The following is a 115,343-nucleotide window of genomic DNA, read 5'->3' as shown; positions in this document are numbered from 1 at the left end:
GAAAAGCCTCGGCGAATGGGCTGAGCATTTCTGGGAGGAAGAACGGGGCGATTGTGGGAATCGCCCCCAGACGAACGCGGCCACTCTCGCCGTCGTCGCAGATCTCGGCCTTCGTGTCTTCGACCAAGGAAACAATGCGGTGGGCACGCGATTGAAGCAAGTTCCCCGCATCGGTCAGAACGACTTTACGCGATTGGCGTTCGAACAGCGGTTGCCCTAGTTCTTCCTCCAAGCGAGCAATCGAGCGACTAAGCGCCGGCTGCGAAATGCTGAGGACCTCGGCCGCACGAGTGAAGTTGCCAAGTTCGGCGACTTTGAGGAATTGTTGAAGCTGCTCGATGTCCATCGCCAAGATCCTGCGAAATTCTAATGCGTTAATTGCATTGTCGTAGGTCTCTAGTATGCATAACTCGCATTGTTGTGGGAACCCTCACGATGGCAAGATTGGCTAGTGCGAAAGTCGATCAGACAATCACACGACGCGGGCTCCCAATTTGCAGAATAGCATCGGCGATAGCTCGCGCGATCTTCTCGCCGCCTTGGGCGGAAGGTTCAATCGGCGAGATTTCCGCGTAGTCACGTGTGTCGTCGCAAACTAGCCGCAGATCGATTAGCGTCGCCCCGAGACGAAAAATATTACGCGAGATCGCATCGTTGAATATGCTCAGTCCGGCGCGTTCTCCTGGGCTCAGCGAAGGGATGTGGTCGTATATCGTGCAGACAACCAGCGGCTTTTCCCATTGTTTCAGGTGGATCAACAGTTCGCGATGTTCCTGGGCGAACTGCTCGACCACGTGGGCCGTGCGTTCCAGTGATTGGGCCAACGGTTGAGGATCTTCGGTAAACAGATCTCCAGCAGCAAACAAGGCATCGTTCCCGCCGATGCTCAAAACAAAGTGCGTTGCATCGGCAGGCAATTGCTGGAGTTGACGGTACACATTGGTGACACAAGCCCCATCGACCGCACGTAAACTGGCTTTGCTTCCACTGGGCAAGCGGCGGCGAAGATGGTCGATCACCGACATCCCACCGGAAACATACGAGGCGTTATCGAAGATCGAATCGCCCAATAAAACCACATGTCCCGACATCGCTAAACCTTTCCAGGCCAAGATAAAGCCCGCTCATTAAGACTCTGCCGTGATGACTTCCGGCAGCGATTCGCCAGCGGGAATGAATCGCATGGAGATTGAATTCACACAATGACGCGTGTTCTTGGGGGTGAAGCCCTCGCCTTCGAAGACGTGTCCCAAGTGCCCGCCGCAATTCGCACAGACAATTTCTGTCCGTCGTCCGTCGGCATCGGGGACACGCCGGACGGAATCCCCCAGGCTTTCATCAAAGCTTGGCCAGCCGCAGCGACTTTCAAACTTGTCGTCAGATCGATAGATCGGCAGGTTACACTGGCGGCAGATGAACGTGCCGGTTGTTTTCAGGTCGGTGTACTCGCCGGTGAAGGGACGCTCGGTTCCTTTTCGCAGAATGACATGCTGTTCCGCATCGTTCAAGGGATTGAATTGAGAGGACATCGAGGACAGGCTCCTATAGGCTATTTCACAGAGATAGCTTTCATTCTACGGCATTGTTATGCGCGGAGAATCGGCAGGAAGCGATTCTTTATGGCTGGCACGGACAAATTCGTTGCATCGAAAGAAGAGTTTCTCTACACATATAAATGGATGGAAGAACATTCCCAGAATAAAAAGGCAGGGAATTGGTATGGCTAAGTGGACTCGTTTCTTCGGCATTTCCCTTGTGTTATCGCTGGCGACATGGGCAAGCGTTCAAGCGCAATTTGATAGCGGTGCTGGTCGCGTCGCTGAAGGTCGCGAGTTGTTCTTGCACCAATGGGAACCCAACGACCCGCTAAGTCCCAACGGCGATGGATTAGGGCCTCTCTTCAATGGAAAAGGGTGTGTGAATTGCCACTCGTTAGGTGGCGTTGGTGGAAGTGGCAACTTAGCCAATAACGCTCAATTTCTCTCCTTCCTGCCAGAGACCGGGGAATTCACGCGGCGTACGGCGAAAAAGTTCCTGGGAACACTGCATCGGATGCACCCTGATTTTGTCGACACGCAAGGACGGTTCTCGCTGGGCGTGCTATTGCATCGTGAAAGTACCAATCCCGAGTTTGTCAGTAAACGTGCCGATGTGACGGCAACATTGCCTTCAACGAATCAGTCGAAAGCTCGCATTCTCAAGATGCTTAGCCGTCGCGATCTTCCCAAAATAAACGCGTTGCCACTGAACTTGGTGATCTTTCACGAAGGCGTGCAATATGCCCTGGCCGAACGCAATCCACCACAGCTTTTTGGGGTAGATGAAATCGATCGAAAGATTAGCGATTCGGATATCGACGCGCTAGTCGAAATACAGAAAGGAAGCACGACGGGGGTCTCGGGGCGGAAGTCTGGCCGGTTTGGTTGGCGCGGACAAATGAAGGATCTCGACTTATTCATCAAAGGGGCCTGTGCTACGGAAATTGGGCTGCAAGTTCATGAATTTCATCAGACGAAAGATCCCCTGCAGCCAGATTACGAACTCGAGGGAAGCGATTTAAGTGGCGAGCAAGTGAACGCGTTAATTCAGTACGTTCGCTCGCTTCCCCGTCCGGAACAGGTCTTGCCTGCAGAAGAGAAAGGTAAGCAGCGTATTGCGGAAGGTCAGATATCGTTCAATGCGATTGGATGTGCGGAATGCCATGTGGCTGATGTCGGGCAAGTGAGCGGTGTTTTCTCCGACTTTTTGCTGCATGATATGGGGCCGTTGTTTGAAGACCCAATTCCCGCCGAGCCGCTACCAGAAATCAGCGTAGGAGCGAACATGGATGTGATCAGCGGGTACCACGGAATGGTGCGGCGTGAGCCGGCTCCCTTGTTGGCTATCGACCAGCAGCATCACATGGAATATCGCACGCCTCCCCTATGGGGCGTGGCCGATTCTGCCCCTTACATGCACGATGGACGGGCCCAAACGTTGCGCGGGGCCATTGAATGGCACGGAGGGGAAGCCAAGACGTCGGTCCGGAGATTTGCCCTGATGAGCGAAGAGAAACAGTACGCGCTGATCCAGTTTCTCCAATCTTTAAAAGCGCCCCAATCAGCTGAGGAAGCACCAGCGGGCATCTCGGTAACCGCCGAAGCTTCTCATGGGGTCGCCCGTTAACCGGCTTGTAAATACGACTCGCTACCAGTGAGGATCGGTCCCGAAACAAACACCCCTGCCAAGCTACTCGGCGGGGGTGTTGTTATTGGCAGACGTTGCCAAAGTTCCTATGAGGCTGGCGGTGGGGTTATCCAGCCAAGTGATTGAAGGAACTTATCGGTCTCTTCAATGGTGGCGTTGTACCAGCGATTGTTATCTTTCCCGTGGTTAAAGAAGCCGTGCCCCTGCCCTTGGTAGATGCGTAGTTCGCTACGAACACCCGCGTCTTGCATTTGCTGCTGGAAGTTTTCCGCCGTTGCAACCGGGATGAGCTTGTCTTGGGAACCGAGAAAAACGAGATGAGGAGGATCGTCGGCACTGATGTTATGAGCAGGAGAGAACTCCTGGTAACGATCTTTTACCCGCTGTGTTCCCCAGCCATCGGGGCCGTTATCGTACACGGGGTTAAACAAGACCATTGCGTTTGGTTTGGTGGAAACGCCCGCTTGCCGCACATCGACGGTGCCAAGATAAGCAGCTAGGTGCCCGCCAGCCGATCCGCCGGCAGTGGCAATACGATTCGGATCGATACCCAACTCCTCGGCATGCGAACGCACCCAACGCATCGCGTCGAGCGCGTCTTCTATGCAAATGGTCGGGGGATCGTTGTTTTTTCGGTCGAGCAGGCGATATTCGACTTGAACCGTAACCATGCCCTGCTTGGCTAGATGCTTGCTATGCTCGGTAAACTGACCTGGCGCACCCCCTACCCAGCCACCGCCATGAAAGAAAACAATCGCCGGTCGGCTGTCCGATTTCTGCCAGTCGTCGGGTTTGGTGATGTACAACTTCAAAGGGCGTCCATCAACTTCTTTGTAGACCGTCGGTTCGCCTGAGGGGGCCGCAGCGGAGAGAACTCCGGTACCAAGTAACAGAAGAACAACGCTCGCAAGTTTCCAGGGAGAAGACATGATCGGTTCTCGTAGAGAGGGATTGTGAGGAGGGAGTTTCATCAAGGACCGCGCCGCTAATCGAACAAGGGCCCCCGGCGGAAGCACATGCGCATCAATCATTCGCTGTCGGTTGATCGTAATTGATTTCGTGGCGAGGATGAAGCCTGAGAGTCCTATCGCGTCCTTTTCTTTGACGGCCGAGATGCCGTCATCGTGTACGGAAGATCCATCGCGTCAGAGCGAACCGCATTCGTTTGTCATGACGTCGAATGATAATTTCGCTACACTGGGTGGCGTAACCCTTTGTAAATTGCATTTTCATTCGAAAGGAAGCACGATGAAGTTGACTGATTTCTACAACGAAGTCTCACGCCATGTCGACACCGACAAGACCGAGATCACCGTGGCCGATACCAAGCGAGTCTTGAGTGAAGCGTTCTTGCTATTGGCTCAGATGGACGCCGCAGAATGTGTCGATACGATCTCGAAAGGTTTGACGACCGCAAAAAAGAAGCTCGCCAAATAACACGCTTTGGCAAATATTAAACGTATCACCCAGCGCCACGTCAGAGCGTTTGGGTGAGACGTGGTGCTTTCGTCTGCTTAGCGTTGGGCGACATACGTTGTTAGCCATTCGACGATCTTGTCGCCTGATTTCCGAGATAGCGTGTGCCCTTCTCCGTGGTTGTAGAGTCCTAGGCGAATGGGTTGGTCCGACAAAGCGGCGATCTTCTGGCCGCTAAGAATCGCCGACCAGCTTCGTTCACCATCAGAGCAACCTCGGCCTTGCTCGCCGCCGAGCACCAGAAACGGACGAGGCGCGATCAAAGCCACCAGTTCATGATGCGAGCGGGCAAAGTCTGGCTGGTGAACTTCGTTGCCAAGGTACCAAACGGCGTCCCAATTGCTGAATTCGATCTCAACGCCTCCTTCGCTGGCCACAGCCGCACAAATTCGATCGTCCAAGGCCGCCAAGTACATCGTTTCTTTGGCCCCCAGCGAATGCCCGTAGGCACCGATTCGCTGCGGATCGACATGGGCTTGGGCCAGCAAGACATCAACGGCTCGCATGCCGTCGGCCAACATGACCGCCATCCCCTTGCTGCCGGGATGATTCTTTAAGACTCCCTCGGTTGAACCTTTGTACGAGTTGCCTTCCCAGAGATAGTTTTCTGGGCAAAGGACCACGAAGCCGGCTTTCACCAGACGCAAAGCCATGTGGCGTTCTGGTTCGGCAGCGAGTCCAACGAGCTTGTCGAACGTGTTGGCACTGGTTCCATGAAACGCGACAATTGCCGGGTATTTCTCTTCCTTCTCGCCAAGCGGAGTAAGCAAATAAGCCCGAACGATTCGGCCTGGCTCGGCTTGATAGCGAAGCAGCGTACGTGTGCAGAACTCCAACTCTTCGCTTTTGATCACCTCGATTTCAAGAGGAAGATCGGAATAGGAATAGGCCCCCAGAAAATCCTTCCAGGCTGTGACGACCTCTGGCCGGCGTTGGTTCCATTGGGCAAGGGATTCAACATCTCCCAAAGGTGAGACATGCTGCTCGCGGATTGAAGCGGGAACCGTGGTGACCTCGGCCAGCCACGAGACGTCGTCGGCGACCGAATGCGAAGTGCTCAGACCGACAAGAACTAAAGCAACCAACAATAGGCGGGCAAACATGCAGCAATCATCCTGAGAGAGGCGGGCAAAATCGTTTCGCCGTTCAGTTTAGCTGCTGGAGGCAGGCGGTTCCAGAAAACCTTTTTCTAAAGGAAACCGCGTGAGCCGTGATTCGTATTGCTAAGGAGAATACTGGTCGACTTTTTGAATTATGTCCCCCACACGAACGGTGCCTGCCTGGACGATCTTTGCGTAGATACCCCGCAAGTGCAGGCGTTTGCCCGGGGGCGAATTAACGAACTTCACCGCGTCGGTTCCGAAACGCTGGGCGAATTTTTTGCAGCCGTTATGGGCGATCTCAGTGATCTCGAGTATCACGTCCCCGATACGAAGCTGTGTGCCGGGTGGCAAGTTGGTTTCGCTCAAATCAAGGTCCGCGAAAAGCTGATCGCCAGCCAGGGGCCAGCGTTCTACATCGCCCGAAATGAGTTCGATGGCCCGCGAGTTCATGATGGTGACTTGAACATCGGGATGGGGCGATCCGTCGGGGAGTGTTTTCCAGCAGCCCTGCGCCCAGTTGTCGCCATGGACCCCACCTTGCGGGCTCAACTCACACGAATCGAGCGAAACACGTTTCTCAGTGGCGGGGCGAATGACAATCGCTTTCAGTGTCCCGTTATCTTTTGGGGAGGCCTCGATCATCGGGAGGCCATCGTTCAACTGTTCCATCGTAAGATGTGTGGGCATCTGGGACTCCGCAAAAACTGGACAGGCTTGAATGTTTGATTCTAAAGATCCCGGGGAATGTCGACGAGTGGCAGCGGACAGAGATCAGGCGCGAAGAAATCTCGTTTCGCCTCCCAGGTCATCAGCCGCTCGCGCGAGTAGTAAGTTCGCAACGCTCCTTTTTCGAGCAGTTCGGGATGCTGCAAACAAAAGGCCTCGAAAGTGGCATGGGGCCCGGTGCGAAGGTTGGCCGCGTAAACTAACCGCATGAATGCCTGAGTGATGGTCTCGTGATAGCCGCGATCAATCGCTTCAGGCGTGTTGGTTGCGGCGTTGTAGGCTTGAATCCGAGAACGTATCGCCTGTAGAGCTTCGACCCATGTCCCCTCTCTGGCAAGCAAAAAGGCCGCTCGGACGTGGGCCGTATGAGTCCAAAGTTCGGGCGGCAGCGTGCATGCTTCAAATGCTGCGAGAAATTCTTCGTCAGTCATCGAATTCAGTTACGAAATAACAGAACGAGTAAGCGACAACCAAGTTAGACATCTGCCGAGCGAAAAAGTTCACTTGAAACCTCTTTTGCTATAGTCGGACTGGTATCGCCGTACCAGGCAAACGGCGGGTGAACTCGATCAGGCGAGCGATCGCCGCGTAGGATGCCAGCCCAATGGTCGGCTAGTTGAAGTGATTCCAACATAAATTCCTGATGTCATCGCTTGCTTCCGACTTTAAAAGTTCGTTAACCCGCAGCCGACCCAACCACTTTGGAATGTCCGCCTCGTTAAACGGTCTATAAACTTAATATGAATTCGACCTCGACAAGCGAGTGAGTTCGTTGTTTTGCCAGCCGTTTTGCTTTAATTTAAACGAACGTTGTTTCTACTTCTACTTTGCCTGCCTAGCTAAGGTTGCCTACCGTGCCTATCCATCTTTCTTCTGTCAGTCGTCGTCAGTTTCTGGTTCAATCAACCGCCGCTTTGGCTGGGGTGTCGGTCTTGCGGATTGCCACGGCCGCAGAGCAAGCGGAAACAACGACCTTAGCATTGGTTTCCGACACACACATTCCCCAAACGACCGACACTGTAGCCCGGGGTGTCAACATGACCGACAATCTGAACAGCGTTGTCCGCGAGATCAACGCGTTAGAGACCAAGCCTGCCGCCGTGTTATTCAACGGCGACTGTGCCTATCTCAAGGGGTTGCCCGAGGATTACGCGAACTTCTCGGACTGTGTCCAGCCACTGATCGATGCAGGACAGCAATTGCACATGACGATGGGCAACCATGACAACATTCCCAACTTCTATCATGCGTTGAAAGCACAGCGTCCTGAAAAGCCATTGGTTACCTCGAAGCATGTGACGGTGCTGGAAACACCTCAGGCCAACTTGTTTCTGCTCGACTCGCTAATGCATACCAACATCGTCACCGGCGAACTGGGTGAGGCCCAATTAAAGTGGTTGGCCGAGGCACTTGATGCCAGGGCAGATAAGCCTGCGATTGTGATGGCCCATCACACGTTACACATGGGACCTATCCAAGAAGGCAAAACGATTGGTGGCATTGCCGACACGGCCGAGTTCCTGGAAGTGCTGCATGCTCGGCCTCAAGTCAAAGCGTACGTCTTCGGCCACTCGCATGTATGGGCCCATACCAAAGCTGGCGATTTGGATCTAATCAATCTTCCCGCAGCAGCCTATGTCTTTGACGAAGCCCAGCCCAACGGCTGGACCCTAGCCCGATTAAGTGATTCTGGCATCGAGTTTGAACTGCAAGCTCACGACAAGTCGCACAAGAATCATAAGCAGGTCTTCGCGGTGAACTGGTAACACGCACAGTTCACCGGCTGACTGCTCTACGGCGAACTACTTCAAATCGAGGTAAACATCGTCGTCCCGAAAATCACCTTGATTCGGAATTAGGTTCGCGCCCCAAGAAATCAGACGCACGCCTCCTGCTGGCAATTGTTCGTAGGCAAACGACTTGCCGGAGTGCGTGTCGTTGGGCAGCGAGGGTAAGATCTCTGGGGTTAGGTCTTCGAGCTTGGCCGGGTAAGTGCCGTGTTTTTGGTGATAGGCAACCAAGGCCAGCCCGACGATGGTGAAGTCGCGGCGGACGTGGCCTCGGTGGTCGGTATGCACGCGCTGCCAAGCGTTGGTGCGTAACGCCAACGCGGTTGATTCACCAAACCATCGACTGGCACCGACACGGTCTTTCAGGATTGCTTCTGCCATGGTGATCTCGTCGTCTTCTAATTCATCGAGCCACTTGTCTGAAGCCTCGTCCAACTGCACGATTGCCTCCATTTGCATTTCGCGATCTTTGATTGCGAGGACCGCGACTGTTTTGTCTTGGACTTCGTTCGCCCGCTGGATGGCCAAGTCCCAATTGATCTTGGCGTCGCGCAGCTTCGCGATTTCGGCCTTCCTTTCGGCAGGGTCCCAATCGAAGAAGAAGCCTAATGCGGCGTCATCGTCACGCATTAGTTCCACCTCTTGTTGAATGATATAGCGTTCGCCAATATCGGCAGCGCGTGTCGCAGCTGGCAGGCGAGGTAGCTTGCTCAACGATGCTAAGTAGGATTGGGCCTGATCGGCAGAAAGCTGGCCGCTTTGCAATATTGCTTGTTCCGCTGAAAAAGCATGCGAGTCGACCCAGTGGGCTTTCGCTCCGGAGACGTCTAGAGGCGAGCCGCTGGCCAGGAGGTAGGCCAGTTTATGAATCGCCAGTAAATCGGTCGCCGCCCCGGTGAAGTCTTCTTCGGCAAGTTTACACAAGGCCCGGGTCGCTAAGCACTTGGCCAGGTAAGGCAAACGGTATTCAACCGCAAACGAGGCACTCATGAGGCTAGGCGGTTCAGCCGTGGAAAGGATCGGGGCGTAGTAAGAGGGCAAATTGGCGATCGCCACGAGCTGATCGAGTTGCTTTTCGTTTTGCGATAAGAATTCCGCTAACAAAGGCAACTCGGCTTTCTTCCACGGCTTGCTGCCTGCCTGGTTGAACTCACTTTGAAAAGTCATCGCCAGCTTAGCAAGTTGCTGTGGATCGCCTTCGGCTTTCGCGCGAAGAAAGGGCTCGGAATAGATTATTCGTGGTGCCATGGAATCGAGCGTTTGGATCCCCAGCATCTTGAGGGAGGTGGCTCGTACCGGCTCTGGGAAAACGTCGGTACCGAAAAGCTGCACAAGATGAACGACAGCATTGTTTGCGGGATCGACATCCTTGCTCAGGCGAGCGTTCAGTTCCCGCGCTGCACCGGTGATCGGAGCTGGAATCTGGGGAGCAACCAGCTTGGTTCCTGCCGCCAGCTTCGCTTCGCCAGCTTCGGTCGGTTCCGAGAGCGAGCCTAAGCTAACCAGCGTGAAAACAAAGCCAAGGAAGCTAAAAAGCAAACGGTATGGCAAATTCATGAAGCTTTGACCAAGAGAGAGAATAAGAACAAACAACACAGCCAAAATGCCGGTCGGCCTGCTTACCACGTTAAGCTTCTATCGATGATAGTCGACAAACAATGGCGTCGGCTACCGATCTGGGGCACCGGCAGCGTAAAGTGAGCGAATCTTCCAGCAATCTAGTTGTGAAGGGACGTTGATCGCGGCCTGTGCCCTTGAGGCCCATTTGTGGGCTCCTTTTTAATCCCAAGCTTTATAAAGAGCCTCGGCAGGAAGGTGATCGGCATTGCGACCGTTTTCTACACTCAGTGATCGCAAAGTGGCAGAACGTCCCCGTGAAAATCGATACCAAAAACATGACACAACGTGCTTGAAAATCAGGGCAAGGTCGCTGGTCAATTCCTTAATGTGTTATGGCTCTGGTGGGTGGTTTAGTTCCCGCTAGATGGTGTTTTGCGCAAGAGCGATTTTTTGGTGCGCAAAAGCGAGTGAATTAGCAAGAATTTTACACGAACTCTGCAGAAATTTGGAAAATTAGTCGTGCAGAATTGCGAATTACTCTCCTAGAATAAATCCGTGGTAGGGTTAGCTTTTACTTCCGAAATCGGTTTATAGGTTGCCCTCCTAAAGTCATTCTTATTCGTATTCAACTCAGGAGAATTGGCTATGTCGCGATCTCGCGCTGCACGTGGTTTTACCTTAGTCGAGTTGCTGGTGGTTATCGCCATTATTGGCGTTTTGATTGGGCTACTGCTTCCTGCCGTGCAGCAAGCACGGGAAGCTGCCCGCCGAATGCAGTGCTCGAATAACATGCGTCAGCTTGGCCTGGCGGTGCATAACTTTGCCGATACCAGTGGCGGAATCCTGCCAGCGGGCTGTCGCGATTACAACTACATGAGTTGGGTCACGCTTATTCTTCCCCAAATGGAACAGAACAATCGCTACGAGGCGATGAGCGTTTCTTACGTCGCTTATGGGGCTAGTACGGGAACGGGTGGTTGGGTTTACGACCCGAACGATTCTACGGAAGGTTCTCGTTACGATCGCATGCAGAACGTGCGAGCTTGGGCGGGCGGAGTAGAAAACTACCAATGCCCCAGCAGTCCTGAGAATCCGTTCTACACGGCCGGACAGTCCGGAGCGAAGACTTGGCCGAAGATTAACTACGTCGCTTGTGGTGGCCAAACGGCGATTGGGGATGCTCAGACGAGAAGCGGTGGGGTAATCGCCGGAGGACGCAACTGGCGAGTTTCCAACTACTACGGACTAAAGCGAATTGGTGGTAACTCCTCGGATGTGTTATTGGAACAAGGGGCATTGTTTGGGAATGGCCCCAAGAAACCCGTTTCTGGAAGTGCTGCGGACCGTGAAGCGGCTATGGCGACTTCCAAAGGGGAATCATTGGCCTCTTGCACCGACGGGCTCTCGAATACGGCGATGTTCTCAGAAGTTCTGCAAACGGCCAGCGACACTTCGCACAGTTCGACCTATAGCGATTTTCGTGGTGCCCCTTATCGTGGCGAAAACGCCTTCTTCTCGACCTACTATGAACCGAACACCAAGAACCCTGACGAGATGATGTCGACCTCGTACTGTCACAAGCCAGGTACGGACGTCACCAAAGGGGCGCCGTGTATTACCGAAAATGCTCCCGGTGGATATGCCATTCGTATTTCCGCGCGTAGCCAGCATCCAGGCGGCGTGAACGTGACCCGAGGTGATGGCAGCGTCGGTTTCTATGCTGACACCATCGCTCGACCTATCTGGCGAGCCTTTGGTACTTCGCAGGGTGGCGAAGCATTGAGCTTCGAATAGTCCCTAGTGGATTTATACATGGATAACGCGTGATTCCCGCTTCGCATTGGTGCCAAGCGGGAGGATACGTTGCCGCCATGTTGGTCTTATGCATCTGACTTCTAGTTGTTCAGACTCAATTTGAACCGCTAAGAGTTTGCTTGCTGTCGAAAAATTTGAAATTGGGCAAATCATAAAATGAAAACCATACTTAATCCTAAATTCACTTGGGCGCGACCTTGTTTGTGGCTGCTACTGCTTGGTCTGACGATTAGTTTGGCTGGTTGCAGCTCGTCTGCCCCACCGAATCCCGACGGACGAGAGACGATCCGAGGGACGATCAAGCTGAACGGATCACCGCTGGGTGGCATGGCTGGGATTACCTTTGTTCCGGTCGATGGTGGCGACGGAGGTGGCCGTGCCCAGATTAAAGAAGGTAGCTACGAACTTTCCGGTTACGATGGCGTTAAGCCTGGTAAGTACATTGTCCAGATTTTCGCGACGGTCGACTTCGACAAGACCACAGGCGAGATCGGAGACCACACCATGAAGTTTGGCAACGAAATCACCGTCGCCGTCGTGCCGCCAAAGTTCAATGAGGAAAGTAAGATTGAGTTTGAAGTTGTACCAGGCGGAAACAACGTCTTCGACTACGACATTCAGACCGACTACGTTCCCAAGATGCCCAAAGGTGCCAAGGGCAAAGCTGAGGTTCCCATTTAAGAAGCGGCAAAGCATTGCTGATTCAGCAAGAAACAGCCAAGCGAATCTTCGCCCGTGATACCAACTTAGCGGTTTGTGCCACGGGCGTTTTTCGTGAACGACTGGCTGCTTTGCCAAGGGAAGCTGCGGCTAATCTTCTAGTGACTTCTTCCAGAAGCTCATCGCATTGGTCTTGGGATTACCGGGATCGAAACCGTGGCGGAGGTAGAGATTGCGGGCTCGGTTGTCTGCGCGGACCTCAAGCGTCACGCATGTGCAGCCGTATTGCCGGGCCAGGTTGTCGACCGCTTCAAGCAAGGCCGTGCCGACGCCTTGCCCGCGGACTTCCGGCGACACACAAAGATCGTGGATGTTAATCAGCGGCTTGGCCTTAAAGGTGGAGAACCCAAGGTAGCAGACCGCCATGCCGACAAACTTGCCATCAATATCGGCTAGGAGCCCACGAAAGGTATCGATGTGGCTGAGCCGGGGAATCAGGTTTTGACGCACGTGATCGGGAAGCGGCCTGCCGTCCCCCATCGGATCACGGGCATACTCGTCGAGCAAGGCCAGCACCGCATCGGCATGCTGCGGTTTGCTGAGATCAATTGGATGAATCGTTCCCGAGAATGTCTTCGCCATGTTCGCCTCGCATGACACGTTGAATGGAGGGATGCGAGCCGAAAGCTCAACCGAAAAAAGACGTCGTTATTATCGCTCTCTTCTCAATGAAAACTACCCCTGTGTTGCTGCAACAAGGACGTCACCGTTACCAGAAAGCGGAGGTCAACAAGCAAGCACAACGTAGCTTAATCAGTCGTGTTCTGATTGTTATCGAAGTCGAGATCCTTCCACTTCATCGCTCGGCGAGAAGGCTCGATTCGGAGGACGACTTCACCGCCTTGAAAAAGACGCACCGTCCCGTTCGATTCGCTGACGGCGATCGAGATGCCTTTTGTCTTTTTGCTGATCGCGGCGGCGGCCCAGTGCCGGGCCCCTAGGCCCTTACTCAAGGTGACGCTGGCCGAAGTGACGTCGAGCATTCGTCCAGCCGCTTCGACGGTGCCGTCGGCGTTGACAATAATGGCACCATCCAGTTGGGCGATTTCCTTGAGGTTCTCGCGTACGCTACGATCGCTGATGTTGCGTTCTTTTTTGGGATACCCTTTCAGCGGATCGAACCCGGCCGGAGCGCTGTTGGAAAGTACTTTGCGATGGTCGCCCACCACAAAACAGGTACCCACCGGTTTGCCTTCCCGCCCTTCTCGACCGATTTCGACGGCCAGGTCAACGACCATCTTTAGGGTTTCCAGCGGGACACTGGTTTCCAGCTTGCGTAAATCGCGCGAGGTTAAGCGCCCTAGGCGTTCGTCCAGACGAATGAAGCTGATCGTATCGATCCGTTCTTCGTCGAAACCGCTATATAAAGCGACGACCTTGGCCCCGGTAGAAATTTGGTCGTTGGCGACCGCTTCTACCAAAGCGTGCATCAGCTTTTCGAGGATGGGGCTCTCTTCAAGTTCAACCACAACGCCCAGCAAGCCGGTTTCCTCGATGCCGACGAGGAATTCTTCTCGATCTGCGGCAACGATAACCTTGTGCCCTTCTGCGATGGCTTTGAGTTTGTCCCATTCGGGGATGCCATCAATAAAGATCAGGACAGCGTCAGCCTCCGCGACTTCGAGCATTTGAATCGCGAGCTTGAAGAACTCGTTGAACTGACTCGAAAGCTTTTGATATTTCATCCTCGGTGGAGTTTCATTCCCAGAGGTTATTGATGGCTGCGCACGGAATTGAGTGATCCGTCAAACCTGTTTGTTGCAATTGCCTGGGCATCCGAAGATCGCCCTGGCGAGCTTTTTTTTAGCGCAGACGTCAATAATCCGACAGTAACGCGCGTGACGATAATCGTAGGCCAGATCGGCGGGACTGACAAGCGACGCCTGGCCATTTCAACGCCCGGTGAAGGCAATTTTTTACGATTCGTACAAAAGCTTAATCGTGGGACGTTTGCAGGATATCCGAGGTTCGGCTGCCAGGCTTGGTGCCGAACACAATCTGATCGTACAAGACCAGCGCGTGTAGGGCATGTCCCTTGGGGCCGATGCTCCATTCGTGCCGCGGATTGCGTTCCATGATGGTCGTCAGGTAGTTCACCGCTTTGACCATTTTGGGCGAGGTCAGTTCCTCTGGGGGCAACGAAAGGATGAGGAATTCCAAGATGTGCCCGCTCGTTTGCAGGCGACGGTCGATGTCCCGGTCCATGCCGCGTCCCTCGAACCAGTTGGTGCTGAAGCTTCCGTCTGGATTTTGGATGCGGAACGTGTGTTCGTGGTAATCTTGCAGGTACTGATCGGCCCGCTCCCAGATGCCATCCATTGGCAAGCCAGCTTTCTTGCGAGCCGCCACGGCAAAGGCAATTCCGGTCAGGCGATGCGAACCGCCGCATGCCGCTCCCACCACCTTCTGTTGGATTTCTTCTTCCAAAAGGCGTTGCAGACTCCACTCTTGGCCATCTTGCGATATCCAGGTGGCGTCGGCTGGCAAATAGTGACTCAACGAGATCAGCTTGAAGGTCAGTTCCGACTTGGGAACGCAGGTTTCTTTCTCGAATTCGATAATATCTTGGACCGTGAACTTTTGCCCGCCCGCTTGAATTTCAAAGCTGGCCGGGACGTAACTCTGGGCCAGCATGGCCAGGAATTGGCCGTGGTGTCCTTGAACCCGTGGCCCTTGGCGGGGAATTAGGTTGCCGTTTTTCACCTCAAACAAGCGATGACCGCGGCAAGGCTTGTTCCAGCAGATCCAGCCAATCGCATTGACCGGTTGGCGGTACTCTGGGGTGCGAATTTGCGAGTCGACCCCGTATGGCAGGAAGCCGTGCATCGTTTCCCACACGTCGTGCTTGCCAGCATCGGTCATTTGATAGCGATAGTAGTAGTCCAGCACTCGTGAGATGCGGGGTTGCAAGTCTTGCACCTCCTGCGGGAGAGGTGTTTCTGGGATCGGTTTGACTTCGGACTTGGCTGTTTCGGCTTCTTGCGTGTCCGAGTCCTTTTCGGGAGCCGCTTGCTTGGCGTCTTGCGGGCTATCGTTAATCGGTTTGGCGTCTTGAGAGTCCTTCAGCTGAGCAGGCTGCTGCTCTGCTTCTTGCATGGGCTCGAGCGGGGCGGCTTCCAGTTCGATTGCCTTGGCCGGAACTTCAGATTTCTTCTCCGCCGGCTGCTCTGGTTCGTCGGTAGTGACGACTTCCACTCCCTTCTTCGAGGTTGGAGGGGCAGTGTTGAGCGGAGCTTTGGGGACTGCCGCGATGCGGATCATCGGCTCGTCGACACGTGGTGTGGGAGGCTCAAGCTGGGAATCGTACGCCGAATTTAAAATCGGAGCTACGATTACTTCCTGCGCAAGCAAAACCGAGCCAGTAAGTGCTGTCCAACTCCAGAACGCGATTGCGCCGAGGAGGATTTGAGTCCGTCTTTGCATTCGTCTTAATCTTCAGTTCTTAGGCAGCTTGCGGATTGGTCGTTCGGCTGCGTGAGATGCTTGAAATCACGAGAACAGAAACGTGGGGCGAATCGTAAAGGTGGGTAGAACCTCTTGCGCGGAATCGTGGGGTAGGCTGTATCCCGCGTTGTAGGTAAGAGGCTCATGCATTTCCGTTTCTAATCTTCAGTGTATACGGGACGCTACGCTAATAGCAAACGGCATCGCGGTGGGGGATACTGAAGTGAAAGCATCTGGGGGCCAAGTTCTTGTGTAACCGCTTGGGACGAGTCGATCGGTTCAACGTGGGAATCCGTAACTCGAAGAATTTTGATCATCTCCCAGCGGACCCGGACGACCGTAAAAATTGGTCGCCCGCTAAGCGGAAGCAGAGGACTTACCGCAAGAAGCTTGGGATCAGTTGTTCGGCAATCGACGTGGCAGGAGGTTCCGGATTCCCCCCTTGCGCGAATTCTCGCCACTTGGCGGTGTCTCCCTTATAGTCGACCTTGCTGCTTTTGCGGAGAGATTCGATTGCTGCGAATCGCATGGCTGGGTCACGTGCATCAAGTGCCGGGACAAGCGCTGAGTGAGCAGCATCGCTGTTAAACTCGCCAAGCGACTTGGCAGCTGTCAGGCGGACATCATAATCTCGGTCGCGAATCAGCACGTCCCCTAACAAAGCGATCGCTTCTGGGTTTTTCATCGTCCCCATGGCGGTTACCGCTTCGCGGCGGACGAATTCGTCGTTGTCATACAACGAGGACTTCAGCCCGGCAAAAGCTTCCGGCGTGTTCATCTTGGCGAGGGTTCGCACCATGTGGACCCGAATCACCGAGTTCGGCTCGGTGGCTAGATCTTGCGATAGTTTTGTCGATTGGGTGGTTCGTTCAACGCTGGTAAGACTGCCGGCGCGATTGGCCAGGCTGTCCAACGATTGAATCCGCTGGGTGGGGGTAGGTCCGTATTTTGCGAGAACTTCCGCATCGTCTTTATCCCAATAAATTAACGGGTCGACGATCGCGCCATTCGAGGCACATCCGGCGATGCCGAGGATGAAAACGAGGTAAATTCCGCGAAGCGTGGACTTATGGTCCATGAATTCCGTCCAACTTGCTACCACAACGAGACTTTGGCCACTGAAGCGGGCGAACGCTACCAAAAATCGAGACTCGGTTCCAGGCGGATTTAAGTACGATTTTTTTGGTCTTCGATCTCGTCGTTAAAAACTTGCCTAGGAATGTTTTTCCTTCGCCGGAAAAACTGATATGGTAGGGACTTAGCGAGATAAATCTCTACTTTTTCGGCTTCTCAACCGCTGCCCCTAGTAGGCTTTATCGGCAAGATCAAGCTAGTTTGTACGAAACACTTGCGGCGGGGCACGTTTTATTTCTAAGCGATGCCAACTGCTTGCCCCTTGGGTACTTCTCATTTCGGACCTTATTTCAGCCCCACGGAGACCTTCGGTGATCGATCCTCAAGAACATGCCAAGAATCGCGGACTCGTGGAATCGATTCTCCAGTACATACCAGGCTTTTCCGGCTATCTAGCACGCGAGTACCGCCGCGAGAGTGATAGCATGACGCGAAACTACCTGGCCGAGCAGCTACAGAAGTCCAAGAAAGGACTGGACGAGTATGGCCAAACGCTGGTTGGGCTGGGGGCTCTTGATCAATTGCCGATGCTAGAGCGACTGCGGAGCCGGCTCGATATGGCCATCAATCGGTTACGGGCACAGATGCCAGGTTACAGCGGTTTCTTCGACTTCGTTCAAGTCGACGAAGGGGTACTGACGGACCTTTACGAGCACGACTTAGCTTTGGTGCAGCAGGTCGACGCGTTGGCTAACGAGATCCAGGGCTTGGCGACTACTTCTCTGTCGCCCGCCCAGGTTGTGCCGGAATTGATTGCCAAGTTCGATGGCTTGCTGGGCAAGATCGACTACCGCGAGAACATGCTCAAGGGTGTCGCCGCTGGCCCCGAGACGAACTAACGCAATCGTTCAATTGCCCGTTGGCAACGCACGCCAACTAAAAACAGACATCATCGACCACAACGTATTTGTAATAGAAAGAGAGAAACCTGATGAGCCTGCAATTGGAAGTCATTCAGTTCTTCGATAACTCGAATCGCTCCATCGTGCACCGGATGCCGCCGGAAGGCTCGGCCGCCATTAAATATGGGGCCCAGTTGATCGTGCAGCAGAATCAGGAAGCCGTCTTCTTTATGGACGGCAAAGCGATGGACACGTTCGGTCCAGGGCGATACACCCTGCAGACGCAGAACATCCCCATCATTACCAGTATCCTGACCATTCCCTGGGAGAAATCCCCATTTCAGGCCTCGGTTTATTACTTCGGTAAGCAGACCTTTCTTGATCAGAAATGGGGAACACGGCAGCCGATCACCATACGCGATAAAGACTTCGGCATGATCCGCCTGCGGAGCTTCGGTAAGTTTTCGTTCCGCGTGGTCGATGCGCCTTTGATGCTCAATACGATTGTCGGCACTCAGGGCAAGTTCACTACCGATCAGGTCAGCGCCTACCTGAAAGATCAGATCGTTTCGCGCCTGACCGATTTGCTCGGTACCTCGCAAATCAGCATGTTGGATTTGCCGAGCAAGTTCGACGAGATCGCTTCCGGTACCCGTTTTAAGGTGGCCGACGATTTCGCCAAGTATGGCCTGGAACTGGTCGACTTCTTCATCAACGCCATCACGCCTCCGGACGAAGTGCAGAAGGCAATCGATGCCCGCAGCAGCATGGGAGCGATAGGCGACTTGCGAGCGTTTACCATGTATCAAGCGGCCAACAGCATGAGCAAAATGGCTGAAAACGGCGGCGAAGGAGGTGGTGCCGGCGCGATGCAAATGGGAATGGGAGCTGGTTTCGGCATGATGATGCCTGGCATGATGAACGCAGCCATGCAAGGGTATCAACAGCCGGGCACGCCACCCCAAGGTGGCCCTGGCACGCAGCCGATGGGCGCGCCGGTTGGCCCTGCCCCTGTAGCACCAATGGGAGCATCGATGAGCTTCGACGACCTGCAAGGCCCAGTCGCCGCGCCGCAGCAAGCGATGAGCGCCAAGGACATCATCAAGAACGTTTCCCAGGTCAGCAGTTGGCCTTTAACCGAGGGGTCGACCGACGAATGGGTTATCAACGTTCCGGTCAGTGCCTTACGGAAGCAAAACGTGCATGTCACGTTCGGACAGAAGGATGACGACGGGAACGAACTGGTCATCTATCGCAGCTTCTGCGGCCCAGCCAACGAACGCAACGCCATGGCCCTGCTGCGGTATAACACCAAGATGATCCACGGCGCGTTCGCGGTTGAAAAAGGTGACGCCGGAGAAATCATCACGGTGAGAGCCAACCAACTAGCCGACGCCGTCGATCAACTGGAAGTCACCAAAACCCTCACCGCCATCGCCTGGCAGGCCGACAAGGTCGAAGAGAAACTGTTGGGGACAGATAACTATTGAGTGGGTAAGCTCACAAAATAAGTTCGCCTGGAAGCCCACGTTATGGTGGGCTTTTTCATGCGCAGGCGAGTTGTTAGAACGAGCAAAATGTTGTTCTGGGGCAACGGCTACCCTCTTTCGCCCAGCACTTCTGCCAGCAACTTTCTCGGCGTGCCGATATCTAGCACATGCACTTCGCCCACAAACGGCTTGGCGGTCTCTTGCTCGTAGCCTGGTTTGGGCGTGACGAAGGTGGCGGTCAGGTGAGCTTCGATCGTCGGATCGTGAGGCTGGCCAGTGTCGCAGTCAAGTCCGCTCGGGATGTCGATGGCCAGGACGCCGGAGCTGGAGGCATTGATCGCGCCAATGGCCGAGGCAATCGGTTCACGCGGGGCGGAAGTAACGCCGGTCCCTAGCAGCGCGTCGACCACCCAATCGGCCTCACTCAGGGCTGCAGCAAAGTCGGCGGAAAGGGGCTCGTCCGAGCAATCGAGGATTTCGATGCCCGCTGCTTCCACGATACGGAAATTGATCAGAGCGTCTCCCTTGATGCGTTCGCGGGGACAAAACAGAGCTATTTTTACCGCTATTCCGGCCAGGTCGAGGTGACGAGCGATCACATAACCGTCGCCCCCGTTATTGCCGGGGCCACACGCGATAAGGACCTGCTTAGGGGCCTGGGCGATTAGAAGCTCGGCACAGCCGCGCCCGGCGTTTTCCATCAGGATTACACCGGGAATATGGTATTTATCGGCAGCTAATTGGTCGACGGCTCGCGATTGTTCGCGGCTAAGGGGGGGCCTAAAAGTCATAGATGCAGATTCCTGGGGTATGATCTACAATATTGGGTACGTATTTCGACTGTAACCGATTTCCGCCTCAGGTGAAGCAATGCCTTTGTTTGAATACACATGTCAGGGATGCGAATCCCAGTTCGAGTTGTTGGTACGTGGCGAGGAAAAGCCAAAGTGCCCGCAGTGTGGCAGTGTGAAATTGGAAAAAGCCTGGAGCGTCCCGGCAGCACATACCGGCGGACGTTCGAACGACCTACCCGTTTGTGCCCCAGCACCGAGCGGTGGTGGTTGTGGAATGCCCCAGTGTGGCGGCGGCGGTTGTCATCTCGGTTAGTTGTTGGTTGGTTCGTCTCCCCTACCCCATCATGCTGGTCCTGCCCCCTTCGTTGCCCACCTCCTACGATTTAGGTTTTCGCTCATGAACCGATTTGGTGCCATTTACTCGCTGATTGCATTGGGCCTGCTTCTTTCCACAGGCTATGCCGAGAACTGGCCTCAATTTCGTGGCCCACGTGGCGATGGGATAAGCGAGGCTAAGAACGTTCCACTGCATTGGAGCACCAAGGAAAACGTCGCTTGGAAGACGGCTATCCCCGGCAAAGGTTGGTCTTCGCCGGTGATGGTGGAGGACTCGGTCTGGGTAACGACGGCCTTGGTCAACTACCTAACGGAAGAAGAGAAGAACGAGCGTCTGAAAGATTCCACGGAGTTTGCTCGCCGGCAATCGAACCTGGCTTCGTCGATTGAGTTGAAGGCGGTTCAAGTCAACTACGAAACCGGCGAGGTGGTGAACACGATTGACCTGTTTGATGTGGAAGACCCGCTGACCGTCCACTTGACCAATTCGTATGCTTCGCCCACTCCGGTTGCCGAAGGAAAGTACTTGTACTGTTATTTCGGGACGTATGGCGCTTGTTGCATCGATACGGAGACCGGAGAAGTGGTTTGGCGGAACAACGATAACCATCTGGAATACAACGTCGGTCCCGGCAGTTCGCCGGTTTTGATTGACGATTTGCTGGTGCTGACCTGCGATGGTGTTTTCGAGCAGTACATCACGGCCGTCGACAAAAAGACCGGCAAGACCATGTGGAAAACGCCTCGCCCGCCCTTTCGGGCGACCGATGGCGATCAGAAAAAAGCCTACGCGACGCCACTGATAATTGACGTGGAAGGCCAGAAGCAACTGATCATCCCTGGAGCGCAGTGGGTGTGTGCTTATGAACCAGAAACGGGCAAAGAGATCTGGCGAGCCGATCACGGCAGTGGATTCTCGAACGTGCCGCGACCGATTTATCACGACGGCATGGTTTACATTTGCACCGGCTTCATGCGTCCGCAGTTGATGGCCATTCGTACCGGGGGCGAGGGAGATGTTTCCGATTCGCATATCAAATGGACCTTTAGCCGCCAGGTGCCAACCACGCCTTCTCCGATTTTTGTGGATGGAAAAATCTACATGGTCAGCGACCGAGGGGTGGCGACCTGTGTCGATCCGGAAACAGGGCGTGATGTCTGGACAAGCCGTCTGGGAGGAAACTACGCGGCATCTCCGACGTACGCTGACGGTCGGATCTATTTCTGCAGCGAATCAGGCATGACCACGGTAATTAAGCCTGGCGACAAATACGAAGTGCTGGCCGAGAATGATTTAGGCGAACGGATCATGGCTTCGCCCATTTTTCTGAATGGTAATCTGGTCATCCGCACGTCCGAGCACTTGTTTCGGATAACGGAAGCGAAGTAACACGCCTGCGAAAATCCATCAAAAAGAGCTGCCCTCGGAAAAGATCGTTGGGCAGCTTCCGCCTTTCTTTTCAAGATGAAGTCGATTTCATCTCTGTTTCAGCTTGGGCTTAGGGCTGCCTCGTATCCTTCTGGTACACGTTTTTTGAATTGCAAAGAAACTACCAGGAGGGAAGCCATGATCAGTGTTATTTTGCCCGTGCAGATGATCGCGGTGGCCACGGCCGTAATCTTAATAGGGTTGTGCTGGATTTCGACGGAAAGCTACCAAAACGGCGAAGATGTCCAATAGCCTTCGAGGGATCTTCGCCGGATAGTTGATATCGATTTCGTTCGCGCAAGCCTTTTAAGCGACTCCTTAACTGGAATGCACATGCCGTGCTTCGATATCCATGGTCACAGAAAAATGAATGATGTCGCAGTTCTTCTGTTGGGGATCATGCTCTAAGGCTCCACCCATTTCCACGATCTTAAACGCGACTAACTTGCGGTTGGGATGATGATCGTGTCCTGGTTGGGGAGAGGTGAGTTGCTTAATTGCCATTTCGACGGCATCGTCGAAGCTTTTATGGGAATGCCCAATGATGCGAATGATGTCGCTGTGCTCGAAGTGATTCTGGTTTTTCTTTTCTTGTGAAGCGGACATGATTTTTTCCTTAGGGTTTGGGGGTTAGAATTGGCCGCCGAGACAATGCGGCGTGTTGATCGTTCTTTTTCTGTCAATGACGTGATTGTTGCTCAGTAAGGTCTCTTGGCAATCTGCCGACCTGGAAATCGGCGATCTCTTTGTGTGAACAAGAGCTTCCGCAAGATCCGCATGTAGGACACTTCGCAGTTAAACCGTATTAAAAGTTGAGGTTTGATAGCTACGGCCTGAGGCTCGACATCATCTCGCGGATCTCGTTCTCAAGTTGAATCAGATCCGCACCGAAGTGCTTCTGGAACATCTTGATCCGTGCTCCTTCAGGTGGATCATCTAAGGGAGCAATCTGGGAGAGTTCGGTCAGGTACGCGTCGTACTCGTTGGCCATTCGTTTTTGAAGAAAATAAGTCACCGCCCACGCTTGGGCATAGCGATCGAGCGAGGTCGCTGCTTTGCGAAGCGAGTCGTCGTTGCTTAGCAAGTCTGGCAGAAAAGGTTGGCCGCTTTGGGCTGCTTTTTGAAACTGGCCCAGGCGTGGCTTGCTGATCTGCCCGATCCCTCGCCAACCTCGGCTGCTGGAAACGTCTGGCGTTTCGAAAAAGATGGCCAGCCCTTCGCTAAACCACAACGGCACATCCGCGAAACGTTGTTGCACGCCCGAGTTGAACGCAAGTTGGTGGGTCGCTTCGTGGACAACCGTGGCCAGGCTCCACTGAAAGTCAGGACGCGACATTAGCCGCTGGATATCACGGGTTCCCAAATTTCTACGCGAGTTCCCTGCCCCGCCTGTTAAGTCAAACATGACCACGTAGTTGGTGTGCATGCTGTAAAAACCGATCACACTTTTCGCAGCGTCCCCTAGTTCAGCTTGGGCATAATTGGCGAAGCTGTTTTGATTGTCGAATACCAACGCGACGAGTGGTTGGTTTGGCTCATGGATTTTTACGCCCCGCTGCGACCAGTAAGAAGTAAAACCACGATGCAGCCGTTCGAGCATACTGCCGACCCACTGGGCATAAGAACGAGACGTGTTATAGGCGACTAAATAGTGGGCTGTCTCGTAAATCTGAGAGCCCGGCGGCATCTCGGCCAAGACAGAATCGATAAGTTCTTGTTTGGTTTGCAGCTTGAAGGACGCGGTGGTTTTCTGGCGGCTGGTGATCTCTTGTTGTTGGATCGGCCACATCTTACCGTCCGGCGTATGCAGAACGATGCCTGCTTCGTGCGTGGCAATCACCTGGCCGGTTAGGTCGTACTGCTTGCCGTTCCGCTCGAACGAAATTTCGTCGGCGCAAAGTGGCGACGTAACAAGCAGAACAGCCAAAGTTACCAGGATCGGGACAAATCGCATCGAGCTTTCCTCGTCTTGTTCAAGATGCAAGCGGACACTCGCAGTATAGTGCGCCCACCTAACTACGGCAGCGAATCCCCAAAATCGCTACGACGCGTACCACCGGCCAGCGTGCAAATGACGCTGGCCAAGATCGCCACGACCAATAAGTTCATCAGCAAAATGCCTGCCACGTTGTCTTCGCCGCCGAAGTGTAACAGGCCAAAGATTCGCCGAGAAATCGTATCGATTCCTGCCGGCAATACCAAGACCGAGGCCGCCACATCGTTACAAGCCAGGACGAAGCCCATCAGGGCTCCGGCCACGATGGTACTGACGTTGCCCGGCAAAATAACACGGGTCCACGTCCGCCACCAATTGCTACCATCGATCGCGGCCATCTCGCGCAGTTGACGCTGCGAAGCAAACGCGTGCCAGTAATAGAACGTTACGATTGGCAGCGTGATGGTCAAGATTGCCAGCACTGGGGCAAAGATGCTACGGTCGATCAGTGGAGCCAGGCCTGCGAGCCAAGGACGGTTTGTACCCCAAGCAATCGAAAGCCCGACGATAGGGCCTGGCAACGCAAAAAGAGCTGCGCAAAGTAGCGTAACAAACCATGCACCGGCGCGATTGCGCATCGCCAGGTCGCTTAGTAACAGCCCAAGTAAGGTTGTCACCAAGGCGACCGTTCCCCCTATGGCCAGCGTCCACATGAGTTCCGGACGATAGACCACAACGCTGCTGGCAGTCAGACCGATGGCCTTCAGCAAGGACCAGCCACGGATAAAGTCTCCGTTTACCTGGTTGATTGTGATGCCGACTTTGTAAACCAGACCGATAAGCGGCGGTCCGAGTGCGGCAAGGAACAGGAGCCAGACCAGCAGCGACCAGAACCATCGCGGCTTGCCCAGCGGTATCGGGGCAGGACGGCGCGTTTCTGCATCTGGCTCGCGTGGCCGCAGCGTTTCCGCCGACCAAGCGGCAAGCAGAACCAAGCCGACGATCACCAGTACACCAGGAGCGATGGTCAGCCCCGTTTCGCTGGCCGTTTGCCCCAAGGGAATACCAGTAAAGACAACCTCGGCATAGGTTCGCACGTTGCAGACGCTGGCGATACTCATTTCGCCAAAAACGGCAATTACTAACCAGGCGATCGCCACGAGAACCGCATCCCAGCTTCTGCGTAAGGTAACACGTGTGAGCACTGCTAGGGGCGAAATTTCCAACTGGGCGTCATCTTCGAGACTGGCCGGACCTCGCCCAAAAGCAATGCCGGTTAGTAGCACCGCCCAGGGAAACGCCGCCACACAGTGGAGCCAGAGGACGCCAGTCCAACCATCGATCAGGTTGGCGGAAGGATTTAGCGGGTTCGCGATTTCGAGCCAACCTTGGGGGCCGAATAGGTTTCGCCAGCCAGCGATATGAATGTAGACTGGAATAAAGAGCCAAACCACCAGCAACGTTTGCAGGACCGCACGCCCCACGATGTTGGTGCGGAAGATCAGCAAAGCAGTAACAATCGCTAGGGGAAGCGTGCAGGCAACCGTTGCCAAGGCGAACTTAAGCGAATTGGCGGTTAGCGAAATACTAAGAGGATCGCCCCACAGCAGAAGCAGCACGCACAAGACCACCAGCAGCAGCCCAACAGCGGTCATGCCAAGGAAGCGATATCGAGTTGAGCCGGGATACTGATTCACGAGCGCAAAAGAAAAGGAGGCCAGGGTTGTTCCTGGCCTCCAGTGTAATCCGTAAGGATCGCTCGTACGATTAGACCAACTTGGTCTGCCCAGGAACGGCAATCGGGGTTGGGATTTCGACTGGGCCCCAAGCGTAGCTCTTCGGGGTCAGGTCTTCCTTGCTGTTCCAGGCTTCTTCCCAGGTGATCTTCTTACCGGTGTAAGTCGCCATGCGGCCCATGATGGCCATCATGGTGCTCTTGGTCATGTAGTCACCGTTGTTGATGATGTTACCGGAACGCATGCCAGCGTACAGGGCTTTGTGTTCCAGGTCGTACATGTCGCCACCAGGGCCATCGTACTTCCAGTTGTTGGTCCCTTCGACAACACCGGCCAAGATCTTGGCGTTACCCTTGGTACCCATCACAAAGTCTTCCGTCTGGTTGAAGCAGCCAGCCATCTGACGGGTGTAATGGAACACCTTCTGTCCGCCTGGGTATTCGTACATGACGGCGTGGTGATCGAAGATGTTACCGTACTCTTCACCGGTACGAACTTCACGGCCACCCAAGCCGTAAGCCGATGCTGGCGGCTGATCGTCCATGCACCACAGGGCCTTGTCGAGGCTGTGAATCGCTTGCTCGGCGATGTGATCGCCCGACAGCCAAGTGAAGTACAACCAGTTGCGGATTTGGTATTCCATTTCCGACCAATCAGGCTTACGACCGCGATGCCAGAGTGTACCGGCGAGGTAGTTTTCCTGGATCGAAACGATATCGCCAATCGCACCAGACTTGATCTGCTCGACGGTGGCTTGGACCGACGGATGGTAACGCCAGCACAGACCACTGACGATGCTCAGGTTCTTTTGCTTGGCCTTGTTGCAGGTTTCTAGCACTTTGCGGCAACCAGGGGCGTCGATTGCCACAGGCTTTTCGCAGAAGACGTGCTTGCCCGCATCGATGGCGGCTTCCAGGTGAGCTGGGCGGAAGTGTGGTGTGGTACACAGCAGCACGACGTCGACGTCGGTCGCCATGACGTCTTTGTAAGCGTCGAAACCACTGAAGCAATTATCGTCCGGTACTTCAAAGCGATCGCCCAACTGTCGGCTAAGAATTCGCTTGGATGCTTCTACCTTGTCTGGAAAGATGTCGGCCAGAACCGTGATCTTGAGGTTCTCGTCCCCCTTCGTCGCGTTCACGGCGGCACCGTTACCACGCCCGCCACAGCCGATGAGGGCAACCTTCAACGTATCGCTACCAGCGGCGTGGGCACTTTGCGAAAGACTTAAGCTACCAACGGCGGCGGCAGTTCCTAACGCAGCAGATCCTTTGAGGAAGCTGCGTCTTTCGATACTCGATGGTGAGGCGGGTTTTGTCTTGTCAGACATGCTGATTCCTTAAAAACGATAAAGGTGGGATATACCGGGATATGTTCGAGGCAGATGAGGGATTTTAGTCGAATTGTAGCTACTTCGAGAGTTGATTGCAACAAAATCAGACTATTCGGAGGGGTTAGGTGAATTTCAAGAAAAATTGCAAACTGAAGTTAGATGATATTGGCTTGGGTGGGGGTTAGCGAGGGTTTTCCCGCTTCGAGATCCGATCGCGGAGCTTGGCGGCCTGTTCGTAACGCTCGTTGGCAACGGCATCGGCCAATTGTTCGTTTAACGTTTGACCGACTTCAAATTGCTCGCGCAGTGTTTCACGGAGTTCAATCAGTCGAACGTGAAGCTCATCTTCTTCGAAGTCGCTTTCCGGATCGTAATCTTGGTAAGCGGCTCGCAATTGTTCCACGCCCATGGTCAATTCTTCAATGGCGTGCTCTGGCGTGTGCTTTTCCAGTTCGATTAAAGCCTTGGCTTGAATGCGATGGAACATTACAAAGGGACGAAAATGTTCGTGGCTATCGATCCATTCTTCGTCGATGGAATGCTCTCGGCAAACATCCATTAAGGCCAGGGTATGGTCGGCATCGCGGACAGCTCGATCGTACTCGCGCAGCGCTAACCAGCAGATACGACGATGATAAAGCTGCACGAATTCCCGGTCGATTTCCAGGCAATCGTCGTCAGTCAGCATAATCGAAGCGTCGGCGACGTACTGAGCTTGAAGGTATTCCAAGTAGGAATTGAAGCCAAACGGCTTCTCGCCATCGGGACGTCCCGAGGTTTCCATTTGGAGTAGCCCCATCTCAATCCGCATTTGGAGGACATCTCGTCCGTCTGCAGCGGTTACCAGCCGGGCCGCGAGCCTGCCAGGCTCGAACGTCCAGGTTTTCAGAATATGGTCGATGTCTTCGTGCTGGTCTTCGGAGGCCATAGAATCCGTGCAAAATAAAGCAATTCGCGTCGTTCAATCAGATTATAGGCCATCCTCTCGCTGGGGAAAGGACGTAGCAATTCGAGAAGTGACTCTGAAGAGGGGTGAGTCCTAGTCGTCGCGCGAGATATTTTTCGAGGAACGCCGTTGGCTTTTTCGTTCGCTCCGCTGGCGTTTCTTTTCCGCATTGCGGCGGACCGACCCTAGTGACGGTTTGGTGGGAACTCGGACTTTGGGCCGCTTGGCAGAAATGGTGAGCATTTGTTTCAGCTTCGCCAGACAGGCTTCCATATTGCTACGCTGCTCGCGGCTCTCTTCGCTGCTGATTACGAGAAAGCCCTCTTTATTAATGCGTGCCCCCCAATGCTTTTCGAAACGCTGCTTAATTGCTGGGCCAATCGCTTCGGTTTGGCGTACGTCCCATTTCAGAATCGCCTTGGTATTGGTCTTGTTCACATGCTGTCCACCAGGCCCCCCTGAGCGCGCGTACGAGAATTGCAGCTCGCTCCAAGGGATTTGAATCGAATGGTTGATGACAAACGTGGACATGCTTAGGGAACAACCGCCAGACGGCTTGGTTTGCTATTTTGGATTGAAGTACGACGTTCGCTATACTGCCAGGATAAGAAGAATACCCGCCTCGCACTACCTACCGTAAATCTCAGGACTACTTCATGCCGACTTGGGTTCACTCACTTGTTTGGGGAATCGCTGTAATTTTCCCGCTGTTCACGGGGCTCTCTCCCGTTTTCGCAGAAGATTGGCCCACGTTCCTGGGTCCACGTCACAACAGCACTTCTTTGGAAACGGGGCTTTTGCAGCAATGGCCGCAAGGTGGTCCTAAGGTTTTATGGCAGCGTAAGCTGGGGACTGGCTACGGTATTGGTTCGATCAGCGACGGAAAATTCTTTCAGTTCGATCGCTACGGCAATACCAATCGCTTGGTTGTGCTGAACGCAAAGACCGGCCAAGAGCTTTGGACCTACGAGTACCCCACTCAATACGATGACTATCTCGGCTATAACAACGGGCCTCGCTGTAGCCCAATTATCGACGGAGATCGGGTTTATCTTTATGGGGCCGAAGGAGAGTTGCACTGTGTGAGTATTCCAGAGAAGAAATTGCTGTGGAAGCGAAATTTGTCGCTGGAATACATGGTGGTCCCCAATTTTTTTGGCGTGGGTAGCAGCCCGGTCATCTTTGAAGATAAGTTGCTGGTGATGGTCGGGGGCAGTCCTGAAGAGTTCAAGGGGCTGGGCCCGTATGATATTAGCCGTGTCGACGGCAACGGCAGCGGTATCGTCGCTCTCGACAAACTAACCGGCAAAGAGGTCTATAAAATCTCGGACGAACTGGCCAGCTATGCCAGCTTAACCTTAGCTGAAATCGACGGTCGCCCCTGGTGCTTCGCGTTTCTGCGAGGCGGCTTGTTAGGATTTGATCCGCGCGATGGCAAGATCGACTTTCATTATCCTTGGCGAGCCAAAAAGCTAGAAAGCGTCAACGCCAGCACGCCGGTAGTGGTGGGTGACGAAGTCTTTATCTCGGAGTGTTACGCCGTTGGCAGTACGCTGTTAAAAGTGAAACCAGGTGGGTACGAAGTGGTGTGGAAAGATGAATTTCGTAGCCGCGATCACGTCATGGAAACACACTGGAATACGGCCGTCTATCAAGATGGTTTCTTGTACGGGAGCAGCGGACGTCATCCGCATCAGGCCGAACTGCGGTGCATTGAATGGACGACGGGCCAAGTCATGTGGAAGAAGCCTGGCTTGGCGCGCTGCTCGTTGTTGGCGGCCGATAAGAACTTGATTTGCCTGAGCGAGTATGGCCCGTTGATGCTGATTCGGACAAGTCCCCAGGCGTTTCAATTAGTCTCGGAAGTGACACTGAAAAATGACAACGGGCAAGAGCTAATAAAAGCACCGGCCTGGTCAGCGCCGATTCTCTCGGACGGGCGCCTCTACGTGCGAGGAGATGATCGCTTGGTTTGCTTGGAATTATCGGCGGAAAGAGAGTAAGCATCGCAGCGTCCTCTCTCGCAGGCCGCACGCGATGCATTAGTGGCACTTCATCGCTTGCAAGTAGCCGACGCTATGCGAGAGGACTTCGTCGTATTCCAGCTTTTGCACGTCTCGACCCATCAGTTCGATATCGAATGGGCCGCAGTAGCCAAGTTGGATCAGCTTGGAAATCGTTTCGTCGAGTGCCAAGTGCCCGTTACCTAAGAGGCAGCGGTTGGGTTCTTCCTGCGGTTCGCAGCAGCGATCGCCAACTTGGACCAACGCCAGGTAAGGGATCAATAGATGCAAGTTGTCGAGCACATCCGGCTGATCGCCAAATTCGTATAAGTCGAGCACTAGCTTGAAACGAGGCGAATCGATCAAATCGATCAACTGTAAAGCATCGGTCATGCGGCGAATGAGAGTCCAGGCACAACCGTACTTGTGACGGATCGGCTTGATCGCCAAAGTCACATCGTGGGCTTCGGCATAAGGAATCAACTCGCTCAACGCTCCGGAGAAAAGTCGTTGAGCATGCTTGCTGATATGGCCACCTCGCGCCCCACTGTAAACGATCAAACAACCAGCATCTAATTCGTGTGCCAGGTCGACCGCATGCCGGGCATCTTCGAGGGCGTCTTTGAAGTTGCGGCCATCGCTGCCGGTAAATCCTCCGGCCCAGCTAAGGGCAGAGACTTCCAGTTCTAACTCTTCTAAGAGGATTGCTCCCTTGGCTTCACCGTAGTCATGAATCTTGTCTCGCCAGACATGAATTGCAGAGAGGCCCGCTTCGCGGTATCGAAAGCAGTCTTGTTCAAATGACCAACGTAGCGTGGTCATTTGATTCATCGAGAACTTGGCCATCCGTGTGACACTCGTGAGATAAGATGCGACTCGAAACTACCGCGTGTCCCCGGGCGGCAGTACAAAAGTGAAGCCAAGTATAGGTAGGAAGGATGTTTTGTAAACGACTTGACGAACGAGTTTTCCTTCTTCATTTAAAGATGGTGTCGCTGTCTGCCGAAGTGGTAGGCAAAACGCGTGCTAGCGTGACCTGGCAGCGCAAAAAAAAGCGTGCGGTGTTGCTCCATTACGGTAGCCCGCACGCCGAAAGTTTGCTCGTGGTTGGCTGCTATTGCAAATCCCAGGCATCAAGATACTCGACCGACTTCAGTTCCATGTTGAAGTCCTTGAGCAGGCGTTTGTGCATGTCCTCTAAATGGCCAGCACCATAGAAGACGGCGATATTGGCTTTGCCGTTTTTGATCTCCCGGTCCATCACCTCGAACGCTTTGGCGTTACGCTGGCTGATGATCGTCGAACCGTTTTTGCCTTCGATGGCTCGCATTTGTTTGTCCAAGTCAGCAATCTGCGAGGCAAACACCCGGCGGAGCTTCTTGGCCCGGTCTTGGGAAAAGAGAGCCATCATGATCGCGGCATCGGTTGACCCGCCTTTCGATTGCTGCACAATTCCCTGCCCCATGGCCCGGGCGAACATTGCCAGAACGCTATCACCACGCTCTTCCATGTCTTGGACAAACTCATCAGGTGACATATCCGCATGGATGAAGTTTTCTGGCGAGTAGTCGATCTTCTCTAGCTGGAACTCCAGGTCCAGCATGTCTTTCATACCGGTTTGCATGCTGCTAAGAGGACTGCTGTGGCCGGCACCCCCAGCGGGAACGCGGGTTCCTTCCGGGGCGACCAATTCATACATCACGGCGTCGTAGTTTTTAAAGCGTTTGTTCAGTTCCTGATAGTAAGCGTCTTCGCCCACATGAACGGCACCAATCAGATCGATTTTCAGTTTGCCGCCGTCTTTGGATTGATAGTGGGCAATCGCGGTTTGCAGCGAGGTTGGTTTCCCGCTGGCATTATTCTTAACCCGCACGAAATCTGGCCCTTCGCTCTTTTCTTCTGCTTGAGCTTGTCCGCCAGACGCTAGCAGAATTGACAGAACCAGCATCCATAAGCGGCGATCCGCTAACGGGCGGAGGGAATTTAGAAGGGAGCGAACAGACATATCGTGGATTCCTTAGCAAATGCTAGCGAAATAAGAGCCTAATTATCTTACTCGAAATATACGCGGAACGATTCAGTCGGGGCAAATGAAATCATTTTGAGCAGAGATTCGGCGGATTTAGGAGGTTTTGGGGGAATGGGTTGATAGGTTTTACGGATTAGTCCGAATTTTCGGCAGAGTTTGCCAAACTGGTTCAATTCGTACTCCCAGACGTTCCGATACAAACGGCAACGCAGGAACTTTCGCCATCGTTACGGTGGCGTCGTCCATACCATTACCGTGGAAGTCACAAGGTAGAAGTGGACCATGTTGATTTATCGTAAAGCACTGTGGACTCTGGTGATCGTGGCCAATTTGGCGGCTGCTTCCAGCGTGCAGGCACAGTACGACACCGTGTACCCCGCCGCGATGCAACCGTTTACGGACGTGAATCTGGAAAACTATGATTTCCAGTGGTTCGCCCCCCCGATTACCGAGCAATACGGCCAGGACACAATTGATCCGAACAACGGGATTTTCTTTGAATATCACCGACTGTTCATGAACGTGAGCCGTGGGCACAGCGCCCCGGGTGGTTTCAATGGGGATGCCACTTACGGCAATCGCGTCGACTTCGGTTTCATGACCGAGGAAAACAATGGCTGGTTGTTCAGCGGTTGGCGACTGGACGGCCCCTCGTACGATTTAGTAAATCGTGGCGACTTGAACAGCTTTGAAGGCAACCGTGTTTGGCGCCTGCCCCAGTTCTATGAAGGATTCTGGATGGAGCCCATGGTCGGTCTGCGATTCACGCAGTTCAACGACAAGACCAACCCATTCATCTTCATGCAGAACAATATGCTGCTAGGACAGGTGGGTACTCGGGTCTTCTCGCACCGCGGCCAGTGGACTTTGAAGAGTGAGTTGCGAGCGTTCGCAGGTAACAACTGGGTTTACCGTGGCGACATCGGCGACTACTCGAACGCAGTGGTCGGTGGCGAGTTCGCCCTGGGGGCTGCTTATCACCTGACCCGAGAGATTTCGCTCGACGTCTCTTGGAACACGCTGTACTTCGGCAAGGGTATGGGACGCGATGCGATCGCCATCTTCGACAGCCAGGAAATGGCCGTTACCGGGGTTGCGTTTGGTTTTACCTTGAACCGATAGTCTCTGCGATTTCCACGGAATCAACGACAAAAGCCTCGTCCACTGAGACGAGGCTTTTTTTATGCGCTTGCGTAAAGCGAATAGCGTGAGAGAAAGTCGAATCGACTAACCAGCGCTGGCGTGATTTTCTCGTTGCAGCTTCGACCACAAGGCCGCCAACTTGTTGATCGTTTGGCGGATCTGATCTTTGGTGTGGTGCGCGTTGACAAACAACCGCAAGCGAGCAGCCGATTCTTCGACCGCCGGATAAGTGAGCGGACGCGCGTTGACGCCATCGGCCAGAAGCTTCTGGGCCAAGATCATGGTCATCATCGAATCGCCCACAATGATCGGTACGATCGGCGAAAGTTGGCTGCTCCCGATATTCAAGCCAGCTTTCTTAGCCAGGTCGCGCACTAAGTCGGAGTTTTGCTGTAGCTTGGCGATCCAATTCGGGTTTGCTTCAATCAACTTCAGCGCCGCCAAAGCCGCTGCGGTGGACGAGGGAGCCAAGCCAGCACTGTAAACGAAACCAGAAGCGGTGTGCTTTAAATAGTCGATCAGTTCGTGGCTGCCAGCGACAAAGCCGCCGTTCGAGCCCAATGCTTTGCTGAGCGTGCCGATCCAAATGTCGACTTCACTGGGATCGACCCCAAAGTGTTCACGGACGCCCCGCCCTGTTGGGCCAAGCGTACCGAGGGAATGAGCTTCGTTGATCATCAACCAGGTTTTGTGTCGATTACGAATCTCGACCAATTCCGGCAAGGGGCAGATATCCCCTTCCATGCCGTAAACACCTTCCGCAACGATCAACACGCGGCGATAGTCTTTACGGATATCGTGTAAAATCTCGTCTAGCTCGCGCCAATCGTTGTGCGGATAAGGCCGCCGCCGAGCGCCGGAAAGATTGGCCCCGGTGATAATACTGCTGTGGGCCAGCGAATCGTGCAGGATTAAATCCCCCGTTCGCAGCAAGTGCCCAATCGTCGTTTCGTTGGCTGCATGCCCGCCAGACATCAGCATCGCACTATCGACGCCGAGAAACTGGGCGAGTTCTCCTTCCAGTTGACGATGAATCTGGCGTTCGCCAGAGATTAAACGGCTGCCGCTGGTGCTGGTGCCTTGTTGCGTAATCGCGTCAATCGCAGCTTGTTTGACTTCTTCCTGTTCGGCCAAGCCTAGATAGTTGTAGCCCGCGAAGTTGATGACTTCTTTGCCTTCAACCGAAGCGGTGGCCGAGGTGGGGCCATCCAAGACTTGGAAGTACGGATTGGGCAGACCAAGTTCGCCCAGTTGATCGGCGAATTGCCGCACCTGACGGTACTCGGGCAAGGCCGAGAAACCGAACATCTCTTGCGGGATCTCGCTAGGCACGCTGGGACGTAGGTCGTCTGTTGCCAAGTAGATTTCAATGCTGTCGGCCACTTGGGCGACCGTTCGCATGGAAGGCAAGATGTCGTCAGGGAAACGTGCCCCGTACAAATCTTCAATGGAAGCAATGATCTCCATCCGTTCGAGCGAATCGAGATCGAGTTCCAAAATATCGGTTTCTGGCTCAATGTGCCGGGCTCGATCGCGGGCGATTTCGCGAATCTTGTCGATCACGAGCTGTACGGTCCGTTGCCGCACAAGCGGGTCGGAAACGGCTAGACCTTCGGCATCGGCTCGGGCTGCTTCCAGTTGGGCACGACGAAGCTTAACGCGTTGGATCTCTTCGGAAACTTGAACTTCGTCCCACGCAACCCAGCGTTCTAAAACGGGCAGCGTATGGGTGAGGAAATGTTCCTTGCACGCGTGTCGCTGGATCTTTCCACTGGATGTCTTGGGGATCGAGCCGCGTCGAATCAGGGCCACTCCGTCGACCGATATTTCATGCTCGATCGCAACTTCGCGGCGAATCGTGGCGATGATATCGGTCAGGTCTTTCCGTTTGGCACGCGGTGCTTCGGCGACGATGATCAAGCGTTCTCGATCGGCGACTTCCGCCATGACGGCCGCAGCGGTCATCCCTTCCATCAAGTCGTGGCATTGGGTGACGGTTTGTTCGATGTCTTGCGGGTAGCGATTAACGCCCCGCACAATGATCATGTCTTTCAAACGCCCGGTAATGAATAACTCGCCGTTGTTCATAAAACCAAGGTCGCCCGTTCGGAGGAAAGGCCCTTCGTTGGTGTCGGACGTATAGGCTTTGAAGATCGTCTCGGTCGCTTCTTCGTTTCGCCAGTAACCTTTGGCGATACTAGGGCCGCAAACCCAAACTTCGCCGACTTCGTCTGGTTGTTTCCGCTCGAACGTGTCTGGGTCGACGATCAAGATTCGTTGGTCGGGGAGCGTATTGCCACAGCCAACAATCACGCGAGCACCGTCGTCATCGGGATCGGCGTCGACGACTTGGTGTTGGTCGAGCGAGTAGCCATCCACCGCTTGAATGACCGGCGGGCTTTTTTTCATGCCGCCAGAGATGATGAGCGTGGCTTCGGCCATGCCGTAACAAGGGTAAAACGCCTCGCGACGGAAACCGCAGGGTTCAAATGTCTTGGCAAACCGATCGAGCGTTTCCGGGCGGACAGGTTCGGCACCGTTAAATGCCAATTCCCAACTGCTGAGATCGAGCTTCTCACGTTGTTCTGGCGTGATCTTCTGCACGCACAACTCGTAAGCAAAGTTCGGCCCCCCGCTGATATTGCATTGGTATTTCGAGATCGCACGCAGCCAGCGATACGGCTGCTGCAAAAAGGCCATCGGCGACATCAAGACGTTGGGCTGACCAATTTGCATTGGCTGAAGCACGCCACCGATGAGCCCCATGTCGTGGTACATCGGCAACCAGAAACAGGCCCGCACGCTACGGGTATGCTCGAAGGCATACGAAATGAGGGCCGAGTTATGCATCATGTTGCCGTGCGAGAGCATCACTCCCTTCGGCGTGCCGGTCGAACCGGACGTGTACTGCAGAAAGGCCATGGTCTCGGCCGTCAGGCGTGGCTGATCCCACTTGGCTGCCAGCTTGTCTTCCACCTGATCGATGCGAATCCAATCGATGGTTTTCAGGCCGGGCGTTTCTTCAAGCATGGGGACCATGCGTTCGTAAACTTCGGCAGTGGTCAGCGCGACCTTGGCCTGGGCATCGTCTGCGATGGCCTGGATGCGGACCATGTTGCGATTGCGGCGCGGAGGATAAGCGGGCACCGCCACTACACCGGCGTACAAGCAACCGAAGAAGGCCGCGATGAAGTCGAGCCCTGGCGGGAAAAGCAGAAGCGCGCGTTCCCCTTCCATACCACGAGCTTGAAGCTCGGCGGCGATTGCCTGGCAACGACGATCGAGTTGCTCGTAGGTGAGCTTGATCTCTTCGTCTTCACCATCAACCAGAAAAGTGAAAGCGACCTGTGATCCCAGATGCTCGGCACGATGACGCAAACGATCAACGATGTTCGTGGAAGGAGGGGTAAACGAATTGAGCATCTCTGGAGTCACGAGCTTTTCAATCTCCGATTAGGCAAATCGCAATGAGTTCGACTGCGCGATAAGAGGCCGATGGATTACGGTTTTCCCGCACGTATTTAGCGGCAACGCGGGAAATCGACACATATTAAGGAGAGCGGCAACAACAACTGCGCCACTTCCTAGCAGAGGTCGAATCGGTGGACAAGGATTCAAACGGATAGCTTGCATACGACGGTTTCGCCGAGCGGCCCCCAGTAAAGGATTAGGCCCAACTGCGGCCGCAGCTTTTGTGAATCCGATTTTCATAATCCCCGATCAAACCCCCTACGATGTCCCAACCTTCGGGACGTCGAACTTCGATATCTCCCTGGCGGTTAATGCGGACAATGGAATTCTCGGTAATGTGCGATTTCTGAAGATCTTCGGGAGTTAGTTCGTCATCGTGCAGAGCGTCCATCAACTCTCTGCCTGTCATTTCGATGAACTGCATGGCTGGGAAACTTTCGGCTATGAACGAGCTTATGTCAGTTTCGGCCCGGCTTTGGGCAAACTGTCATGATAACCGAAACGTGCGTTTGGGGGAGTATCGCGCTTTGGGATAATTGAATTTGAAGAGTGGTCCTAATGGGTGGGTCTTGCGGGGATTTTCTGGGCTGACTGGGGGATACGAAAGAGGGTAAGTCGCTTGTTTTCCCGCTTTCTTGTGAAGTTATGGTTGAGATTCGCGAGTGAATCGCTCATTCTGATTGGCTCTGCGAATTGGAAGGGATAACCTGCTTGGATCGATTATTCCTCCAAAATGCAATGTTCTCGCAAGGGTATCGCCCAAAGATGTTCCGTTCATCCGCCAATGCTTTTTTGTCCGATCGGCGTCAATTTGTCTTAGGAGCTGGCTCGCTGGCTCTGCTGCCGTGGTTTGGCCAATGCCTGCCCGGGGCTGCGAAGGCCAATGCTTCGTTCGCCAAGAATCCTTTTACTTTAGGCGTTGCCAGCGGCGATCCCCTGCCCGATGGCTTTGTGCTGTGGACGCGCCTGGCCCCTGAGCCGATTGAAGGGGGCGGAATGCCGGCGGAAGTTTATCAGGTGACCTGGGAACTATCCGAAGACGAGAGTTTTAAAACGATTGCCAAAAGCGGTAAGGCATTTGCCACTCCGCAGTTAGGGCACAGTGTTCACGTTGAAGTTCATGGACTGCCTGCCGATAAGTGGTACTTCTATCGCTTTCAATGTGGTGATGCGATGAGCCCGGTTGGCCGTGCCCGTACGACTCCCGGTTTCGATGCTGCCCCAGAACAGTTGCGTTTCGCGTTTGCTTCCTGTCAGCACTGGGAGCAAGGCTATTTCACCGCCCTCGGGCACATGGCGCAAGAAGAACTCGACTTGATGCTCCATTTGGGAGATTACATCTACGAATATGCTCCCAAGGCGAATCGGGTTCGTCAGCACAATAGTCATGAAATTGAGTCGCTGGACGACTACCGCAATCGCTACGCGTTGTATCGTACCGACCCAAACTTACAAGCCGCCCATGCCCGCTGCCCTTGGCTGGTTGTGTGGGACGATCACGAATTCGACAACAACTGTGCCGGTGATATCTCGGAAGAAAAAGGAATCGATCCGGCAGACTTCCTTTTGCGGCGGGCCAACGCCTACCAGGCCTATTACGAGATGATGCCGCTGCGTCGTCGTTGCATGCCAAAGGGCCCCCACATGCAACTTTACCGCCGCATTGCCTATGGCCAATTGGCCAACTTTCAGATGCTTGACACACGTCAGTACCGCACCGATCAACCCAACGGCGACGGCTTGAAGCCATACAACGAAGCGGAAGCCGATCGTTTTGCCACACTGCTAGGCGATAAGCAGGAACATTGGCTGATGCGTGACCTGATTGCCTCGCACAGCAACTGGAACATCCTGGGCCAGCAAGTCATGATGGCGCACGTCGATCGGATGGAAGGGGAAGGCGAAAAGTACAGCATGGACCAATGGCCCGGCTACAGCCATTCCCGCAATCGCCTGCTTGAATTCATGCGAGACCGTAAAGTGCCGAATCCGGTCGTGCTGACCGGCGACATTCACAAAAACTGGGTGAACGACTTAAAGGTCGACTTTCAGAACGAAAAAGAAGCTCCGATGGGGACCGAGTTTGTTGCCACATCGATCACGTCCGGTGGAAATGGCGGCCAGATGAGCGATGCCGAGAAGGTAATTCAAAGCGAAAACCCATTTGTGAAGTTCTTTAATGGCGAACGTGGCTACGTGAGTTGTACCGTCACTCCAACCGAGTGGCGCAGCGACTATCAGGTGGTCGAGTTCGTCGATAAACCAGACGCACCGCTGGTAACGCGAGCCTCGTTCGTTGTCGAGTCGGGGCAAGCTGGTGCTCAGCGTGTCTAAAAGTTTTTGGCCCACGAAAGCCAGCCTGATGCGATGTCTGGGCTGGCTTGTTTGCTTGGGCGACTCCCTCTCCCCTCCCCCTTTGGATTTTGAACATCGCAACTGAGAAAGTTTGATCATGCGAGCTGTGTTTCTCTGTGCTTTATCGCTTATTCTGGGTATGTCCGTAACGACCCTATTTGGTGCCGAAAACGATATGAAGCCGACGGACGAGTTGACCGTCATGTCGTTTAACATTCGTTACGGCAAGGCCAATGACGGTGAAAATCGTTGGGACAACCGCAAAGAGTTCGTTGCTGAGACGATCCAAGAGGTTTCGCCTGATCTGCTTGGTCTACAAGAATGCCTTCCCTTTCAACGCGACTTCCTGATCAAACATCTGCCTGGCTATGCCGTGCATGCAGCGGGACGGGAAGATGGCAAAGAGCAAGGTGAGATGTGTGCGATTTTCTATCGCAAAGATCGCTTTGAACTGCTCGACAGTGGCCACTTTTGGTTAAGCGAAACCCCGGATGTCGCTGGCAGCAAGAGTTGGGACAGCAGCTTGCCCCGCATGGCCAGTTGGGTACTGTTGGTCGACAAAAAATCGGAAAATAAGAAACCGATCCTCTACGGTAACACACACTTCGATCACAAAGGCCAGATCGCGCGAGTCGAGTCTGCCAAGATGATTCGGGAACGCGCTGCCAAGCACAGCGAGTTCGATATCATCGTTACCGGTGACTTCAATGCCGGCGAAGGCTCGAAGCCATACCAGGCGATGTTCGGGGAAATCGACGGGGCCAAGTCACCGGTTATCGATTCCTACCGTGCATTCGTTCCGGAAAAGAAAGAGGAAGAAGGCACGTTCAATGGTTTCAATCTCAGCAAAAACAACGGTGATCGAATCGACTGGATTGGGGTTTCTGCTGATTGGAAGGTAGAGGACGCCCAAATCTTGCACAACAACCGCGATGGTCGTACGCCCTCGGACCACTTCCCGATTACGGCCAAACTAGCTCGTTAGAATATTTCTTCGCACTAGTTCATCAGGGCGATCGCAGGCTAAAGAATCCTTCCCCGATCGCTCTTTAACGCCTGAAGGGGCTGGCATCGATTGCCAGCCTTTTTTGCGTACCCGAAGGGCTTCCGCTTTTTTCTTCTTGGCTAAACTTCTTTCTCCATCAGTCGCTGGCGAAATAGTTCGCTCATTGCCAAGATTTCTTCAACCGCGAAGCTTTCGCTGCGGCTACTGGCTTCGAGCCCTCCCTGCTCCATCACTTGGTCGACTTCCGCTTTTTCCAATCGCCCCTTAAAGGCGCTGTGCAGAACGCTGCGAAGGAATTTGCGGCGGTGGAAGAAGAGGGATCGGTTGAATTCATGAAAGAATTCCAAGTCTGGGATCGCTGCCCGGCGCTCTGGTTCGATGTCGATCTGCAGGATTGCGGAGTGAACTTTCGGGGCTGGCCAAAACACGCTGGGGGGCATGATCCGGACAATCTCGCAGCGACACTGGCTTTGGATCCAAACCGACAGGGCGCTGTAGTCTTTCGTGTTGGGCGGCGCGACAATTCGCTCGGCCAGTTCCTTCTGGATGGTGACCGTCATGCTTTTGGGGGTAATCTCGGTTCGCAAGAGATTCGAGATAATCGGCGTTGCGACGTTGTAGGGCAGATTGGCCGCCAATTTAAAATGATCTGTCCCGATCTCGGCCATCTTTTCGCGGATCGTCTCGATCATTTCCGGGCGGAAACTGTTTTTGTTCCGCAAAGCATCGAAGCTCAGCAGGGTGACGTTCTCGAAGTCGTCGAGTTCTTCCAGGGCGAACGTAGCCATGTGAGGATCGATTTCGACCGTCACTAAGTGCCCGGCCTGGGCTGCCATACGTGTTGAAAGCGTTCCGGTGCCGGTGCCGATTTCCAGCACGACGTCATCCTTTTGGATATCGGCCGAGCGGACCAAGAGGTCCAGCAGGTTCATATCGATCAGAAAGTTCTGACCATGCTTCGAGACAGGGCGGATTCCGATTTCGCGGAATTTGCTCGTAAGGTACGAGATCGTTTGATTGCGAAATTCTGGCATGCGGTAAATCGGTTTCCAGGGGAGTTTTTAGTGTGAGTTATTCGTTGCCAAACTGAAGCGAGGATCGCGGGTGCCATGTTCACGTCTTCACGAGTATGGCTTCTCCACTATGCATGCTCACGAAGGCGAGAGCATGGCACCCTATAGTTTAGATTGAATAAGGAACGGTATTTTAGTGTTTGGGATCTGTTTCGAGTTGACGCTGAACGTACTTGGCCAACAGATCGGTTTCGATGTTGACGATATCGCCAACTTCGCGTTTGCCCAGCGTGGTGGCGTCGAGCGTGTGCGGGATTAACGCGACGCTGAAGCGATCGTTGGTAACATCAACCAGCGTTAAGCTGATCCCGTCGATCGTTACCGAGCCTTTGCTGGCCATCTGCCGTGTTGTTTCAGGGGGAACTTGAAACCACATGGTACACCACTCGCCGTCGTTGTTGCGCTGGACCAGCGTGGCGGTTGTGTCGATGTGTCCGGTAACGAGGTGCCCCCCCAAGCGGTCGCCTAGTTGCAGCGATCGCTCTAAGTTCACTAAGCTCCCGTTTTTAAGCTGGCCAAGGTTGGTTCTTTTTAAAGTTTCTTCCCCAGCCTCAAAATCGACGACATTTTCTTCGATCGAAACCACGGTCAAACAGCAACCGTTCACGGAGATGCTATCCCCCAGGCTCGCGCTGCCGGCGATCAGGGGGCTTTCTAATGAAAGGCGAACCCCCGGTCCTTCGGGTTTAAGGGCGATGACTTTTCCTTGAGTTTCGACAAGGCCGGTAAACATGGTTTCCTCGAAACGCCCAAATCGGGCTTGGAATGAGTAACGAATCAACTACCCACGAATTTAACGGTAGGGAAAATTCCCCACAACGACCCGTCCCATCCTTGGCAAGCACGCCCTGAATGGGTCAAAATAACGGCGATTTTTGAAATTCTGCTGAAACCAGTAATGGATTTCGAGCTTCTCCGCATTCTGCCCCTCGCTTGCGGAACTCATAAAATAGCACTCCCATTTTTGAAAACTTAGATAGAAGACGAGCCAAAACCATGAGCATGATTGTCGACGTTCGCGGACTTCAGATCCTGGACAGCCGTGGAAATCCAACGGTGGAAGTCGAAGTGATTCTGGACAATGGCGTGGTTGGACGCGCTGCGGTTCCCAGTGGGGCATCGACCGGTGTTCACGAAGCATTGGAACTACGTGATGGTGATAAGAACGTTTACCTAGGCAAAGGCGTTACCAAAGCCGTCGAGAACGTGAACGACGTGATCGCCGACGCTTTGATCGGGGAAGACGTTACCAGCCAGACGCACATCGATGAATTAATGATCGAACTGGACGGCACGCCCAACAAAGCCAAGCTAGGTGCCAACGCCATCTTGGGTGTTTCGCTGGCCGTTGCTAAAGCTGCCGCTGCCACCTCGGGCTTGCCACTTTACCGTTACTTGGGCGGTGTCGGTGCTCGCACCCTGCCAGCTCCGATGATGAACATCGTCAACGGTGGTTCGCACGCAGATAACAATGTCGACGTGCAAGAGTTCATGGTCTTCCCGCTTGGTTTCGACAAGTTCAGCGACGCCCTTCGCTGCGGCGTGGAAGTTTTCCATAGCTTGAAGAAAGTGCTCAAGGGTAAGGGCCTTAACACAGCCGTCGGTGACGAAGGTGGTTTCGCCCCGAACTTGGGTAGCAACATCGAAGCTTTGGACCTGATCATGGAATCGATCGAAGCTGCTGGCTACAAAGCCGGCGAGCAGGTCTTTATCGCTTTGGACGTTGCTTCCAGCGAACTGTACAACAAGGAAAAGAAGACCTACACCATCGACGGCAAGGAAATCGATTCCTCTGGCATGGTCGACTTCCTTGCTGCTTGGGCCGACAAGTACCCAATCATTTCGATCGAAGACGGTTGCGATGAAGACGACTGGGAAGGTTGGAAGCTGCTGACCGAAAAGCTGGGCGACCGCGTTCAGTTGGTGGGCGACGACTTGTTTGTGACCAACTGCGAACGTCTGCAACGTGGCATCGACGAAGACATCGCCAACAGCATTCTGATTAAGGTCAATCAGATCGGTTCGTTGACGGAAACGATCAACGCGATTCAATTGGCCCACGCGAACGATTACACCAGCATCGCTAGCCACCGCAGTGGTGAAACCGAAGACGCGTTCATCGCTGACTTGGCTGTCGCTTTGGGGACCGGTCAGATCAAGACCGGGTCGGCTTCGCGCAGTGATCGTATGGCGAAGTACAACCAATTGCTACGAATCGAAGCCGAACTGGGCGATCTGGCCCTTTATGGTGGTCCGGCTTTGTTGAAGAAGCGTGGCAAGTAATCATTGCCCGTACAGACTGTCTAATCGGAACAAGGGGCCCCGCGTGGCCCCTTGTTTTTCTTTCGCGTGGCTTGTCGCGTTGAGTTAGACTAAATTCATGAGCGTTACCCCAGCCCCACAGCAAGAGCCGATTACCGATTCTCCCTGGTTTTGGCTTTACCTGTTCGCCACGACAGCGCTCATCTTGCTGGTGGTCTTCCGCTCGAAGTTGGATATCCGCCAAGCAGATATCGAGCGGCAGCATCAAGCCCGAGAGTACATGAGCCAAACGCTGGAAGATCCTGCTGCCACCACCGGTGAAGTTCCCGTGGCAGCGGTCTCAACGCCTGACAACACGCTGATTGGTTGGAACTATATCTATGTTGTGCTAGGCGTTTTGGTTTCGGTGGGCTGGGTGCGACTATGGTACGTTCGATTTCATCAGCCAATACAACCTCCTCCGGAAGCCGATCAGCGGCAACGGCAAGATACCTAGACGGTGATCCAGCATGTGGATTTTTGAACAATCGCTCCCCATCATCATTATTGCGGTCATCGGCGGAGCCATTCTGGCGGGCACGATGCTGCAAACGGGCAAGCAACTGTTTTTGTATCTGTTAATTGGCTGGATCGCGGTTTGTTCGCTGTTGCTGGCGCTAGAATTCGTCATTGTGACCGAGGGAGAGCGAATCGAAGCGGTCGTCTACGATATTGCAGCCGCGTTGGAAGCCAACGATGTTGAAGGAGTAACAGAGTGTGTCTCGGTAGCAGTCCCTAATTTGAAGGACCAGGCCGAGCGGCAAATGAAGCTTGTCGAAATTGAGTCTGTCAAAGTAAAGCAGAATCTCGAGGTCACGATTAATCGTGGATCGACGCCGCCGATTGGGATTGCCAAAGTTAACGTCAAAATGACCGGCCACCTGCGCGGAAACGAGGTGATGGACGGGCAGTTCGCCACCTTCCTCGTATTAACGTTTCAACTAGACCCAGATGGGCAATGGCGGGTGATATCATACCAGTTCTTCGATCCGCGCGGTGAACAAGCTGGCGAGATAACTCCTCCGGTCTGAATGATTGTTGGGACAAGTTTTTCCTTTTTTTGCTCTTCCTTGCCAATATTGGAAACGCCGTAGAGCGTTTAACTGAGTAAAATTGTTTAAACATTAGTTGGGCTTGCTATACGTTCTCGCATCTCTTCATGCAAACGTAACAAACCGCTCATTTCCAAGCCCCAGCCCGGCCATGTGACCTGAGTCGTTGAAAAACGGCACGCTGCCCTTGGTCATGTGGCTGGGCACTTTTTTTACTCCGCCCGCTTCTGCCTAATGTTCCTACTCTCTTTCCTATAGTCAGGGAAATGCTAGCTCAGAGAAAGCGATTCCTAGCGGTTCTTAGGCTGATAGCAGCCTGACACGGGCAAAACGACTGCTAGCTTGTGTTACCGATAAATTCAGCCAGAACTGGTCAGATAAAGACCGTTTTGGTGGCCAAGACGCTGCCATTTTGTGATTTTGACAAAATTGCTTGCCAAACCATTGAAAGTTTGTACACTACTTGGCAGCCAGGAATTTGGGCTCATTTTCGATAACTAGTGGTATGCGAACCAGTTACGGCAAATAGGTGTCATTTCGTTAACGTTTGGCATCCTCTTTGCTAATACTGAAAACATCAACGCAACCACTCAAGGAAATCCCTTTTTTGCAACGGAGTGTAAACCCATGTTAGTTTTGACTCGCAAGCAGCAGCAGCAGATTCAGATTGGCGAAGGCGTTACGATCACTATCTTGAAGGTGAAGGGAAATACGGTTCGTATCGGTATCGATGCCCCTTCGGATGTGAAGATCGTTCGTAGCGAATTAGAGCCGGAAGTGGCTGCCCCTGTCGAAGAAATAGAGTCAGCAAGCCCCGTTGTCAATCGCATCGATCAAATCGAAGCGGCCAACGGAAAAGGCAAATCTCAGCCCAGCGAAGATTACCGTGTGGTTTCTTTTCGGGTGAAAGCAGACGGAAGCGACAGCAAGCGGAACGATTCACCGCGGGCAACCAGCATGCGAGACTTCCTTGCTGCCAGAGCATCCAACGCCATCGGTTAGTCGCTGGATCTTCGACTCCCCTGGGTCTTCAATGGTTAGCCTGATTCTCGTTAATTGGGCGACGGGGGAGTCGAATAAATGCTTCTTCTCAGTGGATTCGTTTCCACGGAAGATAAACGCTTCGCTGGATCAACGGTTTCGGCTGCCGGTTGAGGTTGTGGCATATCTGCTGGTTTAACAACCGGGGCAAGATGACTGGCGGGCATGATTTGATTATCTGTGGCGGGCCGGATTCCCTGCTGCTGGATGGAACTGTAATATTCTTCCCGCAGCTGAAGAACATGCTCTCGCAAGATTCGTCGCACTTCCAACACGCTTTGCGGCGTTCGGTGGACCGAATTATGATCGGCAGTAACAACCAATTCTGAAACCGCCTCATCTAAGTGGGCGCTCTCGTACTTCACAACACCATCGCTTCGGCCAGAGAAATAACCTAGCCAAGTGTCGGGATCAACGATTCCAATGACCGTATGGTATTTCACCCATGGTGCCTGCGGGGCATTGTTCAGAGCAGGAAGTACCGGTGAGTCTGGTGCCAGCGAGTCTACGCTGGTGCTGATCTGCAATAACTCTTCATTGCTAAAGTAGCCAGGATTGCTGGCAATTAGTCGATTACTGCTACCGGTGACAAAGCTGGGCAAGGTGATCAAGCTTTGGCCTAGCCAGCGTGTCGTCGAGTTGGCGAAGTTGCTGCCTCGATGGGGCGTGCCCATGGTGATCACCCGGCGGATCGATTGGTTGGGGTGAAAGAAGAGAACCTGCCGCAGTGCTTCCGCATCTTCAGGATCCCCTTGGAGTTCACTTGGTGGGCGGTCGGAAACAATGTGCCAAAAGTTGTTTTGGCTTTCGATTGTTTGCATCCGTGAGACCAAGCCGCCCATGCTATGGCCGACAAGAACCATCTGGTCGAGGGCGATCGCCGCACGATCGGGATCGAGCTTATTGCGCATCGTTTCCAAGTCTGAGCGGAACTGCGCGGCAGAAATCCAAAACGGTTGGCCGGTCGGGTAAAGGTAGAACCAGAACTGGTAGTTGTTGCGGATTTCAGGCTGGGCTCGTAAGTCATTAAACATTTCCAGCCAGGTCATCGGACTCGACCATAAGCCGTGGACCATCATCACCGGAATTTTCTTCGGATCGTACGGTTCCAGCATATAAATTCCCCGTTCGTCTTTCTGGGCGTCGGGGGTGAGCATGCCAAGGGTAGCCATGTAGGCTGGCCCCAGCGAACTTGAATCTAACAAGTAAGCCAGCGGTGTGCTGATATCGGCTTCTAGAGGAACCTTTTTACCTTTGACCTCGATCTCAGGCTGTTCGAGCGGGTCGTACAAATGAATGTGGCAATAGTGGATATGCTTCTTGGTTTCCGAGTCGATATCGGGGGTATGCGTCACTTCCAAGAAGGCGGTTAAAGCGAACGTCAAATTCGGGGGGAAATATTCTGCCCCAGGAGCATTCGGCGGATTGTCCTTGCATTCGGCAATCAGCGGCACGCCAAGACCATATTGTCGGTGCTGATTCTTGAGTCCATCCACTTCGTAGTCGGAAGTGAATTGGAAGTCTTGGAACTCGGTATTCTGCCAACGGCCAACCGTGTCGAGCGAAATGATAAAAATCTGGTTGGGGGTTTTGATGCGGTAGGTTTCCCCTTGTTTCAGCTTGCCTTGCAACTTAACCAGACGCAGCGATCCTTCGAGCGATTTGTTGTAGATGTCGCAGGCCTGACGAAAGCGAGGGTCATAGCCATCGGCACGCGCTCCATCTTTGCTTTCAAACAAGTAGTAGTAAGCGTGCGAGACGCTGCCAGCGTATAGTTCCAAAGCGGTCGCATTCTTGCCCAAGGCGTCTGCCCGTGTGGCGGCGATGTAGGAAAGCTCTGCAAAGCTATACATATTGTCTGCGGTTGGCTCTTTCTCGATCATCTGAGCCAACTCGCTCAAGCCACGGGCATAATCTCCGTCAGCATATTTTTCCAGGTTTAACTGACGAAGCGATTGTCGTGTGCGATCGGTCACCTTAGGGCCGCTGTACGACATCAATTGCAGCGGACCATCTAGCGGGTTCGTCGGCGTCCGGCGAACACTGGCAAAACGCGAGTTCATGCAGCCAGTGCTGGCCAGGCAGCAAATAGCTACGACCATCACCATAGGTGCCCGCGAAAGCAGTCTTACCCCAACAAAGGCGGGCATGATTTGGTTGTCGGTGCGTATCATGTGACGCGAACTTTTAACTCGATAGTGGTCAGCAACTCAAGTGTGGGGTTGGGGTTTGCTTGTGATTGCCCTTGCCAGGCTGGACATAAGACGACAAGCCGGGAGACAATACAAAGATCGAGAAAAGCACGTCAATGCGAAATCGAAGAAAACCACCATGTTCAGCGGAAGCTTCCCAGGAGCCGAGAACCATTTCCCAGTCATTACCATCCCCGTTTGACCCGAAGTGGAACGATTGGCCGATCGCCGACGTAGCCATCCGCGAGGCTCTCTTACACGCCTACGAGGACGGCAGTTGGGGACGCTATCATGGGCCTAACGTTGCGCGTTTAGAAGCCGTGCTAGCAGAGGTGCACGGGGTAAAGCATGCATTGGTATGCTCTTCCGGAACGATTGCCGTTCAGATTGCGTTGCGATCGCTCAATGCGCGTGAAGGAAGCGAAGTGATCTTAGCGGCTTACGATTTTCCGGGCAACTTTCGTGCGATCCAAGATGCCGGGCTGTTTCCGGTGCTGGTGGATATCGACCCAGAAACGTGGTGCCTCGACGCGAATAGCCTGTCCGCTGCCATTTCGGAGAAGGCGGTGGCGGTCATTGTTTCGCATTTGCATGGTGGCTTGGCTGCCATGCAAGCCATTGAGCAGGTAGCTGCCAAGCACGGAATCGCCGTGATCGAAGATGCTTGTCAGGCAACCGGTGCGAAGATCGGGGGTCGAGTCGCTGGTACTCTCGGAGAGGTCGGAATTCTTAGTTTCGGTGGCAGTAAGCTGATTACTGCCGGGCGTGGGGGAGCAATCCTGACAGATCGCGATGATTTGTTACAGCGGGCCAAGATATACTGCGAGCGGGGCAATAACGCATATCCGCTGAGCGAGTTGCAAGCCGCCGTTGTTTTGCCTCAGCTAGAACAGCTGGAGATGCGTAACCAATTACGTTGCAAACATTTGCAAAGACTGCGCAAAAGGTTGGAAGCCCTTGCGCATCGGCTACGTCCGGTTGCTTGGTGTTCCGATCAACCATCGTTTTATAAACACGCTTGGCTGTGCGACACGGCGCAGCGTGCGCACAATCTCACGCAGATGGCTGAATCCCAAGGGATACCCCTCGGAAAGGGTTTTCGTGGCTTTTTCAAGCGTCCTGAAAGCCAAGCTCGAAAGGTAGGGACTCTTCCCCATTCGAGAGAGGCGGCCGAGCGAACGATATTACTCCATCATCCTATTCTTCTGCAGGATGAATATGCTATCGACTGGCTCGCCGATTGGCTACGGCAGCAAGTAGGGGAAGAATGAGCTTTCGCATTCCTCCAATTTGAATCGTTTCCCCCGCAACCGCAGCGGTTGTCTTATTGCTTGTGCGGTGCGGGGATCAGCACTTAGGTCGTGGAGTGGATGAAGTCGAGTTGTCCAACGTTCATCAGGCCAGCAAGAGCAGCCACAGAGTCGTCGTCTAATTCCACTTCAACTTCGCCACGAAGAATGCGAACGTCTTTCGGGGCTTCAACGCCGATAGTGACTCGATTGCCGGAAATGCGATTGATCACAATTTCGATGTTGTCACCGATTTTGATGGAATCACCAACTTTTCGACTCAAAACTAACATGGCCTTGTACTCCTCCCTGGCGGATTTAATAGATCTTCTTGACCACAATGGTATGTCGACGACGTACAAAAACCCCTTGTTTTTGAATGTCTCGTTGCCCTGTCTCTTCTGCAATTTAAGGGCCATTGATGTGTTATTTTTTTGTGGTTGAGTAAAATGTTTCTGTAAGTTGTTATGACAGCAAGCTTTTTGGCATGAAAAATATTATCAGATTCGTTCAAGTGTCATGGCCGACTTGCCGACGCCCTGTCTTAATTTGAGATGATGGATTCAAACTGAGATGGAAGCAGCCAGCAGCGCGGACAGAAACTGACCCGTTAAACCACTTTTGCTCCTTCAATACACGCGTAAAGATCGAAGAGATAGGTTGGGGTGGTCTTTATTTGGCCACAATGTAGTCAATAATGGTTGTATGTCGTGTGTGTCTCCACTTGCCTCATGGGATGCTCTGAGTTGGGTAATGGATGACCAAACTGGTTGCTGATGAACCAGTTTCTGCATGGCAGAAGCGATAAAATTGGGGCATTTCTCTATCTAGCCCATATAACCGCTACAAGTTTTCTTTCGGGTGGCCTAGGTAGTGTACCTCTGTAAGGTGGCCAATTCTTTGGAAATGATGATCTCCGAGAAGATTAATTGCCGATACGCTCTTTGTTGACTACCATTGCGGAGGGGCCCTCTTTGGAACTATTGGGCCTTGTCGTTTTCTATTAGTTACTCATCACTATCGACTTCGAATGCCCTCTGGAAAATGGATCTGCGCGGTTATCGTTCGAAGAACGGAACAAGGAATGGAATTTTGTCTGATGTCCGATCAGTCAACATTGCGTTGGTCGTTTCCAACCTTCCCGGTCCCTTCGGTCGAAGACCATTCCCAAATTGTTGGGCTCGTTGAAAAGCGTTGGCATTTGCGAGTGCTTCCGTTAGCATCAAAACCCATCGCGACGCTACATCGTTCCCGTAATGAGGAACCTGGGGTGATCTGGGCTTTCCCGGTTCAATACCTTGGGAAACACCGGGAAACCGATGGTGCCGCCCCATACCGGTATCGATGGTGTCTTTTGGAAGAGGCACAACGTCGAATCCGGCGAAAACCTTTGCAGCGGATCGTTCAAGATGTTCATCGCGACTACGCGGATAAGATGCCTTTGTTTTTCGATATTTAGTTTGGCATTGGTTTGGGGGTCACAAAACCGTTGTCAAGCGGCCGATGAGCAGTCCGTGCCTATCGAGCAACTTAGCAAGCAGCTATCCGAGGCTCGCCAACAATTCGATTTTGGAAAAGCGGTTCGCGTGCTCGATCAATGGATCAAGCAGCAGCCAGATCGTTCTCAGCTGTACTATCTACGTGGTTGCGAGAACTTCTTCGCCGGCAACTATCGGCAGTCGGTGAAAGACTTTGACCGTCTGGTAGAACTTGAACCGGCTCGTCGGCAGAGTTTGTGGGAAAGAGGTATTTCCTATTACTTTGCCGGTGACTTTGCTAAGGGTGCCGAGCAGTTTGCGGACTACCAGAACTATCACGACCAAGACGTGGAAAACTCGGTGTTTCGCTATTTGTGTGTCGCCAAGGCCGACGGCGTGAAGCAAGCTCGTGAAACCTTACTTCCCATCGAGAACGATCCCCGGCCTGGTCTGATGGAAGTTTTTCGCCTGTACGAAGGCAAGGAAACGCCCCAAAACGTCTTAGAGGATATGCAGCAAACCAAGCTTACCGGCCCGGCCGCCGCCGGTTATCGTTTTTATACGCTGCTGTATGTGGGTCTGTATTACGATGCTCACGGAGACGATGCTCTGGCCGTGAAGTACTTGGCCGAAGCAAGCGATCCTAAGCTGTTGGAAGCGGGCGGTCGGCGAATCAGTCGTTATATGTGGGACACGGCTCGCTTAGCCCACCAGGAAATCTCGAAACGCATACCGCCAGCGAAAAACTAGCATCGCCGTTTTAGTTCGGCTAGGTTAGGGGGAAACATGTCCCGTGATCCCCCTCTTCCCTGCCCTTCCGAATAACGTGCTTGCGATGAACTATCTTCGTTTTCATTTCGCCGTCTTGGTGATGTGTGTTCTCACTTCGTTCGCCCAGGCCGACGATCGTCTCAACTTTCTGGTCATCATGTGCGACGACCTGGGTTACGGCGATCTAGAGTGTTACGGGCATCCTGAAATCCGCACACCCAACCTCAACAAGTTGGCCAGCGAAGGGGTGCGGTTTACCTCGTATTATAGCGCGGCGCCTGTGTGCTCGCCTTCTCGTGCTGGCTTGATTACCGGACAAACGCCTACCCAGGTTGGCATTTACGATTGGATTCCGGGTGGCTCGCCAATGCACATTCGGGCTGAAGAAGTCACTTTGCCCAAGTTGTTGAAAACAGCCGGCTACGAGACCGGCTTGTTCGGTAAATGGCACTGCAACGGAAAGTTCAATTCCCCCGAGCAGCCACAGCCGAACGATCTCGGTTTCGATTATTGGTTTGCTACGCAAAACAATGCTAATCCTTCGCACGAGAACCCAACGAACTTCGTGCGCAACGGAAAGCGAGTGGGGCCAACTCAGGGGTTCTCCTGCCAGGTTGTGGCGGACGAAACGATCGATTGGCTGACCAACGTTCGGAATTCGGATAAGCCCTTTTTTGCTTTGGTAACGTTTCACGAACCCCACGAGCCGATTGCGTCGCCAGAGGACTTGGTGCAGTCCTACCCCGATGCGCACAAAAAAGGAGAAGCCCTTTACTATGCCAACGTCACGAACGTGGACCGGGCCGTGGGAAAGTTAATGCAGAAACTCGACGAGCTAAAGCTGAGCGATAATACGTTGGTATTGTTCACCAGCGATAACGGCCCCGAGACGCTCAATCGCTATAAAACGGCCTGGCGATCACACGGTTCGCCGGGACCGCTGCGAGGGATGAAACTGCACATTTATGATGGGGGAATTCGTGTGCCAGGCATCGCTCGTTTGCCTGGAAAGATTGAAGCTGGCTCGGAATCGGATTTTCCCGTTTGCTCGTTGGATCTACTGCCCACCTTCTGTGAACTGGCTGGGGCGAAGGTTCCCCAGAGTGCCAAGCTCGACGGCACCAGCCTGGCAAGGATGCTCGAGGGAGAAACCGTCAAACGAGATAAGCCGCTTTTCTGGCACTACTATCGTGCGTTCGGTGATGCGAAAGTGGCCGTGCGGGATGGCGATTGGAAGTTAGTCGCCCTATGGAATCAAGGGGAAGTCTCGCCTGGGGCCGCTTATAAAAAAGGAGATTACTCGTTGATCAAGAACGTCAAGTTTACTGATTTCGAGTTGTATAACCTGAGGGAAGATATTGCCGAAGCGAACGACCTCAAAGAGCAACATCCTGAGGTCGTTTTACGTTTGAAGAAGGCCCTGCTTGCCAAATATGACGAAGCCACCGCCAATGCCATCGATTGGTATGCCGAAGCAAATTAGCATACCGTTGGCTGATCGCTGGCGATCGAACCGGACAAGCTTAGTTGTACGGACCGTAGCCTGGCCCTTGGCCGTAACCAGGACCAGGGCCTTGCCCATTGCCATTGGCGAAGGGACGCACAGGGTAAGGTTGCGGATAAGGGCCGTTCTGGTAGATCGGTCCTAAGCCACCGTAAGGTGGCCCCCATAGTTGATAGGGGACCGAGTAAGGACGGAACGGACGTTCCCATTCGCCGTAAGGACGGACCGGTCGACCCCATTCTTCAACAATGTGCAACTGATCCAAGCTTCCATCCGCATTGCGGAGGGTTGCCCGGCGATGGTGATAACCCGACTTCATGTAAGTGGGGTTTTCGTAGACGAAGGCCGGCTGCGGCTGAGCATACTGCGCAACACGCTGGCCGGTTTCGGGATTGTGGCTATAGGTACTGGGCGCAAGGGTCCAGTCATTCGCTTCGCTTGCCACAGGGGCAAATACTAGGCTGCTGAGGGTTAGAAACCCGATCAGAATCACTTTTCTTGTAAACATAGCAGTGTCGATAATTCTGGCGCATCAACACGAAAATCCATTCGTGCCCATTTGCGCACTACGACGCCGGCTTCAACTGCCGGAAAAATAAATTGAAAAGTGAATCGGGATACTTATACCCTAATCAAGGATACGCAAATTCCAAGGCTTCATTTCCTCAATTTGCGCTCGTTCGGTCATATCGAAATGGAGGGGTGTAAGGGTTAGATACCCTTTTTCGAGGGCCGAGAGGTCGGTTTCCTCTTCGCCGTGTTCGGGACGCGGATCGCCGGTAGCCCAATAGTAGTCACGGTTTCGGGGATCTTTGCGCTTGATGAAATGCTCGCCGTAACGTGCCACACCCATCGGCACGATCTTTAGTTCCGCTTCGCCAGAAGGAAGCTTGGTGGCGGTGGTAGGAATGTTCAGGTTATATAGCCTGGGAGAATTCGATTTGTGCTTGAGAATCTGTTGGATCACTTGGCAAGCCATTTCGGCGGCACGCTCGAATTGGGCGTGCTCGTTCCACTCTAGCGAGACCGCGATGCTGTTGATGCCGAAGAAGGCGCCTTCAATCGCGGCCCCAACGGTTCCAGAGTAAAGCACGTTAATTCCAGCATTCAGCCCGCCATTGATGCCGCTGACAATCAAATCAGGACGCTCGGGCATGAGTTCGACGACGCCCAATTTCACGCAATCGGCCGGGCTGCCTTCCACGGCATAGCCACGGCGGCGATCGCCATCGAAAACTTCTTTGCAGACCAAAGGGCTGAGAAACGTAATCGAGTGCCCTACCCCGCTCTGTTCGGTTGCCGGGGCAATGACGGTTACGTCTCCCAAGCTGCGTAAGGCCTTTTCCATGGCAGCCAAGCCAGGCGCGTAAATTCCATCGTCATTCGCCAATAAGATCTTCATCGTGGTTCCACCTCCGGTTTTTCCTTCATCTTACGGCAAATGAAGGGCCCGTAAATGTGGCTCGCATGGACTTAACAATTGGGACTACCAAGGAGAGCAGCTGGCCGTCGAGGTGGACTGTAAGCAATGCTCTATAAGTATTGCCAAAGTGCAAGAGAGCTGTTTTTGGCCCCCTGCTGAGAGGCCAGTAACTTGGTATTCAAGCGTGGAGGAGACAATAATCAGGGGATTCCCGTCGGTTCCCGCTATCAAGGCCCCCAGCCGGTTGGAAGGTGGGAAAAGTAACGATATAATCGTTCGTTTCCACTTCCCGCCACTTTCCTAGGCGGGTTTTTTCATTTCCCGGCCCTGTCCAATCGGCCCAACGACCACGGACGGAAACCATGCAAGAAACCTCCTCGGTCAATTCCCCTGGCGCCACCGATATTTACTCGGAACGTGTTCTCGTTCTCGACTTCGGTTCGCAGTATGCCCAGTTGATTGCTCGCCGTGTTCGCGAGCAGAACGTCTACTGCGAGATCGTCCGTCACGACATCACCGCCGAGCGAATTGCGGAACTGGCTCCTCGTGGGATCATCCTATCTGGTGGCCCTTCCAGTGTTTACGAACCCGATGCACCCAAGTGCGACCCTGGCATCTTCGACCTGGACATTCCTGTCTTGGGCATTTGCTACGGCATGCAGTTGATGTGTGAGCGGTTTGGCGGGAACGTACGCAACGCTTCGGCCCGAGAATATGGGCATGCTCATATCAAGATCACCGATCCCACCGACCTGTTGGCCGGACTGCCGGACGAAACCGACGTTTGGATGAGTCACGGCGACCAAGTCGAGCAAATCAGCGGTCTATTCCGCCCGTTGGCTTCGACACGAACTTGCCCGGTAGCGGCCATGCGGCATGTCGAACGGAAGCAATTTGGTATCCAGTTCCACCCGGAAGTGACCCACACTCCGCTCGGCAGCCAGATTTTGCGGAACTTTGTGATCTCGGTTTGTGGTTGCGAGGGAACGTGGAAGCTGGGGGACTTTGCCCGAGAAACCATCGCCCGCATTCGCGAGGAAGTTGGAACTGCCCGCGTCATTTGCGGTTTGTCAGGCGGGGTCGATTCGTCGGTGGTCGCCGCACTGCTGTATCGGGCGATTGGTGATCAGCTTTCGTGCATTTTGGTCGACAACGGTTTGCTTCGAAAAGACGAGGAAGCGGCGGTTATTGCCGAGTTTTCGTCCCACTTTAAAACCGACCTGCACGTGGTGAATGCTCGGGAACGCTTCTTGAAGAAGCTGGAAGGCATTTCCGACCCACAGGAAAAACGGAAATGTATTGGCTATGAGTTCATCGAGTGCTTTAAAGAAGAAGCCTCGAAGATCGAAAACGCAAAGTACCTGGCCCAGGGGACGCTGTATCCTGATGTGATCGAGAGTGGCGCTGCCGTTGATGGCCCGGCTGCCGTCATTAAACTGCATCACAATGTGGGTGGCTTGCCGGCTGAATTAGGCTTTGACTTGGTCGAGCCGTTACGAGATCTGTTCAAAGACGAAGTTCGGAAGCTGGGAATTGAGTTGGGCTTGCCAGAAGATATCGTCTGGCGGCATCCGTTCCCCGGCCCTGGCTTAGCGGTTCGCTGTTTGGGCGAAGTGACTGAGGAAAAATTGGCCATCTTGCGAGAAGCAGACGCCATTGTCGTCAACGAGATCAAATCGGCCGGGCTCTACCGGCAAACCTCACAGACGTTTGCTGTGCTGCTGCCGGTACAAAGCGTTGGTGTGATGGGAGATGCCCGCACTTACGACAACGCGGTTTGTGTTCGCTGTGTCGATACGGATGACTTCATGACGGCGACCTGGAGTGATCTTCCTTACGAAGTACTGGCCCGCATCTCGACTCGGATCATCAACGAGGTGAAAGGGGTTAATCGTGTGTGCTACGACATCAGCACAAAACCCCCTGCAACGATTGAGTGGGAATAAAGAGAGATCCTTCGCTAGTAAGTCTTACTAGCAACGACCGGCAGAATCTGAGCGTGAGATCAGGCGCATAAAAAAAGCGTGGCTAGGGGGACTAGCCACGCTGTTGATCGGGAAGGTGCGATTTAAGTTTAAGCTCATGGCAGGGCGAGGAGGGGATGGTGATCCTCGGAGCTAAACCTAAACGTACCGATAAGATAAGAGATTAGTGAGGGTTGGTGTGTGCTTCCAACACTTCGGATCGTACCAGAGAATCGCCCGTTTGCAACTATAAAAAAAGGCTGTGGTGGAACATATTTTTCCGGCATGATTCGCTTTGAGGGGCTTTGATTTCCCTAGGTGGTGCTGGCATTAGATATGTTTATTTCAGCGCAAGGACTATTAACTTTCCCCTAAGAAGGGATTTGAATGTTTCTATGAGCAAGAAATACATCTTCCAGATGGAGCGGTTGACCAAAAAGATTGGACCTCGTGAGGTCTTAAAGGAGGTCTTCCTGGCGTTCTATCCCGGCGCAAAAATTGGCGTTCTTGGTCGAAATGGTGCGGGAAAAAGTACCCTGCTCAAGATCATGGCCGGAATGGATAAGGAATTTGACGGAGAAGCCCGCCTTAGCGATGGTTTTACGGTTGGCTATCTTTCCCAAGAGCCGCAACTCGACCCTGACAAAAATGTCTACGAAAATGTTGAGCAAGCGGTCGCCGAACGACGTGGCTTGCTTGACCGGTTCAACGAAATCAGCGGCAAGTTGGGCGAAGAGCTACCCGAAGAGGAGATGAATTCCCTCTACGAAGAGATGGCAACGCTTCAAGATAAGATCGAAGCGACCAACAGTTGGGAGCTCGAACGTGAGATCGAAATCGCCATGAGTGCGATGAACCTCCCTGAACCGGAGTCTGGCGTCACGAATCTCTCTGGGGGTGAACGCCGCCGCGTGGCTCTTTGCCAGTTGCTTCTTCGTAAGCCTGATCTCCTCCTGTTAGACGAACCGACGAACCACTTGGACGCCGAGTCGATTCTCTGGCTAGAGCATCACCTGGCCGCATACCCTGGCACCATTGTCGCCGTGACCCACGATCGATACTTCCTCGATAACGTGGCAGGTTGGATTTTGGAACTTGATCGCGGCAAGGGAATTCCATTCGAAGGAAACTACTCTTCCTGGCTCGAACAGAAGCAAAAGCGTCTGGCCATCGAAGAGAAGCAAAGCGAAGCCCGGCAGAAGACTTTACAGAGAGAACTGGAGTGGATTCGTTCGTCTGCCAAAGCGAAGCAGTCCAAAGGTAAGGCACGCGTGAATGCCTACGAGAAGCTAGTTGCTGAGCAATACGACGATCAGCCAGACGAATTTGAAATCCAGATTCCGCCAGGCAAGCGGCTTGGTGATCTGGTGATCGATGTTAAAAGTGTCAACAAAGCTTACGGCGAGCGCGTTTTGGTCGAGAACCTTAACTTCCGTCTGCCGCCCGGTGGTATCGTAGGCATCATTGGTCCCAATGGTGCCGGTAAGACAACGCTGTTCCGCATGCTAACCGGCCAGGAAACGCCAGACTCAGGCGAGATCGTGATCGGCGACACGGTGGAAATGGGCTACGTCGATCAATCACGTGATGCGCTCGATCCCGATAAGACCGTCTTTCAAGAGATCAGCGGCGGTCACGACATCCTGGAGCTAGGCAAGCGTACGGTCAACGCGCGTTCTTATGTTTCCCGTTTCAATTTCAAAGGCCCTGACCAGGAAAAGAAGGTCGGCGTCCTTTCTGGTGGGGAACGTAATCGCGTGCATTTGGCAACGCTTCTGCGAAAAGGTTCCAACGTACTGCTGTTGGACGAACCAACGAACGACTTAGACGTCGATACGTTGCGGGCCTTGGAAGAAGCGATTCTGAACTATGTCGGCTGCGTGGTGGTGACCAGTCACGATCGCTGGTTCCTTGATCGTATCGCGACCCATATTTTAGCCTTCGAAGGTGATGGCTACGTGCATTGGTGCGAGGGGAACTTCGATACCTACGAGCGAAATCGTAAGGAACGTATGGGTGGTAATGCCGACGAGCCACACCGTTTCAAGTACAAGAAGTTGAAGTGATAGCAGTTAGGTCCTTGACCACGCTGGCAAAACGCTTTTTACTAACAGTGATTCACGTCCCTGAATACGTTTCAGGTCATCAAGTTTCCAGGAGGTTTTTACCGTGTCTATCATTCGTGTGGGCTCCACCGAAAAGTACGCTAACGGATGGGAATCGGCTTTTGGCCCTGCCCCAGCTAAGAAGAAATCTGCAACGAAGAAGTCCACCAGCAAGGCAGCCACCAAGAAGGCAAGCACCACCGGCTCGTCCAAGAAGAAGGCCGCCAAGAAGAAGACTGCTGGTAAGAAGTAAGCGGTCGATAGCTTCCGGATAAACCCTTCAGAGCAACCTCCGAATGCTCTCTCAAAAAAATAAGGACCTGGCAACTTGCCAAGGTCCTTTTTTTGTTGTGAAAGTCAGGTCTCGTAGAAGAACGGCTAAGCAGGCTAAGACCAATTTTCAAAGTCTTGGCCACCGGCATCCAGGTCGTCCCCGGTGTGCCACTTTTCCATCGCTTTGAGGATCTCGTCTCGTTCCTCGCGATTCGTCCACAGCGATTCGCCTTGTTCCAGGCGAACTTCATAGCGACCTTCGCATTGGCAATCTTCCTCTCCACAAAAATGAGGAACAGCCGATAGCCATAAGATGCGATAGATCGGTACGTGTTTGTCGTCAATGATGCAAAAGAGCGAGCTCATGGGCGACTCCTTTTCAAGCAGGCAGTCTATTAACCATTTTCATTATATTACTGGCATCGGTGCTTTGGGCTGTTAATCTAGCCCTAATTCCCGAGACCGGGCAGCCGCTGCGGAGATTGCATCCATCACGGCTCCACGAAAACCAGCTTTTTCCAACGCATATACCCCAGCAATGGTAGTTCCGCCGGGGCTTGTCACTTTATCTTTCAGGGCTCCTGGATGCTCGCCGGTGGCGAGGACCATCTCTGCGGCCCCTTTGACGGTTTGAGCTGCCAGTTGCAGGGCGGCGTCCCGTGGCAGACCTTGGCGAACGCCTGCATCGCTCATCGCTTCGATCAGCATATAGATGAAAGCGGGCCCAGAGCCAGATAGCCCAGTAACGGCATCCAGCAGCTTTTCAGGGACTTGCAGCGCAATGCCGCTCGATTCGAGCAATTGCTGAGTTCGCTCGATATCTTCCGGGTCTACATCGTCCGATGCAGAATAACCGCAAGCCGCCACACCCACCAGACAAGGCGTGTTGGGCATCACCCGAATGATCCGCGTGGTGGGGAAAATTGCATTTAATTTCGATAACGTGATCCCTGCTGCGATCGAAACAAGCAAGCAGTCAGAAGGAATATCTGAAATGGACTCGGCGACTTTCTGCATCATTTGCGGCTTGACCGCAAGGATGACGATGTCGCTTTGGCCGATCACGGCTTGGTTGTCGTCGGTGGTCAGGCAACCGGGAATTGCCTTCTCAAACCGCTGTAGGGCTTCAGGATAGGGATCGGAAGCCAGGATCGCGCTGGCCTCGATCCCGCCTCGATCGACAAAGCCGCGAGCCATGGCCTGGGCCATTTGTCCAGCGCCGATGAATCCCACCTGAAGTGAACTGTTGGTCATGCTTACATCCTCGAATCGCGTTGGTGGAATGGACACTCTACGGAATATCGGTTTAGGCGACAATCGGCATGCTTCCCCTGCCCCCTCGAAAAGCGGGAAATTGGTCTAGACATGCGTGGGCGATGTTGCGACTATTCGCGCCAGCAAATTTCTACTGTAGGGAGTCGGAGAAATGAAACGCACAACTCAGATCATCGTTTGGACACTTGTTTGTCTGTTGGGGGCATCGCTACCGATGTCGGCCCAAGCCGAATGGTATAACCCATTAAGCTGGGGAAGTAGTCCGGCACCAGCCAAGAAATCGACTGGGCCAAGCACACTACAAAAGATCAACAACGGTACAAAGGACTTCTTCTACAAGTCCGCTGATTTTCTCAATCCGTTTGACGACGCGGAAGATGAGAAACCGACAAGGCGAACCACCTATCGTGGTGGTTATCACTCAGCAAGCAAGAAGAAGCAACAAGAGAGCAGTTCCTGGTTTGGCGGTTGGTTTTCAACCGAGCCAGAGCCTGCACCCCCGCAAACCGTGAGCGAATTTTTGGACCTGCCTCGTTCAAAGTTCTAGGATTCAAGCGGAAAAGCCAATTCCTGAGAGCCACTCTGACTCCCCATGCAGAGTGGCTTTTTTCGTTCTTGGGAGGGATCTCAGCGGGGCAGTCCCCGTGAAAACACGGGATTGGTGGGGCATAATAGAGATAGCCCCTTTTGTTGAAAGGTATTTGCATGTCTGATTCGCCGCTTAATCGCATTCCGTCCATTTCACAGCTCATGGAACTGCGTCCCTTGAAGGATCTGGCGCACAAGGTCTCTAGCAGTACCGTAGCTGCTGGGATCAAGTCGTATCTGGAACCGTATCAGAAGATGGCGATGGAGGTTGCTCCGGCCCTGCCCTACACTTCTCTGCAAGGCCTGGCCAGCGAGATCTCGAATTGGATCTTGGGTAAAAAGGGACTCGGCCGGCCTGAGGTGATCAATGCAACCGGTCAGGTGCTAGGCCGCCAGTTTCCGCTGGGCCCCTTGGCAGAAGAGATCATCGTGCAAGCCCACGCTAGGCGACACGACTACCACTTGGCCTCGGCGGAAAATGACTTTCGCCAAGGAATCGAGCAGCTGCTATGCGAAATGACCGGAGCGGAAGCGGCCATCATTTTTCAAGATCGAGAGGCTGCCAACTACTTGGTCACCCAGCATTTGGCCACTTGCGAGACCTACGTCCCACGTTCGCAGATGTCGGCTACGTTCGACGGAATCAACCTCCCACAACGTTTGGAAGAGTTGGGCGGGATCCACGAGATTGGGGCCAGCAACGAGATCGATTTCAGCCAGCTTCAGGCAGGAATTCAAGGGAAAGCCGCGCGACTCTTGTGGTTCGATCGAACCAATTTCGATGGGCCTGGAAGTGCGGTGATTCCGCCGACAACGCAAATGCTCGAAGCGTTGCGTGCCTCTCAGGCAGAGTGTTGGGTTGACCTGGGGATTGCTGGCCTGCTTCCGGAAGAAATGCATAAATCGCTTTCGCTGACGAGTGCCAGTCAGGCAATAGACTTGGGAGCCGATGTCGTCATGCTGAGCGGCGGCTTGTTAACCGGTGGCCCAAATTGTGGAATCGTGCTTGGGCGAAAAGAATCGATTGACCTCTTAAGGCAGATAACGCTCGCCCCGTATCTGCAAGCAAGCGAGGCAGCATTGGTCGAGCTCGAAGCTTGTCTCCGCATTCATCAATCGGGCCAGCGGGTCGATGATCGTTTGCCGCTGTTGTCGTTGCTTTCGACTTCGCTTGAAAACCTCGATCTGCGGGCCACCCGTCTGGCAGAACAACTGGCCGTATCGCCTTGGATAACAGAAGCGATCACTCGCGAAGCAGAGGTTCTATCACTCCCTGGTTGCGCGAAAATGGCAACCAGGCAAATTGTGTTGCAGCTTTCGGAAGAAGGCAAAATATCGGTTCCAGAGCACTTGAAGAGCTTCCCCGCTGTCGCTTGCTTCCGTTGTTGCAAAGAAGAGGTTGTGCTGGATATGCGGACAATCTTTCCCCGCCAAGACTCGGAAATTGTGGGGAAATTCTTGCCATGCGATCGCACTTGTGAGGGGAGTGTTGAGGAAAGTAACGAAAAATAGGGCGTTCAGGATGTTTGAATCAACCCACTTGGATGTCGTGTGCTCCATGATAAAGTAACCTAGGCAAGGTGAAGCTGGAGTGCTTCATTTGTCCAGGCGGCTTGCCACGTTCGCAAGTCGCTACGTTTGACACGCCACAAATTGGGAAAAGTCCATGCCTAGAGGAATCGCCCTCTTGCTGCTGCTTCTGTTGCCCTCGTGGGGAGCCGCGCAGGAACTATTGGTTCCTCCGGAGCACCACGAGTGGGCCAGCTTTCCAGAAGGATCGTGGAAGCAAATCAAGCAAGTTACGGAAACCTTCAAAGATGGCCAGTTGGTCTCGTCGATGACGACCACGCTGACGATTCGCTTGAAGGAAGTCGGGCACGACTTCATTGTGCTTGAACGAGAAGCGAAATCGGAGGTCAGTGGTCAAGTCTTCGAGAAGCCAACCCGCGAATTCCGCAGCGGCATCAATGGGCAGACCGGAACCCAGCGCGTACGCATCACACCTGGCGGCGAACAGAAGCTGTCGATCTTAGGGAAGTCGTACAAGTGTGAAGTCCGCCAAATGGAAGTCTTGGGCGAACCGACCAAAGTCAGCGGCAAAGTCTTCTACAATCCTGATACGCCCCCTTACATTCTGCGGCGAGAGTACGCCTTTACTCCATCTGGTGCCGATGCCCCAGACAAGCAAATGATTTCCGAGGTGATCGCACTCGATAAGCCTTACCCGGTATTAACTGAAATCAAAACGGTAGCGTTCATTGTGCAGAAGACCACGTCGTCGGAAGAAACAACCGAAACGGTCGAAGCGCAATCAACCGACGTGCCAGGCTTTGTCGTCGGAACTTGGATGACCGCTTACGACGCTGAAGGAAAGCTAAAATCGAAAACGACCGTTCAGCTTCTTAACTACGAGGTTGCCTCGGAAGTCATGCTCCCCGCTGCCGCGCCGAACAAGTCAGGCATCTTCCGCAACAAACGCCAGCAACGACGCGTGTTTGAAGACGGCACTTAATTCGCGACGGCGGCGTAGGGCCTTGCAGCTTGGCGCGAGATTGAGACGCGAGAACTCTGATTGGCCCTGCCTGGGTCATGGATCTTTGTTGTCGGGAGGGGAACGTAAGATTGTTTCTTGCGTTTCCGGTTTGTCGACTTCAACGTCCCATGATTTTAGCGTGAGATAAGCCGAATCACGCACGCCATAGTAGCGAACTTCGATGCCGTTATTGTCTGCGGGATGTCTCAGATAGCCCCAGCCTGGATCTTGCAAAAGCGTCTTGAGCCGAGCGATATTTTCGTCCGAGCGGAAGTAACGCAAGGCCCTCGCTCCTTCTTTACGCTCGTTATAGTTTTCCGACCGAAGGTACTTAATCGCCCGCTTCTCAAGCTGTTGGTCGACAGGGACATTCAGAAAGAGACCGAAATAGTTATCCCACTGCGTATTGGCTATGAGATTGCGGGGAACATGTAACTCGAAGGTGTGCAGGCGTTTGATAGCAGGAGGCGTTCGCTGTAGCGCTTGCTCGGCGGCATTCAGTACCGCTTCAGGTTCTCGCAACAGGGTGAAATCCGCCTTCATGACCTCCATCTTTCCTGGGGCAAGTTCGATCACCTTAGTTGCGTACGGTTCGTAATTGTAGATGAGCACCAACAAATCGCATGAACGGTCCTTCCAGTCTGCAAGTACCGCCGCAGGCCCAAGCAGTTCGGCTTGAAGCTTCTTGTGCGGTTCGTCGAGGTACAGGTCCTGCTTTAGATTTCGCACGATGGATATGTTCGTGTTATAGAACTCACGTCCATCTACTTGCTTCGCTTCGCCAATATGAACGAGCTTGGCGACAAGGACCAGATCGGCATTGATGACGGCGCTCTCGATGCTCTCGGCCTTAGCAACTAACGGCTGGCCGAGTGCCTGCTGCGCGGCAGCGTAGAAGATGCCCAGCACAATTAGCGATTTCCAGAAAGCGTCTCGCATAACAAACTCCTGAGGGGCATATTACCTCTCAAGAGTATAAACGCATCGAATCCCAAGCTGCGACTGAAAAGTCGGCTATTGGGACGAAGGAAGCGTTTCTGGGCGAGCGATCATCGGCGGGATAGTCGACACCGTTGGTTTTGCGGAATACGAGAAAGTTGTCCCTGCGGGGTGAGGTTTGTGGCGATTGGCTTCTTCTTGGAAGTCCACGTAGCCTTGCGGAGTGAAGAGGGTAAGTTCGCACCACTTGGACGGCGAGATCGCGATTTTGTTCAGCTGGCCATTCTCGGCAAGCATTCGTACTTGAAGCGTTTCGGTCGTGAAAATCTCGGTATCAGGATCGTTCTCACCCAGGGTTCTGCCTCGCACGAGATCGGCTTTAACCGCATAGCGTTTGTCGTCATGCTTGGTCGCGACAACGTTCAGTTTGAGCCCCATCTCGTGCATGCTTGGGTAGAACTGCGATTTCAGGCTGCCTCCTACGCGAATCTGGGCAGGCTGGCCAACTAAGGTTTGAAGCATCGGCTGAGCGAGAATCGTCGGATACTTGGCCCCAGCAGGCTGTTCGCACAACCGTATTTTGATGATGACTCCCTCACGCGGTTCTTCCCCGCCGGGTTGAGCTAGTGCCGTTGAGGTCAGCAAACTAAACAATAGCGGGAACGTAGCGAGTAGGCGATTGAATGCTGACATGCGAATATCCTTTGAGGAAAAGCGACTGCCTTAGAGGTTACCGGCGACGCTTAACTTGCCCGGAGCCGTATTGCTGGACGCTACTGGCGGACTTCAGCTCGTGCGAGGAAGGCTGGGGCTGATCCGGTTTAAGTGGTGTGAGCTGGGAAACCGTTTCGATTTTTAACGCGTACGATCGCGTGGCTGACACCTGAAGCGTCCGGCTCTCGCGATCTTTGAGGACCGTTTTGAAGTGGACGGTTTCGTTGTGAAAAATCTCGGATTCGGTTGCCGCTGGTAGGGGACGTTGTTGGCCCAGGGTGTATTGAGCCTCAAGCTGGAATTGACCATCTTTCCGCAGCTTAACAACTCCTTCGACCCGTGTGCCGATTAGGTAGAGCGAGTCATCGAACTTGGAAGGGATCTCGCCGCCAGATACGAACGCGAACGGGCGATTGGGGTAAGCGGAAATCGAAGGTGCGCTTACGCAAACGGGTTTCTGGCCTACATCGCGTTGCTCGAGAACACGAATCGTGAGGACGAACGGCTGTTGCGGTGGCTGCTCGGCAGGTGCCTCTTGATGGGAAACGAGTGTCAGGAGTGTGGCCAGCATCGCATTGAGCAGAAATCGAAGCGGCTTCATTTGTGTTTCCCGGATGAATATTGGCAGTATCCTTAGCCGCCGGGACCATACCAATTCGAGGGGGAAGCGGTCGAGAGAGGTTTTTTGGGAAGAATGTGCCCAGTTTGTCGGTTTTTCCTAAAGTCGCATGCGTTGCCCTCGGTGCATGCTTTGGCGCATAATACAGGGTTTCTCTACCCTGACTTGCCCAAATCCATTGCCGACGGGAGTTTGAATGTCTATGGAAGATCGCTTCGCCAAGGTCGCGATTACGTTTGATGACGTCTTGTTGAGCCCTCGCTTTAGCGACTTTGTGCCGGCGGACGTAACCACCAAGACACAACTAACGGCCAACATCACGCTGAACATACCGCTGCTCAGCTCGCCGATGGATACCGTCACCGAGTCAGAGATGGCGATCGCCTTGGCGAAAGAAGGCGGCCTGGGCATTATTCATAAGAATCTCTCTACCGAAGTTCAGACCGAAGAAGTCACCAAGGTGAAGCGGTCGGCCAACGGCATTATTGTCGATCCGGTCACCCTGCCCCCCTCTGCTCCGGTCAACGAAGCACGCCGTGTGATGGACCAGCATCACGTTTCTGGGGTGCCGATCATTGGGGATGATGGCAAGCTAGCTGGTATCATCACCCGCCGCGATTTACGGTTCTTAGAGTCGAATGAGCTTAGTATCAAAGAGGTTATGACGAAAGATAACCTCGTGACCGCAACTGGGACTGTAACGCTTGCGGAAGCTGAGCAAATTTTAACGGCTAAAAAGGTGGAGAAACTTTTACTGGTTGACGAAGATTACAAACTGACAGGTCTCATCACGATCAAAGACATTGACATGATGAACCGGTTCCCTCAAGCGTCCAAAGACTCGATGGGACGTTTAAGGGCAGGAGCCGCTGTCGGAGTGATGGATTTTGACCGAGTTCAAAGTCTCATCAACGCCGACGTGGACGTGTTGGTAGTGGATAGTGCCCACGGGCATTCCAAGAACGTCATCGAGACCGTTCGCGAGATCAAGAAAAACTGGAACATCGACGTGATCGCCGGCAACGTGGCGACTGCGGAAGGATGCGAAGACTTGATCAAAGCGGGCGCGGACGCGGTTAAGGTTGGCATCGGACCTGGTTCGATTTGCACAACCCGAGTCGTCTCCGGGGTTGGGGTTCCGCAGATTACGGCGATTCATGACACCAGTCAGGTCGCTTTGAAATATGGAATTCCAATTATCGCGGACGGCGGTGTTCGGTTCTCTGGAGACATTACCAAGGCAATCGCGGCTGGGGCGAGCGTTGTCATGATCGGCGGTTTGTTCGCTGGCGTGGCGGAAAGTCCTGGCGAGGTGATCCTGTACCAAGGTCGAACCTTTAAGGTTTACCGAGGCATGGGCAGCCTAGGAGCGATGGTCAAAGGCTCGAAAGAGCGGTACCGACAAGGCAGCGTCACCGATGGTGGCAAGCTCGTTCCCGAAGGGGTCGAAGGTCGGGTGCCGTTCAAAGGACATTTAAGTGCGTTCGTGTATCAACTTGTCGGCGGACTACGTGCTGGCATGGGATACTGCGGAACGAAAACTATCGAGGAACTTCGCAAGGACGCCACATTTATCCGAGTAACCTCGGCTAGTGTTAGGGAAAGCCATCCTCATGACATCGCTATCACTCAAGAGTCTCCTAACTACAGCCCGGAGACACACGACTCAGAATAGCGTCAAGCTTGTTGCCACCTTGGTGGTTCAAGGTGGCGTGGTTTTGGGAGGGCTGTTGCCGGTCGCGGAAGCGCAAACACCGCGCCCCCTCCCTACTTCGCAAATCAACGCGGCACCGCTCGAAAAGCCTTCTGCCGCGCCGCAAAGCCATTTGAAGTGGCGACCTTCTGCCAAGGTGCAGAATGCGGAGAAAACGGAGAAGTCTGTTTTGACTTCGGAAGTGAAGCCAGTTGCTCACTTGCAATTGACCTCCGCCGACGGCCAGGTCGTTCAGAACGCTTCGACCCTCCCCCCGGCTGACCCGTTCAACGATCCATTCAACGATCAACTTGAAAAATACACGGCTCAACAAGCCGAGCCGCCACGTAGCCGTTTCTCGCCACCGCAACAGCCTGCTGCCGAACCGCCAGCAGAAGTTCAGCCGATGGCTACCGAGCCCATGCTGCCTGCTCCCACGCAGCCAGCCCCGGCCGAGGCCGCTCCGATGCTGGATAAGCCGATGCAAAGCACGCCATCGCTAGATCCGCTGACACCTGCTCGCCCCTCGAACCCGCTGCCGCCACCGAGCTACGGAGCTACGCCACAAGGGCCGATGGGCAAAGGGGCCGATTGCGAGCAGACCTACAAAAAACGTAACTGCTGCGAAGAGTCGCAAAGCTGTATCGCGATTCGGGAAGAGCTAGGTCGCATCGATATTCGCAATATCTCGGTCGATATCTCTGCCCCGTTTGCTCCGGATGAAGAAGATCCCGCTATGGCTCGTTCGCAACAAGCTCAAGCGATGCAGGAATCGCCCATTCGTGAGTGGCATAACCTAGCTGGCGAAGTGGTTGCCGAGGGACGCATGCTCGACATTAGCGATCGCCGAGTCAGCATCGATACGGGAACCGAGATCAAGCGTATTCCGCTGAAATCATTGGCCAGCGACGAGAAGTGCTTTGTCGCCGCCTATTGGAATTTGCCGTACGAATGTGGCTGGACCGATCAACCTTTCCTGGGCCGTCATTGGGCTCCCCTGGAAGTCAATTGGACCGCCTCGGCTTTATGCCACAAGCCGTTGTACTTTGAAGAACGTGCCCTTGAACGCTACGGTCATACCACCGGACCTGTTTCCCAAGTGGTGCTTTCCGGAGCTCACTTCTTCGGCAGTGCGGCCTTGTTGCCTTACCAAATGGGCATCCATCCACCGACCGAATGTCGCTATGCGTTGGGCTACTACCGACCTGGCGACTGTGCCCCTTACTTGATTCCGCCGGTACCGCTGAGTGCCCGCGGGGCGGCCTATCAATCGGCCGCCATCTTGGGAGCCGTTTACTGGATCCCATAAACGCTTACTTCCTTACTGGGAGCGATTGGACCGGAAGGGCAGCTTGGTTAGCCAAGCTTGCCCTTCCAATGTTTCTTGACAATTGAAATGGCAATCGTCGTTACAATTGCTTCTATCTGCCGGTTTAATACGGAGGTATCCAGCGTCTTCCTCTCAATTAATGGAGTCCGCGATGAAAGTGATAGCAGCGATTTGTGCGGTGGGATTGCTCGTATTAGCCGGGGGAACTGGGATGGCGGCAGAGGGAGACAAGGAAGGTAAAGCGGATGCCCCCCTGCCCCAAGGCTGGCCGAAGCTAACCGACGTTGGAAAAATCGAGGTCAAAGCCTATCCCGCATACCGAACGGCTGTCGCCGAGGCTAAAGGAAGCTTTGAGAAAGCCGATACGATGCTCTTCTGGCAGCTTTTCGCGCACATCCAAGCGAACCGCGTTGAGATGACCGCGCCAGTGATTAACACCTACGATGACGAAGATGGGAAATCCGAAATCGAAATGGAGTTCGTCTATCGCCAACCCGACCAAGGCAAAGCCGGACCAGGCTTGGGCAAAGTGGTGGTCGAGAACCGTGAAGCGGAAGATTTTCTTACCTTGGGCTATCGAGGTGGGATGAACGAAAAGGCATTTCAGGCTGGTTTAGAAAAGCTGCGTGCTTGGCTGAAGGAACAGTCAACTTGGAAGGAAGCCGGTCAGCCACGACGGTTGGGCTATAATGGCCCCATGACCCCCGTTGAAAAACGCTATTGGGAAATTCAAATCCCCGTGGTCAAAGAGCAGCAATAGCCTGTAAGCCCTGCGAGTGCTCTCACTTACTTTCGCAAATGATTTGATGGCTTTGAAAATAGGCTGTCTATTGAAACTGTCGAAAGCGAAATTCGTGTGGCACCTTAGCGAGAGGCAGGCTTATGAAGATGGCGTTGCTAGCGAAAAGCGTTCTGCTTATCCTAACGGCTTCCCTAGCCCAGGCTGCCGATGGCTGGAAAGCTCATAAGATCGCCGACAATCTGCACGATCACCAGCGAATCGTAGCTCGTGATATAAACCGGGATGGCCTGGTAGATGTTGCCACGATTGCGACCGACCCGAATCAAGCCAGCTTGGTTCAGGTTTATCTGCACCCTGGCAAAGCGGTGGCAAAACGCCCATGGTTGGCTAATCTAGTCGGGGAAATGACAGCCCCAAGAGACTTGGTGATTGCTGATTTAGATGGCGATAACCAGCTGGACATCGTTACCAGTCATCAAAGCGATACCGAGCAACTGATGTTTCACCGTGCTGTGCCAGCGAAATGGGGCGATTCGAGATCGATTCATTGGGTCTCAGAAGTTATTGTCCGTGAGCAACCAGAGCTGGCCGGAGCACGACTGGCCGTAGGGCGAATGGATACGCTGCGAGGGGAAGATATCATCTGTGCTGGCACAGGAGCCAAGGCCTCGCTAGGTTGGCTACAGCGGCGAGGAATCGCATCGGGGGCCTATTACCTGGAAGGCTACCAGGCAATCGCACAGATCGAGCCAGATTCACCTATCTTCGCCCAAGATCTGAATCGAGATGGACTGACCGACTTGTTGTTTGTCCAAACAGGACTAGTGAGCCCAGGCATTCACGGACTGATTAACCCAGGCCCAGAGAGTGCTTCTCGCCCAGAAGCTTGGCGTCATACGCGGATCGGTGGCGAAAGTGATAGCATCAATACCCTGGCGTTTGGGGATATCGACCATGACAAGCTCCCCGATTTAGCCGCTGCCACCGCCTCAGGCTTTGTGCGGCTGATGGTTCAAGACCGCCAGCAGCCTCTCCATTGGAAGATCTCGGTCATTCCTCCGGCATACGACGCAAAACAAGGAACGTCGGTTGCAATCGGTGATTTTAGTGGAAATGGGTACAGCGACGTGATTCAAGGGGGGTGGCATCGCCATGGCGAGGCAACGTTGGTGTGCTATCGCCAGAAAGTGCAAGGTGAGAACCCAATTTGGGTTCTCCAGCCGATTGCCGTATTGCCCCAGGGAACTTTCGAGACGGTTCTTCCGTACGATCTAGATCGGGATGGTGATCTCGACCTGTTAACGTTGCAACTCGTCGATGGCGTTGGCAAGCTCGTGTGGTACGAAAACCCAAGTTAACGCGAGCCCGCATGGCTCAATTCTTCGAATCAATAAAGTAGGTTCCGAAAGTACGGTTTAGGAAAGCTGCGTTGGCAATAAGGCTTTGCAATGCCAATTTGCCCCGCTAGCGGCTTCTGGATTGTGTTAATTTGCAAAATATCTGCGGCTCGTTCTGAAAGTGCTGGTTCTTCTTACCTTTCCGTGCCGATTGGTTGTGTTGAAGGTATCGAAGATTCAACTTGAGTCACATTTAAGGCCTACCCAGTTGGGCGGCCTGCGATAACCAATTTACCAACCGTTGTCGACCACTGGGCCATCCAGTTGCCTTTCGATTGCGAAAGAGGAACCCATGAGAGCCACTACCTTGTGGACCGCCTTGACGTTGTCCACAGTGTTTTTTGCCGCACAGGCGAACGCTGAAAAGACAACCTATGCCAACCAAACCGGTCAGCGGACGATCGGACAAGAATCGTCCGCCGCCGGCCAATTTGCCAGCAACGACTGGCGAGTTGAACGGCAACAGGTTGAACAGCCAAGGCCGCAAATGCCCATGCAGCCTGGGCCAAATCCGTATGTCGCTATGGACCCATACGGTCAAATGATGATGCCCGGCATGGCCGGACCGTACGGCGTGATGCCGGCTGGATACGGCATGGCTGCCCCAGGGCAACCCATGATGGATCCCAATGTCATGCCAACCAGTCATATGGGCGCTTACGGCGGCTGTGCGACTTGCGGTGGGGCTGGCTGCCAAAGCTGCCTTGGAGGCCAAGGTGGTAACAACGGCGGTTGCCAAGCATGTGGCGGAGCCGGTTGCGGTGGCTGCTGCGGTTTGACAGGTGGCGGCGTTTACTGCGGTTTCTCTCGCGGTATTGGCAACGCTTGGGACCTGAGCAACTACGGTGGTCGTTGTGCTCCTCGGTACTTTGATGTTGCGGTGGACGCCACCTTCTTCATCTTCGAGCCAGGCAACAACAACACCGTGCTTACCTCGCGAGGTGCCGCGAATAACCCAGTGCTTGACACTCAGGATGTTGATTTCAACTACCAGGGTGGTACTCGTATGACGCTGCAACGTTCGGCTTTTGTCGGCAGCTACTTCGAGTTCAGCTACCTCGGCATGGGCAACTGGTCTTCCTTGAGCAGCGTGAGCGGAGCGGGTGACTTGTTCTCGCCATTCTCCCGCTTCGGTGTCGATCCGGTTGGTGGTTATGCGGAAACGGACAATGCCAACTTCCAATCGTTCGCTACCTCGAACAACTTCGACTCTTTCGAGTTGAACCTACGACGCTTCTTCACCTCGCCAAACTGCTGGTGGCAAGCTTCGTACTGGGTTGGTTTCCGATACGTTCGCGTCGCTGACGACTCGATCTATCTGACCGCTGGTAACACCGGTTCGATGATCTACACCGTCGACGCAACCAACGATATGTTCGGTGCCCAGCTCGGTTTGGATTCGACCTTGAAGCTGACCACTCGCTGGTCGCTGACCGCCTTTGGTGAAGCTGGTGTCTATGGTAATGCATCGACCCAGAAGTCGACCTTGGAATTTTCCGGCGGCGGCCCCGTGTTTGAACGGGCTACCCAACGTCGGGCCTCGTTGGTGGCTGAAGGTGGTTTCATGAGCACCTTCCGGCTTGCCCCGCGAGCTTCCCTGCGGGCTGGTTACCAAGTCGTTTACATTGACGGTGTCGCCCTTTCGAGTGACAACTTCAACTTCTCGACCGGTGGAGCCTCGCCGCTCGGGACTGCACTCGCCAATCGATCCGCAGTGATTAACGACAACGGCAACGCGATCTATCACGGTCCAACGGTTGGTTTCGAGTACACCTGGTAATCAGATCAACGCTCGAAAATAAGAAACTCTAATAGGGGGTGACCAAAAGTCACTCCCTATTTTTATGCGCATTCAGGACACGTAGAATAGCTGTGGCGATATAGACGGCCCCGCCGGGGGGTATTGATTTCGCTAAATTCTGGTGATTCGTGTAGAAAATCGGAACATCCTCAACTATTGTCAATCTAAGTATATTCCGTTGAGCTACCCAATTGGCGGGGCAAGGTCAAAGGTAGAGGTATGTCCTAGGCCCGAGTTTGGCCAGTGAGAATCCCTCCGCAAGTATTCAATCACGTTTATTGATAAAGCGTTCCGATTGGATCATCCGTCACCTTGCCTGCCTATTAAATCCATAACATCCACAGAGATTCGTCCTGCGTGAGGAGTCATTCCATGAAGCGTCGCGGCCTTAAACGCGCTAAAAGATACAATACGATTTCGTTGGGATACGGAATTGAACAACTGGAACAACGGCAACTTCTCGCGTGGACCCCAATTGGGCCTTTTAGTGCGACGAATGGTCAGGTCGAGAATATTGCTCCTGACGAAGACGTTGTTGGTGCTGCTCATGTTGTGCTTGCTCATCCTAGTGATGCTGACACGCTCTATGTTGGTGGTACGAATGGGGGGATTTGGAAGACCGAGAATGCCACGGCGACTCGTCCTGATTGGGTGCCGGTTGGTGACAACTTGCCGTCCCTGTCGATCGGTGCGATGACATTCGACACGGCGGACACAACCAACCAGACCGTTTATGCCGCAACGGGTCGCTTCAGCAGCTATGGTCGTATTGGCGGCGATCGAATAGGGATCGTACGGACCACCGATGGCGGAGCTTCTTGGGAGGTTGTGGACGGCGGAGGAGTTTTACAAGGAAAGAATATCTCAGCGATCGCTGTCAATGGTGACAATATCGTTGTCTCGGTTAACACGGCTGATACTTTTAGCACTCCGAACATCGGTATCTTCCGGAGCACAGACGGGGGAAATACCTTTCAGCAAGTTTCTGTAGGTGATGGTTCGTCGACGGGGCTGCCTTCTGGCGTTAGCTATGACCTGTTTGCTGATCCAACCAACCCGGACATCATCTACACAGCGATGGCTTTCTCGGACGCTACCGGGGGCGGGCAAGTTGGTGTTTATCGCACCACCAATGGAGGCGCCGCATGGACGAAGGTAAGCGATGCAACAATCGATGCCTTGATCGATAATGGGACAGACCAGCGTACGGGAACGAGCAACCTCGAGATCGCTGTTGGCCGCGCGAATAATGTCTATGTCTCAATTATCAATTCGGGACATGTCGTTGGGCTATTTCGCTCTGGAGATGGTGGCGCCAACTGGACTCAGATGGATACGCCTCAAACCAACGAGAATGGAACGCTCGTTGACCTGAATCCGAAAGGTGGAAAAGGCCCGAAGCCCGGCTCTCCCCCGGAAGAACTCGCTGGTGGGCAAGGTTCGATTCATTTTTCAATGGTCGCCGATCCTACGGATCCGAATATTGTTTACGTTGGTGGAGATCGACAACCACTAGAGTTTCAAAATCCGACCTCGATCGGGGCTACGGACTACACGGGGCGACTGTTTCGGGGAGACGCATCCCAGGCTTCGGGGAGTCAGTGGGTTCACTTGACGCATAGCAACACGCTCGGAGCAAGCGGTGGTGGAACGGCTTCCGGCAGTGCGCCTCATGCGGACTCTCGCGAGATGGTCTTTGACGCTGCGGGTAATATTATTGAGGCCGATGACGGCGGTATCTATCGGCGTACTCAACCGCGATCGAATCAAGGCGATTGGTTCAGCGTTAATGGAAACCTGCAGATCACCGAAGTCCATGACGTTGCCTACGATGCGGTATCAGGAATTGCCTACGTCGGCAATCAAGATACCGGAACGATGCAGCAAGTTGTGGGGCAATCCCTGTGGTACAGCATTACGACTGGAGATGGCGGCGACGTTATTGTTGACGATGTATCTCTTGCGGACCAAGGTCAATCGATCCTTTACTCAAGTTTCACCAACCTGGGGGGATTTGCCCGCCGCACCTACGATACCGCCGGGAACCTTGTGGGACTGGTTGCACCAGCGCTCACCCTAAATAGCGGAACGCCGTTTCAGGGTGTTTTTCGAACACCGATGGAACTCAATGTCGTGAACCCATTTCGGCTTGCAATTCAAGGGGCCAGCGGTTTCTATGAGTCACTAGATCAAGGTGATTCGATCGACGAAGTCACCGTCGCCGGAGCTTCCAGCGCCGCCAATGGTGACCTCAACCAAAACGCGATTGTCGCCGGTGGATATAGCGGCGGCGTGGCGAGCGAGAATGTTTTATGGGTTGGTTCCGACGACCGCGTGCTGTTCCGAGATGATGTTGGAACTCAACTGGTCGAAACGAATTCGCCTGGTCTTGGAACGATTCGCGACTTGGCTGTCGACACGGATGAATGGCGATCCGTTTTCGTGATTGACAGCACGGGCGTCGCCATGAGTGGCGATGCGGGAACCTCTTGGCAGGATATTACCGGTGACCTGCTAAATTACGCCTCATCGCTCTGGTCGGTCAGCTATGTGGCAGGATCTGTCATGGATGCGTTGGTCGTCGGTACTAATGCTGGCGTGTTTATGTCGTACGTCGATTCGTTAGGAACTTGGACCGAGCTATCGACGGGAATGCCCAACGCAATCGTCGATGATATGGAATACGACATCGCAACCGACTCTCTCGTTGCCGGTACTCTTGGACGCGGAGTCTGGATGCTGCCTAACGCTTCCGCTGTGATTCAAGGCATCGACGAAAACGATAATAACAATAACAACAACGGAAACGGGTCGAACTCGATTGTTGACGCGTGCGGCGTACCCTTGCCGGACGGAACTGTTTCGTTCAGTGGGGCGATTGGTGGAAACCTGTATGCCAGCAACCACGCAATTCTCGATGGTAGTCAGCCAGGGATGCAGGGGTACGATAACGTCGTCCTCGACTTCCTGCGGGGGAAAGGGACCGAGTCAGAAATTGCTAAGTCAAACTACTCGATCGCGGTGATCGGTAACGGCTTGTCCGACTGGAGTTTCTCAGACGGTGGTCATTCGGCTCCCGGCTACGAGCGAACTGATTTCTACAACATCAACTATATCACCACTTCCGTCTTCGATGAACTGATCAGCCACGACTTGGTGATCGTTCTTTCTGGCGAAGATGCAGTGACGGATGGATTGTCCTCGTCCGAAATGGCTTTATGGGCAACCGTGGAGACCGATCTGGCCGAGGCTGTTAACTCACGTGGACTGGATCTGTGGGTTGGAGCTTCCGGCGGCAACAGCAGCTACTACGACTTCCTCCCCACCGGCGTTCTTTCGACTTCCACTTTCTCGACGGAAGATCCGCTCGATGGTTATGAAGTCACTCTGGAAGGTAGCCTGCTGGGCATCACCGACGCGATGGTCGACTCCGCTCCGGCTGAAGGTTACTTCGACAACTTCGATAACGATCTGTTCGGTTTGGAATACCGCGAACTAGGCGAGATTACGGCAGTCGCGGGTCAGGCAATTGCCTTCTATAACGACGAACTGGTTGCCGCCAAGGACGTGCCTGGTGGAACATCGGTCGGCATGGATGGTTTGGCCTTCCAAGACCTCAATATGGACGGTGTTCAGGACGGCAACGAATTCGGCGTCGGAGGAGCTCGATTTTTCATAGACTACAACGGCGACGGTATCATAGGGCTGTGCGAGCCAACCGCAACTGCCGACGCGCTAGGACGATTCCACCTTCGTTCGGGCTACGCGGGCCATTTCCAGATTCTGCCGGTTCCTACCGCCGGAATCTATTTAACGTCGACCAATCCGGTGTACATCGACTTGGCTTCTGACGGAACGGCAACGCTTTCCGCTCCGCTGTCTTTTGGTGTGATCGTTGGTGCGGATACTGGCGGCAGTGGTGACGGCAGCACGCCGATTGCCCCAGGTGCCTATCTTGGTACCAATCCGATTAAGGATGATGGTGTCATCTTTAGTCATGGTATCCAGAAGGGAACCAACACGGTTACGATCATCTCGAGTGTGACCCACAGAAACACGGTGATGAATGCCTGGATCGATCTGAATAAAGACGGCGACTGGAATGATCCAGGCGAACGGATCTTTACGAACGTCGTTTTGCAGCCTGGGCAACACGATTACACGTTTAATATTCCCACTACGGTCTTCGATGACTCGATCTTACCACAACTGGCACGCTTGGCTGCCAGCGTGCGATTCCGCGTTGGACCTACTTTGGATGTAGGACCTGAAGCGAACGATAGCTTTGGGGAAATCGAGGACTACAAGGTCTACCTCTCGCAAGGTCCGGATGCAGGTTTGACCGCGAATAACGATGTCTTCGAGTATCAGGAAGACACCGACGGTCAGTTCTTCAACGTTCTGGCAAACGATAGCAGTTTCTACAATCGAGCTTTGTCGATCGTGCCTGGTAGCGTGACCAATATCAGCCCGGTTACCACTCCGCCACTGGATATTACCGTCTCTCCTGATGGGACTCGGATTCTATTCAATGCCGATGGTGTCGCTGATCTGACTGAGAACATTACCTTCCAGTACACCGTGCAAGATTCCGTAGGCAATACCCAAACGGCCACCGTAACGCTAGTCGCGCCGCTTGATCCAAACGAAGTGCCGACGGGTAATGGTTCGGGAACAACAGCGTCGTTGTTTGCCTTCCACAATGCCAATGGGCCGGTTGGTGATGTTGACAACGATGGTTCGCTGACTGGTTTAGACTTGGTCAAAATCATCAAGCAGATGCAAAAGACCGGTTCGATTGATTTACCAGAATGGTCGTACCAGTCTCCGAGCTTTTCGACCTACGTCGACGTCAACAGCGATGGTCGTTTCTCGTACCTCGACCTGTTGGCATTTGTTGATGCTTTGACGCACAGCAAGTGGGAAGCAGAAGGGCTGGAATTGGAGCCTGCGGCGGCAGTTGAAGTTTCTACGGTGGCTTCCAATACCGTTGTTGATGTGTTGGCCGCTCCTCAGATTGTCAATGTTGTGGCGCCGATCACTACCCAAGAGACCTTTTCGGCAGCCGTTGGGGTGACTCCTCTCTATGCGGGTTGGCAGGCAGCCACCAGCAAGCCGAGCATATCTTCGTTGGAAAATGGCAACCAGGCCGAGTCGAGCTTGGTCGTTGATGAAGCGTTCAGCGATGCTGGCCTTGGTTATGTCGATGACCAGCAGGAAGATTTGCTTCTGGCGGTAGATACCGGCTCTGATGAATTCGCAGCCGAGTCGAGTCGTGTCGAAGATGAGATCTTCGGCGACGAACAATGGGACGAAGAACTCCTGGCGTTCTAGTTAGCCTGTGCAAAACACCCAATTTGAAAAAAGAAAAGCCTCCCCCATACTGGGAGGCTTTTTTTGTTTAAATTGCGCGAAAATTGCTTGGTGAATTCTTGATCGCTAGATGATAAGTTGGTCGGCAAAAGGTCCTGCAATATTTAGAGCGAATGGCCAGATTCTAGGGGAAATACGGGAACTAGCAGACAGTTAGACGCGTCAGAACATCGACAAGTACCGCTGTTAGGTCAGCTAAACAGATAGCTTGTAGAATTTGAATGCCCTGTAACCTCAATGATAGACGCTGTTTAGGACGTTTTTCGGATGCCAGAAAATGTCGTTGAACTTTCTGGGAATCCCGCAAGATGGCGATCTGAGACGAATGGGCGAAATGAATTGAATCCTCTAGCTAGAAATTGCAGTGTTAATTTGGGTAATTATAATCCGACTTGGGTCTACTAAATGTCGGCCATGTTCCCCTTATCTAATTTGCCGTTTCTCAATCGTGACCTAGCGGCCTTGTCACCCGATCTGCGACACGACGTTGCCGTCGAACTTACCTACTCAAGCACCAGCTTTTACGAAGAATAAGAAGGTTTGCCAAATGACCAATCGTCATGCGAGTAAGCTTACCCGAGCACAACGACGCGAACTAAACAAGAAGAGCCGCCAGCTTCGGCAGACCAAGCAGCGGCGTATGCAATACGAACCGCTCGAAGCTCGGCAACTTCTGGCTGCCGATTTCTCTCCGCAGTTGGTTAGTATCCAGCCCAACACCGGGGAACTGCTCGAAGAGAACGATGTGCGTGGTATCTCGCCTCGCTCTTTGACGTTCAACTTCGCTGAAGTCGGTGACGCGGGTGACTTGATCGACCCGACATCCGTAGCTGATGGCATCGTCATTTTTCGAGCTGGTCTAGACGGCAAGCTGGGCACGTCTGACGACGTCAAAATCACCGGACCAGGCTCGAATTTTGAAGGGTTCATTGGCATCGGCGATCAGCCTAGCCAAGTGGTGGTGCGATTTGGCGAGGCGTTGCCGGACGATATCTACCGAATTCAGGTGACCAGCGCCCTGAAAGATATAGATGGTGACAGTGCTAAGGCGTTTACTCGCAACTTCGAGCTGAACCTGGCTCCGCAGGTGATGTCGGTCGTACCGCAACCGGTTACACGAAATCAAGATACCGGTAAGCTCGAAATTGCTCGAGATATGATCTACGTCTATTTCAATGACGACGATCTCGACCCAACGTTGGCAAACAATCCAGACTATTACCAGCTGACATTCCAGTACGCAGACAACGACAGTTCAACGGCAAGCAATAACGATTTAGGTTTAGGCAACGATTCGCAATCGTTCTATCCAGAATCGGTTACCTACGATCCCGAGACCGACTTGGCGATGCTGAAATTCAGCGAGCCAATTGAAACGCTGATCGACGCTTCCGATTCGAATGCAGGCTATGCGACCGTTTTCCGTCTGCAGATTGGTGTTCGTGGTATCGCCAGCAAGGGATCGCAGATTCTCGACACAACGACCCTTAACGACGGCACCGACGCTGGTTCCAGCTTCGAGACCGCGTTCAACCTTTCCGACTTGGCGACCTCGGTTGATTTGCAGAGTTCGGATGGGCTGGAGAGCTACGCTCCTGGTACCAATCTGTTTGCCGGCAACAGCGAATTTCGTGTTACTCGCGGAGATTTGGCTTCCGTCAATCACACGACCTTTACCATCAACGATGGTCTAGGCAACTTGCGCACGTTCGAGTTGACTTCGGACGGAACTGCCACCACCGGCAATATCAAGATTGACATCAGCTCGCTCAATGGAACGACCACCGCCTTGGCGGCTGCGATTCGTGCTGCCATTATTGACGAATCTGACAATAGTGGTGGTACCTTCAACGTTACGGCCTCGACCGTCACTGGATTCAGTGCCGATCGGTCGCAACTGCGCGGCACGCAAGACAATCGTGTCAGCATGGTCTTAGGGAATAAGACTACTGGTTTGATTGTCGACAATACGCAAGCGTTGGTGATTCGGGGCAAGATTCAAAATACGAATCCGTACGATATCGCTTTGCCAGGTGGTAACGATGAGCCTGGCCACCGAGATATCGAAATTGGTGGCGAGAACCATCTCGATGGGCAAGACACCAACGGAATGGGTGTCACGATCCTGACGTATAACTTCCCCGAAATCTATGGCGTCGATCCTGCCAGTTCGACCGGGGAACTGCTGCACAATCAGATCACCGAAGCCCAAAAGCAACGTGCTCGCGAGATCTTCGAGATCTACAGCTTTTATTCGGGGATTACCTTCATCGAAGTCCCGAATGGTATTGTTGCGAATCTGGGCGTTGTTACCGGTGACTTGCGTGCTCTGGACCCAGAAATTCCGACTGGGCCTGGCGGAGCCGCTGGCTTGGCTGGCAGTGGGCTTGCCATTATGGAAACGGCTGACCACGACCAACCTGGCGACGATGAAGTTGGCTCGCGTTGGCAGTGGACCGCCTTCCACGAAATTGGCCACTTGCTGGGACTCGACCATACCTATGATCTGCCTATTGGCACGAACATGGGGCAAGATGAAAACAATCTCGACTTCGGCCAGAATGTCGAACGTTTGTTGCCAGGTGACTTCGATATTACCCACCTGCAGCACCTCTATCGCCCAGACGTGATCGATATCGATTTGTATCGTTTCGATGTGACCGAGCGAGGGACACTATCTGCGGAAATCGTCGCGGAACGACTGAACGATTCGAGCCGTTTAGATGCTGCACTCACTTTGTATCGTCGCAATGGTGACGGCAGTTACACAGCGATTGCACGAAACAACGATTACTTCAGCGAAGATCCATTCATGGAGCTGGAGCTGGAACCGGGGACTTACTACGTCGGTGTTTCAGCTAGTGGCAACGACGTCTACGATCCAAACATTGAAGACTCTGGCTTCGGTGGAACTTCTCAAGGCGAGTACGAACTACAGCTGCGATTTAGCCCCACCGTCAATGACTCGCTCCGCGATACCGGTTCGACGGTAGCGCAGTTGAACTCGATCGTTGTGCAAGCCGACGGCAGCGGGTTTGTCGATGGTTCAACGATTACGCTAAAAGACGGTAGTAATATCGATCGGATCTTCGAGTTTGATACCGATGGGCAACTTAGCTCTAACAATCACATTGCGGTACCGATCTTGGCGACTTCGCTGCAAAGCGAAATCGTAGCCGCACTGGTCAATGCAGTTAACGCTGTTGACTTTGGTGTCGATGCGACATCGACGGGGAATGTCATCAAGTTTAGTGGGCTGGCAGCCAATAGCCCGATCACGCTTTCCCCTGAGATTATTCAGAAGCAAGCAATTGTCGTTACCAGTGGCGCAGCCGCAGGTGCCGCATTAGACGGCGACCTGGATGGAATTGCGGGTGGGAACTACAACTTCTGGTTCCGTGCCGAGCCGTCAACCTACGACACTTTGGCCTCGAACGCTCCGCGTACTCTGTTTGTCGACGCTACCTATACGGACGTCGTTTCAACGGGCTCGATCAACCAGCCATTCAAAACCATTGCCGCTGCAATTGCTGCTGCGAAGAGTGCCAACCGAGGTGACGTGATCCGTGTGATCGGGTTGCCAGGCATCAATGACAAGTCAGAAACGCTTGAAGACAATATTGCCTATCTAATTGGTCGCGATCCACTGACCAATGCTCCGCTACGGGATGGCACCGATATTGTCATTCCGAAGGGTGTTACTTTGATGATCGACGAAGGTGCGATCCTCAAATTTAACAATGCCAGCATTCAGGTCGGCAGCACCTCGGTAACGGATGATCGCAGCTTTGCTGCTCTGCAGATCCTCGGTATTCCGGAGCGATACCAGCCCCGCACCGACGACAGCGGGAACATCATAGAAACTTCCATCGACAGCGAGCGTGTCGACCGTCGTGTTACGTTGACTTCCTATCGCGAAACCAAGTTGCTGAACGATCCAGATGCCGAGCTAGTAGGCAATGCCAGCTATCTGCAAGGGGATGCAAGCCCGGGCAACTGGGGTGGTATTCTCTTCAACCAGGAAGTCGATCGCGAGCAATTCCGCGGTACCTATTCCGATAGCGGCATTTTCCTTAACTCCATTATCGGTGCTGAATTCCGCTATGCTGGCGGTATTACCGAAGTCGACGGCGCGGACATTTCGCTCGCTCCGATTTACTTGGAAGAATCCCGCCCAACGATCAATTACAACGTGATCCGTTTGAGCGCTGGGGCTGCGCTTTCAGCCGATCCGAATAGCTTCGAGGAATCGAACTATACCGTCTACAAGGGGGCTCCTGCTGCGTTTACCCCTGATATCAAGCGGGTTGGTCCCGATATCTTCGGTAACCGAGTGGTTAACAACTCGACCAACGGTATGTTGGTACGCGTCAGTTCCAGCCCTGGTCAGCCGATCGAAGAAATGACGGTTACCGGTCGTTTCGACGATACCGATATGGTCTATGTGATCCAGGAAGCGTTGCATATTGATTCGACTCCTGGTGGCGCTTACTCCGATATGAATGACGCCATCAAGGTGAGTCATCTTTCCGATATTGAAGCAGGTAGCTATCTCCGCTTTATCGCCTTGTCGGATACCGGTCCGTACGACTATCGCACAATGGTTATCCAGTTCGTCAAGAGCGGACAAGGACAGACCATTACCGAAGGTGATGCCTACTTCAATCCTTACTTCGATCCGTCCGACAATAATTCACCGGTTTGGCTGGCTTATAACAAGGTCTTTACGATCGACCTTGATAGCGATTTAGCGTTGAACTATACCGAATCGTATCTTGCTGAATTGATTGCTGGTTACATCAACGAATTCCGAGATGGTCAAGCATTTGTTGATAACGGCTACTTCTTAAACATCGATGCCGAGACTAAAAACAGCATCATCACGATGCAAGGTGGATTCGATGCGACTTTCTTCGATGTCAATGGTTTGCCGCTAACCGGTCAAAGCATCAATGTCGAACCGGTTTACGTCGCTCGCTTCGATGCCAGCTTAGTCGTCGATCCGAATGTGGTCGTGAAGTTCAATGCCGGACGCATCGAAGTCGAAATGGGAGCGAATTTCATCGCCGAAGGTGCACCCGGTCGACCGGTTGTGTTTACCTCGCTGCATGACGATCGATATGGTTTCGGTGGAACATTCGATACCAACAACAACGGCGAGGCAACGCTGCCTTCAGAAGGTGATTGGAGCGGTATTTACTTCGCTCACGCTTCGTCGGGCAGTATTGATCAGGCTTTGATTGCTTATGGCGGTGGCGAATCGGGGGTCGCTGGTGGCCAGGCCGAATTTAACGCGGTTGAAATTCACCAAGCTGTTGTCCGAATTACGAATTCGACCTTCGAATACAACGCGGACGGCTACGATGAAACGGGACAAAACGCTGGTGGCGCAACCCGTAATGGCCACATGAGCAACGACAACGCGGTCATCTTCATGCGTGACTCGCAATCGGTTGTTGTTGGTAATAACTTCCGCTACAACTCGGCCAACGTGCTCAGTGTCGATACCAGTTCGCTCAGCTACGATCTGATCGTCGACTGGGGCCGTTCCACTGGGAATCTGGATGCCCAGCGAGGCCTGGGAGACAACCAGGGTGCCTTGATTCGTCGCAACCTGCTGACCGACAACGACCTCAACGCGATGGTTGTGCGGGGTGGTGTGCTGACGACGCAAAGTGTGTGGGACGATACCGATATCGTCCATGTTGTCTACGACACAATCTACTCAACCAACTTCCATACCTACGGTGGTATCCGCATCGAAAGTTCCGCAACGGAAAGCTTAGTTGTCAAGCTGTTCGGCGATAATGCCGGATTTGTTGCCACCGGGACTCAGCTAGACATCGATGATCGTATCGGTGGTATGCTGCACGTGGTCGGCCAAGCTGGCTTCCCGGTGATTTTCACCGATTTCCGCGACGATACGGTTGGAGCGGGCTTCGATCAATTTGGTAAGGCCCAGACCGACACGAACAATGACGGTAATGCCACCAAGCCACTGCCTGGTGCCTGGAAAGGTCTGACTATCGAGCAGTTTGCCAACGATCGCAATGTCCAGGTCGTGGTAGAAGCTGAAGCCAATAACCTGACCGGTAAGGGGATTAATGGAAGCCCGCTTACATCGCAATACCTGGGCCACTTGGCTCCGGACGAGTACGGCGGGAACGAGACGCAGCGATTGGGCTACGAGGTCAATGGTTACCTCAGCAACACTGCGGATGTCGATGTTTATAGCTTTGTCGCTCAACCAGGTACTGAAGTCTGGTTCGATATCGACAAAACCAGCTACTACTTAGACGTGGTCGTCGAGTTAATCGACGGTGACGGCAACGTTTTGGCCGCTTCGTCCAACTCATACGATCAATCGGGCGACAGCTTCTATGGTCAAAGTGGTCTGTTAAGTGTCACCAACCCGCTGCAGAAGTCGGGCTTCTACGACGAAGATCTGTGGTCGAACAACCCACGTGACGCAGGCTTCCGCGTGGTGTTGCCAGGACAAGCAGGAACCGCTCGAACCTATCATGTTCGTGTCCGCAGCAACTCCGATAATCTGACGTCGGTCGATGGCAACGTCATGGCCGGAACGACCTCTGGCGTTTACCAATTGAACGTTCGCCTTCGCGAAGTCGACGAACTGGCCGGCTCTTCGATCCAGTTTGCAGACATTCGCTACGCGGAAAATGGCATCTCGATCTATGGCCAACCGGGGCACTCGCCGGTGCTCGGTGAATCGTCGGAAAACGGTAACAACAACGATACCGCCGGCAACGCTCAGAAACTGGGCAATGTGTTGAATTCGGATCGCGGTGCGATTAGTGTCGCCGGTGAGCTCGATAACCTCTCTGGCTTGGACGTCGACTGGTACGAAGTTAACTTCGACTTCGATTCGATCCAGTCGATTGGTGGTACCAGCGCTGCCTCGGAATATGGTTCGCTAGTGATCGACCTGGATTACGCTGCCGGTTTCGATAATGCCAACACGATCGTTTCGGTATATGACTCCAGTGGTCGGTTGATCTTCATCAGCGACCGGGGGGCAGTGAACGATGACCTGCTGAACCCACAAACCCCTGGTAGTGCCGGGCTTGCCGATCAATCGCGTGGGTCGGCCAGCACAGCAGATCCGTACTTGGGCACAATCATGTTGCCTGCCGGAACGCCAGATAATCCGATCACCTATTACGTGGCGGTTAGCTCGCAAGCACAGACTTCGGTCCAGATGGATCAGTTCTTCAGTGCCAATGCTGCCAATACGTTGGTACGTTTAGAGCCGATCAATTCGGTTCGCCGGATTGTGGAAGATCATCTCGATGGGGTGGAATACTATTCGACGCCAACCGCCCCAGATTCGACCTCTATCATCAATACGGATGATACGAGCGAGAATGTTTCCCCCTACGTACTGGGCGACTTCACGTTATTCCTAAGCACCGATGCCGGAACGGAAACAAGCGACCTTTACGCCGTTGACCCATTCACTGGGGCAATTGAAACTTACATCGGCCGGGCGGGTCGTGCCTACGACGACATGGCGATGTCACCAGATGGCAAGCTGTACGCCTACCGTGTCGATGAAGTATCGCAAATTCGCGACTCGGAGTCGGGCGACTTCCTGCTCATTGATACCGGCAATGGATCGTATTCCACGGTTACCTCCAGTATCATTGGAACATACACCTCCAACAATGCTGGAAATAACTCCGTCCTAGACAACTGGCAGACGCCAGGTAACGACGGTTCTGGTATTGGGTGGGGCTATCAATTCCAGGCCGCAACGTTCCAAAATAATGGGAACAATATCTTCGGCTTGAATTTGTACGCTGTGGGTAATCGCGGTGGCGTTACCAACTCCACTCACCCACAGGCCAATATCTTGTTCGAGATGGACGCCAGCGATCTCAATGGCGATAGCTCGAATATCGGTATGCCAGAAAATACGCGGCCAATCAACATTGGTATTGTGACCGATGGTGATACTTCAGAAACGAATATTCGCACCGATCATACTGCCCGCATTAATACCGGTATCGACGTAAATCCTAATGGGTCCATCAATGCGATGGTTGCCACGAGAGCTACTGTAGGTAACTCGCAAGCTTCCTTGCTGGATGGGATGTACTACTTTGTCGATCCTGATGGGCCAGGTGGCGCCCCACCGGTGGCCTTCGAACTCGACCTCGGGAATGACTTCCGGTTGAACTTGAATCCTGGCGGGGCGGGCAATCGGTATATCCGAGATGGAATGAGCTTCGAAATGGAAGGCTCAACCCCGGAGACGATTCGGTTTCAAACCGGTGGCGTGATCAATACGACCAATTTCAATGCCGCGTTGGTCGACAACACCAATAACCCTGCTGCGAAGAGCTTTATCACCATTAGTGATGGCTTGGTAACCCGGCGATTTGTTTTCGATAACGTCGACAACGGTCAGCTCACCCTAGCCGCTAACGAGGTCCGCGTTCCATTTACTAGCACGTCAACCTCAGCAGATATCCGAACCGAACTAATCAATGCGATTAACGTCGCTTCGAACGGTTTGAATGTAACGGCTAACGGCACGATTGCGAATCGCATCTCGCTGGTCGGTGACACTTCTGCGTTGATTTCCGGCAACATTGGCGGAATTCAGATAGAAGGGACATACGATCAGACTTCGTCGGCTGGAGATATCGTTGTCAATGTGGAAGAATTCTGGTCGAGCAGTCAGGTGGCAAATGCCATTCAAGCCGCAGTCGCCGATGCGAATGCCAATGGTTTTACCAACTTGCAGGTAAGCGTCTCGGGCGAGCGGTTTAATTTCCTCGAAGCAGGTACCTCGGTTGGCTACAACCAGGTAAACAACGCCTTCGATGCGTTGCTGAATCCTGCTTACTCGGCTACCAAGGGTGTCACTGCGGGACGAGTTCCGGTTTATATCGGAGCGGGTTTCACAGATATTCAAGTAGCCAATGCTGTGACAGCTGCAGCAGTCGGAGAGGGCTTGGTTGCTAGTAATACTGTTGGTACTGCCAACAGCAGTGTGATAACCTTCGGTCCAAACGCAAGCATTACTACCAATACCACTTTCGATACGCCATTCAACACCGGTGGAAACGCTACCAATGGCTTGGTGACCGGTATGGCTTGGATCGGAGAGAGTATCTATGCCGTTACCGACACTGGTGGTTTGTGGCTTTTGAATCCTGGTGGTAACCTTGGACTCGGCGGTGACGAAGTTCCTGCCGACTTTATCACCAGCATTACCGATGAAAATGGAAACGCGCTCAATTTCCAGAGCCTGACTGCGGGGCCATCACGGACTAGTGGGGGTGTTACTAACACTGCTTACTCGTCGGTCTTGTTCGGTGTAACGAACAATGGGGATATCTATGCGTTTGACGCCAACGGTGCGGCTCAGTTCGTCTTCCAGGGGAACAAATCTCATCTCTCAACAGGGATTGGTGGTGCCCGAGGTCTACAGTTTGGCACCCTGAACGAAAACCTCTGGCATGTTACGGGGAATCGCGAGCAAAACTCAGCTGGCCATGGCGTTTCGGTGCCGGTCGACAATACCCGTAATGCTCAAAGTGGGGGAAGTAGCCTCTACTTTGGCAACCAATACGACGCCATCGGGGTCAATGGGAACAGTCAGGGTAACGCCACCACCAACGACTATAACTTCCCTGGCGATGCCCACGGTACGGTGATCACCGATCCATTCAGCTTGTACGGGTACAATGCTTCGGATATGCCGACATTGTACTTTACGTACCTGTTGGATACGGAGGACCAAGATTTTGACTATGGACCAAATCCAGATATGCCGGCCACGGATGCCTTCCGTGTCTTTATTGCGGGTGATGATGGGGATTGGCAACTTCTAGCTACCAATAACACGCTGCGGCAAAGCGACACCGGTAATAATCCGGATGATGAGTTCGACACAATCGGTAACGCCAGCTCTGCTGCCGTCGACGAAGCATTACGAGCTGATCGTCAAAATGGTACCGAAGGTGTGCAAGCAATGTTCGACAACACCGGTTGGCGACAAGCACGCATCGACCTGGGAGTATTCGCCGGACAAGAAAACCTGCGTCTACGCTTCGATTTCTCGACCGGTGGTTCGGTTAACCTTGGTGGATACCACAGTACCACGGGGAACAATCTCAACACCGAAGAACTACGTGTGTTGAAGGGATCGAAGATGGCTGATGGTGGGACGTTTACCGCCAACGACTATATCTACAACCAATCTGCGGACTTTGAATTCAACAAGGGACAGTCGTTCATCTTCGATAGTGCTGGCCGTGTGGCCGATGCTTTGAATCCATTGGCCGCGCCAGACAAGAATACTTTCACACTTGTCGCTGCTGCCGCTGGAAACCCTTCGTTTACCTTTGAGTACGTGTTGAATGCAGTCGATGCTGCCGCTGGAAACGTACCGATTGTGTTCTCGTTGAACGACTCGGCCAGTGAGATTCGCCAGAAGACTCAAGCGGCGATTCTAGGGGCCTTCGGTGCAAATGGAGGTGTTTCGATCTATGACGAAGCTCCCGATACCTTCAACATTCAAGGCATCCTCGACCTGGATCAGGCCGACGCAGCCTTTGGCATGACGGTCATTGGTAGCTCGGCAACGACTCCTGGCATCGCGGTAATCAACTACAACAGCGAAACAACCGCTGAAGAGTTGGCAGAAGAAGCCCAACGAGTAATGAACCTAACAATGGCCCCCCAGGCGTACGCCCAGGGCTATGAGATGTTCACTCGCTTCCAGGAATTTATTTACGGTAACGGCTACTCTTTCGATACCAACGATAGTGGCCTAGGACACGATGAATTCCTGCAAGGGGATGATTTCGGTTACGCCAGTGAAGCGCGAGTTGGTCGCGAAGACGCGGCGAATTCCAACGCGAAACAGCGTGGCCAAGACAACCTGCATCGCGGGGTGTTCTTCGATGACATTATCATCGGCTTCGCTGAACGAGGCGAAATGGTGACCAATGCCACCACCAACAACGCCTTCATTCATAACGATGATTTGCGTGAAAATGAGCTGGTGACTGGTGAATATCAGCTTGAGATCCGCCGTGGTACCGACTACGCAGCACCTGAGTTAGCTGAGCTCTTCGGACTTGACCGATTTGACTTGTGGATGACCCCTGGTTTCGACTTCGATACCAACGACCGACTTGACGAGTCGTACACCATTCGGACTGCTTCGGGGGATGTGATTGGTAATGGTGACCGAATTCGTGTCAGCGACGGTACGAACTGGGTGACCTTCGAGTTCTTCGATCTCGACTCCGTAACCGAACGTCAGAAACGTGGCTTGGCGGGAACAGGTACCCGTACTGCCTACGATGCAAATAACAACATCTACAGCATCGGTTTCTACAATACCGATTCGGACAGTCAGGTTGCGGCTCGGTTGATGAATGCCATCAACGATCGCAGCGGCCAGGTTGCTCGTGGCCTGATCAATACCACCAATACCGGGTTGGGTGTTTACGCCCAGATGAACTCGCGTAGTGGGACAACGACCAGCAATCGAGTTGACTTGTCGCCAGCGACGACTTCCGATGTGGTAGTCGTCGAATACGATGTTCGTTCGGACGATTCGATTCGCGAAGCGTACAGTTTGGACCTGCGTGGTGACCTGGTTACCGCAGGAACTTATGCTGAACGCGACATCTGGGGCATCATTGGTGATAACGATTCTGTCAACAAGATGGATGGAATTGCCGATGTCGATGTCTATAAGTTCTCGCTAGTCAAAGACCAAATGGTCGAATTCCGTTTGGCCACGGCGTTTGCCAACACGATTGGTGTCGAAGGTATGCTGCGGCTGTTCGTTCAGAACGCCAACGGTACTTTCTCGGAAGTCGCGATGACGTTGCTGGAAGGTGCGACGGAAGACGTTTACTCCTATACGGCTGCGGCAACGGGCAACTACTTTGTTTCGATCGCGGCTAACCCAGCCCCACTTCCTGCCAATGGTGGCCAGGCAGCAGCATCGTTGGGCTACGACCCAACCAAGGTGCCCAAGAACGACGCTGGACGTCAGGTAAAGACCTACGAAGGCCAGTATTTCATCAACATGCGAGTGGCCGATAACTTGGACACGGCAGTGCAAAACGCGAATATGTATTTGGCGGTAAATCGAATTGCGAATCCCGAAACGGATGACAACGTTCGACTGTTTACCAATCCAATCACCGGCGAAACGAACGAATCGATCGATATCATTCGGTATGACTCGTGGGTTACCAATATTTTGGGTTACAACTACGAATTCAAAGCCGAAGGTGATTCCAACCGACGACGGGATCAAGGGCAGATTATCATCAGCTCGAACATCATCTCGAATTCGGAAAACTACGGAATCTTGGTGGATGCTGGCGACCGCTTGACAGTGGAAGATCAGGAATCGGATAACAACCGACCGCACCAAGGTCCTCCGCTCAACGTACCTTCCGCCGCAAATACGCGTCGCCTGGCAACTGGTGTCACGATTACCAATAACGTGGTCTTCTTCGATGCGAAAGACAGCAGCAACAACGCTCTGTCCAACTCTGGGGCCATCCTCTACAGCGGCGACGCTCAGGGAGGTAGCCTAGGAGCCGTACCGTTCGGACGCATCGTCAACAACACACTGTACGGTACCGGCAACGGTGACGTCGGTGTTCGTGTTGAAGAAGCTGCTGGCCCAACGTTGATGAACAACATCATCGCGAAATTCGCGACCGGTATTCAGGTTGCTGATGCGACCTCGAAGGCCAACACGGTCATCTCCCGAACGTTGTTCAAAGACAACGGAGCCAACTCGCCTGATGTTGGCACCGGTAGTCTGCCGGTCATCTTGGGGACCGACGACCCGTTGTTCGTGGACGCGGCTGGAAGAAACTTCTACTTGGCCGAAGGCAGCCAGGCAATCGACTCTGCCGTTGATGCCATTCAAGAGCGGCCTGAAGTTAGCCAAGTGGTCAACCCGCTGGGTATCGACAGCACGCCGATCTTGGCCCCAGAACGCGATATTACTGGGCAGTTGCGTGTCGACGATCCGAATGTTGTTTCCAGTGGCGGTGTTGGTGGAGTAACCTTCCGCGACATTGGTGCCTTTGACCGGGCCGACTTCACTGGCCCAACCGGTTACTTGTTCGATCCGCAGGATAACGATGCTGAGAATAAAGACCTGGATAAGACCCCGGACATTGTCCAATGGATTTCCGGTCCGCTGACCAACATCTCGATCCAATTGCTGGATGAAGGCGAAATCTCGAACCAAGTCCAAGGGACCGGGGTCGACGATTCCACGGTGAGCACCAAGTCGGTCACGTTAGAGATTGTCTCTTCTGGGCAATCGGTCGTGTTGCAGGACGGTATCGATTATCAATTCGATTACGACGCAACCAATAACATCATCCGCTTGGTACCGATTTCCGGCGTCTTCCAGCAAGGTGTCCTCTATAAGGTAACCCTGGACAGCGATCCGAACTCGGAATACGTGATTCGTGACGTCGCTAATAACCCGATCGAGTTCAACAATCAGGTCGATGACGGCAAGGGGAACCCTGTTGGTGAAACACGCTTCCTGATTCAAGCTGGTGGCCTGGTCGATTTCGGTGATGCCCCAGATACCTACGGCACGCTGTTGGAATCGGACGGTGCTCGTCATAACCTGGTCGATAACTTCTACCTCGGTTCAAGTGTTGATGCAGAGATCGACGGTCAGCCGACTGCTGACGCCAGTGGTGATGGATCGACTGACGACGGGATCTTCATCCGTACGCCAGATCCAAACAACGCTGGGTCATACCTCAATTACACGTTGCGGGATAACATCACCAACGAAATCTATATCACGGCAACCGTACCATCGGGTAGCAAAGCCTACGGTTTTGTGGATGCTTGGATCGATTTCAATCACAACGGCAACTTCGATGACCCTGGTGAACAGATTCTCGTTAGCCGAGCACTGACCATCGATGCGATCAATCCAGCAGGTTCGGCATCGGGCCTGGGGCAGTTGATCAAGATCAGCGACCTGCCAGAAGACTTCCAGATTGGCGATACGATTGCTCGCTTCCGCTACAGCAGCACCGGTGGCCTCTCGTCGACTGGCTTGGCAGCGGATGGTGAAGTGGAAGATTACCAAGTCACCATCGGTGCTCCTGCGGTTAACCCATGGCACAATAGCTCGAAGCCATTGGCCATTACCAAGGGAGATAGCAGCGTTACCGGGCTCGACTTGAACTACCTGGTTAGTGAAATGCGAAACCGGGTTTACACGTACGGTCCTAACGACGTGCCAGCTGGCAAAGCGGTTGGTGATTTCCGACCAGCCTACGACCCTGACACGATTGATCCAGCCATGGTTCCGGCGTATCTCGACGTCAACAACGATCGTAAGGTCACGTCGGATGACTTGGCTCTCCTGCTGAACTACTTCACCACAGCTTCGACGGTTAGCCCGGAACCGCTCGATGGCGAAATGATTCAGACCTCGATGATTTCCGGCGAATCGACTACCGGCAATCTGGCCAGCCCGATCGCAGTGGAATCGCACGAGATCGTGGCCTCGATCAGCAGTCCTGTCACGCCGGCCACCAGCCCGACGACGACTTCGCTGCAAACCGATTCGTTGGTTGGTTCGTCCTCCTTCATGGCCTTCGCACCGACCTACTCGGAACTGCAGATGCGACCAGCAGCGGAACTGATGGGGCTAAGCACCGTCAGTATCTCTGAATCGCAGTTCGCGGTTGAATCGTACGTCGACGAAGCGATTGCTCTGGACGAACTGTGCGAGGACGATCACTTCGGTCAACTGATCGGTGACATGGCGGACGATCTAAGTGCGACATGGGATGCCAAGAACTTCAGTGACGACACGGAGAACGCCGATAGCAGCGAAGATGACTTGGACGAACTGCTGACACTGCTCAGCAGCGATTCCAGCAGCGATGGCTAATCGGCACTGCTGAAAACCTGAAATGAAAAACGCCCGCAGCATATAAGCTGCGGGCGTTTTTTTAATGCCCCTCCCCTACCCTCGTAAACCCGCTTTGCCTGAACTGGTTGCTCGAAAATACCTTTGTTTCCTCCTCTGGATGGCTAGGTTGTGATTGACTCTTAGGGCAACCTTTTAAGGTGATTTTCACAGAAGAAAGACTTGCCTATGGCCCTCAAGCTCACGCTCGATAAGATCAAACGTGGGGAGCACTCTTCGGCGATGGCGACCAGAGAACCGCTCTAGTCCATAAGTTTGAGGCCCCTTATTGGGTTGGCAACGCAATCCTCAACCTACGAGGCGTGGGATGAATTTTCGCTACCGTACTTTTGAGACGACGTTTACTGTTTTCCCGCACATGACGAACTACATGTACCCCATGGTGTTTGGCGGAGAAATGTTAAGTCAAATGGATATTGCTGCCGCAATGAATGTCCGCCGTGCTTTGTACGATTCGCCAACCGGCTGCGATAACGCCGTCACGGTGCATTGCACCGATATCAACTTTCTTGTCGGCGCCCAGGTCGGTGACCTGATTCTATTGAAGTCCGAAATCGATGAAGTGGGGACGAAGTCGATATCAGTGCGGGTAGAAGGGTTTCGAGAACGCGCCGATGGGGTAGAAAAACTATGCGACGGTCGATTTATCTTTGTTGCCCAAAAGGAAGGTGTTTCCCAAGCTCATGGTTTGGAAATATAGAGACCGAGGTCAGCCCAGCCCAAGTGAACTGTTAGAGAGCATTAGGCTCGATCAGGGCCGAGTCGGCTAGGTCGGCAAAGAATTCGTCAGCGGCCCGCTTGCTGCGATCAGCAGAGGATTCGTCTTCGTCCTGGTCCGACGCAATGGCATCAAACAACGCAGCATTCTGAAGCCCCATCGCTAACGTAGGAGCAACACTGGTTAAAAACTCGCGGGGGACCGGTTTACTCTCTCGCGAAGTCGACACACGAGCAATTTGGGCTAGGCCGCTCGTTGGCAATGCCACGGGAGACCATGTGATTTCGTTTGAGCGAGTAGATGCCAAGTGGGAAACCGTGGCAACATCCGAGGAGAATACGTCGGTAGGCGTGGTCAAACTCGCCGAGGACGGTTCCGCTTCCGTGATCGGAGAAACGCCTAGCGATGTCGAAGTGCCACTCGGGGTGAAAACGTAAACGAAATCGGGTTCCCCTGCGAGCGAACTCAGATCGATGTCTTGCAATGTCTTGGCGTCGATGACAGAAAGTAGATCGAGCTTGTCGAACCGTCCATCTCCGTTGACGTCGAGGTAGGGATCGCCGTTACTGTGTGTGGCCACAAGCAGGCGACTTGATGTCGCCGAGCCAGCAGTAAAGGCCGGGCTTTGCAATTCGCTAAGCACTAAGTTGATATCGCTATCGTCGACCAGGCCATCATGATTCAAATCCGCACGAACGATGGGATTGTGCCACGAGGTTTCTGCGATCGAAACCGAGAAACTTGAGCGCTGGGTACCGGCTTGGGGAGTTAGAGAAACGTTCGTTCCAGCGATATCTGCAAAGAACGCCTGCTGTCCATTACCTGGCGCCACTTTTAGGCGGTAATCGCCGATTACATCGAATGGAAGCGTAAAGGCCCCTAACGCGTTGGTGGTCGCGGTATTGGGGCGGCCGATCTGAAGGTTGTCGAGGCCGACCAAAAGTGGCTGGCGGTGTGGATCGTCTGTGTTGTTTAAATGGCCTCGCGCGATGGCATAAGAGGCAACAGCCGAATCAAGTTCGACCAACATGGTTTCTGATGTGCCGGCCGCCAGGACGCTCGTGGTATAGCGGCCTAACAGATTGTCATCGGCATCGTACAGCTCAAGAATGCCTCGATCGCCGTCTAGTTGAGCAATCGCGTCAATCGAAACACGACTCACCGGCGTGGCGAAGTCCATTCTAAGTTGACGTTGCTCCGACCAGAGGTTGCTCCAGGAATTGCCGGAATAGTTGTAGAAGCCGCGAGAACCAGTGCTCGACAACGAACTGTTCCGGGAGGAAACGTCCGCAAGGCCAGGATCAATTTCTCCGCCAAAAGCAGATAGTCTAACGCCATAAATCGGGTCGTAGAAAATATGCCCTTGGTCGTAGTCGTCCGGTTCGATAATCGTTTGCGAAACGATCGGGTTTCCCTGGGCATCGGTCACGACAACTTGCCAGCCCGCCAGCCCGGTTTCCCCTGGATCGTAGCTGCCGTTGCTGTTGCTATCGTAAGTGACGTAGCCGGTAAAGCCATGGACATCCAGCGAGTCAATATGCGATGTCGAAGCGGTAAGTACGCTGGATTCAATCATTCCGGTGGCGTCGACCAGGCGAACTTCAACTTCGTGCTGGCCGGTGGGCAATTGCAAGGTGAAATCGAGATCGGCTGTATAGTCATCGATGACTGGACCTGTCTGCCAGTCCCCGCCGTCGACACGATACTCGACATGGCTGATGCGATTGGTCGTCAGCGAATTCTGGAGCCCCCACGAGTTCATGTTTGGTAGAACGCCAATGGAACCGTGCCCCACGATACGAAGCTGATTGGTTGCTGGATCGTAGGCGGAGGAAGCTGAAAACTCCATCGGCACGTCGAATACGTCGAACAGGCCATCCCCATCGGAGTCTTGCCAGCCAATCGACGCGAGCGAAGATGGGCTGCTGGTGTGGTTGGCATAGGCCGTGGTGAGCGCTGCGGAATCGCCGAGCAAGCTTGTTACAATCGAACCTGGGTTCGGATTGCCATCTTTGGCGTTGGTGTTTTGAGTGTTGTAGTAACCACGCGTATCGGTGTAATCGCCAGACGCGGCGTATTCGTCCATCGCCCAAAACTGATGAGAAGTTTCGTGGGCGATCGTACTGGCGGGGCGCTCGGATGGGATCGCCATGAAAGCTCCCCCGGCGATTGAAAAAGCACCGCGGACACTGCCTGGTGCAAACAAGCCGTCCGAGTCGTTCTCGGCGTTGATCACAAAGATGGTAAACGCCCAGTTCGCGTTATGATCGATACGCTGTTGGTTGTTGAAGCGGCGGACGTCGTTATCAATTTCGTTGGTGCGATCGGCACCCACATAATCCAGAAACGTACCGGCCCAGGTTTCAAACGAAGTGGCGGCCTGGGAGATCGGTTCCATCCCAATTGGAACGGGATTGTCGGCGTAGGTGTAATCGATATCGAAATTCAGTTGGTGAACACTCGATTCCTGGGCGAGCATATCTTCCCACCACTGCATCGCCTCTTCAATCCGCTGTTTAACTTCCGAGCGATGCGACTCGGTCCAGTTTTCGGTATTGTTGATACCGCTGCCGGTCGACTCGAAAAAGACAACGGAAACGGCGACGTCTCCCAACATGAACTCGCCGGTGTCGAGGTCTTGCGCTCCCCAAGGAACCGAGGAAAGAGGAAGCCGCGCTTCGAGCTGTTCCAACCTTGCCACTCGTCGAAGCGGCTTATGAGCACGCTTCCTGCCGCCACGCTGCGTGGTGGAACGTCGAGTCGGATTCGGTTGGGGCATGCGTTAATCCAGCAGCAAACGCGAAGGTCGTCGAAAAGAATAGCAAGGAAAGCCGACCATGGAGCGTGCCACGACCAGCGAAGGTTTACAACTGATCTTCATCTTCCCACAACGCTAATACTTCGTCGGCGCTGTTGGCAAAGCTGGTCTCTTCGTCTTCCGAGGCCAACGAGTCATCCCACGAACTGGACGTCATTGCGATCAAGTCGTCCTGATCATCCAATTTGGCGACGTAAGTATCAGTCGAAGTCGTGGGATCGGTTGCGGTTCCGCTGTTTTCTTCCGGCAGTTGTGTTGAGCTACCGGTCGAACTGGTACTGGTTACGGGCAGGATTAGCAGGCTTTGGGTAACCGTCTCGGAAGAAGTCGCGTTTGTCGTTACCAGCTGCGACGTTTCAGCAACTGGTACCGGCTGGCTGCTGATCGAACGGCTATCAACGGGTTCTCCCTCAAGCAGAAACGACGAACCCATCAATGCTGGCGGGGTGCTTAAGTCGCCAGGATAACCAGGCAGATAGATACGCGTTGAATTGACCGCTGCCGATTGCCCGAAGTTTTGCACAAAGTAGCTGAAGTCGCTCAGGCCGACGCTGCCGTTGTCATCGAAGTCAAATTTGCGTACCTCGGGGTCGCCGTTTACGGTCTTACCAAACGCAATGACAAAGTCTGCGAAGTCTGCCAAGCCAACCACGCGATCTTCACCATTGGCCACATCGTAAAGAACCGGCCAGACATCGAAGCTTACCCCGGTTGGCGTTGTGCCGTCGACGATAGCAACAAAGTCGGTCGTTTTGTTGATGACGGTTGCGCTCGTATCGGAAAGCGATACTACCGATGATCGCGTCGACTGAAGTTCGCCGTTGGTATAGTCGACCGACAGTTCCATCTTGGAGCGAAGCAGAATACGACCGATAAGGGCATATTGATCGTCCCCTAAGTTCGTCGCAAGCGTATTAAAGCCGACCGTTACGCTGCCGTTGTCGTCGTCCGCTTCGGCTAAATAGACCGAATAACGAAGATTGGTCGGATCTTCATTACGACCGACTGCTTTGACAAACTCAAAGTCATTGGCGTTGTAGTCTACCGTTACGACGCCATTGATTAGGGAATTTCCGGCAGGGGCTTTGCCATATACCTCGACATAGAAAAAGTCCCACTCGTCCATGTAATCAAGGTTCTCTGGCAGCGATGAGACTTCGCCACCGGTGGTAAGTGTCGGATCGAGCACGTACCGAACCTCGAAATCTGCCGTATTTGCGGCAGTCACCTGTAGGCCAACCCCTTCAAAGTAAACCTGGTTCTCCGCCGTGAGCCGCTGCTGGCCATAATGATAAAGCGAGAAATATTCGTCCGCATCTTCGGTTGCGGCAACGAACTCGTCACCTGTTAAGCGTTGCAACTGAGGCACGCCGTCGACATAGTTCACGGCCCAGTCTTCAGGAAGCTGGTTGGGGTTTTCGACGTAGTCGAGCACGTCGAAATGGAAGTGAGGATTGATTCCTTCTTCCATGTTGTATGTTCCTGGCTGCTGGGCAATCATGCGGAACGAGAGAAGCTCGACCTCGGTTGGGTGCAAGTTGCCGCTAATATCGATATTTTGAACGCCAAGTCGCCCGATGTACCCATCGACATCCGTGGCGGGCGTGTTCGCAGCGACTGGGTTAATCGTCGAGCCAAGGTGAACTCCGTAGCTTTCGTCGAAATCGAAGCCGGCCGAATCATAGGTTACGTTGAAGTAAGCCGTGAAAAAGCCCCAGGGATTGCCCAAAATATCGTTGGCCGTGTCGACATTCACGGTGACACCGGCATCGCCACGGCGATCTTCGATGTAGGCTTTGACGAGAAAGCTCTCCCCTTGAGCCACCTGTTGGATCCGGTTTCCACTCAGGTCGGTTGCTTCCAGCCGGAGCGAAATCAATTCGCCCGACGCGTCCAGCATCTCGCGGACTTCTAGTGCTTCGAATCCGACCTGATGTTTCCAGTTTCGGGAGATGGAATTGCGGAGATTGGTGCGAGATCGAGCTTTTTTCATGATGTTCGCAATATCGTAAGAGCCAACAGGTGACGGACCTGGGACGAACCGAATAGGGGGAAATCGTACGAAAGTGGCGTGCGGCGATGCCCATGCCTAGGTCTCAGCGTAATTGACGTCGGGACGAACGCAATCACGTAAATCCTTAACAGCAATAGACTTTAGGGGTTATGCGGGTTATTCCAATTATCTCCCCTTAGCGCAGCATGCCACACCAATTTGACGTGTGACGAGGCCAATAGTTCCGGCTCAGATTGCAATATTACGAAATTCAGCACTTTTTCTTCAAGTCGCGCGGAACTTCTGACCGGCAGCCAGCGACCAAGTGGCTAGTAGAATGCGGAAACTTTGTGGATGACGGCAAATTTACTTCCAGTTAGGGATGTGCTGACCGGAAGAAAAAGTTTGCAAAGGCCAATTGGGCTAATTAATCTGGACAACGTCGGCAAAAGCCCCCTCAGTTTCCTAAACTGCTTATTTTGTAACTTGCCTAATCGAAAATATAGGTTGCCGTAGGTCGCCATGAAAAAATCCAAGAGCCGCCAGCACCGCGTCCCCTCGCATTCCCTTAAACGCGCCAAACGGCAACGCGGTCTTCGCCGAATGGAGCAACTCGAAACCCGGTCCATGCTGGCTGGGGATGTCGGGGCCCCCTGGCATAATGAAATTCTACCTACCGATGTAAACTCGGATGGGGTGCTTGACCAACAAGATATCGAGATCTTGGTCGGCGAACTAAAGACCATGAAACTTGGCTCGTTTTCTGCCAAGAGTGGTCTGCTGGAAGGGGAACAATCCCTTTATCTTGACGTCGATAACGACGGGAAGCTCACTCAACGCGATCTTCTGAGCGCGATGGATGCGTTGACTTTGGAAGGTGAGCCTGAAGTCGCTGCTCCCTCTTTTCGGGCCGACTACGATGTTGAAATCGTATACGACTCGAACACGACCACCGAAGGTGGATCTGCAAACGTCGCTCTCAACGATACGTTTACCTTAAACATTTATGTCACGGACGTATCAGAGACCCCGTCTGGTTTTTCACAAGCGTTTGCGGACATTAAGTTTGATTCGTCTAAGCTGACGATCCAAAATCCTTCTACCGACATCCAGATGGGGCCAGGCTTTAGCTCGCAAACTGGCGACGTTCCTAGCAACGTGACGCCCTACGGTGGCAAGAATGCGAACGACAATCAATTCAGCACAGCCGATAAGCTATTGTGGATGGGTGGTATCTATGCACCTGCTCCTGCGAATGGTGCGCAAAGGTTCCTCTTGGCGAGCGTGAAGTTCCGAGCTGTCGCGGAAGGTGCGGTTGATTTTGAGATTGATGTACGCAACTACACATTGAGTAGTGAGCTGGGAACCCCAGATCCAGAAGCGACTGAGGTTGCCTTCAATCAGAAAGAACGTAGCGGAAACGATACCGAAGACCCGGATGTTAACCTCAACGCCACATTAGTCTACGCTCCCGGGGCCGTTGGGCAGGAACTGGTTCGTTTCGACGGTGGCAAGGTCAGCATTGATATTGCTGCCACACCAGTCGGTGGAGCTAACTTCGATTCTTACAATGTCAACGAAGATTACTTCGGCGACGATGCAAACAGCACCCCTCCGGTAGTCACCATCGGTGGCGTACAGTATTACGTTCTAGATGTTCTGGCCAACGACCTGGATTCGGCTTTGAACGCAGTCACTGGGGATCGTAGCCGCTTCAATATTGATTCGATCACCCAGCCTACCAACGGTAGTGTGTCGATTCAAACCAATGCCCAAAGCGTGGCTGAAATCGCGGCGACGGGCATCACCTCGCACCAAGTCTTGCTCTATCAAGTGCCGAGTAACTTGGGTGGTATCAACGAAAGCTTCAGCTATACGATCACCGATTCTGGAGCATCTGATAACGCTGGCACCTCCTCGGCAGATGTTTTGGTTGCCATCTCGAAAGTCGATGACGCGCCGATTGCTAACGATAGATTCTTCACCATAGAAGAGGGGGTGCCGCTCATCGGCAACGCGTTGGACTACGCCTCGCTGCAAGGCGGAGCAGACGAAAATGAAACGTTGACTTTCGTCGAGTTCATTGTTCCGGCGAACCTCCAGGGGACGTTTACTCCGATTCTCGACTTGAACGATCAGCCAACCGGAGCTTTCGTGTACACTTCCAACTTTCCTGGTCTGACGGAGTCGGTCCAATATGTCGTTTCCGATGGTGGTGAACAAACCGCTACCGGCACGCTGACTTTCAAAACGCAGTTGGACAGTCTGATTGAAGGTGTGGTTTACTTCGACGCCGACAATGACGGTGTGGTTGACGAAAACCTTGACATCGAAGCCAGTGCCGAAGTTCGGATTGGCGGCGTTGACTTGGAACTGGTCAATTCCGCAACCGGAGCCGTGATTGCCACTACCCGTACCGATGCCTTTGGAACTTACAGCTTCAGCGGATTTGATGAAGGCAACTACTCGGTTCGCGTGGTCGATCCTCGCTTTACTCGTAAGGGCAAAACGACGGCAGGTGATTTCACCATCACTGGTAACGAAATCAGCGGCATCGGAATTGGTAATGGCCAGCCAGGCCGTTATTCCGGTCTGAACTTTGGCTACCGTGGTCGCGATTACCAGTATATTAGCCGGTTAGACCAGATGGCTTCCGTCTCGGAAGACAGCATCACTCTAGCATTCTCTAAGAGTGGTGGCACCGCGACCTTAGAATGGTACTCAGTGGACGAAGGATGGGACCGGTTGGTGAATATCAACTCGGATTACATCTATCTCGATCCGGCTACCAAGTCGATGCAGGTTGCCTTTGAGGTGAGTGTCGAAGGACAAGAGAACTCGCAATACGTAGTCCAGGCCTTCTCGCCATCGATGCCTGGTTACGTGGTCGTCGCCGAAACCGCGGAAGGCGTTATCATTCGCATCAGCGGTTCCGGTTCGCAAGTGATGACGAACCTGGCTGCGGTCGATGCGGCGTTTGCCAACCTTTAATCGTGGTTGGTTAACCAACATCCAATAAAAAAAAGAGCCCGCTTCGTTTCCGAATGCGGGCTCTTTGCTTTCTTGTCGCTGCTTTTTCAAGCTGCGATTAGTAATGATATTCCACACCAGCGGTCATGCCCAGAATCCAATATTCCTGTTCGTTGAACTGGAAGACCGGGGCCGATCCGTTGGGATTGATGTTGTTGTTGACCAAAGCCCCGCCGGTGACGATGTCGTTGAAGTAGATGAACGTCGCACCGAGTTTGAGGTCGAGGTTGCAGTTGTAGGCATAAATCATGTCGATGTTGATTTCAGGAACATAGACAAACTTGTTTCGGCTGAATGAACCGGAATTGCTTGCCAGGGCGTAAACCCCTTCATCCTGAGAAAAACTACCGTTGACGGTGGTTAGCCCCGAGACGGTTGCTTCCTGGTGCGAGTTACCCAAGGCAAGCTTACCCATGGCACGCCAGCTGAATGGGCCATCTTGGAACTCAGCCATCAAGCCGACATGACCACCGTGGAATTCGTTGTTGGCGTCAAAGCGATCGCTGTATTGAACAACGTCCCCTTGGCTGTAAGTGCCACCACCTGCATCTTGCACGGTGAAGGTCGCATCGTTGTGGAACCCGTCTTCCATCTTGAAGTAGGTGTAACCACCAACGAAGTCCCAGCGGTTGCCGTTATTGGTGTAAATATGCTTGGTCAGAAACGCATCGCCCATGTAGAACGTATTGCGGTTAACTAGGTTGACCGTTGTGTTGTTTGCAGCACCGGAGCCCGTACCAGGCAAGGCAACCAAAATGGAGTTTTGCAGGTTCGCGTTCAAGTCGAAGAATGGATAGGCAAGCACTGGGAACTGGGCTGAAGTTGCCGTGTAGCCCAGACTTTGATCTTCCAAAGCCATGAATCGACCACCCACGCTCCAGTTTTGGTAATCATCTAGCCACAGGCCAAGCGTCAGGCGACCGCCAACGGTTGGGTTGCCATGCTCGTTACCGTCGCCCCAAATGATCTGAGTGCTGGGATTTCCCAGGATACCACGATCTGCGTTGGCACTGGTGGTAAGGATCGGCGGGTAGTTACCACCCTTTCGCCAAACCATCATGCCCTCGAAGCTACCGTAGGCACGCGGTGGCAAAGAGCAACCGTCGCCGCAATCATCGTAGCCAGCTGCGGCATAGTTATCGTATTCAATGTAATCGCCTGCCGGTTCGTACATCGAAGGATCGTACGAGACAGGGGACACTTGGCCGTAGCCAGGTGCCGCCGCCATTTGGGCATGAGGTGCCGGTCCCATCATCGGAGCCGGACCCATTGGTCCAGGTCCGTAACCTTGTGGCATCATTCCCGGAGGTTGCATGCCAGCAGGGTCATAGGGAGCGGGCGCGCCAACAGGATATGGTGATCCCATCGGAGCATAGCCCTCTTGGGCGAAAGATCGGCTGGTTCCGAGAACCACGGCAACGATCGAGAAAGCTAGGGTGGAGTAGTTAAGCTTCATGTTGTGTGCTCGCAAACTAATGCTGTCGCTCCCAAGGCCCTGCCTCGTTCCGAACAATTGGAAGGAGAAACAAGAGCTACCGCTTGCGTCGTATGGACATCCAAAATCGACTTGGCCAACGGTGAATTCCGCCAGCTGTTGGCCATTTTCACCCCGGCGGTTTAGTTTCTGTTGTCAGGACGCTTGCCCTGCACTCGAACGGTCCGCGTACGATTATTCCGGACGTATTAGAAATGTCGGCGATTCGATGTGTGCCGGTTAAGTAAAAAGCTGCATCCAATCCGTATAAACGGAATTCTCCGCAGATGCGTACCAACACCCGACTAAAGAGGGTGAATAGGTGCAATGGGATAGATGGGATGGGTTTAGCGGTTACGCAGAGTTGAAGGTCATCGTTGAAATGTAATTCTTAGGAATGTGCTACCAAATCATGGGAACGGAAGGGGTTGTCCGCCATACTAAAATCTGACGAGGTCTATTATTAAGACGCCTTGTCATTGCCTAATCGAAAGTAAGACTGGGGATCGAACCCGTTGGACACGAATCAAACGACGCTAGACCCGCCCGAGACGGAACCTACCGAAAAGCCTGCCCCACCCAAACGGGGAGAGCCCCGGAAGTTTCGCGCCAATCCCGTTGGCTCGATCTATTCCCAGCTGACCAAGCAAGGGTTGGCTCGCTTTGTAGCCCAGCTGCCGGTGATCGATCGGTTTGAAAGCGAGTTAAAAGACCTCTCGGATCGGGAACTACGAAAATACAGCTTAGGCCTGCGACACCGAGCCAAAAGTGGCGAACCGTTGCACAAATTACTGCCCGAGGCGTTTGCCCTGGTGCGGATTGCCGGGGCCCGCACGATGAACATGCGGCACTACGAAGTGCAGCTAATCGGCGGGATGATCATGTTCGATGGCGCCATCGCTGAAATGGAAACAGGTGAAGGGAAAACGCTAACGGCTACCCTGCCGACCTACCTTTACGCTTTGCCTGGCAAAGGGGTTCATGTCGCCACGGTGAACGATTACCTGGCCGCCCGCGATGCCGAGCTGATGATGCCGGTTTACAAAATGCTGGGGATGACTGTGGGGGTGATTGAATCCCAAATGTCCTCAGATGACCGCCGAAAAGCGTATTCTTGCGATATTACTTATGGCACCTCGAAAGAGTTCGGTTTCGACTTCCTCCGCGACCGCTTGCTCATCCGCCAAACTCGAGAGCAAGGCCTGGGTGTGCTTGGCCCGCTGCTAGCTGGAAAGAAAGAGCAGAACGAGGAGCCCGTTCAACGCGAACACTTCTTTGCCCTGGTCGACGAAGCCGATAGCGTGCTGATCGACGATGCCCGTACGCCGTTGGTGATTAGTGCAATCCCAGGCGAAGCCGAAAAAGTCGCCGTGGCGTGTCATCAGTGGGCTGCTCACGCCGAGCCAGAATTTGTGGAAGACGACCACTTCGAATACGATCACGACAAAAAATCGGTCGAGCTAACCGTAACCGGACGACTCTTAGTCCGGCAAATCCCCAAGCCCAAGTTGCTTGATACGGTTGGTCTGGTCGATCTGTATGACTACGTAGAACGTGCGATCAAAGTGAATCGCGATTTTCATAGTGGTCAGCATTACGTGATTATCGATGGCGAAGTGGTGATCGTCGACGAATCGACCGGACGTATCGCAGAAGGACGTAAGTGGAGCTACGGCATCCACCAAGCGATTGAAGCCAAAGAAGGGGTTGAGGTAACCGTGGCGACCGGTCAGGCAGCACGAATCACGGTGCAAGACTTGTTTCTCCGCTATCGCCATCTCGGAGGCATGACCGGTACCGCTTCGAGTTCCAAAGGGGAATTCAAGAAGATCTACAAGTTAAACGTCATCAAGTGTCCTACCAACCGCATCCCGCAACGAAAGATTTGGCCTGATCGAGTTTTCGGCAGCGCAGATGCAAAGTGGGCCGCCATTGTGGATGAGATTCGCGAAATTAATGCCTCGGGGCGTCCTATCTTGGTCGGTACCCGTACTATTGAAAAAAGCGAAGAGCTCTCGAAGCTATTGCAAGACGCCGGCATCGAGCATGAAGTGCTGAACGCTCACCAAGTCGCCGTTGAAGCCGACATTGTGTCGCGAGCCGGCCAGCCAGGCAAAGTCACCGTCGCCACGAACATGGCCGGTCGCGGTACCGACATCAAGCTGGGCGAAGGCGTGCATGCGTTGGGCGGCTTGCATGTGATTTGTACCGAGATGCACGACTCTGCCCGTATCGACCGTCAGTTAGTTGGTCGATGTGGCCGTCAGGGTGACCCCGGCAGCACAAGACAGTTCATGGCCTTGGACGACGATTGCCTACTCATTGGCCTTGGCCCCAAACGATACAAAAAACTGGTCGCTTTCGGCGAAAAACAAACCGGAGAGCTGCCAGCTTACGCCAAACTTTTCCGAAAAGCCCAGCGTCGCATCGAGAGCAAGCACTTCGGTGATCGCAAGGTCCTCCTGCATCACGAGAAGCAGCGAAAGAAAATGCACCGTGAAATGGGCCAAGATCCTTACCTGGATTCGCCAGATTAGCCAGTGTGTTGCACTTTGGGAACATGATGGAACGAAGTTCGCTAGGTGCCCATCGAATGTTGCATTCCAACGGCAACATTACGGCACCTTTCGTCGGGATTCTTACCGTAAGTTCCTGCAGGAAACGAACAATCGAGCCATCGGTTGAGTAGAGGTCAGCGGCAATATGATCCCACTTATCCCTACATCCTACCGCAGAGTGTGTTTGGTTACCCCCTTTTCAGCTTTCAAGATTTTCGATTCTCAACTCGCTTGTTATGGTGAGACGTAGGTTTCTACGATCGCGAATCGATCGGCCCTAACCTTTTAGATTCCATTATGAATAGTCCCGGCATGTCCACCGAGCCCTCATCAGTGAATCCCGAGACCCTGGAAAGCACCAAGAAGCAGATTCGCGGGCTGATTCAAGAAATTGCCCAGCTTTCCAAACGGGATGTTCCTCCGGAAGAATACTTTAAGGATGTCCTCCCCAAGGTCGTTTCCGCCTTGGCGGCCGTCGGCGGTGCGGCGTGGGTATACGACGATCAACGTCGCCCTCAGCTCGTTTACCAAATTAATCTTAGCCGTGGCCTGATCGACCCTCAGAGTGACGAAGGCATTCGCCACTTGCGATTGATTCAAAATATGTTCCAAGGGGCCGACGCTCAACTTTTGGCGCCGCAATCGGGAGGAGCTGAAGAGAACTCGGCTGGCAATCCCACCAACCAGCTGCTGGTGGTTGCTCCGATTCAGGTCGAAGATAAGGTCGAAGGGGTCATCGAGATCTTCCAGCGACCGAACTCGGCCCCCAATAGCCAACGTGGCTATTTGAAGTTCCTCGAACAAATGTGCGGGTTGGCAACCGAATGGTTTAAAACCCGGAAGCTACGAGATTTCTCCGATCGACAGTCTCTGTGGTCGAAGATCGAACAGTTCTCGCGGGCTGTCCACGAAAACCTCGATCTACGTCAAACCGCATATACCATCGCCAACGAAGGCCGCCGTTTAATTGGCTGCGACCGAGTCTCGGTTGTCTTGCGTCGCGGTAAGTGGAAAGTGGAAGCGGTGAGTGGCCAGGATGTCTTCGACACCCGCTCGACTCAGGTTCAACTCTTGGGCAAGCTGGCTTCGCGGGTGATCGAAACCGGCGAGCCGTTCTGGTTTAGCGGAGTTACCGAAGACCTCTCGCCTCAATTGGAAACGGCAGTCCACGATTATGTAGACGAGTCGCACACCAAGACCATCGCGATCATTCCGCTACGTCGTCCAGAGCATGCCACCGACAATCAAAAGCGGGAAGAAGAAGAGCAGGAACGCCAATACCAAGGAGAAATCCTCGGAGCGTTGGTCGTCGAACAGATTGAAGACAGTTCTCAACAGGAAGAATTCTCGAAAGGGGTCGAGCTGATCTCGGAACACAGTAGCCGAGCCCTCGCCAACGCAATCGACTACAACTCGATTCCCCTGACACCAGTCTGGCGGCTGTTGGGTAAGTCGAAGGTCTTGGTATCGGCTCGCAATCTGCCCAAGACCGTGTTGGTCTCGATTGCCGCAGTCGCGATCATTGCCGCTTTGTTCCTCATTCCAGCCCCCTTCAAAGTTTCGGGCATGGCCACTCTAACCCCGGTGATGCAGCGGGAAGTGTTTGTGCATGAAGAAGGGGAAGTGACCAAAGTGCTGGTCAATCACGGCGACCATGTCCAGCAAGGACAAGTCGTGGTGGAACTCCGAAATACCGAGCTGCAGCGTCAGTACAAACAGCTAACCGGCGATTACGACAAAGCTCGCGTTAGCATGGAGAACTTGGAATTCCGTCGACGTCGACCCGACACGGTGCGAAACCCTTCGGAACTCGCCCAGATCACAATCGAGCTCGGCCAGGCACGTCAGCGTTATAACCACTTACAACAGCAAGTTGCCTTGGTGGAAGAGAAACTGGCCAAGCTGGAAGTTGCTAGTCCCATCGATGGCGAAGTCGTTTCGTGGGACGTACACGACAACTTAATGCAGCGTTACGTCACTCCTGGCCAAGTGTTGATGACGGTGGTCGATCCAGCGGGTGATTGGATCTTAGAGATCAAAATGCCGGAGAAACGAATCCAGCATATTCAAAACGCCTTGGAAAATAACCCTGGTGCGGATGCCTTGAAAGTGACCTACATCATGGCCAGCGATCCTGGTCGCCAGTTGGAAGGAACCGTAACCGACATTCAGCGTTTGGCTCAGCCGGATGCTGATGAGGGGCAGGTCGTTAAGTTGAAGGTCGCTATCAACAAACAAGACATCGAGAACCTTCGTGCGGGAGCGACCGCGACCGCTAAGGTTCACTGCGGCACCGCTCCGCTAGGCTATACCTGGTTCCACGAACTGTTTGAATTCGTTCAATCTCGAATCTTGTTCTAGTACCAGCGTTTTTCATTCAACAACTTATTTCACTTTGTATTTCCGCAGAATGAAGCGCGGAGTATCAACGTACACGAGGTCACAACCCCATGTCGAAATTCAACGCCATCCCGGTTGTTTTCGCGCTGCTGATTCCCTGCATCGTATCTGCGCAAGCTCCGTCTCCTAAATCGTCGGGAGATATTGTCATCTCTCGTTGTCTGGTATCGCTGATCGACGAGGTCAACGTCCCGGCTCAGGAAACGGGCGTGCTGCGGAAGATTCCTGTTGAACTGGGGAACTATGTCGCCCAAGGCGGCTTACTGGCTCAGATCGACGACTCGGTGCCGAAGAAACAGCACGAGATTGCCCAGCGAAAGTTCGACAAGGCCACCGAACAGGCCACCAACGATGTCGACATCAAATACGCCGCCAAGGCCGCTGAAGTCTCTCAGGCGGAACACGAACTGATGGTCGAGGCGAACAAGTCTGCTCGCGGAACGATTGCTCCGATTACGATTCGCAAGGCGAAGTTGCAGTGGGAAAAAGCGTTGCTGCAAGCCGAGCAAGCCGACATGAATTTCAAAGTCGCCGCTTTGACCGCCGGAGAAGCCCAGGCCGAAATGGAGGCCGCTCAAATCGTGATCGACCGTTGCCAAATTACTTCGCCAGTTGATGGCATCGTGGTGCAAAAGTATCGTCACGAAGGAGAATGGGTTCGCCCTGGCGATCCTTTGATGCGAGTGGTCGGCCTCAAGCGATTGAAGCTGGATGGCTCGCTCAGTGCCGACGAGCATTTGCCAAGCACGGTCATCGGCAAACCGGCGACCGTGGTGGCCACGATTCCATCCGGTACTGTGACGTTTGAAGGGACAGTAGTCTTTGCCAGCCCCGAAATTGATTCCAACGGTAACTTCGACTTCACCGTCGAAGTGCAAAATCGTCCACAGGGTAATTCCTGGTTGCTGCGTCCAGGCGGAATTGCCAGCGTAACCATTCATGCCGATCAACCTTCGACCATGCAAACCAATTTTACCGGCGTGCAAAAGTAGGGCCTACCTGCCCGGAATCGGCGTGGCCGACTGAATCCATTTTGCAAAACACTTTGATCTTATCCCTTTTTCGATCCTAGGTATTCGACGTTGGTTAGTCTTCAGGACAGTTTGGTTGCCAGTAGCAGTCGACCGTTGCCCTTGCGAGCACGGCCTGACTTGTCGGCGCGGCAGCATACCTATCAGGGACGCGGTTACTGGGTCGTTAAAGAACCGCTGGGGCTGAACTACTTTCGCTTTCAGGAAGAAGAATACGCGATCCTTAACATGCTCGATGGGAAGACATCGCTGCAAGATATCAAGGATCGTTTCGAGAAAGAGTACGCGCCACAGAAGATCAGCTTCAGTGATTTACAGCACTTCATTGGTACCCTGCATCGCAGCGGCCTGGTGATTACCACGGCGATGGATCAGGGGCGGCAATTGAAGGGGCGTCGAGACGAACGGAAGTGGAAAGAAACCGTGCAGTTGATGTCGAACATCCTGGCGGTCCGTTTTAAAGGAATCGATCCTGATCGAATTCTGACGGCACTCAATCCTTATACCCGCTGGTTGTTCACGCTGCCTGCAATGATTTTTGTGTTGTTGCTTTGCTCGTCAGCGCTGTTGTTAGTCGCTGTGCAGTACGATGTGTTCCGGTCGCGTTTGCCCTCGTTCCAAGAGTTCTTTGGGCCTTCGAACTGGTTGCTTCTAGGTGCTGTGCTGGGGGTGACCAAGATCTGCCACGAGTTTGGCCACGGTCTTTCCTGTAAGCGATACGGCGGCGAATGTCATGAACTGGGGGTTATGTTCCTGGTGATGACGCCCTGCTTGTACTGCAATGTGTCGGACTCGTGGATGCTGCCGAACAAGTGGCATCGGGCGATGATCGGCGCGGCGGGGATGTATGTGGAAGTTTTCCTGGCCTCGATCGCCACATTCGTGTGGTGGTTTAGCGAGCCTGGCTTGTTGAATCACTTGGCTTTGCAGGTGATGTTTGTCAGTTCGGTCAGTACCGTGATTTTTAACGGGAACCCCCTGCTCCGCTACGATGGTTACTACATCCTGGCAGACATCATGGAAGTTCCGAATATGCGGCAAAAGGCCAGCAGCGTGCTGCATCGGTTTATGTCGAAGTATTTTCTCGGCCTGGATCCACCAGACGATCCTTTCCTGCCGGAACGCAACCAGTTTTTCTTTGGTTTGTATACGGTCGCCTCGAACCTGTATCGCTTGGTGGTGACCGCGTCGATCATGCTATTTTTGAACAAAGTCTTCGAGCCCTATGGTTTGAAGGTGATTGGGCAGATGATTGCCTTGGCCGGTGTCTACGGCCTGGTGGTGATGCCGTTGTATCAATTGTGGAAGTTCCTGTATGTCCCTGGGAGAATGGCACAGGTGAAGCGGAAAAATGTGTTGATTACCGCTACAGCCGTGGCGGCGGTAATCGCGGGATTCATTTATATTCCCGTCCCCCAGTGGGTAAAGTGCCCGGTCGAAATCCAACCACCCAATACCGAAAGCGTGTTTGTGGTGGTACCTGGTCAACTGGAAGAGGTCTTGGTCCAGCCTGGGCAGCACGTTACTAAGGGAACGAAGCTGGCTCGAGTGTCGAACCTCGACTTAACGCTCGAACTCGTAGAGCTCGAGAACGAAGAAGAAGGGCTGGAAGACCTGCTCAAATCGACCGACCGCCAATTGTTACGAGCCAGCGATAGTTCGGAATACGAGCAAACGTTCGCCGAAGTGAAAGAACAACTCAAATCTGTGCGCCAACAGCTAGAAAAGAAGCGGCAGCAAGTGGCTCAGATTGATGTGCCTGCGCCATTCGATGGAACAATTTACCCGGTTCCCGATAAAGCATCTAGCAACAATGGCGATGGCCGCTTGCCGGAATGGTCAGGCTCGGTATTTGATGCCAAGAATCGTGGAGCGCGCCTGTCAACGAGTGATATCTTGTGCCAGATTGGCCACGCCGACGAAATGGAAGCGGTCCTTTACATCGATCAAGATTACATCGAATTGGTTCATCCTGACCAGGAAGTCGAAATCAAGCTCGATGCCTTCCCGGGACGCACCTTCAAGGGACGTATCGCCGTGATGGGAAGCTCCGAAGTCGAATTTGTGCCTCCTGCGCTCAGCACGCAATCGGGGGGCGAACTGCCAACGATCAGCGATAAAGATACTGGCCGGCTACGTCCACAAAACGCGACCTTCCCTGCTCAGGTTCCTTTAGCCGAAGGTGAAGAGGGGTTGAAGCTGGGAATGCGTGGTCGTGCCAAAGTGTGGGTGAAGTGGGAACCGCTGGGAACTCGTCTCTGGCGATACATTTCTCGCACCTTCCATTTCTACCTGTAGTCGCTAATTTACGCAGACGGGCCAACAAAGATCCAATTGTTTCGGTTCTGCGGTTTAGGTCTGGTTGATGCCACAACTTGTTCTGCCAAACTAGGTAAGGGGTATCTCATCGGACGCGAATGCCCTACTAAACTAGCCCAGTACCTTCAATGGTAAAGCTTAAATCCTAAGGAGATAGAGACCATGTCTGACGCCCCTGAAACCAAAGAACAACCAGCCGCTCCTCCTGCTCATAAACAAGTGGAACTGGATGAATCTGGTGCGATCGCTTGTTACGCGAACTTCTGCCGTGTTACCGGAACACCGGAAGAACTGATCATTGACTTCGGTTTGAATACGCAGCCGATGGTTGCCTCGCAAGAGAAGATCAAGGTCAACGAGCGAATCATTTTGAACTATTACACCGCCAAGCGTATGCTGGGTGCCCTGCACATGGCCGTTCAGCGTCATGAGGCCGCCTTTGGCACGCTGGAAACCGACATTCAGAAGCGGGTTATCCCATCCGCACAGCGTCCAGCCAACGGCTAAAACCGTTGGATTTAGCTGTCGTTTTAACGCGGAACTTACCTGTTCCGCGTTTTTTTATGCGCTTGTGGGAACGAAAGTTCAGGGGCAACCGTCATAACCTCTACGGATGGTTTCGTTCTTGGGGAATGTAGGCTTTCGATCGTTGGAAAATAAATCACAACCAGACTAGGATGAATTCTTTGCGAAGCCGCAGAATTCATCCATAATGAGTCTGCGATGCGTCCGATCGGAACAGATCCCCGTACATGTCCTAAAGTCGATGCGCACCATGACCGAGTTATCTTTGAGCCTGCCTATTGTTGCCGCTTTTGTGGTATTGCTATGCCTAGTAGCGACAACCGTCTGGGGAATGGTCATAAGATCGCGCACGCTGAAGTTGGCCCCTGCCCTGGCCCGTAAGGGGCGGCGTTCCAGCCAAGGGCAGCCTGTGATGCAGCAACTTGAGTCACGCGAAATGATGGATGCCAGTATGGGCAACCAAGCATTAGCGCTGGAAGGCGAGTCGCTGACGGTCAACGGTGTGACTTACGAAAACGTCGACATGATCGCCCTCGCCAAAGCATTTGCTGCTAGTGGCGCAAAGATGTACGGTGCCGATTGGTGTCCTCATTGCACCGTCATGAAAGAGAAGTTTGGCGAGGGGAAGTATTATCTTCCATTTGTGGAAGTCTCGAACTACAAGCATCAAACCAACTCGATTGGCGTCGAAAAGAATATCACTTCGTATCCGACTTGGGTTTTTCATGAGGGTACCGCCAACGAAGTACGCTTGACCGGCGATTCTCATACTCTGGAAGAACTAATCAACGCCGCCGGTATTAGTGTTCCCCAAAGCGAACCTCTTTACTTCGCTGAAATTCCCGATCACCTCGAGCTTAAAGCAGGCCAGTCGTATCACATCGCGTTAGATGGCTACTCGCCGACCGGGCAGAACCTTACCTACACGGTGACCACCTCGAACGGGACGATTGAAACAAGTGTTCTGCAGAACAACCGCAGCTTGCGAGTCTCGACGGTACGTTTCGGTGATATGGAGTTCCATCTCTTCGAGGACGAAGTTGGCAACATTACCAGCCGGATTGTCGAACTTGCCGAGTCAGGGGCGTACGATGGGATGCTTTTTCATCGTGTGATCAATAACTTCATGATTCAAACCGGACAGGTGACCGATAATTCGTCTCCTTCGCAGCTTTGGGACGCCTTCGATCCTGATTTGCGCCACAATCAAAGCGGTATGTTGGCCTTAGCTAAGACTGCTTTCGACGATACCGGTACGTCGCAGTTTTACATTACCGAAGGGGATCAATCGTATCTCGACTTCAATCATCCTGTCTTCGGTTTTCTCACCGAGGGTGACGGTGTGCGAGAGTCGATCAGCAATACTTACACCAACGGTAGTGTCCCCATCTGGGATGTGATTGTCGACAAAGTCTCGGTATTTACCGACACCGAGAATGGAGTCTTGCGAATCAAGCTACCAGAGGGGATCTCTGAAAACGAGACCGTGACGGTTACTGTTTCGGACGGGCAAGGCAACACGATTAGCCGAACGTTTCATGTCTCTTCGAAGGCAGACGATACCGACTACAATCCGTTCTTTTCCTACATCCCCAATATCACATTGCAGCCAGGACAAAGTACTTCATTTCAGCTGAATGCAACCAGTGTCGATGGCGACCCGATTGTCTACACCGCTTTGTCCAGCATGCCCAATAATTTGTCGTTTGTTTTAAATCAGCAAACCGGACTGGTGCAGATCAACACTAGTGTTGGATTGGCGCCAGGGGTATACACGATGCAACTAGCGGTATCGGACCAAGGGGTTGTTATTAACAGTCCGACGAATGCCGCAGGAATTCTCAGCAATCGTTTAGTCGATTATCAAGCCCTCGTAATTACCGTCGGCAACCCGAACACTTTGGTGAACGATACCGTTCATTTGACCGAAGATGCTCCGGTGGTTTTCAATCCCATGGCGAATGACAGCAATTCGAGTGGCGATTTTGCTTACGAAACGTTTAAAATCGTAACGCCGCCGGCGGTGGGCCAATTGTCTTACAATGCTTCTTCTGGTGAGGTCACTTATACTCCGCCAGCCGATTTCAATGGATCGGTTTCGTTTCAGTACAGTATTGCCAACAAACATGGCCTGGTGAGCGCACCTGCTACGGTGACCCTGTTGGTGGCTGCAATCAACGATCCTCCGGAAGCGCTTGATGATATCTTCCATGCCGATCGTGACTCGGCCACGCTGCTGCCGGTGCTTAAGAACGACGATAAAGGTGCGGAAAACGAAGCGAATGACCCTGTGATTGTCGTGCTTCCATCCGGTTTCACGAATGCTGGCGGTCAGGTTGTTGTGGTCGGCGATCAGATCCAGTACACGCCGCCAACGGGCTTCACCGGTACCGATACCTTCAACTACACGATCAACGATGCTGGTCTAGAAAGCACGGCGACGGTTTCGGTTGATGTGCGTGACGTTAGTCAGTTTACCATTACCGTTGGGAAAGACGCGACTTCCGTCGACGATCATGGCGCAGTGACCAACTTGCCGCAAAGTGATCAGATCATCGAAGAATGGGACTCGTTCTGGATTGAAGTATGGGTGACCGCGTCGGGTACGGGAGGAGATGCGATTACCGCAGCCTCGGCCACACTCAACTTCGATTCGTCAATGTACCGTGCCAACTCGATTGTGATTGGCCCTGGTTTCTCAGCCGCAGGTGGTAATTCCACGAACAATTCAAACGGTACCGTCAAGCTCAATGCAACCTCGACAATCGCAGGTTTAGGTGCAGATCAACGTGTTTTGCTGGGCAGAGTTCGTTTCACGCCTTTTGCCAACGGACTAGCGGCTCCTGTGATTGATGTGTCGCAAGGCTTGGACTTTTCTCAGTTCTTAACTTCGGTTTCTAATGCCTCGCTCACGGTGAATGGCATTGGTACGCTTGATTCCCCGACGACCGACGCAACTCCGTCAACGCGGCTCTTGCCGATGATTTACGACTTAAACGATGACGGTAAGGTTGACCTCGGCGACTTGAGCGAGTTTGTCGCGGCGTATGGAAATTACAATTCCACCAAATTCATCGACTTTGATTTGACTGGTGATTTGAAAGGGAGCGGCTTCGACTACTTCCAATTGGCACTCGGAGCCAATTTTCTGAGCCAGGATAAGAAATACCAGATTTCGCCATTGGTATTGGATGCCGCGATTAGCGATGCCATTTTGACAAATCACACGGCAACTGGCTCATGGGCGGAAAGCTTGTCCCGCAGTGACATCCTAGGGATGACCTCGCTGTTGCCAGAGAATATCATTTCGCCCGAAGTGACCTCGGATACCAACGCGGTTTCCTTTCAGATTGTCGACCTGCCGGGCAATCAATTGGCCAAAACGGTTGGCAGCATGATTTACATCGACGATAACGCTGCTGGCTGGGGTTGGTTTGTCGACAGCACGCCGCTCGATTCTTCGGAGTATCAAGCGACGGGGAATAGCGGCCATCAACAGGCGATCACCAATTCGATGGCTAATGGGCGGATCGATTTGCTCTCGGTCTTGCTGCACGAACTAGGGCACGTGGCTGGGCTTGAGCATACCGATGAAGGCATCATGAGCAGTACCATTTTGCCAGGCCAACGTTTAACCGATCGCGAAATTGGTGCGTTCGACGAGACCTTCTATGTCGCTGCCGTCGACCAGTTCTTTTCCGACGACGAATAACCTGCGAGGCTCGCTCATGGTGTCCATTAGAACACCGTGATTAGGTCGAAGCCGAGCGTGAACTGATCTTTCGAGGTGCCGTTGTTGTAGGCACCATTGATTCCAGGAGCACTCATGTCGCTCCAGTCGTAGCGAAGTTCTGGCCGCAGCACGAACCAACTGTTGGGATGATAGTTCGCACCCAAGGTAAGCTCGTAGTAGTTACCACCGTGGACGAGATTGTCGTTCGGCAAACCAAAGACGCGGGCATTGTCCGGATCGCCGAACCACTCGAAACGAGCTCCGACGTCTAAGCACGAATCAACCGTGTAGTACAAGTAGTTTGATATGCCGCACCAGTTGGCCTGGGCCAGCGTATTAGAACTTGTCAAGCGAGCGTTCGCTTCTGTGCCGAGGTTGTGTTCCAGCACGTAGGTCCAGCACTGATTGATTTGTTGTTGGAAGACCAAGCTGTAGGTGGTGCGATTGTTGTTGCCAGAGGGATCTTCGCTGCCGGTCAGGAT

At 53.4% G+C, this 115,343-nt stretch carries 81 protein-coding genes (2 of these 81 running past the window's edge); 42 read left to right on the top strand and 39 right to left on the bottom strand.

The window, feature by feature from the left end; genetic code table 11:
• From DTL42_RS20465 to DTL42_RS20455, 3 genes are all read right to left on the bottom strand, one after another.
• Positions 1 to 346, bottom strand: the start of a protein-coding gene (locus DTL42_RS20465) for a LysR family transcriptional regulator (protein WP_114371555.1). The gene continues 542 nt to the left of window position 1, outside the view; the window shows 346 of its 888 coding nt (coding positions 1-346); it begins with the start codon at positions 344 to 346; its stop codon lies beyond the left edge, outside the window.
• 118 nt (positions 347 to 464) lie between these two features.
• On the bottom strand, positions 465 to 1,091 hold the full coding sequence (locus DTL42_RS20460; protein ID WP_114371553.1) for an SGNH/GDSL hydrolase family protein: 627 nt from the start codon (positions 1,089 to 1,091) through the stop codon (positions 465 to 467).
• A gap of 36 nt (positions 1,092 to 1,127) precedes the next feature.
• Positions 1,128 to 1,529 (bottom strand): methionine-R-sulfoxide reductase, encoded by a 402-nt coding sequence (locus tag DTL42_RS20455; protein WP_114371551.1) that lies wholly within the window; start codon positions 1,527 to 1,529, stop codon positions 1,128 to 1,130.
• A gap of 190 nt (positions 1,530 to 1,719) precedes the next feature.
• On the opposite strand from DTL42_RS20455, the gene DTL42_RS20450 reads away from it, so the two are divergent.
• A complete protein-coding gene (locus DTL42_RS20450) occupies positions 1,720 to 3,165 on the top strand; it encodes a di-heme oxidoredictase family protein (RefSeq protein ID WP_114371549.1) in 1,446 nt (481 codons plus the stop codon).
• Positions 3,166 to 3,272: 107 nt separating this feature from the next.
• Here the strand turns inward: DTL42_RS20450 and DTL42_RS20445 are convergent, their stop codons facing one another.
• On the bottom strand, positions 3,273 to 4,115 hold the full coding sequence (locus tag DTL42_RS20445) for an alpha/beta hydrolase (RefSeq protein ID WP_234824284.1): 843 nt from the start codon (positions 4,113 to 4,115) through the stop codon (positions 3,273 to 3,275).
• Positions 4,116 to 4,434: 319 nt separating this feature from the next.
• On the opposite strand from DTL42_RS20445, the gene DTL42_RS20440 reads away from it, so the two are divergent.
• On the top strand, positions 4,435 to 4,623 hold the full coding sequence (locus DTL42_RS20440; RefSeq protein ID WP_114371547.1) for a hypothetical protein: 189 nt from the start codon (positions 4,435 to 4,437) through the stop codon (positions 4,621 to 4,623).
• A gap of 77 nt (positions 4,624 to 4,700) precedes the next feature.
• On the opposite strand, the gene DTL42_RS20435 is transcribed toward DTL42_RS20440, so the two are convergent.
• The 4 genes from DTL42_RS20435 to DTL42_RS26425 form a co-directional block, all read right to left on the bottom strand.
• Positions 4,701 to 5,765, bottom strand: coding sequence for an alpha/beta hydrolase family protein (locus tag DTL42_RS20435; RefSeq protein WP_114371544.1), 1,065 nt, complete (start codon positions 5,763 to 5,765; stop codon positions 4,701 to 4,703).
• A 120-nt stretch (positions 5,766 to 5,885) separates the two neighbouring features.
• Entirely contained in the window at positions 5,886 to 6,452 is a 567-nt protein-coding gene (locus DTL42_RS20430) for an MOSC domain-containing protein (protein WP_114371542.1), read from the bottom strand.
• 41 nt (positions 6,453 to 6,493) lie between these two features.
• A complete protein-coding gene (locus DTL42_RS20425; RefSeq protein WP_114371540.1) occupies positions 6,494 to 6,922 on the bottom strand; it encodes a hypothetical protein in 429 nt (142 codons plus the stop codon).
• Between the two features lie 44 nt (positions 6,923 to 6,966).
• Entirely contained in the window at positions 6,967 to 7,125 is a 159-nt protein-coding gene (locus DTL42_RS26425; protein WP_158545492.1) for a hypothetical protein, read from the bottom strand.
• Between the two features lie 220 nt (positions 7,126 to 7,345).
• On the opposite strand from DTL42_RS26425, the gene DTL42_RS20420 reads away from it, so the two are divergent.
• Entirely contained in the window at positions 7,346 to 8,257 is a 912-nt protein-coding gene (locus DTL42_RS20420) for a metallophosphoesterase family protein (protein WP_158545491.1), read from the top strand.
• A 36-nt stretch (positions 8,258 to 8,293) separates the two neighbouring features.
• On the opposite strand, the gene DTL42_RS20415 is transcribed toward DTL42_RS20420, so the two are convergent.
• Complete coding sequence (locus DTL42_RS20415; RefSeq protein WP_114371536.1) at positions 8,294 to 9,838, bottom strand: hypothetical protein; 1,545 nt, start codon at positions 9,836 to 9,838, stop codon at positions 8,294 to 8,296.
• A 648-nt stretch (positions 9,839 to 10,486) separates the two neighbouring features.
• Between DTL42_RS20415 and DTL42_RS20410 the strand changes: the two genes are divergently transcribed.
• Both DTL42_RS20410 and DTL42_RS20405 read left to right on the top strand, forming a co-directional pair.
• Positions 10,487 to 11,635 carry a DUF1559 domain-containing protein gene (locus DTL42_RS20410; RefSeq protein ID WP_114371534.1) on the top strand — a complete coding sequence of 383 codons (1,149 nt, stop codon included), beginning with the start codon at positions 10,487 to 10,489 and terminating at the stop codon, positions 11,633 to 11,635.
• Between the two features lie 177 nt (positions 11,636 to 11,812).
• Positions 11,813 to 12,337, top strand: coding sequence for a hypothetical protein (locus DTL42_RS20405; protein WP_114371532.1), 525 nt, complete (start codon positions 11,813 to 11,815; stop codon positions 12,335 to 12,337).
• A gap of 129 nt (positions 12,338 to 12,466) precedes the next feature.
• On the opposite strand, the gene DTL42_RS20400 is transcribed toward DTL42_RS20405, so the two are convergent.
• The 4 genes from DTL42_RS20400 to DTL42_RS20385 form a co-directional block, all read right to left on the bottom strand.
• Entirely contained in the window at positions 12,467 to 12,958 is a 492-nt protein-coding gene (locus DTL42_RS20400) for a GNAT family N-acetyltransferase (protein WP_114371530.1), read from the bottom strand.
• 167 nt (positions 12,959 to 13,125) lie between these two features.
• Entirely contained in the window at positions 13,126 to 14,061 is a 936-nt protein-coding gene (locus DTL42_RS20395) for a DNA integrity scanning protein DisA nucleotide-binding domain protein (RefSeq protein WP_114371528.1), read from the bottom strand.
• A gap of 250 nt (positions 14,062 to 14,311) precedes the next feature.
• Positions 14,312 to 15,799 (bottom strand): hypothetical protein, encoded by a 1,488-nt coding sequence (locus tag DTL42_RS20390; RefSeq protein WP_114371526.1) that lies wholly within the window; start codon positions 15,797 to 15,799, stop codon positions 14,312 to 14,314.
• Between the two features lie 397 nt (positions 15,800 to 16,196).
• Positions 16,197 to 16,898 carry a HEAT repeat domain-containing protein gene (locus DTL42_RS20385; RefSeq protein WP_114371524.1) on the bottom strand — a complete coding sequence of 234 codons (702 nt, stop codon included), beginning with the start codon at positions 16,896 to 16,898 and terminating at the stop codon, positions 16,197 to 16,199.
• A gap of 367 nt (positions 16,899 to 17,265) precedes the next feature.
• On the opposite strand from DTL42_RS20385, the gene DTL42_RS20380 reads away from it, so the two are divergent.
• Together DTL42_RS20380 and DTL42_RS20375 are read left to right on the top strand one after the other, a co-directional pair.
• Positions 17,266 to 17,793 carry a hypothetical protein gene (locus DTL42_RS20380; protein WP_114371522.1) on the top strand — a complete coding sequence of 176 codons (528 nt, stop codon included), beginning with the start codon at positions 17,266 to 17,268 and terminating at the stop codon, positions 17,791 to 17,793.
• 92 nt (positions 17,794 to 17,885) lie between these two features.
• The gene (locus DTL42_RS20375) at positions 17,886 to 19,286 is read left to right on the top strand and encodes an SPFH domain-containing protein (protein ID WP_114371519.1); all 1,401 of its coding nucleotides are present in this window, start codon (positions 17,886 to 17,888) and stop codon (positions 19,284 to 19,286) included.
• A 107-nt stretch (positions 19,287 to 19,393) separates the two neighbouring features.
• Here the strand turns inward: DTL42_RS20375 and DTL42_RS20370 are convergent, their stop codons facing one another.
• A complete protein-coding gene (locus DTL42_RS20370) occupies positions 19,394 to 20,077 on the bottom strand; it encodes an NAD(P)H-hydrate epimerase (protein WP_114371516.1) in 684 nt (227 codons plus the stop codon).
• Between the two features lie 79 nt (positions 20,078 to 20,156).
• Here DTL42_RS20370 and DTL42_RS20365 point away from each other — a divergent pair, with 79 nt between their 5' ends.
• The gene (locus tag DTL42_RS20365; RefSeq protein ID WP_114371512.1) at positions 20,157 to 20,393 is read left to right on the top strand and encodes an FmdB family zinc ribbon protein; all 237 of its coding nucleotides are present in this window, start codon (positions 20,157 to 20,159) and stop codon (positions 20,391 to 20,393) included.
• Between the two features lie 84 nt (positions 20,394 to 20,477).
• Positions 20,478 to 21,806, top strand: a complete 1,329-nt coding sequence (locus DTL42_RS20360) for a PQQ-binding-like beta-propeller repeat protein (RefSeq protein ID WP_114371509.1) — start codon at positions 20,478 to 20,480, stop codon at positions 21,804 to 21,806.
• A gap of 357 nt (positions 21,807 to 22,163) precedes the next feature.
• On the opposite strand, the gene DTL42_RS20355 is transcribed toward DTL42_RS20360, so the two are convergent.
• The 6 genes from DTL42_RS20355 to arfB all read right to left on the bottom strand — a co-directional run bounded on the left by DTL42_RS20355 (position 22,164) and on the right by arfB (position 28,327).
• On the bottom strand, positions 22,164 to 22,451 hold the full coding sequence (locus DTL42_RS20355; RefSeq protein WP_114371506.1) for a hypothetical protein: 288 nt from the start codon (positions 22,449 to 22,451) through the stop codon (positions 22,164 to 22,166).
• A 220-nt stretch (positions 22,452 to 22,671) separates the two neighbouring features.
• On the bottom strand, positions 22,672 to 23,799 hold the full coding sequence (locus DTL42_RS20350; RefSeq protein ID WP_114371503.1) for a DUF1570 domain-containing protein: 1,128 nt from the start codon (positions 23,797 to 23,799) through the stop codon (positions 22,672 to 22,674).
• Positions 23,800 to 23,861: 62 nt separating this feature from the next.
• Positions 23,862 to 25,436, bottom strand: a complete 1,575-nt coding sequence (locus DTL42_RS20345) for an ABC transporter permease (RefSeq protein WP_114371500.1) — start codon at positions 25,434 to 25,436, stop codon at positions 23,862 to 23,864.
• 112 nt (positions 25,437 to 25,548) lie between these two features.
• A complete protein-coding gene (locus tag DTL42_RS20340; RefSeq protein WP_114371497.1) occupies positions 25,549 to 26,847 on the bottom strand; it encodes a Gfo/Idh/MocA family oxidoreductase in 1,299 nt (432 codons plus the stop codon).
• 184 nt (positions 26,848 to 27,031) lie between these two features.
• Positions 27,032 to 27,778, bottom strand: a complete 747-nt coding sequence (locus DTL42_RS20335; protein ID WP_114371494.1) for a UvrB/UvrC motif-containing protein — start codon at positions 27,776 to 27,778, stop codon at positions 27,032 to 27,034.
• A gap of 111 nt (positions 27,779 to 27,889) precedes the next feature.
• Positions 27,890 to 28,327, bottom strand: coding sequence for an alternative ribosome rescue aminoacyl-tRNA hydrolase ArfB (gene arfB / locus DTL42_RS20330; protein WP_114371492.1), 438 nt, complete (start codon positions 28,325 to 28,327; stop codon positions 27,890 to 27,892).
• Positions 28,328 to 28,452: 125 nt separating this feature from the next.
• Between arfB and DTL42_RS20325 the strand changes: the two genes are divergently transcribed.
• A complete protein-coding gene (locus DTL42_RS20325) occupies positions 28,453 to 29,799 on the top strand; it encodes a PQQ-binding-like beta-propeller repeat protein (RefSeq protein ID WP_114371490.1) in 1,347 nt (448 codons plus the stop codon).
• 39 nt (positions 29,800 to 29,838) lie between these two features.
• On the opposite strand, the gene DTL42_RS20320 is transcribed toward DTL42_RS20325, so the two are convergent.
• Both DTL42_RS20320 and DTL42_RS20315 read right to left on the bottom strand, forming a co-directional pair.
• Positions 29,839 to 30,645 (bottom strand): sugar phosphate isomerase/epimerase family protein, encoded by an 807-nt coding sequence (locus DTL42_RS20320; protein WP_114371488.1) that lies wholly within the window; start codon positions 30,643 to 30,645, stop codon positions 29,839 to 29,841.
• A 268-nt stretch (positions 30,646 to 30,913) separates the two neighbouring features.
• Complete coding sequence (locus tag DTL42_RS20315) at positions 30,914 to 31,804, bottom strand: hypothetical protein (RefSeq protein WP_114371486.1); 891 nt, start codon at positions 31,802 to 31,804, stop codon at positions 30,914 to 30,916.
• A gap of 306 nt (positions 31,805 to 32,110) precedes the next feature.
• On the opposite strand from DTL42_RS20315, the gene DTL42_RS20310 reads away from it, so the two are divergent.
• Entirely contained in the window at positions 32,111 to 32,950 is an 840-nt protein-coding gene (locus tag DTL42_RS20310) for a hypothetical protein (protein ID WP_114371484.1), read from the top strand.
• A gap of 105 nt (positions 32,951 to 33,055) precedes the next feature.
• Here DTL42_RS20310 and DTL42_RS20305 read toward each other — a convergent pair whose 3' ends face one another.
• Together DTL42_RS20305 and DTL42_RS20300 are read right to left on the bottom strand one after the other, a co-directional pair.
• Positions 33,056 to 36,406 (bottom strand): aminotransferase class I/II-fold pyridoxal phosphate-dependent enzyme, encoded by a 3,351-nt coding sequence (locus DTL42_RS20305; protein ID WP_234824283.1) that lies wholly within the window; start codon positions 36,404 to 36,406, stop codon positions 33,056 to 33,058.
• A 232-nt stretch (positions 36,407 to 36,638) separates the two neighbouring features.
• A complete protein-coding gene (locus DTL42_RS20300; RefSeq protein WP_114371480.1) occupies positions 36,639 to 36,866 on the bottom strand; it encodes a hypothetical protein in 228 nt (75 codons plus the stop codon).
• A 341-nt stretch (positions 36,867 to 37,207) separates the two neighbouring features.
• On the opposite strand from DTL42_RS20300, the gene DTL42_RS20295 reads away from it, so the two are divergent.
• Together DTL42_RS20295 and DTL42_RS20290 are read left to right on the top strand one after the other, a co-directional pair.
• Entirely contained in the window at positions 37,208 to 38,776 is a 1,569-nt protein-coding gene (locus DTL42_RS20295) for an alkaline phosphatase D family protein (protein ID WP_114371746.1), read from the top strand.
• Between the two features lie 118 nt (positions 38,777 to 38,894).
• The gene (locus DTL42_RS20290; RefSeq protein WP_114371478.1) at positions 38,895 to 39,782 is read left to right on the top strand and encodes an endonuclease/exonuclease/phosphatase family protein; all 888 of its coding nucleotides are present in this window, start codon (positions 38,895 to 38,897) and stop codon (positions 39,780 to 39,782) included.
• A 140-nt stretch (positions 39,783 to 39,922) separates the two neighbouring features.
• Here DTL42_RS20290 and rsmA read toward each other — a convergent pair whose 3' ends face one another.
• Both rsmA and DTL42_RS20280 read right to left on the bottom strand, forming a co-directional pair.
• Entirely contained in the window at positions 39,923 to 40,837 is a 915-nt protein-coding gene (rsmA, locus tag DTL42_RS20285; RefSeq protein ID WP_114371476.1) for a 16S rRNA (adenine(1518)-N(6)/adenine(1519)-N(6))-dimethyltransferase RsmA, read from the bottom strand.
• Positions 40,838 to 41,009: 172 nt separating this feature from the next.
• Positions 41,010 to 41,609 carry a riboflavin synthase gene (locus tag DTL42_RS20280; protein WP_114371473.1) on the bottom strand — a complete coding sequence of 200 codons (600 nt, stop codon included), beginning with the start codon at positions 41,607 to 41,609 and terminating at the stop codon, positions 41,010 to 41,012.
• A 263-nt stretch (positions 41,610 to 41,872) separates the two neighbouring features.
• On the opposite strand from DTL42_RS20280, the gene eno reads away from it, so the two are divergent.
• From eno to DTL42_RS27245, 4 genes are all read left to right on the top strand, one after another.
• Positions 41,873 to 43,159, top strand: a complete 1,287-nt coding sequence (gene eno, locus DTL42_RS20275; protein WP_114371470.1) for a phosphopyruvate hydratase — start codon at positions 41,873 to 41,875, stop codon at positions 43,157 to 43,159.
• A 97-nt stretch (positions 43,160 to 43,256) separates the two neighbouring features.
• Positions 43,257 to 43,634: a hypothetical protein gene (locus DTL42_RS20270; RefSeq protein WP_114371468.1), complete on the top strand. Its 378-nt coding sequence runs from the start codon at positions 43,257 to 43,259 to the stop codon at positions 43,632 to 43,634.
• 13 nt (positions 43,635 to 43,647) lie between these two features.
• Positions 43,648 to 44,208 (top strand): hypothetical protein, encoded by a 561-nt coding sequence (locus DTL42_RS20265; protein ID WP_114371465.1) that lies wholly within the window; start codon positions 43,648 to 43,650, stop codon positions 44,206 to 44,208.
• A 648-nt stretch (positions 44,209 to 44,856) separates the two neighbouring features.
• Positions 44,857 to 45,231, top strand: a complete 375-nt coding sequence (locus tag DTL42_RS27245) for a carbon storage regulator (protein ID WP_114371463.1) — start codon at positions 44,857 to 44,859, stop codon at positions 45,229 to 45,231.
• 50 nt (positions 45,232 to 45,281) lie between these two features.
• Here DTL42_RS27245 and DTL42_RS20255 read toward each other — a convergent pair whose 3' ends face one another.
• Positions 45,282 to 47,444, bottom strand: a complete 2,163-nt coding sequence (locus tag DTL42_RS20255; RefSeq protein WP_114371460.1) for an esterase/lipase family protein — start codon at positions 47,442 to 47,444, stop codon at positions 45,282 to 45,284.
• A gap of 134 nt (positions 47,445 to 47,578) precedes the next feature.
• Here DTL42_RS20255 and DTL42_RS20250 point away from each other — a divergent pair, with 134 nt between their 5' ends.
• Positions 47,579 to 48,733 carry a DegT/DnrJ/EryC1/StrS family aminotransferase gene (locus DTL42_RS20250; protein ID WP_114371457.1) on the top strand — a complete coding sequence of 385 codons (1,155 nt, stop codon included), beginning with the start codon at positions 47,579 to 47,581 and terminating at the stop codon, positions 48,731 to 48,733.
• An 83-nt stretch (positions 48,734 to 48,816) separates the two neighbouring features.
• On the opposite strand, the gene DTL42_RS20245 is transcribed toward DTL42_RS20250, so the two are convergent.
• Entirely contained in the window at positions 48,817 to 49,044 is a 228-nt protein-coding gene (locus DTL42_RS20245; RefSeq protein WP_114371454.1) for a carbon storage regulator, read from the bottom strand.
• A gap of 1,221 nt (positions 49,045 to 50,265) precedes the next feature.
• Between DTL42_RS20245 and DTL42_RS20240 the strand changes: the two genes are divergently transcribed.
• Both DTL42_RS20240 and DTL42_RS20235 read left to right on the top strand, forming a co-directional pair.
• On the top strand, positions 50,266 to 50,979 hold the full coding sequence (locus tag DTL42_RS20240; protein ID WP_158545490.1) for a tetratricopeptide repeat protein: 714 nt from the start codon (positions 50,266 to 50,268) through the stop codon (positions 50,977 to 50,979).
• An 85-nt stretch (positions 50,980 to 51,064) separates the two neighbouring features.
• Entirely contained in the window at positions 51,065 to 52,483 is a 1,419-nt protein-coding gene (locus DTL42_RS20235) for a sulfatase (RefSeq protein ID WP_114371744.1), read from the top strand.
• 40 nt (positions 52,484 to 52,523) lie between these two features.
• On the opposite strand, the gene DTL42_RS20230 is transcribed toward DTL42_RS20235, so the two are convergent.
• Positions 52,524 to 53,012: a hypothetical protein gene (locus tag DTL42_RS20230; RefSeq protein ID WP_147274377.1), complete on the bottom strand. Its 489-nt coding sequence runs from the start codon at positions 53,010 to 53,012 to the stop codon at positions 52,524 to 52,526.
• A gap of 120 nt (positions 53,013 to 53,132) precedes the next feature.
• Positions 53,133 to 53,906: a 5'/3'-nucleotidase SurE gene (gene surE / locus DTL42_RS20225; protein WP_114371447.1), complete on the bottom strand. Its 774-nt coding sequence runs from the start codon at positions 53,904 to 53,906 to the stop codon at positions 53,133 to 53,135.
• 383 nt (positions 53,907 to 54,289) lie between these two features.
• Between surE and guaA the strand changes: the two genes are divergently transcribed.
• From guaA to DTL42_RS20210, 3 genes are all read left to right on the top strand, one after another.
• Positions 54,290 to 55,873 carry a glutamine-hydrolyzing GMP synthase gene (guaA, locus tag DTL42_RS20220; protein WP_114371444.1) on the top strand — a complete coding sequence of 528 codons (1,584 nt, stop codon included), beginning with the start codon at positions 54,290 to 54,292 and terminating at the stop codon, positions 55,871 to 55,873.
• Between the two features lie 413 nt (positions 55,874 to 56,286).
• Positions 56,287 to 57,957, top strand: coding sequence for an energy-dependent translational throttle protein EttA (ettA, locus tag DTL42_RS20215; RefSeq protein WP_114371442.1), 1,671 nt, complete (start codon positions 56,287 to 56,289; stop codon positions 57,955 to 57,957).
• 103 nt (positions 57,958 to 58,060) lie between these two features.
• The gene (locus DTL42_RS20210; protein ID WP_114371440.1) at positions 58,061 to 58,249 is read left to right on the top strand and encodes a hypothetical protein; all 189 of its coding nucleotides are present in this window, start codon (positions 58,061 to 58,063) and stop codon (positions 58,247 to 58,249) included.
• 134 nt (positions 58,250 to 58,383) lie between these two features.
• On the opposite strand, the gene DTL42_RS20205 is transcribed toward DTL42_RS20210, so the two are convergent.
• On the bottom strand, positions 58,384 to 58,635 hold the full coding sequence (locus DTL42_RS20205; RefSeq protein WP_114371438.1) for a hypothetical protein: 252 nt from the start codon (positions 58,633 to 58,635) through the stop codon (positions 58,384 to 58,386).
• Positions 58,636 to 58,707: 72 nt separating this feature from the next.
• Positions 58,708 to 59,523 (bottom strand): pyrroline-5-carboxylate reductase, encoded by an 816-nt coding sequence (gene proC, locus DTL42_RS20200; RefSeq protein WP_114371436.1) that lies wholly within the window; start codon positions 59,521 to 59,523, stop codon positions 58,708 to 58,710.
• A gap of 172 nt (positions 59,524 to 59,695) precedes the next feature.
• Here proC and DTL42_RS20195 point away from each other — a divergent pair, with 172 nt between their 5' ends.
• The 3 genes from DTL42_RS20195 to DTL42_RS20185 all read left to right on the top strand — a co-directional run bounded on the left by DTL42_RS20195 (position 59,696) and on the right by DTL42_RS20185 (position 62,644).
• The gene (locus DTL42_RS20195; RefSeq protein WP_114371434.1) at positions 59,696 to 60,091 is read left to right on the top strand and encodes a hypothetical protein; all 396 of its coding nucleotides are present in this window, start codon (positions 59,696 to 59,698) and stop codon (positions 60,089 to 60,091) included.
• A gap of 158 nt (positions 60,092 to 60,249) precedes the next feature.
• Positions 60,250 to 61,644: a hypothetical protein gene (locus DTL42_RS20190; RefSeq protein ID WP_114371431.1), complete on the top strand. Its 1,395-nt coding sequence runs from the start codon at positions 60,250 to 60,252 to the stop codon at positions 61,642 to 61,644.
• 154 nt (positions 61,645 to 61,798) lie between these two features.
• On the top strand, positions 61,799 to 62,644 hold the full coding sequence (locus DTL42_RS20185) for a hypothetical protein (RefSeq protein WP_114371428.1): 846 nt from the start codon (positions 61,799 to 61,801) through the stop codon (positions 62,642 to 62,644).
• A gap of 75 nt (positions 62,645 to 62,719) precedes the next feature.
• On the opposite strand, the gene DTL42_RS20180 is transcribed toward DTL42_RS20185, so the two are convergent.
• From DTL42_RS20180 to DTL42_RS20170, 3 genes are all read right to left on the bottom strand, one after another.
• Positions 62,720 to 63,604 carry a hypothetical protein gene (locus tag DTL42_RS20180; protein ID WP_114371426.1) on the bottom strand — a complete coding sequence of 295 codons (885 nt, stop codon included), beginning with the start codon at positions 63,602 to 63,604 and terminating at the stop codon, positions 62,720 to 62,722.
• 75 nt (positions 63,605 to 63,679) lie between these two features.
• Positions 63,680 to 64,297: a hypothetical protein gene (locus DTL42_RS20175; protein ID WP_114371423.1), complete on the bottom strand. Its 618-nt coding sequence runs from the start codon at positions 64,295 to 64,297 to the stop codon at positions 63,680 to 63,682.
• A 37-nt stretch (positions 64,298 to 64,334) separates the two neighbouring features.
• Positions 64,335 to 64,919: a hypothetical protein gene (locus tag DTL42_RS20170; protein WP_114371421.1), complete on the bottom strand. Its 585-nt coding sequence runs from the start codon at positions 64,917 to 64,919 to the stop codon at positions 64,335 to 64,337.
• Positions 64,920 to 65,139: 220 nt separating this feature from the next.
• On the opposite strand from DTL42_RS20170, the gene guaB reads away from it, so the two are divergent.
• The 9 genes from guaB (at position 65,140) to DTL42_RS20130 (ending at position 92,962) form a co-directional block, all read left to right on the top strand.
• Complete coding sequence (gene guaB / locus DTL42_RS20165; RefSeq protein ID WP_114371419.1) at positions 65,140 to 66,612, top strand: IMP dehydrogenase; 1,473 nt, start codon at positions 65,140 to 65,142, stop codon at positions 66,610 to 66,612.
• Positions 66,551 to 67,939 (top strand): hypothetical protein, encoded by a 1,389-nt coding sequence (locus DTL42_RS20160; protein ID WP_147274376.1) that lies wholly within the window; start codon positions 66,551 to 66,553, stop codon positions 67,937 to 67,939. Before guaB ends, DTL42_RS20160 begins: the two co-directional genes overlap by 62 nt.
• A gap of 172 nt (positions 67,940 to 68,111) precedes the next feature.
• The gene (locus tag DTL42_RS20155; protein ID WP_158545489.1) at positions 68,112 to 68,720 is read left to right on the top strand and encodes a heme-binding protein; all 609 of its coding nucleotides are present in this window, start codon (positions 68,112 to 68,114) and stop codon (positions 68,718 to 68,720) included.
• Between the two features lie 122 nt (positions 68,721 to 68,842).
• A complete protein-coding gene (locus DTL42_RS20150; RefSeq protein WP_114371412.1) occupies positions 68,843 to 70,060 on the top strand; it encodes an FG-GAP repeat domain-containing protein in 1,218 nt (405 codons plus the stop codon).
• A gap of 331 nt (positions 70,061 to 70,391) precedes the next feature.
• Positions 70,392 to 71,879: a hypothetical protein gene (locus DTL42_RS20145; protein WP_114371410.1), complete on the top strand. Its 1,488-nt coding sequence runs from the start codon at positions 70,392 to 70,394 to the stop codon at positions 71,877 to 71,879.
• A gap of 393 nt (positions 71,880 to 72,272) precedes the next feature.
• The gene (locus DTL42_RS20140; RefSeq protein ID WP_114371407.1) at positions 72,273 to 77,234 is read left to right on the top strand and encodes a GEVED domain-containing protein; all 4,962 of its coding nucleotides are present in this window, start codon (positions 72,273 to 72,275) and stop codon (positions 77,232 to 77,234) included.
• Positions 77,235 to 77,678: 444 nt separating this feature from the next.
• Positions 77,679 to 77,807 carry a hypothetical protein gene (locus tag DTL42_RS26970; protein ID WP_261341604.1) on the top strand — a complete coding sequence of 43 codons (129 nt, stop codon included), beginning with the start codon at positions 77,679 to 77,681 and terminating at the stop codon, positions 77,805 to 77,807.
• A 13-nt stretch (positions 77,808 to 77,820) separates the two neighbouring features.
• A complete protein-coding gene (locus tag DTL42_RS20135; protein WP_114371405.1) occupies positions 77,821 to 92,223 on the top strand; it encodes a GEVED domain-containing protein in 14,403 nt (4,800 codons plus the stop codon).
• A 346-nt stretch (positions 92,224 to 92,569) separates the two neighbouring features.
• Positions 92,570 to 92,962, top strand: a complete 393-nt coding sequence (locus DTL42_RS20130; RefSeq protein ID WP_114371403.1) for an acyl-CoA thioesterase — start codon at positions 92,570 to 92,572, stop codon at positions 92,960 to 92,962.
• Positions 92,963 to 92,993: 31 nt separating this feature from the next.
• Here DTL42_RS20130 and DTL42_RS20125 read toward each other — a convergent pair whose 3' ends face one another.
• Together DTL42_RS20125 and DTL42_RS20120 are read right to left on the bottom strand one after the other, a co-directional pair.
• The gene (locus tag DTL42_RS20125) at positions 92,994 to 95,759 is read right to left on the bottom strand and encodes a dockerin type I domain-containing protein (protein WP_147274375.1); all 2,766 of its coding nucleotides are present in this window, start codon (positions 95,757 to 95,759) and stop codon (positions 92,994 to 92,996) included.
• Positions 95,760 to 95,844: 85 nt separating this feature from the next.
• Positions 95,845 to 97,791, bottom strand: coding sequence for a hypothetical protein (locus DTL42_RS20120; RefSeq protein ID WP_114371399.1), 1,947 nt, complete (start codon positions 97,789 to 97,791; stop codon positions 95,845 to 95,847).
• A 522-nt stretch (positions 97,792 to 98,313) separates the two neighbouring features.
• On the opposite strand from DTL42_RS20120, the gene DTL42_RS20115 reads away from it, so the two are divergent.
• Complete coding sequence (locus DTL42_RS20115) at positions 98,314 to 100,782, top strand: SdrD B-like domain-containing protein (protein ID WP_114371397.1); 2,469 nt, start codon at positions 98,314 to 98,316, stop codon at positions 100,780 to 100,782.
• 97 nt (positions 100,783 to 100,879) lie between these two features.
• Here DTL42_RS20115 and DTL42_RS20110 read toward each other — a convergent pair whose 3' ends face one another.
• Entirely contained in the window at positions 100,880 to 102,277 is a 1,398-nt protein-coding gene (locus tag DTL42_RS20110; protein WP_114371395.1) for a BBP7 family outer membrane beta-barrel protein, read from the bottom strand.
• 533 nt (positions 102,278 to 102,810) lie between these two features.
• On the opposite strand from DTL42_RS20110, the gene DTL42_RS20105 reads away from it, so the two are divergent.
• The 6 genes from DTL42_RS20105 (at position 102,811) to DTL42_RS20080 (ending at position 114,840) form a co-directional block, all read left to right on the top strand.
• Positions 102,811 to 104,832 carry a preprotein translocase subunit SecA gene (locus DTL42_RS20105; protein ID WP_114371393.1) on the top strand — a complete coding sequence of 674 codons (2,022 nt, stop codon included), beginning with the start codon at positions 102,811 to 102,813 and terminating at the stop codon, positions 104,830 to 104,832.
• 333 nt (positions 104,833 to 105,165) lie between these two features.
• The gene (locus DTL42_RS20100) at positions 105,166 to 107,214 is read left to right on the top strand and encodes an HlyD family efflux transporter periplasmic adaptor subunit (RefSeq protein WP_158545488.1); all 2,049 of its coding nucleotides are present in this window, start codon (positions 105,166 to 105,168) and stop codon (positions 107,212 to 107,214) included.
• A gap of 89 nt (positions 107,215 to 107,303) precedes the next feature.
• The gene (locus DTL42_RS20095; RefSeq protein ID WP_114371389.1) at positions 107,304 to 108,245 is read left to right on the top strand and encodes an efflux RND transporter periplasmic adaptor subunit; all 942 of its coding nucleotides are present in this window, start codon (positions 107,304 to 107,306) and stop codon (positions 108,243 to 108,245) included.
• A 90-nt stretch (positions 108,246 to 108,335) separates the two neighbouring features.
• Positions 108,336 to 110,582, top strand: a complete 2,247-nt coding sequence (locus tag DTL42_RS20090) for an HlyD family efflux transporter periplasmic adaptor subunit (RefSeq protein ID WP_114371387.1) — start codon at positions 108,336 to 108,338, stop codon at positions 110,580 to 110,582.
• Positions 110,583 to 110,765: 183 nt separating this feature from the next.
• A complete protein-coding gene (locus tag DTL42_RS20085) occupies positions 110,766 to 111,110 on the top strand; it encodes a DUF3467 domain-containing protein (protein WP_114371385.1) in 345 nt (114 codons plus the stop codon).
• A 268-nt stretch (positions 111,111 to 111,378) separates the two neighbouring features.
• Positions 111,379 to 114,840: an Ig-like domain-containing protein gene (locus DTL42_RS20080; protein ID WP_158545487.1), complete on the top strand. Its 3,462-nt coding sequence runs from the start codon at positions 111,379 to 111,381 to the stop codon at positions 114,838 to 114,840.
• Positions 114,841 to 114,866: 26 nt separating this feature from the next.
• Here DTL42_RS20080 and DTL42_RS20075 read toward each other — a convergent pair whose 3' ends face one another.
• Positions 114,867 to 115,343: the final stretch of a porin gene (locus DTL42_RS20075; RefSeq protein ID WP_114371380.1), read on the bottom strand. It continues 933 nt past the right edge of the window; the window shows 477 of its 1,410 coding nt (coding positions 934-1,410); its start codon lies off the right edge, out of view — the gene reads right to left on this strand; the stop codon is at positions 114,867 to 114,869.

The sequence above is a fragment of the Bremerella cremea genome (assembly GCF_003335505.1).
GTDB classification, from domain to species: Bacteria; Planctomycetota; Planctomycetia; order Pirellulales; family Pirellulaceae; genus Bremerella; species Bremerella cremea_A.
Note: the sequence above shows the minus strand (reverse complement) of the source record. Positions and strands in the feature narration are given on the sequence as shown.

Bases quoted from the DNA above. Each gene is read 5' to 3' on its own strand.
- DTL42_RS20460 (WP_114371553.1), bottom strand. From the start codon at position 1,091: ATGTCGGGACATGTGGTTTTATTGGGCGATTCGATCTTCGATAACGCC.
- DTL42_RS20455 (WP_114371551.1), bottom strand. From the start codon at position 1,529: ATGTCCTCTCAATTCAATCCCTTGAACGATGCGGAACAGCATGTCATT.
- DTL42_RS20450 (WP_114371549.1), top strand. From the start codon at position 1,720: ATGGCTAAGTGGACTCGTTTCTTCGGCATTTCCCTTGTGTTATCGCTG.
- DTL42_RS20445 (WP_234824284.1), bottom strand. From the start codon at position 4,115: ATGTCTTCTCCCTGGAAACTTGCGAGCGTTGTTCTTCTGTTACTTGGT.
- DTL42_RS20440 (WP_114371547.1), top strand. From the start codon at position 4,435: ATGAAGTTGACTGATTTCTACAACGAAGTCTCACGCCATGTCGACACC.
- DTL42_RS20435 (WP_114371544.1), bottom strand. From the start codon at position 5,765: ATGTTTGCCCGCCTATTGTTGGTTGCTTTAGTTCTTGTCGGTCTGAGC.
- DTL42_RS20430 (WP_114371542.1), bottom strand. From the start codon at position 6,452: ATGCCCACACATCTTACGATGGAACAGTTGAACGATGGCCTCCCGATG.
- DTL42_RS20425 (WP_114371540.1), bottom strand. From the start codon at position 6,922: ATGACTGACGAAGAATTTCTCGCAGCATTTGAAGCATGCACGCTGCCG.
- DTL42_RS26425 (WP_158545492.1), bottom strand. From the start codon at position 7,125: ATGTTGGAATCACTTCAACTAGCCGACCATTGGGCTGGCATCCTACGC.
- DTL42_RS20415 (WP_114371536.1), bottom strand. From the start codon at position 9,838: ATGAATTTGCCATACCGTTTGCTTTTTAGCTTCCTTGGCTTTGTTTTC.
- DTL42_RS20410 (WP_114371534.1), top strand. From the start codon at position 10,487: ATGTCGCGATCTCGCGCTGCACGTGGTTTTACCTTAGTCGAGTTGCTG.
- DTL42_RS20405 (WP_114371532.1), top strand. From the start codon at position 11,813: ATGAAAACCATACTTAATCCTAAATTCACTTGGGCGCGACCTTGTTTG.
- DTL42_RS20400 (WP_114371530.1), bottom strand. From the start codon at position 12,958: ATGGCGAAGACATTCTCGGGAACGATTCATCCAATTGATCTCAGCAAA.
- DTL42_RS20395 (WP_114371528.1), bottom strand. From the start codon at position 14,061: ATGAAATATCAAAAGCTTTCGAGTCAGTTCAACGAGTTCTTCAAGCTC.
- DTL42_RS20390 (WP_114371526.1), bottom strand. From the start codon at position 15,799: ATGCAAAGACGGACTCAAATCCTCCTCGGCGCAATCGCGTTCTGGAGT.
- DTL42_RS20385 (WP_114371524.1), bottom strand. From the start codon at position 16,898: ATGGACCATAAGTCCACGCTTCGCGGAATTTACCTCGTTTTCATCCTC.
- DTL42_RS20375 (WP_114371519.1), top strand. From the start codon at position 17,886: ATGAGCCTGCAATTGGAAGTCATTCAGTTCTTCGATAACTCGAATCGC.
- DTL42_RS20370 (WP_114371516.1), bottom strand. From the start codon at position 20,077: ATGACTTTTAGGCCCCCCCTTAGCCGCGAACAATCGCGAGCCGTCGAC.
- DTL42_RS20365 (WP_114371512.1), top strand. From the start codon at position 20,157: ATGCCTTTGTTTGAATACACATGTCAGGGATGCGAATCCCAGTTCGAG.
- DTL42_RS20360 (WP_114371509.1), top strand. From the start codon at position 20,478: ATGAACCGATTTGGTGCCATTTACTCGCTGATTGCATTGGGCCTGCTT.
- DTL42_RS20355 (WP_114371506.1), bottom strand. From the start codon at position 22,451: ATGTCCGCTTCACAAGAAAAGAAAAACCAGAATCACTTCGAGCACAGC.
- DTL42_RS20350 (WP_114371503.1), bottom strand. From the start codon at position 23,799: ATGCGATTTGTCCCGATCCTGGTAACTTTGGCTGTTCTGCTTGTTACG.
- DTL42_RS20345 (WP_114371500.1), bottom strand. From the start codon at position 25,436: ATGACCGCTGTTGGGCTGCTGCTGGTGGTCTTGTGCGTGCTGCTTCTG.
- DTL42_RS20340 (WP_114371497.1), bottom strand. From the start codon at position 26,847: ATGTCTGACAAGACAAAACCCGCCTCACCATCGAGTATCGAAAGACGC.
- DTL42_RS20335 (WP_114371494.1), bottom strand. From the start codon at position 27,778: ATGGCCTCCGAAGACCAGCACGAAGACATCGACCATATTCTGAAAACC.
- arfB (WP_114371492.1), bottom strand. From the start codon at position 28,327: ATGTCCACGTTTGTCATCAACCATTCGATTCAAATCCCTTGGAGCGAG.
- DTL42_RS20325 (WP_114371490.1), top strand. From the start codon at position 28,453: ATGCCGACTTGGGTTCACTCACTTGTTTGGGGAATCGCTGTAATTTTC.
- DTL42_RS20320 (WP_114371488.1), bottom strand. From the start codon at position 30,645: ATGGCCAAGTTCTCGATGAATCAAATGACCACGCTACGTTGGTCATTT.
- DTL42_RS20315 (WP_114371486.1), bottom strand. From the start codon at position 31,804: ATGTCTGTTCGCTCCCTTCTAAATTCCCTCCGCCCGTTAGCGGATCGC.
- DTL42_RS20310 (WP_114371484.1), top strand. From the start codon at position 32,111: ATGTTGATTTATCGTAAAGCACTGTGGACTCTGGTGATCGTGGCCAAT.
- DTL42_RS20300 (WP_114371480.1), bottom strand. From the start codon at position 36,866: ATGCAGTTCATCGAAATGACAGGCAGAGAGTTGATGGACGCTCTGCAC.
- DTL42_RS20295 (WP_114371746.1), top strand. From the start codon at position 37,208: ATGTTCCGTTCATCCGCCAATGCTTTTTTGTCCGATCGGCGTCAATTT.
- DTL42_RS20290 (WP_114371478.1), top strand. From the start codon at position 38,895: ATGCGAGCTGTGTTTCTCTGTGCTTTATCGCTTATTCTGGGTATGTCC.
- rsmA (WP_114371476.1), bottom strand. From the start codon at position 40,837: ATGCCAGAATTTCGCAATCAAACGATCTCGTACCTTACGAGCAAATTC.
- DTL42_RS20280 (WP_114371473.1), bottom strand. From the start codon at position 41,609: ATGTTTACCGGCCTTGTCGAAACTCAAGGAAAAGTCATCGCCCTTAAA.
- eno (WP_114371470.1), top strand. From the start codon at position 41,873: ATGAGCATGATTGTCGACGTTCGCGGACTTCAGATCCTGGACAGCCGT.
- DTL42_RS20270 (WP_114371468.1), top strand. From the start codon at position 43,257: ATGAGCGTTACCCCAGCCCCACAGCAAGAGCCGATTACCGATTCTCCC.
- DTL42_RS20265 (WP_114371465.1), top strand. From the start codon at position 43,648: ATGTGGATTTTTGAACAATCGCTCCCCATCATCATTATTGCGGTCATC.
- DTL42_RS27245 (WP_114371463.1), top strand. From the start codon at position 44,857: ATGTTAGTTTTGACTCGCAAGCAGCAGCAGCAGATTCAGATTGGCGAA.
- DTL42_RS20255 (WP_114371460.1), bottom strand. From the start codon at position 47,444: ATGATACGCACCGACAACCAAATCATGCCCGCCTTTGTTGGGGTAAGA.
- DTL42_RS20250 (WP_114371457.1), top strand. From the start codon at position 47,579: ATGCGAAATCGAAGAAAACCACCATGTTCAGCGGAAGCTTCCCAGGAG.
- DTL42_RS20245 (WP_114371454.1), bottom strand. From the start codon at position 49,044: ATGTTAGTTTTGAGTCGAAAAGTTGGTGATTCCATCAAAATCGGTGAC.
- DTL42_RS20235 (WP_114371744.1), top strand. From the start codon at position 51,065: ATGAACTATCTTCGTTTTCATTTCGCCGTCTTGGTGATGTGTGTTCTC.
- DTL42_RS20230 (WP_147274377.1), bottom strand. From the start codon at position 53,012: ATGTTTACAAGAAAAGTGATTCTGATCGGGTTTCTAACCCTCAGCAGC.
- surE (WP_114371447.1), bottom strand. From the start codon at position 53,906: ATGAAGATCTTATTGGCGAATGACGATGGAATTTACGCGCCTGGCTTG.
- guaA (WP_114371444.1), top strand. From the start codon at position 54,290: ATGCAAGAAACCTCCTCGGTCAATTCCCCTGGCGCCACCGATATTTAC.
- ettA (WP_114371442.1), top strand. From the start codon at position 56,287: ATGAGCAAGAAATACATCTTCCAGATGGAGCGGTTGACCAAAAAGATT.
- DTL42_RS20205 (WP_114371438.1), bottom strand. From the start codon at position 58,635: ATGAGCTCGCTCTTTTGCATCATTGACGACAAACACGTACCGATCTAT.
- proC (WP_114371436.1), bottom strand. From the start codon at position 59,523: ATGACCAACAGTTCACTTCAGGTGGGATTCATCGGCGCTGGACAAATG.
- DTL42_RS20195 (WP_114371434.1), top strand. From the start codon at position 59,696: ATGAAACGCACAACTCAGATCATCGTTTGGACACTTGTTTGTCTGTTG.
- DTL42_RS20190 (WP_114371431.1), top strand. From the start codon at position 60,250: ATGTCTGATTCGCCGCTTAATCGCATTCCGTCCATTTCACAGCTCATG.
- DTL42_RS20185 (WP_114371428.1), top strand. From the start codon at position 61,799: ATGCCTAGAGGAATCGCCCTCTTGCTGCTGCTTCTGTTGCCCTCGTGG.
- DTL42_RS20180 (WP_114371426.1), bottom strand. From the start codon at position 63,604: ATGCGAGACGCTTTCTGGAAATCGCTAATTGTGCTGGGCATCTTCTAC.
- DTL42_RS20175 (WP_114371423.1), bottom strand. From the start codon at position 64,297: ATGTCAGCATTCAATCGCCTACTCGCTACGTTCCCGCTATTGTTTAGT.
- DTL42_RS20170 (WP_114371421.1), bottom strand. From the start codon at position 64,919: ATGAAGCCGCTTCGATTTCTGCTCAATGCGATGCTGGCCACACTCCTG.
- guaB (WP_114371419.1), top strand. From the start codon at position 65,140: ATGGAAGATCGCTTCGCCAAGGTCGCGATTACGTTTGATGACGTCTTG.
- DTL42_RS20160 (WP_147274376.1), top strand. From the start codon at position 66,551: ATGACATCGCTATCACTCAAGAGTCTCCTAACTACAGCCCGGAGACAC.
- DTL42_RS20155 (WP_158545489.1), top strand. From the start codon at position 68,112: ATGAAAGTGATAGCAGCGATTTGTGCGGTGGGATTGCTCGTATTAGCC.
- DTL42_RS20150 (WP_114371412.1), top strand. From the start codon at position 68,843: ATGAAGATGGCGTTGCTAGCGAAAAGCGTTCTGCTTATCCTAACGGCT.
- DTL42_RS20145 (WP_114371410.1), top strand. From the start codon at position 70,392: ATGAGAGCCACTACCTTGTGGACCGCCTTGACGTTGTCCACAGTGTTT.
- DTL42_RS20140 (WP_114371407.1), top strand. From the start codon at position 72,273: ATGAAGCGTCGCGGCCTTAAACGCGCTAAAAGATACAATACGATTTCG.
- DTL42_RS26970 (WP_261341604.1), top strand. From the start codon at position 77,679: ATGTCGGCCATGTTCCCCTTATCTAATTTGCCGTTTCTCAATCGTGAC.
- DTL42_RS20135 (WP_114371405.1), top strand. From the start codon at position 77,821: ATGACCAATCGTCATGCGAGTAAGCTTACCCGAGCACAACGACGCGAA.
- DTL42_RS20130 (WP_114371403.1), top strand. From the start codon at position 92,570: ATGAATTTTCGCTACCGTACTTTTGAGACGACGTTTACTGTTTTCCCG.
- DTL42_RS20125 (WP_147274375.1), bottom strand. From the start codon at position 95,759: ATGCCCCAACCGAATCCGACTCGACGTTCCACCACGCAGCGTGGCGGC.
- DTL42_RS20120 (WP_114371399.1), bottom strand. From the start codon at position 97,791: ATGAAAAAAGCTCGATCTCGCACCAATCTCCGCAATTCCATCTCCCGA.
- DTL42_RS20115 (WP_114371397.1), top strand. From the start codon at position 98,314: ATGAAAAAATCCAAGAGCCGCCAGCACCGCGTCCCCTCGCATTCCCTT.
- DTL42_RS20110 (WP_114371395.1), bottom strand. From the start codon at position 102,277: ATGAAGCTTAACTACTCCACCCTAGCTTTCTCGATCGTTGCCGTGGTT.
- DTL42_RS20100 (WP_158545488.1), top strand. From the start codon at position 105,166: ATGTCCACCGAGCCCTCATCAGTGAATCCCGAGACCCTGGAAAGCACC.
- DTL42_RS20095 (WP_114371389.1), top strand. From the start codon at position 107,304: ATGTCGAAATTCAACGCCATCCCGGTTGTTTTCGCGCTGCTGATTCCC.
- DTL42_RS20085 (WP_114371385.1), top strand. From the start codon at position 110,766: ATGTCTGACGCCCCTGAAACCAAAGAACAACCAGCCGCTCCTCCTGCT.
- DTL42_RS20080 (WP_158545487.1), top strand. From the start codon at position 111,379: ATGACCGAGTTATCTTTGAGCCTGCCTATTGTTGCCGCTTTTGTGGTA.